The organism is Parapedobacter indicus, assembly GCF_900113765.1.
GTDB lineage: Bacteria > Bacteroidota > Bacteroidia > Sphingobacteriales > Sphingobacteriaceae > Parapedobacter > Parapedobacter indicus.
In genome coordinates, this window is record NZ_FOQO01000008.1 from 1 (window position 1) to 115,343 (window position 115,343).

Consider the following 115,343-nt stretch of genomic DNA (forward strand, 5'->3'; position numbering starts at 1 on the left):
TGTGTCAGGGCCTGTTGGCCGTAGGTGGCAACCGACGTACACAGTAACGCCGATGCCATGATCAGTAATTTCCGTTTCATATATCTTTTTTCCCCGTATTCACTAATACCGTATTGCAAAGTATCCCTTCCGGTGCTCCCATTTCCCGTTCACCTTCACCTCCACGATGTAGAAGTAGGTGCCTGCGGGCAGCTGTAGTCCCGCCGTGCTGATGCCGCGGAACACCACCCGGTCGTTGTCGTAGCCGCTGGCCTCCCACAGAACCGTCCCGTTACGGCTGATCACCGTCACACGGTTCTCCGGATAATCCTTTATACCTTCCACCACCAGGAACTCATTGATCCCGTCGCCGTTCGGCGATACCGCCGGATGTACCCGTACCGCAAAGTTCGAGGAACGATCCGTCACAACAATGGCCACCGTAACCGGTTCGGCCGCTTCGTAATTGCCGTCGCCTGCCTGCAAGGCCGTGATGTGAACCGTGCCCAGCCGGAGAATGTTCAGCGTATTGCCGCTCACCGTAGCAACCTGTTCGTCGTCCACTTCCAGCGTTACCGGAAGACCGCTGCCTGCTGACACATCCAACTGGATGCTGCCCGCGCTCCGGTCAACCTCCGCAGGGGCCGTGAAGGTGATCGCCTGCCCGGCCTTCACCACCGTCAATGTGGCACCGTGGTAGGTGAATGCGTAATCCGCCGACTCGCCGCCGCTTACTGTGATGGCATAGCTGCCCGGTACGCTCGTTTCCGTGGCATCCGTTGCTGCCGAAGGTATCCGGTCAAGCGAAGAAGCATCCTCTCCGGACACGAAACCGTCGTAGGACACTTCAAATGCCGGGTTGGCTTCGCCGTAGGCCCGCTTGGCATCTTGTATGCTGACCGAAAGCGGTGCCCTGACGATGTGCAGGGTTCTGCTCACCGCTGCTGCCGCAGCATATTCCAGACTGCCATCCTGGCTCGCTGCGATCACCACCTCTCCTGCGCTGTGGATATGGAGTTTGTTATCGTTTCCGATGGATGCGATAGCTGTAGCGTTGCCTTCCAGATCCGTCACCGTATAGCTCACCGGCAGGCCGCTTGTGGCCGTTGCGCCCAGTGTGACCGGTCCCTCGCCGTAAGTCACCCCTTCCGGTTCAACAAAGGTGATCGTCTGTGGCTTGTTATCCACCAGCAGTAAGCCTACCGATACCGAGCGCTCCCCCTTGCCGCCGGAAACAATGCCGTTCGCCTGAAGTGTATGTTGACCCAGTTCCAAGTTTGTGGGCACCGGCAGCGTGCCCGCAAAATTGCCCGAGCCATCTACCGTCAGGTGGCCCACCAGCTCGGGTATCGAAAACAGGTATACCGTCACCACAGTACCCGGCTCAAAGCCGTTGCCACTGATGTAAACCGCGGCACCCGCGCCTCGTACCAACCGGATGACCGCATCGATCGCCGAGATCGGGATCCGCTCGCCATTCGTGCCCAACGAGGACAGTTCCATGGCATAGCCATCCCCACGGAGCCTCAAATATTCTTCATCTACCACCTCTAGCGTAATGGCCTCGATGCCACCGTCCGTAATCACCACTGTCTCTCCAGGTTCAGGTTTGGGAAGTTCACCGTCTGCGTTGGGTATCGGCTTTGTCGGGATGATGTCCGTAAGCGCCGCACTGAACACACCGGTGCCAACAGCGTTTTCAGCAGCAACACGGAGCCGGTAGGATCGATTGTTGTCTAAGCCGATTACTACGGCCTGCGTGTCGGCAGAGGTGGCGTGCTTCGCCGCAATCCACGTTTGTCCACCGTCATGGGAATATTGGATCACGTAATTCTTAATCGGCTGTCCGCCATCCGAAGGAGATTGCCAACTTAGTTTCACCTGCCGATCTCCAGCAGTAGCCGAAAGCCCGGTCGGTATACCCGGAACCGCCCCGGGCTCTACCGGAATATCTGAAACCGTGAATTTCACCACTGTCTCGTTGCCTTCCGTATCCCTTACAATCAGTGTATATTCACCTTCTTCGGTTATGGTTGTACCTGATGTATATGGCTTTCCGTTCAAGGTCGCCGTACCCACTTCGAAGATCGGCGTCACCGCTTTGTTGTATACCGCACCATTCGTAACTCCCGTCACTACAGGGTTCGCTTTGTAAAAAGTTACGCTACTCCCATCCGTTGTAGCCACCACATCCACAGCCTCATTGCCTGCGGCATCGCCAAGACCGCTTACTGCAAATTCGATGACCCCTTCGATGTCGGCCGTCGTAAGCACGTATTCCGCCTTCCACGACAGACCGCCGTCATCCTCCGCACTCACGGTTGCAGTCTGACCTGCGATCGTTACTAACGGTGTCCGGATCGACTCACTCGCAGTAAATGTTAGTGCCACTTTATTCCCTACCTTTGCTACGGAAGCGGTCGCATTATTCGATACGATAGCCACAACCGTTAATTCTGGCCGGATGCCATCGATGCGGATACCCACCGTTGAAACCGGGCAGTAAGAAAACGTTGCATCAAGGACAATACCATCAATATCTTTGTCGCCCTCCGCCACCTTATAGCCAAAGATTACCTCATGGCCATTGTCGGACGTTCCGACAACGGATGCATTTTTGGACTGATTGCCGACCGTTAATTGCAGGGAAGGATCATCGCCGACATTCACAGGCTGGTGAAAATCAACTGTAAAAAGAAGCTTATCACCTATTTTATACATGCTATCCGCAGGAACGGTCAACCGTGGCGTGAGCACCTCGGTATACTCCAAAGCACCAATATCCACCGTGCCCCACGCAAGTCTCGGATTGCCTGCCACATCATTGTGACCGGTCAGCGAGTCCAGCCCGCCTCGATACCGCATATTATCGCCCGCATTTATTGCCGGGCTGCACCCCACAAGTTGGTAGTTGCCGGCAACGGTCGGAACATCTGCGGTTGCAGGTTGATAATCTGCAAAGATATCCGAAGGTAAGCCTACATATTCTTTGCCATTAACCACATTATGGCCTTCCAATCCACCAATCAGGTTGTTTCCGGATAGCGGAGATATAGTACCCTCATAATCGGCTGGTCCATTGCCCCAAACTAGGCTGTTCTGCAACGTCGCACTTCCTCCATCGGCTACCTTTATACCCGCATCTCCGGCTATGTTACCGCTGATCGTTGCGTTGAGTACATTTACAGCCGAGTTGCGCCCCACATAGATGCCTCCGCCACCTCTTGCAATATTGCCCGTGATAACGGTATTAATCAGTGTAATCGACGCACCGTCAGTAGCGGTCAAGCCACCGCCTCCGCCGTCGGAAAAATTGCCGCTGATCTTCACATTGATCAATACCGGGTGCGAATCGCCGTCGCTACTCAGGGCACCGCCGTAACTTGTGGCATTATTGTTTTGTAGAACCACATTGATCAGCGTTGGTGAAGCATTGACATTTGCAATTCCACCGCCTTTATAGGCCTGTATATTTCCACTGATCATCAAATTCCGTAAAATCGGTGAAGCAAAGTAATTACGGATTCCCCCACCAAAAGCTGACGTCGCAATACCTTTGGTAATCGTAAAGCCATCTAAAATCGCCGTTGCAGCCAATGTGTCTTTTTTGCTATAACTATTATCGACGACCGTTCTTTCCTCATTCCCCGACAAAATCGTCTCATTTCCGACCCAGTTGCGTTCGCCCAGCTCCGTTTCATTCCCCGAAAAACCACCGTAAATTGCGACTCCATTTTTCATGCGGAAACTGGTGTCCGGCGCAACGTAAGTGCCTGCCGCTACCCAAACTTCGCCACCGCCTTTCGCAGCAAGTACGTCGATCATTGCCTGCAGGTCGCTGCTTGCCGTACTCCAGCCGTTTCCGATTCCGGTAGGTGTCCCACCGTTGCTTTGTGCTTTTACAAAACGGACACTGCTACCGGCAACCACCGGTCCTACGCGGAGGCTTTCTACGGCCGTTCCGTCGTCTTCGCCGTCACTGGGCAGTACCTCCACACTAATCCATTTATCGACATCCCCAGCCTGTAGCACATAGGTCGCCGCTGTAGCTCCCTCAATGGTTGTTTTACCCCCGTCTCCCACGGCGGTATCATAGCGGTACCACGTAAAGGTCGAAGCCTCTGTATCTTCATCGGCATCCAAGTAGGTATAATTGGCGGACAACCTGCCGCCCACTTCCAGCAACCCCTCGGCCGTCACACCGGAAACTACCGGCGGTGTATTGGGTATGATAGGCGGTGTACCCGATGTCATCACGCTGGGAATACTGCGGGAGACAGCGACAAACAATTCATTTGCGTGGGTGAGCCCTGCCCATATCCCCATTTCTGCAGCTGCCTGAGCGGTCCAGTTGATTCCATCCGGACTGGTCATCACATAATTATCACCATGCCTGGATACCGCCACGAACTGACCTTCGCCATAGGTGACATCCATCCAAATGCCTCCGTGTGTGTTTTCCACACTCCAGTTGGCACCATCGGTGCTGATCATCGCCTTGCCGTCATCAGACACCGCAACAAACCGATCGGCACCATAGGTTACCGCTACCCATTGGCCGGTTGTCTCCGGGGTTTGTACCGTCCAATTCTCTCCATCCGGACTGGTCATTACATAATTGGAACCATAAATAGACACCGCTACAAACTGCCCGGCACCATATGTGACAGACAACCAGTAGCCCTTATGCGCCAACACCGAGGTCCAATCCGTTCCGTTTTCGCTGACCATCACGTGATTGCCCTCGCCTCCCTCAAAAGCAACAGCCACAAACTTGCCATTGCCGTAGGTCACCGATCGCCAAGTCCTATCTTCCGACGCCGGGTGGGCATCCCAATTGACGCCATCCGTGCTGGTCATGACACGATTTGTTCCGTCCTGCGCAACTGCAACGAACTTCCCATCTCCGAAGGTGATATCTTGCCAAGCATTGCTTTCCGGAACAGTCCGCGCCGTCCAATTCACCCCATCCGGACTGGTCATGACCCGGTTTGTGCCCCCATAGGCCACTGCTACAAACAAACCATTTCCATAAGCCACCGAATTCCATTGACCTTCCGGTGCTGGTGTCCGTAATGCCCATTCGCTGCCCGGAACTGGGCCGGCTTCCCCAATTGGCCCTTGAGCTTCACTTTCCACCCCTGTTCCGTCAACAGAACCATCATTCGGTGTTACCTCGAAGCTGATGAACTTACCTTCGTCCTCAGCTTGTAACGTATAGGTTTTTTCAGTGGCACCATCAATGGCAGCCTTATTGGAAACCGATGCATCATCCGCTCGGTACCACTTAAACGTTGATTTATCTTCGTCGGCATCCGGATCGTCGAAGGTGTAGTTCCCTATTAGCGTTGCGCCTACTTTTAATGTACCCGTAAACGATACATCCACTGCGCTAGGCACACCATTAGGTATACTAACCTCGCTTTCATAAGCTCCGATGTCAATGATGCCTCGGAGACTGTATTCATAGAGCCGCTGATTACCTGCCACATCCTTATCCTCATCTAGATTACCGCCGGCCGATACATAGGCATCGTTGCTGCCTGCATTTGCAGCCGGACTGGTCGCTTTGAGACTCAGGTTACCGCCCGTCGTCGGCATATCGGTCAGATCTATGTCTTCCTCAAATTGCGGATCACCGCTAATGTTGTTACCACCATTGACACCGATCGTTCTTATCCAATCGCCATTGTCGTCTAAGCTATTGGCAATAAGGCTGTATGAAATAGACGGGATGTAAGGGAGATAGCCAGTGTAGTTGAAAATAGATGCGGAAACCGTTTCAGCATCCCCGCCAGCCGTGTTATTCCAAATGATCGAATTGACCAATTCAAAACCAGCAGTACTGTATATACCGCCGCCCGCACCTGCCGCATTGCCACTGATGGTAACATTGGTGAAGGTCGAATTACTTGCATTATATATTCCGCCACCTTGGTTTGTCGCTGAATTACCTCTGATGACGACATTTTTAACCGCTAAAGCACCTGCATAGATGTAGAGCCCCCCGCCCTGACTTGTTGCCGAATTACCGCTAATCACCACATTCGTCAACTTGGCATCGGCGCCTTGACTATACATTCCACCACCGTTAGCGGCCACGTTGTCTATGATCGATACATTGGTAAAGGTTGCAAGGCTACCGGAATTATGTATCCCCCCACCTGTCGTAACAGCGGAATTGCCACAAATAACCACGTCGGTAAAAACCGGCTTAGACTCGATTCCGCTAATGATAATTCCGCCAGCTTGGCCTACGGTAGCCGTATTGTCACGGATGGTTACATTCGTAAAGGTTGCATCAGCACTGTTCATCACCCCTGCCGCATAAGCTGCGGAATTGTTACTAATGACCACGTCGGTCAAGGTAGGATTTCCACCTTGGATAGAAAATCCGCCACCCCACTCTCCCGCGATATTGTTGCGGATGGTCACATCGGTCAGCTTTGGACTCGAACCGTCTTCACTTAACATTCCCCCCCCACTATTCGCCGCCTCATTGTATTCAATCGTAACGTGATTCAACACGGGAACGGCACTACTTCCATAATTATACATGCCACCGCCATCATCATCGGTCGCCAAATTATGGCTGATTGTGACATCAGTGATCATGGGAGATGCGCCATCGTTATGCATTCCTCCGCCTCCTCTTAACGCTTTATTGCCGATAATGGCCAGGTTGGTAAGCGTTGGTTTACCGCCCAGGTTGGAGATGCCACCGCCCCTAATGCCGTTTGGCCCGGTATCGGCATTGCCCGCCGTGATGGTAAAACCATCGAGGATAGCGGTATTAAGCGTCGCCAAACCCGTCACGACGTGATAGCTGTTGTTTCCTATTATCTGCGTAGCAGGATCGGTGATGATTTCTTCCGCATCATCGTTGCCAATATCGCCGCTTAGAATCGTCTTGTAGGTGTCCCAATTGCGTTCATCCATCGTAGGTGTCCCGCTGTTGGGAAATCCGCCATAGATTTCCACGCCACTTTGCAATGGAAAGGTAGCCGCGCGGTCCGACGGATTGCTTGTCGGTGTGTATTTGCCTTCGGCCACCCAGATTTGCAGCGTACCGTCGGTCGCTGCGTTCCAGTTACCCTTGGCCCATTGTAAAGCGTCCGACAGTTCATTGATGGCGTTGGGCCAGCTGTCGCCGGATCTGTTACCGCCTTCAACGTTTTTATTGACATATAAAATTCCAGCTGCATCCGGGCTAATTTCTGCTGCTGCCGGTTCATCGCGCAGGTAAGGATAGGCTGCGCCCCCATCTACGGCCCAATCGTTGATGAAATCAAATCCATCAAACGATGCAGCATTCTTAAACTGACTATCTGAAAGTCCGGTCATCCCACTGGATGAGCCGTTGCCTACGGCGTTAGCCCGTCCTGAGGTTGTCATGTTCCAGTAACCATGCGTAACAGTCCCCTGAGCGTCACCCACCAAACCACCAACCTGGCTAGTACCCGACACGCTGCCTGTGGCGTAACTGGTTGTAATAGTCGTGGCCATATAATGGTAACCGACAAGCCCACCGACGACATTACCGCCCGATACATTACCCATGGCGTAGCTAGTAGTTATGGAACCGCTATTAGTACCGGCCAAACCACCAACATTATTACCGCCCGTAACACTGCCCGTGGCGTAGCTGGAGATGAGAGGACCACCATTAAAACCTATCAGACCTCCAATATGGGTCACTATGCCTGAAACACTGGCCGTTGCATAACTCCGGACAGTAGTGCTATTTGCGGTCATGCCAATTAAACCGCCGACAGCGGAATTACCTGAAACGCTACCCGTGACGTAACACACTTCGATGGTACTGCCCGGTTGGACACTGCCCGCTAAGCCACCGACATTGTCACCCCCAACGATATTGACTCCCTCTAGGGCCACATTGCTAATCTTAGCCGGCTTGCCGATTATGCCAACCATACCGAACAGGCCGACATATGAAACCATATCAACCGTGGGGCGGTTTATGCTCAAACCCGTTATCTTCTTGCTATTTCCGTTAAACGAACCAACAAACTGAGCATCTATACCCGGCTTGCCAACTGGCTCAAACCCGGCACCACTGTTCCATCCTGCTGTTACTGAAGCATTGATGTCGGCGACGAGGATAAAATGCTTGTCCAAATGCTCCCTCATGGCCTGAAGCTGTTCTACAGTTGCAATCTGATAGGGGTTGTCTTCCGTGCCGCTTCCGCCCGCAAAGGACACACCGGGGACACTCCCTGCCAGGCGGGTGACAATCAACAATGTAAGTAATGTGTTAAGCAGCAGCTGTCCGACTAATTTCGGACCCGTTGAACGAGTAAAAATATGCATAGGTATGCGGTCTATTAAGCAGTGAGAATGAGATTGTGTTCGATGGTTAAGGCATGGGTAAACATGCCTAAGTAAATTTTCATAGTAGTAGATATTTAGTCGCAAAGAAAAATATTCCGATTAAGAATATGCCCACCCAAAAGGGTAGTTTTTACTTTATATAGACACGCTTGTAGCGCCGTCAGCGCAACTGTCTCCTTCGTGTCTCCTTGAACGACGGATCCATCGGGTCCAATTACGAGAAACAGCCATCCAGACAGATCACCCCTATGGGTGTATAGATACAGATTGCTTATCGGCAGTTACCAAAAAAACGGCAGAATCGGCTTACTATGAAAACCGATTACTACCGTTTTCCTTTTCGGCCGAAGGAGCGAATCGGCCATCGTTCAGGTGCCCCATTGTCTATGCGGTTATTACTTATAACGCTAATATTCGATCGTGTATCGCATTGTACGTTTTGCTACTGCTCCTCATTAACATGCTAGATAATATACATCGATTCAGCTAATTTATATAGTAGATGTATTACAAAGAAATGTATTCCATATTGGAATATACCTACCCAAAAGGGTGGCTTTTCATTTTTCCAACACTGCAACCCAAGGCCGTAATATGCTGGCAAAAAAACAGCAGGATCAGTCTTTTAAACTGATCACTACCGTTCTAAATATCGGCCAAAAGGAGCAATTTTTTGGCCAGAGTTCAGGTTAGCCCACATTAATATCACTGCAAAACTACGAAAGCCCATATGGCTAAAACCTTAGGTGGTTAAGCCATCCGGATATGGCTACACCTCCCGAAGAAATCTTAGGTCCTGTTATTTGATGCGATACACAATCATTGGCCTAATATTTTTTTTCACTATTAGAATGATGAAACAAAGAAAGAAATTCCCGTTAGGAATATACCTACCCAAAAAGGGTGGTTTTCTATTTTTTTAAACAAATGCGGAATGTTTCGGCATTGGTCTTGAAATTAGTTAAGCAGTTTCCTATATTTGATTGAACAACCATAAATACCGTAACCATTTTCTTAATGAAGTATACCGTAACTACATCGAGTAAAGACAATTTTGGGGACGTCTTGGAGATAAGTCCATAATGATACCATAATTTCTCCATAATGATACCATAATTTCTCCATAATGACACCTTAATTTTCTGTTATTTCATGGACTCAATAGGGACGGTTTATGATGTTATCAATGATACATGGTGAAAACAAGACAAATACGATACGGAGCGGCCCATTGCGCGGTACTTGGAGTTGGGAAGAGTGGCTGAATGGTTTGGACTGATGGCACTAAAGTAACTATAAATCAATATACGACCAAATTAAAACCAACTTTCAAAATGGCTTCAAAAGACAAAACGGAAAAATACGGGGTAAAATTGACAACATTGTTTACCGGAGTTATAACGGCAAACAGATTATGCAAAGGGCTCCCAAGCGGGTAAATCAGACACTCGCCACTAAGGTAAGCGCACTCGAATTCGGCTTGGCAGCCATATGCGCTAAGGCAATACGCGAAGTCTTCCATAACGTATACGAAGAATACGACGGCTATATGGTAAGACGGCTTACTGCAACAATCGCTGCATGTATCCGGACATCGGACAACGATGCCGGAGCGCGTGATTTACACGATGGGGACCTGAGTTTATTGAAAGGATTCACATTCAATACAGCTGCACCATTTGAGCGATTGGTTGCCGTGTCACCGACACTTGAGGTGGTTCACAACGGTACCATCCATTTCCAAATGCCACTGTTCATTCCGAAGGAAGACGTTGTATACCCATCCAACCTTCTTCGGCCAAACGGCTGTTTTGGCATCTATATAGTGGCATTCAGCTTCCGTGACGGCCGTGTGCATATTATCGACTACGCCGGTTTCGACGTTGCGTACGATGAAAGCAATCCACGGGAAATCAACTGGACATGCAGCAAGCGACTTCCTAAAGGTTACATCGTTCTGGTTATATTTGGGTTGCGTTATTTTTCCTTGAACTGGCTGAAGCAACGGGTACAAACGACCGATAAGGACTTCTATCCGACGATCGTCCTTGATGCTTTTCATGTGACCGACGAAATGGCCACATTGGGAATCGAAGACAATCTTGAAGAGCCATCAGAGAAAAATTTGTCGGGTTTGGAAACAATAGAGGCCGACAGCCTTAAACGAGAGATCGCGAAACTGAAGAAAAAAGCGGCAAAAAAATAGCGCTTCCTACCTAAACCGATATACCGTCCGCGTACGGTATTCCGCTTTGGGTTCTAACACGGTCGACGGAAAATCGGGCTGGTTTGGCGAATCCGGAAAATGCTGCGTTTCAAGGCAGAATGCAGAACGATGTCCATAGGTTTTTCCGCCTTTTGCGTTCTGAACGTTATCCATGAAATTGCCGCTGTAAAACTGCAAACCCGGTTCTTCCGTTAACACATCCATGATAATACCTGTTTTGGGGCTTTCAACGGTTGCAACAAGCTGCAGACCCGGATCTTTTTTAAGCACGAAATTGTGATCATATCCTTTTCCGAGCAATAACTGTGCATCTGCGGTATCGATACGTTTCCCGATAGCGGTGGGCTGACGGAAATCGAAGGGCGTATTTTCAACCGATGCAATTTCGCCGGTCGGTATCAGGGTTTCATCAACAGGCGTATAACCATCCGCGCGGATAGTGAGCAGGTGGTCTAAAATGGTGCTGTCTCCCTCGCCACTGAGATTGAAATACGCATGATTGGTAAGGTTTACTACCGTGGCTTTATCGGTGTTGGCACGATAGGTGATATCCAACCCGTTGTCCGAAGTGAGCGTATAGGTTACGGTTGCATCCAGTTTACCGGGATAACCTGCATCGCCATCGGGCGATATATATTGCAGCTCCAGGCTACTATCGGTCGCGTGCTTCACCTCCCACACTTTCATAAAAAATCCATTTGTACCACCATGTAGCGTATTAGGCCCATCATTGAGCTCTAATTGATATTGCTGCCCTTCCAGCTCAAACTGCCCCTTGGCAATGCGGTTGCCATATCGCCCCACGATTGCCCCATAAAATCCTTCACCCGGTTTCCGATAGGAGGCCAAATCTTTATATCCGAGTACAACATCTACCAGCTCGCCATTTTTATCGGGCACCTGTAGGCTGATGATCCGCGCACCGTAATTGGTAATGGCAGCTGTTGCGGTACCGTTCGTAAGGGTGTATAATTGCACCGAATCTCCATCTATTTCCACAGCGAAATCTGCGGGCGATACCGTCAATTCAATTGGTGTGGTATCCTGAGCTGACTGCTCCTGTGGCGGATTACAGGCCGATATTCCAACTATTGCGGCAACGACGGCCAACGACTTGCTTGCTTTGTGTTTCATGCTTTAAACAGTCTAACGGTACCCATACTTTCATTGCATCTGCACAAGATACTGAAACCAAAGGTCTCCTATTCAACATCAGGTTTGTAAAATGGGATAATCCCTCGACAAAGATAAAAGTAAAATCGGTTTTTTTGCTGTTTGCACAGTCACGGTTTTACGAATTCGCCTCTTCACAACTTCACCGCTTCGCAACGCTGTAACGAATCTAATTTATAACCATTCTAAATATCTGTGTTTGACACATTTCTGACAGACCTCTGCAAGGAGATGTTGTACTTTTGTTACCGTAAATTTAGTGAGGACGGTACAACCTTGAAGAATCTCAAAGTCATAGCATTCACCCACAAACATGTGGATTTGAAAGATTTAGGCAATCTAGTTATCTGTAATGAAGAACTGGAAAGTCGACTAATCAACCTCAAACATAGCTTTGACATTCCTGAAATTTTTTATATCGGCACCTGTAATCGGGTGGAATTTGTCTTCTACGGTGCGCACGAGCTGAAACCGGCGTTCATCAAAGAATTTATGCATAAGCTGAATTTCTGTGTTCCTTCCGAGCGGTTGGAATGCTTTCTTGACCAGGTAACCACCTATGAAGGCATGGAAGCGCTCAATCATTTGCTACGGATGTCGTGTTCACTGGAAAGCTTGGTGGTGGGAGAAAAAGAGATCCTTGCCCAGGTACGTAAAGCTTACGAGCGCTGCCGTGCAAGCGGATTCACCGGAGATTTTTTGCGGATGGTGATGGACCGATTGGTCAAAACGGCCAAAGAAGTATACACTCATACACGCATTTCCCGCAACCCGGTTTCTGTCGTTTCCCTTGCCTACCGTAAATTGCGAGAAATTAAATTGCACGAAAATCCGCGTATCCTCATCATCGGTGCCGGAGAAACCAACCAAAACTTTGCTAAATACTTGCAAAAACACCGGTTTTCCAATTTTGTAGTATTCAACCGTACGCTGGAAAATGCCCAGAGTCTGAGCATGGAGTTAAATGGTCAAGCCTATCTGTTGAGCGAACTATCCCAATATAAAGGCGGTTTTGACATTCTAATCACTTGCACGGGCGCTCCCGAAGCAATTGTGGATACCGCGTTGTACCACTCCCTGCTAAATGGAGAGACGGACAAAAAGGTGATTGTAGACCTTGCCATCCCCAACGATGTGCATCCCGATGTACTTCAGCACCATCCCATACATTACATTGAGGTGAGCAGTTTGCAGGCAATTGCTTCCAAAAATGTACAACAGCGCTACGACGAGCTTACCCATGCCGAACAGATCATTGCGGATAATATCCAGGAGTTCCTTCCAATACTCAAGCAGCGACGCGTGGAACTGGCCATGCGTGAGGTACCTGAAAAGGTGAAAGAAATCCGTTCATTCGCTCTTAATGAGGTTTTCGCCACCGAGGTAAATGCACTGGATGCAAACTCACGGATGGTGCTTGAGAAAGTAATTGACTACTTGGAAAAAAAATACATCAAGGTGCCCATGGTCATGGCCAAGGATATTTTGGTCAAAACCAACAACGCCGATCTCAATTAAAACTGGGAATGTTCTGTTTTTTTAAAACATATCCATTCGGATTATGTAATGAATTAAGCACTTTTATATGAAACTATTAAAATTGCATATCAAAGTGAACTTAGCGGAGCGATCTCATTGACACCAAAAAGAATATTGGTCGATATCAATAAATTATCTAAGTTTGCTTATGCTAATTGAGGAACCCTTGACGGAAATCGCCAAAGAGCGTACAAAAGCGATAGACCGTGTACTCATCATCGGTACGCGGGGTAGCGAACTCGCTTTGTGGCAAGCTAACTTTGTTAAAAGCAAATTAGCGGATATCGGTATTCAAGCCGAGTTGAAAATCATCAAAACCCAGGGAGACATCGTACAGCACCTACGCTTGGACAAGTTGGAAGGCAAGGGCTTCTTTACGAAAGAACTGGAAGAGGAGTTGTTGACAGGCGGGATCGACATTGCCGTACATTCACACAAGGATCTGCCAACGGTACAGCCACCGGGGTTGACCATCGCTGCGGTAAGCTCCCGTGAAGATCCGTCTGAGTTACTCATTATCCATAAAGACTGCGTTGACCTTAAAAAAAGGCTTGCTCTCAAGCATAATGCTACAGTAGGTACATCTTCCAATCGCCGAAAGGCGCAATTGCGGGCTATGCGTCCCGATCTCGAATTTGATGATTTACGGGGCAATGTACTAACACGCATTGAAAAACTACGAGATGAAAATTACGATGCGATTATGCTGGCTAAGGCCGGCATCACTCGGGTGGGAGTAGATCTCAGTGATTTCCATGTAGAAGAGCTTCCTCCCGTAGAGATCATTCCCGCACCTGCCCAGGGCGTACTGGCCATACAGATTAAAGAAAGTGACAAAGAGTTATACGATATACTGCAGCTGATCAACGATGCCGAGGTGGCGGAGACCATCGCCGTGGAACGTGAAGTCCTGAATCGGTTTGATGCGGGATGCCATGCGCCATTGGGTTGCTATTGCCGTAAACAAGACGGCAAATTTGAGGTGTGGACCTCCAAGGCGGATAGCGACGAAGAGTTTCCGGACCGACTGTATCTAGCGGCAAACAGCACCGATGGATTGGCGGAACGGATCGCTAACAAGTTTGACAAAAACCGCAAGCTGCCCTCCCATGTCTTTATCACACGGGATGTAAGTGAGTCCAATTATTTCTACCGAGCAATGGCCGCCCGCGGCATTACCGTGGAAGGCCGGTCGCTGATCCGAATATTCCCCATCATCAATAAACTGGACCCCTATATTCTCAAATATGTAGATTGGATATTCTTTGGTAGCAAAAACAGCATTGAAAACTTTTTCCGGCTGGAGCCGAGACTGAGCAAGCGGACAAAATTTGCGGTGATTGGGCGGGGATCCGAGGAAATGCTGCGCCAGTTTGGCCATGCACCCGATTTTTCGGGTGAACGATTGGGTATTAATATGGAACAGATCGCTGCGGAATTCGCAAACATCGCATCCGGAACAACCGTTTTAATTCCGAGGGCCAAAGATTCATTGGAAACCATTCAGCAATCGTTGACCGCCGATACAAAAACCATTAACCTCCCGGTTTACCAGACTCATATAGACACCAATGTATCGAAGTCTAATGCAGATGTGCTGGTTTTCACCAGCCCTTCCAATGTGGAAGCGTATTTCGTAGATAACTTAGTTGATCCCGGACAGAAAATCATTTGCATAGGACGTTCCACCGCTAAAAAAATTGAAGAATTAGGCCTTTCTTATAACCTTCCTTATTCACCGGATGAAATCGGGCTGGCAGAAGCTGTATTTGGATTAGATTACTGAAGGATTTTTTATTATTAACACATGCTGATAAGACCGAGAAGAAACCGCAAGTCTGCGGTGATACGTGATTTAGTACAGGAGACACATCTCACCGCAGCCAACCTGATTTTTCCGCTGTTTATCCTGGAAGGTAACAACGTAAAGTCAGAAGTAAGTTCGATGCCGGGTATCTTCCGATATTCCATAGACAACCTGCTTCGCGAAGTGGAAGCCTGCATGAAACTGGGACTTCATGCTTTTGATCTCTTTCCCAACATTGACGAAACGTTAAAAGATCGATACGCCACCGAAGCCACGCGGGAAGGCAGCTTATACCTCCGCGCAATTGCCGAAGTGAAAAAAGAATTTCCCGAAGCGTGCGTAGTTACCGATGTAGCGATGGATCCATATAGCAGTGACGGCCATGACGGCATTGTAGAAAATGGCGAAATCCTCAACGATGAAACGCTTGAAATTTTAGGAAGGATGGCAGTGGCCCATGCACAGGCGGGGGCAGATATTATTGCTCCATCCGACATGATGGATGGCCGAATTGGCTACATACGGAGCGTGCTGGATGAACAAGGGTTTTCCAATGTGTCACTTATGTCGTACACGGCAAAATATGCAAGTGCGTTCTACAGCCCCTTCCGCGATGCGCTCAATTCGGCCCCAAAACTTGGCGACAAAAAGACATACCAAATGAATCCTGCCAATCAACGGGAAGCTTTGATCGAAGCCGAGCTGGATGCACAGGAAGGAGCGGATTTCCTGATGGTGAAACCGGCGTTACCCTACCTAGATGTCATCAAACTCCTCCACGATCAGTTTGATCTACCTATTGCCGCTTACAATGTAAGCGGCGAATATGCGATGGTCAAAGCATCGGCACGCAACGGTTGGCTGGATGAGCGCCGCGCGACCATGGAAGTACTGCTGGGCATACGACGGGCCGGTGCTACAGCTATCCTTACCTACCACGCGAAGGAAGTACTGGAAAATAGGTGGCTGTAGGGAGAGGTAGGAGACGTCAGCTATCTGATTTTAGGATATTAGATTTACATTTTAGATTTTAGCGTTACGAAGCATGTTAGATGCATTAAAGAAAGCTTTCGCCGGCAATGATGAACAGAATGCTGTTGCATCCGGAAAGAAAGGTGATATTTCAAGGGAGAGGTCTTCCGAACTCTACGAAAAAGCCCAACAATATTTTCCCGGAGGCGTAAATTCTCCAGTCAGGGCGTTTAAATCCGTACATGGTACTCCCCTATTCATCGAACGGGGCGACGGTTGCTTTTTATGGGACGCAGATGGGAATCAGTTCATTGACTTTTGTTGTTCCTGGGGTCCGCTTATCTTAGGACATAACCATCCCAAAATACGCGAAAAAGTAACTAAAACGCTAGAAAAAGGATTGAGTTTCGGGGCGCCCACGGCGCTGGAAAATGAACTTGCCGAGCTCATCCTCAAACACAATCGTTATATCGAAAAACTCCGCTTTGTCAGTTCCGGTACGGAGGCTGTGATGTCCGCCATCCGATTGGCACGCGGATATACGGGCCGTGATAAAATCATCAAATTTGATGGATGCTACCATGGCCATTCTGACTCGTTGTTGGTTAAAGCCGGGTCGGGCCTGGTCACTTTCGGCGAGACTTCGTCTGCCGGAGTACCCAAAGCATTTGCCGACGAGACCCTTGTTATTCCATTGGCCGATCGGGAAGCTGTGGAGGCTGCTTTTTCGGAGTTCAAGGGACAGATCGCAGCGGTCATTATCGAAGGGATTCCTGCCAACAACGGCTTGCTCATCCAAGAGCCTGAATACATCCATTTTCTTCGTAACATCACAAAAGAAAATGGCGCGCTTCTCATTTTTGATGAAGTGATCACCGGTTTCCGATTGGGTTTTGAGGGCGCAGCTGCTTATTACGATGTCCAGCCTGATATCCTTACTTATGGCAAGATCATCGGTGGCGGTATGCCCGTAGGGGCTTACGGTGCTTCAGCAGAACTGATGAGCCGCATATCTCCCGATGGGGGCGTCTATCAAGCGGGAACGCTGTCTGGCAATCCAGTGGCCATGGCTGCCGGAATCGCGCAACTCACCGAATTGCGCAGCAGTGGGTTTTACAAAAACCTCAACCAAAAAACTGCCGAGTTTGTAGAGGCCGTACAGCGTTACGCTACCGCAAAAAACTACAAGGTAACCTTATTCAACGTGGGATCCATTTTCTGGTTCGCATTTACCAATCAGTCGACCATCCGTGCCGCGAGCGATATCGATCATAGTACCATGGAATTGTACAAAACATTCCATCGTGAGTTGCTCAACCGCGGGGTTTACCTCGGTCCTTCGGGTTACGAAGTGGGGTTTGTGTCAGCAGCTCACAACAAAACCCAACTGGAAAAAGCCAAGCGTGCTATTTTTGAAAGCTTGGATGAGGTGTTTAGGCATTGAGTCAGGGCCTTCACGTTGCTTTCGACCGTAGTTTACGTTTCAAACGATAGAACCGGAATAGTAACTCGTCATATCCGAGTGTAAATAACAATACTACCACGGGCAAAAGCAGGGCCCTCAGTTGGAGGTATTGGTAGAGGTAACCGCCAGCAATTCCTCCAAAGAAGAAGCCGATAATGATCATTAGTTTCAGAAAGATACTTTTGCGCAACCGCGTCCGTTCGGTGTTACCTCGGTAGATGAGTCGTTGGGCCAGTTCAATTCCCAAATCCGTAAATAATCCAGTGAGGTGGGTAGTCCGTACTACCGATTGGGAAACGCGTGTGACCAATGCATTCTGCAGTCCCATTGCAAACAAGAGTGCACACGCTAAGGCGCCGATTGGAGACCTGTCAGTACCATAGTAAATCTCACCGAACGCCGTCACCGCGCAAAGTATCACGATTTCAAGCGCCAGCGGCATTACATAGGCTGTGTGGAACCGTCCACTCACCGATTCGGTCAATAGCCCCGATACAAATGCGCCCAACAGAAAAAACAAGATATAAACCATGAACACCAGCGCAGTACTGAAATCTTGCAGAAACAACGTTTCGGCGAAGTAAGCAAAATGCCCGGTAACGTTGGTGGTTAGTGTACCTAATGCAAACACGCCGCATATATTAACCATGCCGGCCACTCCGGATAATAATGACGCCAGTTTGAGATTGTGGGAATAGGTCCGGCCTTTCCCCTTATGCCTTAACATGATAGTTCTATTCCAGCAATGCTTAAAACCCGACGCTCTTCAGCCTCAGGCCTGCACGCTCTTCGAGGTCAAATAGGAGGTTCATGTTTTGAACGGACTGTCCACTGGCCCCTTTCAGCAAATTATCTACAATGCTGATAATAAACAACTTATCACCATGCTTTTCCAGGTGCAGCAGGCATTTATTCGTATTAACCACCTGCTTCAGATCGATATTGGCCTTGCTGACATGTGTAAATGGATGTTCAGCATAAAAGGACTCATAGAGCGCGTACGCTTCATCTTCATTCAGCGTACTGTCCAGATAAATAGCGGAAAGAATTCCCCTGGGAAAATTGCCCCGCTGCGGGATGATATTAATACGCGCCATGGCGCGTTGCAGCAACGTGCCTTCACCGCCGGGAAGAAATCCCGGTTGCAACTGATCCAACGATTCACTGATTTCCTGCAGGTGCTGATGTTCAAACGCCTTGTAAATAGAAAGATTATTGCTGCGCCAGCTGAAATGGGACGTGGCTGATGGCTTCTGCCCGGCTCCTGTGGAGCCTGTTGTTGCATTAATATGAATCTGGTCTGAAAGCAGTCCCTTAGCCGCTAACGGCAGAAGCGCCAGTTGAATGCCTGTAGCGAAACAACCGGGATTGGCAATATACCGTGCCGACCGGATCGCCTCCCGATTTAATTCGGGAAGGCCGTATACGAAGGCTCTTCCTTGGTAGGCTGTATTTGCCTGCAGTCTGTAATCCTGTGAAAGGTCGATGATTTTAATGTGGGGAGAAAATGTATTGGCATCTAAAAATTTCCGTGCGTCTCCATGACCGACACAGAGGAACAGTACGTCTATTTCGCTATGGTACGTCTCAGCGAACCTTAAATCGGTATCGCCCAATAAATCGGTGTGAACATCCGAAACCTGCTTTCCAGCATTGCTCGCGCTATGCGCAAACACAATATCTGCATGCGGGTGGTTAATCAGTATGCGCAACAGCTCCCCACCGGTGTAACCGGCCGAGCCAATAATGCCTACCTTAACATTGTCCATTTAATGTCCTTTCATTTTTATTCTCACGGTTCTTGTTCCTACCGTCCGTTTACCTTGTGCCAAATAGACACTTGATTGCCGAATATCTTGGAAAACCCTTTTACATCTTCTCCAGACCATGTATTGTTCATTTCTCCGTAGCTACCAAATTTATTCGACATCAGGTCGTGTGAAGATTCGATGCCGATTATGGTAAACCGATAGGGATTCAGTTCGACAAATACTTTTCCGCTCACGGTTTGCTGGGTGTTTTGCAGGAATGCCTCGATATCACGCATCACCGGATCATGCATTTGCCCTTCATGCATCCAGTTACCGTAAAATGCGGCCAATTGGTCTTTCCAGCTGAGCTGCCACTTGGTAAGTGTGTGTTTTTCCAGCGTATGGTGCGCTTTGATCAGAATGAGCGGTGCTGCAGCTTCGAAACCTACCCGGCCTTTGATACCGATGATGGTATCGCCCACGTGGATATCCCGGCCGATACCATACGGCTGGGCAATGGCTTGTAGCTCTTGGATTACTTTTACAGGTCCGATACGGTTACCATCCAATGCCACCGGTTCGCCCTTTTCGAACTCAATGGTAACGCGGCGGGGTTCAGTCGAAGTAACCGGAGTCGGCCATGCTTCTTCTGGCAGCGTATCATGAGAGGTCAATGTCTCTTTACCTCCCACGGACGTCCCCCATATGCCTTTGTTGATCGAGTATTTCGCTTTTTCGGCATTGAATTCCACCCCATGTTTATGCAGGTACTCGATCTCTTCTTCCCGGCTAAGCTTGAGGTCGCGGATAGGGGTGATGATCTCTACTTCAGGGATCAGTATATTGAAAATCATGTCAAACCGTACCTGATCATTGCCCGCCCCGGTACTGCCATGTGCCACATATTCTGCCCCGATCTTTTTCGCGTAATTGGCGATGGCTGTGGCCTGGCTTACCCGTTCTGCACTCACTGAAAGCGGATACGTTGCATTTTTAAGTACGTTGCCAAAAATGAGGTACTTGAGACTATGGTCGTAATAGTTCTGCGTTTCATCCACCACGGCATGAGACTTTACACCCAGCGCATACGCCCTCTTCTCAATCTGAACCAGTTCATCCGCCGAAAAACCTCCGGTGTTTACAATAACGGAATGTACTTCCAATCCCCTGTCTTTGGATAGATAAATGCAGCAAAAGGAGGTATCCAATCCTCCGCTGAACGCTAATACGACTTTGTCCATTGATTATTTATTGATATCTACAACTATACTGTTTTCGGATAGCGGGCAACAAATGCGGTAACCATCTTTTTCGTGGATTTCCAAAGCCTGGCTTCGATCCGTTTCAAGAGCGAAGATTTCTTCGTAATCTGTTTTAAACGCTCCTTGGCCTTGGCTTTCATTTCGATCCGTTCGCGCAATTCTTTTTCTTTCTCCACGGGATCCCAAAGCATTGCCGTGCACATACAGTTTTTACGCTGCTTCATCGTCAGGATGTCGTAATTGACACAACTTTGGCACCCTTTCCAAAACTCCTCGTCCTGCGTCAATTCCGAATAGGTGACCGGCTCATAGCCTAGATCCGAATTGATTTTCATCACGGCCAATCCGGTTGTCAGGCCGAAAATCTTAGCCTTCGGGTATTTTTCCCTGGAGAGGTCGAAGATACGTTTTTTAATTGCCTTGGCCAAGCCCACTTTACGAAAGTCCGGATTGACCACCAAACCCGAATTGGCAACGAAATCGCCATGGCTCCATGTTTCGATGTAACAAAATCCCGCCCACACTTTATCAGCTTTTCGCAACGCGATCACCGCCTTGCCTTCCCGCATCTTGTTTGCCACGTACTCCGGGCTCCGACGCGCAATGCCTGTGCCACGTGCCTTGGCCGATTCGGCCATTTCGTCACAAATTTGCTGGGCATAACCGACATACTGCTCGGTCGCCGGGATGATCATAAAGTCTGAAAGTTCCATTGGATATACGACCCTGAAAATTGAAAACAACCAACTTGACGTTGTGTTTTTTTAATACTAATTACTTCAAGAATATTGGTAAAGTATAGCTTCGGACTCTTTGCCATACGTGTTCGAAGAGAATGCCCCTTATTAAGCCCGGGGCAATATGGGTCGTCGGAACCGGAGTACCGGTCTTTCGGCGGTTGAAATTCCACACAAAAAGCAGGTTGCATAATGCTGAACGCATGATGCAGTAGATACAGCTATTATATTTTTTGTGTTCATCCTAAATGCTTATCACGGCTATTCCGCAATTAAGGTGCCAAATTTAATAAAAATATTTTTATAATTTGGCATTTTTTTACGTTTTTATTTCCGCGCTTTTGTCTTATTCACATCGAAAAAACAAAAAAACAGAAATACAGAAAACAAATTACGATCTTTGTAACATGATTGGAACCAGTTGGTTTTTTATTTTGATTTTTGCGATTCCTCTCATCGCCTTCCTTATCTGGTTAATGAAACAGGATAAGCGCAAAGGAGTCTGGGGCATTATCCTTGTTATCATCGCTGCTGCCGCAGCGATGTATGTTTCAACCAAATATGGCTCTGGTGTGGCAGCAGCCAATTTCGAGCTCCGCAAAAAAGAGGCGCAGGAACAACGCCAGGGGGAATAAGCTTCGGGCGCCGTAATTAGCCCGCAACTTATTTGTTTTTCTCCAGCCACTCGCTTTCGATATCCTCAAGCGATTTGCCTTTCGTCTCGGGCAACAACCGGTAAACGGTAACAAAGGCAAGCATACACCATAGTGCGAAGAACCAGAACGTAAAAGCAGTACCGATGCCTTCCAGCAGCAGGGGCGTCAATTGCCCGATCACCGTGTCGGCCACCCACATAACTAGGATACTGAGCGCCATCGCCTTTGCCCGAATGTGAGAAGGAAAAATCTCGGCCGCTACTACAAACTTCAGCGGACCGATCGAAAATGCGAAACTGGCCAAGAATACAATGACTGAAAAAAGGAGTAACAGCCCTTGTGTATTTTCTCCATAGAGGCAACTCCCGACTACCAGCAGGCTCAACGCTGCCGCCAACGTTCCTACCAGATAAAGCGGCCTTCTGCCCAGCTTATCCACTTTCCATACGGCGATCAGCGTAAACGCCAAATTGGCCACACCAAAAATAATCTGACTTTGCAATGAACTTGACAAGCTTACGCCGGTCGTGCTTAATATACTTGGACCATAGTAAATAATCGCATTGATTCCACAGAATTGGGAGAAGAACGGCAGGAGCAGTCCGAGTAAGAGTGGTTTGCGCAATTGCGACGAAAATAAATCCCGATAGGACGACCGGCGTTGTCCCTGGCGCTGCCTGCTTTCCAAATCCGCGGTTGCTTCTTCTTCACCCACAAACCGGGTGAGTAATGCCATTCCGGCAACCGTCTGTCCTTTTTGCAGGAGCCAGCGTGGACTTTCTGGAACACCCAGCAATCCCAACCCAAACACAAGCGCCGGCAGCGCACCTACAATGAACATTCCCCGCCATACTTCCTCGTGGAACCATACACCGAGCCATCCGGACACGTTGTCCACTGTACCGAGTGCAGTCTCTACGAGAAACGCATTACTCAGGTACGCCACCAAGATTCCGAATGTCACGGCCAGTTGGTAATACGTTACCAACCGGCCCCTGATTTTGGCAGGTGCAATTTCAGATATATATAACGGCACCATGCTGGAAGCAATGCCTACGCCTATCCCTCCTAAGATACGCGCCACAATAATGGATGAAAACGTCGGTAACAGCCCACATCCCAAGGCAGATACCATAAATAAGACAGCCGCCAGCAGCAGAATCCGACGGCGACCGAATCGATCACCAAGCTCGCCGGACATCGCCACGCCTATAATACAACCCACAAGCGCCGAGGAAACAAACCACCCCTGTTGGAAAGCAGCGAGTGAAAATTGTTTTGTGACCAACGGCAGTATCCCGGACACCACCGCCATGTCAAACCCAAAAAGAAAGCCTCCCAGCGCCGCGACGATACAGGCAAACCAAAGAATTTTCGGAAGTTTACGAGGTTGATCCATGATTGTCTTTAACAAACGCTTTAACCACCTTAGCAATGCCGCTACCGTTATTGACCAGTGTATACTGCGATACCGCTGCCGGGATCACGAAGGTTTCCGCGAAACGGAACACTGTTTCTCGATCGCCTACCTGCACCGAAACCGCTGTGCCCTCCACCAGCATCAACACATGACAAACCTGACGGGTTTCTACCGTTACTTCCTCTTTAAATTCGATGCGGTGCACATCATAAAAATGCGCCTCATGCGTAGGCAGGTGGACCGTTTTCCAGCCTTCGCCCTGCACTAAAATATAGGGTTTGGAAATATGCTCATGCGCTATCCGTTGTCCTTTCCGATCAAACCGCAGGTTGTTGAAGGCATGTTCGATACTGATTGGGCGCGGGTCGCCATTTAGATCTTTGCTTAACCAGTCATACATCTTGAACGTAAAAATATAGGGCGTCGCACTGATTTCAAGCACCAGGTTGTTTTTTCCTGAGCTGTGCACCGTACCGTTCGGGATCAGAAACAGGTCATGTTTTGCCGCGGCAAAAGTCTGCACATACTTACCGATGGTCACTTCGGTATTGTTTTCCACGCTGCTTTCCAGTTCGTGCCTGAAAGCTGCTGGATCAATGTCATCTTGGAAGCCTAGGTACACCTTAGCATCGGGTGTGCAATCCAGAATATAGTACGTCTCGTCCTGTGTAATCGTCTCGCCGAAGTTTTCCCTGATGTACGACAATGAAGGATGGCATTGGATCGATAAATTGCCCCCCTCAAACGTATCGAGCAAATCAAACCGTATGGGAAATTCGTTACCGAAATCCGGATGGTGTTTACCCAAAACATCCGACCCGGCAACTATCATCAAGCAATCAAACGAGACTTCCAGCAGGACGCCTCTGTTTTCGAAAACCAAGCCATTTTCAGGAGCAATGAGCTCGAACGACCAAGCGTAGTTGGGTTCTTCCTGATTCACCTGGTGAAAGTGTTCCTTTATCCACTGCCCTCCCCAGGAGCCCGGCGTAAACCAAGGGCGCGGTCTGAATACCGACTGGGAAAGCGATTTTAAACCGTTTACTATATCCGGTGTATAAGCCCATGTAATCCAGTCAATCCCCTGGCCATCTGCCAATACATCCGTACGGAGCAGCAAAGATTCTTTATGCTTGTTACAAACCACCCAATCTACAAAGTAAAATCGTTTGTACATTGCCGTTGGTTTTTCAGGAGAAAATTTACCCAAATTGGTGATCGTCCCAGCATGCATGCGGTGCTGCAATTCATTCTTGGGCAAATCGATATAAATCACCGATGCGTCCCATTCGCTTAGCGCGGCACCTGTACCGATCAGGATATTTACGGTGTAGTCTGAATCCGGCTGAAGGTCCGCCAGGGCGTCCCATCGATAAAAATCGGTCAGGTTGAGTGAGGTCTTTGTGCCCCAAACCGAATCCTCGCTTCCCAAAAAGGGTGCTACCAGCCGTTCGATCTCCGCTTCGAGTTTTAGAAAATCATGCATGAAATAGCAATGGGTCTGGACTCCCAGTTTTTCCAATTCAACGGTCAGATTCGCAGCAATGTGCTCCCAGAAATTACCGATATACCCATCAATGACGACCGTTTTCTGCTCCATCACCCATTGGGCCAGCGAATGATAACCCTTATAAATTCTGCCGTTGTCCAGTGCGTAGGCAGGATAAATTTCATATCCTTCCGTGTCCACCGTTCGCACTTCTGCCGGCATGATTTCCTGTTTCGTGTTTCGCAACGTTGAGGAGGCGCCCGTTGTCATCGTTTCCTCCTGCGCCTCACCGTTCCCTCTTAATTTCATTGACATAAATTTATAAATTACTATTATATATACATCGTTACCGACCGACAGTCGATTACATCATCAAGCGCCGGTCAGTACGTGGATGGGGTACCAGATCACGTTAGTGAATTGTTGATGCAAATTCTTCAAACAGGAGAATGGCATCGTAAAGTACACCTGCGGATCCTCGAAAGGTACCCGAACCTTTGGGCTGATTATCCACGGTATACCATTCGTAGAAGCCGTTGTGATCGACCGCACGCTGCAACATTGGCTGTATCTGTTCATACGCTTCCGTTACAAACCCGTAGCGCATGAGTTGCTGGATCATCCGGCCGCCAAACCAGTCCCAATCACCTCCATTTTGATAGCCATACGGATACATTCCGGGATTTTTGAAACTGCCCTTCGGGTAGGTGGGATATAGGGTTAGTCCGATGGTTGCTGCTCCCGATTCATCGACATTGGCGATCATACGGCTTAGCGCTCGCTTTACCTGTACCTTAGTGAGCAATCCGGCCTCTATGGCCACGGCCGTGCCACCGTGGTAATAGATCGCTTCTTCGTCAAAATCCCCTGGAAAGGGCGAGCCGTTCAAGTAGATGTGCGGAATAAACTTCTCCCGTTCGCTGTTCCACAGGTGGTTCATGCACTGTTGGGCCACCTGTTCGCGGACCACCCCCCACTTTGCCTTTACCTCGGGCAAGAGCACCATTAAGTTGTCCAACGCTACAAGGAACATGGCGTTGTCATAAATATCGATGGCATAGTGTGTGCTGTCATTCAGGTATACACCCCACGAATGTTCAGGTTGTACATCCCCCCAATCTGCCGTGGTGGCACCCCATAACAACCCGTAATCCCGATTATACCGATGGTCCATGAGAAAATCCATTGCGCGCTCCAGCCGCTCGGCAACGGTCTGATCGCCGATGGTGTCTTGCAGAAAGGCCAGGTCCCCGCTCGTTGTTACATATTTATATACGGCCTGCACCAATGAACTTTCCTGATCGGTTTCCACGGTGTTTTTGTGGCCGGCATAATTGGGCTCCAACGGGGTATAGATATACGTATATCCAACGTTGGAGCCATGGGCACGAATCTTCGGTATAAAACCATCCACAATGTTTCCATCTTCACCCTGCAAGCGGAAAAAGACACGAACGTTCTCTTTGATCGTTTCCGCCGGGTGCACTTCGGTAGCCAACGCAATGAAGGTGTTATAATCGCGGATCCAAACTTCGGCGTATCCATCACCTGCGTTAAATCCGGATCTAACGGTTTTCCGCGCCATGGATTTAACGGTTTGCAAGAGGGTATCCTTCTGGATCCGGGAGGCCAACGCACGATCGGTATGCGTCGGGGTTCCACAGGTAATCGTGACAACGGCTGCTGTCAACAAAAATCCGGCTAGCTTCATGCTATCTTAATTAAATAACGGTTATTTATTGACTTACTGGCGGATTAACCGCGGTTCCCCAATCGACATTGGGCTCGGGGCCCATTTCCAACTCCAGCTCTCCTCCTTTCAACAATTCCGATGCGGGGAACCAGCAATTTTCTAACGGCTTCCCATTCAGCCGGGCTTGCTGGATGTACCGGTTTTCCCTTGAGGTATTCGTTGCAATGATGGTAAATCGTTTGCCCCGTCCGTACCGTTCGCCGAGATTAATATCGACGCGCTCGAAAATCGGGCTACCGATTTCATAGATAGGCTCCTGCCGGGCGCCGCCGTCGGTCTGAAACAAGCCCAGTGCACTCATTACAAACCAAGCACTCATCTGGCCCTGGTCTTCGTCGCCCAGGTAGGCATTGGAAATCCCGTGACCATAGTAGCGATCCATAATGGACCGGCTCCATTTCTGTGTCTGCCAGGGCTGCCCCACCCAATTGAACAAATAGGAAAAATGCATGGATTGCTGGTTGCCCTGCACCACCGGAAAATCCCAGTACTGGTCTCCCGGCGCGTTATACCTCAGCGGCTCGCTCGCTTCAAACCCCCAGGTAAGACGTTCGATAAACCGGTCTTTTCCGATGATTTCTGCTAGTGAAGGCATATTTTGCGGCACAAAAAACGTCATTTGCCAAGCATTTGCTTCTACATATTGACGGTTGCCTCCCGACCTAAAGGGATCAAAGTCTTTTTCCCAATCCCCATTGCTGTATCGCACACGGGCATAACCTGTTTCCGGATCGATGGCATTCTGCCACCAGTTTCCACGTTCTTTAAACGCCTCATAATCCGCTTCCTTACCCAAGGCTTTCGCCAGCTGTGCCACGGTCCAGTCATCGTAGGAATATTCCAAGGTATTGGAAAATCGCCCCTTATCGGCCGGTACATACTTATGCTCCAAGTAGGCCGCGAGGTCACGGTTGCCTGCAAGCCCTTCGCCAACCTTTTCGGGCAGGGTAGTCTGCATCTTTTTGGCGGCGGAAAACACTTTTTCCACATCGAAATTTCGTATTCCCATTTGGTAGGCACTGACAAGCAGGGGAATTTCGTGTTCGGCAACCATCACCGGAACATACTCCATTCCTGCGGGGCCTTTGGCCAACCATCCGTTGGCATCGTACATGCCGAGCTGGGACTTTACCCAGCGTGATGACCATTCCGGCGTGACCAGGTTCCACAGTTGATTGAGGTTCCAAAACGTATTCCAAAAGGCATCACAGCCTAAGGCAACCGCGTCGGGATCATCAAATTGCTGGATTTTCTCGGCGGCGTCTACCCAACGCCCATCCACATCGCTGAACATATTCCGGCAGTAAGAGCGGTACATATTGGTATAAAACCGGACCTTCTCCCGTTGATCGTTGGTTTGGACGGCGATACGAGAGAGTATATCGTTCCAGGCTTGGCGGTTATGTTCCTGCACCGCATTAAAATCCCATCCGAACGGCCCTGCTACTTCTTCTTTTAAATTTTTCCGGGCACCTTCGATATCAACATAGGAGATGGCGGAGCGAACCTGTACGATAGGATTGCTTCGAGTATCAAATTCGGCAAAATATCCCATACGATCGGGGCGTTGAGCAGTTATTTCGCGATCGTTAACAACCTCCTCATTGATCCATCCGCCGAAATTGGTCATATCCTGGTCAAACTCGATGACGAAAAAGAGGGTATAATCCTGATCACTATCCCGCGACCAAATGTGTTTCGATTGTTGTTTGCTGTATCCTTCGATCCTGCGGCTGCTGACCCGGGTAATCCGGCTATCCAGTATATCGTATTTATACTCTGCCGGAATTTTCAGATCAATCATTATGCGGGAGTCCGTACTCCCGGGATACGTATAACGCTGGAAGCCACATCGCGTAGTGGATGTCAGTTCAGCTTGTATTCCATAATCAGCCAGTTCTACTTTATAATATCCCACGTCCGCCACCTCACTTGATTTATCAAACGATGACCGATAAATGGTACTGTCTTTTTTAAAGATGGACTGATCGCCTATTTTCGTCTTCAGTTTTCCGTTTGTGGGCATGATGCCCAATCCGGCCATGGTCCATTCGTGGATGTGGCTAAAGGTACCGATACTTTCGTAAGCCGGATCATAACCCGACTGCCATCCCGGGTTCTGATTATCCGGACTCAGCTTGACCATACTGAAAGGCATCCACGGGCCCGGCGCAATCATCCAGCGCGAATGTGCCGTTCCCATACGGGTGTCGATATAGTCAGCGAAATCGGCCCGCTTTTGGGGCGATCGGGTGATGTACCCTTCATCGATCGTTTTGCCATCCACTGAAATCCGATAACTGCTCCGTTTTGCGGATGGAACGGGCGGCATTGGCGCTTCAAAAACATAACGGCCCTGCTCCAGGGTTCGTTTAAGGATCGTTTTCCCATCCACGTCTACCTGAATGTTGGGCGCCCCCTCCAGATGTTCGATATCTACCAACAAGGGTTGGACATCGGGCTCTTGCAGTTGGTAATCCGCCGGCGCTACCTGGCGAAGATACGCCCGGCCGATTTCCCGGTCTACCATCGCATTTTGCGGACCTTCTAACCTAATATCATCAAAAATGAGCCACGATCCTTCCAAACTGGTCAGGTTGATTTCATTCCCTCCATTTCTGATCAAGGTTGCCGCCAATGGGATTTCAAGCGTATGCTTGAGGCGCTTTCCATCATCTCCTACCAACGGTTTGTCGCCTCCTCCTTTGGGCAACATAAATCTCCACGACTGCCCGTTGACCGTTACCTTCAAATAAGGCGGGTGGTCTTTGTGAGTGTCCAACACATCAATCACCAGCTTCCAATCGCCTTGCTGCGGAGCGGATTTCATGCTGAAAAGTATATTCAGCACATGCGTCCGTATACCGGCTGTTCTGCTCGTACCTCCCCATGCGTCATCGGGCCCGGGTAAGACATACGGAAAATCGTTCGCAGGGGTCGATTTTCCGACTAGGTAGAATCGATCTTCCCAGCCGAAGTCATGATCCAGAAATTTTTCATAGTTACCCCCTGAAAGTGCAAACTCTTCCGCGCTGGCATCCGGTTTCCCGATCTGCCAAACAACCGTTGTGTCGCTGATTTTGAAGCTGCAAGTCAACACAACCAACAAACAACCACTAATGACGCTTAAAATATTTGGTATCATTTTTCTCAGTTAATAATTTAAGGCTATCCGATTCCGGCACAGCAGGCAGATCTCGTCTATAATTGCTCGGAGGCATCAAAGCGTACGCGTACCCGAACTGTCAAGCTGACCGTTTTTGCATTATAATGTATATACATAAAGCGATATTAAATTAAATCTAACCAACACAAGTTATCAAAGATATTTTAAGAATGTTTATATGTATATACATATGCAAATGTAAGTTTTTTTTAAAAGAAACCAAATTATTTTATAAATTAGCTTCTGTTTCATTCTCAGATAAATTGGATTTAAAAATCAATCATAAAAGCCCGATACCGCTGCATGTACAAGCGGAGAACTTGCTACGAAAGCTCATCGAAAGCCCGGAGTACCAAGCGGGTAAGTTTTTGCCGAATGAGGTGGATTTAGCCAAGCGGCTTGCGATATCACGTGCGACGTTAAGGCAAGCAATCAATAAGCTTGTGTTTGAAGAGTTGCTGGTCAGGAAGAAAGGCGTTGGCACCAAAGTAGTCAATAAAAAGTTCAGCTCCAGGTCTAACAACTGGCTTAGCTTCTCCCAGGAGATGGCCGCCCGTGGCATCCCGGTCAAGAACTTTGAGTTCCACGTTTCATGGGAACTTCCCAACGGTGGCCTGGTGGATTTCTTCGACATTGATCCGGATCAGAAAATATTGAAACTGGAACGCGTACGCGGCCGTCCGGAGGAGCCGTTTGTGTATTTTGTTTCCTATTTCCATCCGCGCATCGGACTGACCGGTGAGGAGGATTTCAAACGACCGCTCTACGACATTCTGGAAACGGACTACCACACCGTCGCAGATTTATCCAAGGAAGAAATCAGCGCTTTGGCGGCTGATAAATTCCTTGCCGACAAACTGGAAACGGAAGTTGGTGCAGCCATCCTTTTTCGCAAAAGGCAGGTATTTGATCAGGCGGACCGCCCCCTGGAATATAATCTTGGCTACTATAAGGCAGATAGTTTTATTTATACCGTCGAAAGCAGGCGGCAAACCGCCAAACCGTTAACACAGGTTCATTTTTAACCTTGCACCGGATTTGATGGGAACACCCCGTCCGCTGCGAAATACCGCAGACGGGGTGGAAAATCGAACCCGTGAGCGCATGACATCAATCGGTCTCGCTGTATCCCGGATTTGGGTCAAGAGCAGGATTACGCTGTATCTCGTCGTCCGGTATGGGATATAGCAAATGCTTTTCGGCATAGGTAGCGCCAAAACTATTCCGGTGACCAACGACATCGACAAAGGTAATTTCGCCGTCATCGGTTACTGGAAATTGCCGCGTACGCTGGATATCAAACCAGACATGAAATTCGAAAATAAGCTCGCGCAATCGCTCCTTCCATACCTCGGCCACAAATTGCTGGGGGGTTAAGCCGGTCAATTGGGCTTTTATCTGTTCGGCAGACTGTTTCCAATAGGCACGTGCACGTACTTGGGACAGGTAGTCTACTGCCTCAGCGGTGACTCCTTCAGACAGGGCAATGGATTCCGCAGCGATGAGCAACACATTGGCATAGGTATAGATCGGCAAGTCCTTGTCGGACGTTGCGGTTTCGAATGCGGCCTCTTCGTCATACCAAAGGTACGGTGCTTTCTGAAAATTGACCACGGTGCCGTCTGCTTTCGTGAACGAAGAATGGAAATATTGCTTCTCCTGCCCCCGGAGATCCTCAGCGGGGTCGTAGGCTGCCAATAAGCTTGGCGTAGGCGCATAGGCATTGTTGGCAATGGCATACTCGAGTTCCGGAGAAATATTCGTCGGAAACGCCCATTGTGCGTAACCAGAATTGGCGATACCCACCGTGTATTCAAAATAATAGATGTGTTCATTCTGCAAATTATCTGCCAACCGGGCTTTATTATATGCGCTCGCTGCGGGAATGACCGCCCCTGCGCCGTTCCGGTCGTGCTGAGTTAGATTAAACACACCGTCGCTGATCAACGACCGGGCCTGCTGTGCGGCGTCGGCATAATGATCGGCTTGCAACGGATATCCGCTCATCGTAAGATATACTTCTGCCAATAACGAGGTAGCGGCACCCTGCGTAATCCGATTGCCGTTGCTGCCCATGGTGGTATTGGGCAAGTTCCCTTCCTGCGATGCATATTGAAGGTCCTCAACGATTAGGGTGTATACGTCGCCCACTGAAGCTCGCTCCACGTACAGGTTTTCCAAGCTTTCGTAGGGCTCGGTAATCAGTGGTACTCCTCCGAAAAAACGCACGAGGTAGTAATAATTCAATGCACGGAAGAACCGTGCTTCGGCCAGCAGCTTATTTGCTTCTGTCTCGGGCAAGCCCGGCGTTGTCGGGATGTACTTGACGGCATTGTTGGCCCGTGAAATACCCAGGTATAAATCTCGCCAGATCCCTCCGAGGTAGCTTGACATATTGACAGGGTTCAGGGTCAGTTGCTGTGCATGCTGTACATGCACTTCCTGCCCCTTATATTCATTATCTACGAGCCCCGACGTGTAGGCGCCAAACATGATCCGTGAACCGGAATATACCCCGCCGCTAAACAGCGAAGGCAAACCGGAGCGGTACAAGGCATTGACTGCGTTGTACGCATGATCGGAGTTCTTGAAAAACTGGCTGGGCGCAATCTCATCTTTCGGTATCTCGGTAAGAAAATCTGAGCAGGAGGTTGCCAATATTCCCGCCGTGGCTATGATGGTGATTAACTTTTTCATAATTCGACTGTTATCGTTTAAAATTGGAAACTGGTACCTAAGGTGAACGTCCGTGGGTTGGGGTACTGATGGAAGAAGATGTTCTGCCCCCATTGATCGCCTCCCCATGAAGTAGCCTCCGGGTCGTAGCCCTTAAAGTCATCCGATTTGATAAGGAAGGCATTCTGTACGCTTGCGTAGATGCGCAGGCCCTTGAGGTTAAGCTTGTTGAGCGAAACGCCGCCGAAGTTGTAACCGAGGGAGATCAGGTTACCCCGGATATACGATCCGTCTGCCACCCAATGATCGTCCACTTCACTGTTTTGCCCAGTGTACGGACCGTTCCTGATCTGTTGGATCATCGTGTTCTGGTGATCTTCCGTCCAGCTGTCGTAGAGGGTGACGGCCAACCCGTTGGAATAGCCGGTACGGTCTTCCATAGAGTGGGTGAATTGCTGGAGGATGTTGACCCCCCATACGAATTGCAAATCAATGGTAAGATCGAAGTTTCTATAACGAACGTTGTTAACGAAGCTGCCCATCCAATCGGGAAGTCCGTTGCCAATGATCTGGCGTTCGCTGCTCCGCTTGGCTACCCCCGGAATGGCGCCCACGGCTGCGGCTTCATCCGCTTCGTCTGTTCCCCAGATACCGAGACGACGATAGCCCCAAAAAGAGCTAAGCGGTTCGCCCACTCGCAGGATCGTTTGGCTGCCCGACACCCAACTGGGGCCAGGGAAGATATCCTCGCCGTTTTCGCCCAACGCTTCGATGCGGTTCTTGTTGAAGTTGAAATTGAGGGTTGATTGCCACCCGAACACATCATTGGCTACGGGAGTGCCACTTAACATCACTTCTACGCCACGATTGGACACCGAGCCAATATTATCCCGTACTCCGACGAAGCCGGTGGATGTTGGTACAGGTTTATCCAGCAAAAGATCCGTCGTGAGTTTGTAATAATAGTCGAAACTCATGTTTAGACGACGATTAAACAGCGCTAAGTCAAAGCCTGCATCGAACTGGTTGGTTTTCTCCCACTCCAGGTTAGGGTTGGGCAACCGATTGATATAGCTCTGCGACACGCGCACACCGTTAAGCAATGTCGTGTTTGTCGATATGGTACCTAACGACTGATAAGTCGGAATTTCTGTGTTCCCGGTGATCCCATAACTCGAACGGATTTTGAGTTCGTCTAATCCCGCCACATCACGCAGGAATGGCTCCTCAGAGAGCACCCATCCCAGTCCCGCGGAGGGAAACACACCATATTTATTGTTTTCACCAAACCGCGACGACCCGTCGATACGGCCGGTAACGGTGAGCAGGTACCGGTTTTTGTAGCTATAGCTGCCCCGCAGGAAATACGAATTCATCGCCCACTTGTCGTGCGACGAGTTGGGCGCGCCGGGCTGGCTGGCCGACTGAATGGCATTGAAACGGAAGAAGTCGTCCGCAAATCCCTGTGCAGTAATCCAGTTGTCCCTATAGACGCGCTGCTGCCAGCTTAATCCCAACACGGAGTTGATACGGTGATCACCGATTTCGGTATTGTAGTTCAGGTAGGTTTCTTCCTGCCAATAAAACGACTGTCGATTTTCCAACCGTGCGGAACCTAAGGGTTGCGAAATATTGATCAGGTCGGTCGGGCTGTATTCTTGAATATTCGTATCGTGCTTATCAAAACCGAACTGCGTGCGCAGATCCAGTCCCGGCAGGATGTGGAACGTCAGGTAGGCATTGCCGAAAAGCTGCTGGCGTTTGCGAATGCGATCCTGTGTTTCCAAGACGTGAACAGGGTTTGGAATTGCCTCCAAGCCGTAAGGGTCGGTAACCATGCTGCTGTTGGACCAGGTGCCATCCGGAAACTTAACCGGGAATATCGGCGGCATCTCCAGCATCGACCGCCGCGGCATCTGATAGCCGCCCCCTTCATCTACTTCATTATCGCGAGTATAGTTGGCCAATAAATTGACCCCCAGCGACAGCCAGTCTTTCGGCTTTGCATCATAAGCTATTTTACCATTTATCCGTTCCAGACCACTGCTAAGCATGATGCCTTGCATATTGGCATAATTGAGAAATGCGCCGAATGAAGCATTGTCGCCTTTGGTCTGCACGGAAAACTGATGGTTGTGCGACATGGCTGTGCGCGTGGCTTCCTCCTGCCAGTCCGTATCGTACAGCGGATTACCCTGTGCATCAAACAGTCTTGGATCGTTACGCGTAAACGCTGGTATGCTGGTGGTACGGTATTTCGAATGATTGGCAAATCCCCGTTCCAACACTTCCATAAACTCTGCAGCGTTAAGCACGTCGAGCTTGCGGGGCAATACACCCACGTTCAAAAATCCTTCATAGCCCACGATGGTTCCTCCGACACTAGCGCCACGCCGGGTGGTGATCAATACGACTCCATTTGCACCTCGCGCCCCGTAAATGGCTGTAGAAGAAGCATCCTTGAGGACCTCCATGCGTTCGATATCGTTGGGATTGAGGAACTGAATGTTTTCCATCACCACGCCATCCACCACAAACAGTGGATTTGACGAGGAGTTGATGGTGCCTAGTCCTCGGATCAGGATGCGGGGGCTGCTGGTCGGCGACCCCGAGTTCAAAAATACGTTTACACCGGCAACCCGACCTTTCAGCCCCTGCAAGGCGTTGTTTACAGGCGCCTGCAATAGCTCTTTTCCAGATACGAGACCAACGGAGCCCGTTAGGTCCGATTTGCGTTGCGTACCGTAGCCCACCACAACTACTTCATCCAATTGCTGATCCTCCGGGGAAAGCAATACCTCGATCGGTTCATTCGTGTCCACTTGAACCTCCTGGCGCTGATACCCCAAGTAATTGAAAATCAACACAGCACCCTCCGTAGGAACTTCGATGCTGAACCGACCAGCCTGATCGGTCGTGGCGCCGGTCTTCGTCCCCTTTAATGTAATACTTACGCCTTCTAGAACCGGATTGTTCTGTGATGCGTCTGCAGATCTCACGGTGCCTATAATGGTCAATCCGCTCTGCGCTTGACTGATCCACGGTAACGCGCAGGTCAGCACAAAAACAAAGTAAAATACGCGGCGCGTCTCCTTTGCTGTCAGAAAAAATAAATCTTGTACCATAATTCGTAATAATTGGTGATTAAAAAATATGTATACACATATGTAAATTCTATTTGGTTAATTCAATTTAAAGGAGTCGTTAACCGCAAAAGACCCCATCAGAGTGAAAACATCAAGCGAATGAACAGCTATATGTACATATGTACGTACAAATCTACATATTTTTTTTAAAAACCAAATCATTTTTTTATTTCGCTTGCGGCAGCGCTTTCTTTGGTAAATTGAATTTTTTCAAACAAGTCAGCGCTACTCACTGCAGGAGAAAGCAGAAAAGACCTCAAATGCAACTCTGCTGACACGCGAGGGAACAGACCATCGGATAGAGTTGGCTTTTCAATTCGTTTAATTTAATCAAAACAGTATATTGCAGCCTGATTAAAGAACCGAATTGTGGACGTCAAAGAGAGTAAGCTAATCGACATGCTTATCGAAGGGCGGAAATCTGCGTTTGAACAACTCTATCATAGCTATTCAAATCGGGTTTTCAACTTATCATTTTTCCTGCTAAAAGACACGGGGTGGAGTGAAGATGTGGTGCAGGATGTCTTCGTGAAACTTTGGGAGAACCGAAGTGGCTTACAGCGCGATCAAAATCTATGGACCTATCTATATGTCATGACCAAGAGACAAGCACTCAATAAACTACGGAGTGTCAAACGGTCCAATGCCTGTTTCGAACGATTGTGGACGCAAATTTCTGAAGTGGAAGACAACCTTCATGATACCGTTGTTGCCAAAGAATTGAAGGAGAACATCAAAAAGCTCCTTAGGCTGCTTCCTAGACAGCAACGAACCGTTTTTTCCCTTAGCCGTCTCGAAGGGTTCAGTCACCGGGAAATCGCCGAACGATTAAATATTTCACCTAACACCGTCAAAAACCACATCGTACAAGCTGCCAAATACCTCAAAAACGAACGTCTGTATCACGACCTCTTTCTGTTAGCCATCTTCTTTTCACTCTAGTTTAACAAAAAATATCGCCTAAACTAGTCCCTTTTTCCAAGCATCGGTGTTCTTTACCAGCATCTTCATTTGGAGATAACAAATGTATTAAAAGAGCAATGGGTCAAGACCAATTGAACGATTTACTGACGCAATATCTCAACGGAACCATCGACAAGGGTGAACTTCGCCGCTTACTCGGTTTGATAGCGGACAAAGACATACTTGAAATTGATCCAATCATTGACCAGCTGCTGCAAGCAAATTTCCAACCCGATCAACAGAGTGGCCATTTTGACTCGGATGCGGTACTGAGCCGGATTCGGCTCCGCACAAATGAGCAGAAAGAGCCCCAGGGGGCGGACAGTACGAAACGCACTGGAAGACGCATACGCATGTACTGGGCTGCTGCCAGTATAATGGGATTTTTAATCATTCTTTCGGTATTGTTTAATCAAAACAGCAAAAGCACCTCAACCGACAAGGCGCTAGCTTCCTCAGATATTTTTCTCTCCGCAGAAAACCAAGTGGTACTCTATCTCGTTGATGGTTCCTTCCATGACCTGACACGGGCTAATCCGGAAACCTTACGTGACATCGGCGTAGACGTCACCATCGATGAAAACGGTGAGAGACTATTTATTTTAACCCCCTCCAGAAAAAAAAGTGACGGGTACCGTATCATTAAGAACGGAAAGGGGAATGTCTGTCAGCTGCAGTTGACCGACGGAAGCCACGTCTGGTTAAATGCTGATGCTACCCTCTCCTATCCCGGCCAATTTACGGAATCAAAACGACAGGTTGGTATTGAAGGCGAAGCGTTCTTCGAGGTGTCGCATGATGAGCATAGGCCCTTTGAAGTTTCGACAGCAAATACGGTTATCCGTGTGTTAGGTACGCAGTTTAACATCGCAAACGACCGGTCGAGCGGCATTACCCGTACTACATTGGTAGAGGGTTCTGTAAAAGTCAGCAGAGAGCATCATGCGGTCGTGCTCCATCCGGGATGGCAGGCAACTACCGATGAGATTGCAAAGGGGATATCAACAGATACCGTAGACCTTCGGGATGTAACTGCATGGAAAGAAGGATATTTCAGGTTTAACGACCATACGATAGAAGAGGTTATGGCACAATTGGCGGCCTGGTATAACATCAAGCACGTCTACCTCGAAGAACAAACCCAAGATCGCTTCACGGGGTCTATTACCAGAGGCCAAAAGCTCTCTGAGGTACTCGTGCAACTCGCCGAAATATCGAATTATAGATTCAAAATTAAAGAAGGGAGCGTATATATTATGAAGTAGTATAATGGCACACCGGAATCAGCAGCTTAAGCAGGTTTTTAGCTGCTGACCGAGATCGATAGGAAGATGTTTCACAATTGACTACCTAATACATGAACAATGCACAAATCTGATTCTCGCCGCTGCGCTTACCGGCGCCAAACATTGCTAAGATATATGATCAAGATGAAAATCATGCTCATATGTATAATCACATCATTAGTGTCTGTGCGCGCTACCACTTATGCCCAAAAGGTTACCTTGAAGTTTGAACAAGCCACGCTCCGGGATGTGCTGGATGAAATCCAAAAACAAACCGGATATGACTTTTTGTACAACAGCACACTCATTGCCAAAGAACAAGCCATCAGCTTAACCGTCAACGATCGCGACTTCAAAGAGGTTCTCACCGAATTGCTTCATCCACGTAATTTGCGTTTTGAAATAAAGCGAAATACCGTATTCGTCCGTAAGCGGGGACCGGATGTGAATCCAGCACCCGACAGGCTTCCAGCGGCGAATCATCAGCAAACCGCCCATGGAATCATCAGGAACACACAGGGACAACCGCTAAGCGGTGTCACGGTTGGTCTCAAAGGAACCTCAGTAGCCACGGCTAGCGACGAGGGAGGCCGTTTTTCATTACCCGCCGAAGCGGGTCAAACCTTGGTGTTTTCCCTGCTGGGCTACGTTCCCCAAGAAATCGCCGTTCCCTCTTCGGGCGGAATGGAGGTTCAGCTATTCGAAGAAATGAGCGACCTGGATGAGGTAGTTGTCGTGGGCTACTCTACACGCAAAGTGCGCTACCTATCCAGCTCGGTAACGACCATCCCCAGTGAAAAACTCAAAGACGTAACCTCAAACGACCTTTCGACTATGCTGCAGGGCAAGGCCCCCGGGGTGGTAGTGTCCTCTCCTTCGGGAGCGCCTTCAAGTGCTCCCCGCGTACTCATCCGAGGTGCGGGCACCATTTCGGCCAGTACTTCTCCACTCGTGGTAGTCGATGGCAATATCGGCGGGAATTACAATCCAGCAGATATCGAATCGGTATCCATCCTCAAAGACGCTGCCGCAACAGGATTATATGGATCTCGCGCTGCAAACGGTGTCATCATCATTAATACGAAACGGGGTGAAGCGGGTAAAACTAAGGTCGAATTCAACAACTCGTTCGGTTTCGGCAATCCAACCACCGGCAATTTCCGGCTCATGAATTCGCAGGAGCTGTACGACTTTCAAACTACGTTCTACGACCGTGATCCTTCTGTACTCCAAAACAATACCGATTGGTGGGGACTTGCATTTGGTCAGGGGTATGTCAACAACCATAACCTATCCATCTCCGGCGGCTCGGAAAACGTCCAATATTATGCGTCAGGTGTGTTCTACCGGGAAGAAGGGACACTAGCAGGAACGGGACATACCGGATATAATTTCCGCACCAATCTCGACGCTAAGCTCACCGATCGCCTGAAAGCGTCCGTTCTGATTAACGGAAACGTAAACAAAAACCAATTAGAAAACAGCAGAACGATGTACGATGCATACACGAATCTGCCTTTTGATCCCGCGTTTGACGGTGAAGGGAATCCCATCGATGCCCGCTTTCACCCCAATTGGCTGGGCAGAGAGAAAGAAAATTTCCTTCATTCACTACTATACAACTACAGTAAAGACCGGAGTTGGGCAATAAGCGGCGACCTTAACCTGGATTACACGTTAACTGATAAAATTACGTTATCTAGCTACAACCGCACCCAATTTGCCAATGGTCAAACAGCCCAATTCTTTGACCGAAATACCAAGCAAGGCGGAGCCAATGGCGGCGAACTCCGCAACGGCACGAGCAGTTCGAACCGGTTGCTGACCTCCAACCGAGTTCGGTATGCCGATACCTTCGGTGAACACGATCTAGCAATACTAGCCGCCGCGGAGGCGGAAACAACCACTTCCGACTGGTCAGCAACATCCGGAAAAGGATTACCATCGGGCAGGGATGTTATGTCCGTGGCTACCGATGTTTTGTTAAGCCCCAGTGGAGCCCGGGAGCAAGTAGGATTCCGGAAATACCTGGCCCAAGCCGACTATAGTTACAACAATAGGTATTTCTTCGTAGCTTCGTTTGTCAATGAGTTTTCGTCAAAATTCGGAAAGAATAATCCTATGGCCAATTTTTACCAGCTCGGTGCATCGTGGATTCTGACGAATGAACCGTTTTGGCAGGAAAACCGAATACTGTCCTTCGCCAAGCTACGGGGAAGTTATGGTACCGTTGGTAATGCCGATGGTATTTCCAATTTTGCGGCGTTGGGGCTGTATTCCATTACGCAGGATGCCAGCTACTCGGGGTTGCCAGGAGCTGCCCCCTATCAAAAAGGCAATCCCAACCTGAGCTGGGAAAAAATCCGGTCTGCCAACCTGGGTGTCGACCTGACGTTATGGAACCGCGTAGGCATCAGTTTAGATATCTACGAGAAAAAAGCATCGGAATTACTCTATAGGCAACCGCTCGTGGCTACCACAGGGTACAGTTATGTGTGGGTAAACGCTGGCTCCGTACGTAACCGGGGGTTGGAGCTCAATGTCACTTCTCAGAACTTCAAAGCAGGTAATTTTACCTGGGAAACGAGTCTGAACATGGCATTCAACCGAAACCAAGTCCTGGAGCTTAGCGATGGATCAGCAATATTCAATCCCGGAGCCCGACAACCGATCGCCGTAGGGTATGACATGGATGCTTACAACCTTCCCATCTGGGCCGGCGTGGACCCTGCAAATGGAGACCCGTTGTGGGAAAAAGTGACAATAGATGAAAGTGGAAACCGATCAATCGCTACGACCAACGTCTACAGTGAAGCCGCCACTTCCGATTCACGCCAATTTACCGGAACTTCCGCCGCACCGAAATTTACGGGCGGCATCAGCAACACGCTTACGTACCAGAACTTCACGCTATCGGCATTTTTCAATTTTGTGTACGGCAATTACGTATATAACGACACACGTGTTTATTTTGACAACGACGGTCTTTACGAAGCGTTTAACTCGATGGTATTGCCCAAAGGCTGGACGCGCTGGGAGAAGGAGGGCGACAAGGCCACTCATCCAAAACCGATCGTGGGAGGAAACAAGGACTCCAATCAATCTTCTTCGCGGTATTTGGAAGAAGGAAGCTATATTCGTCTGCGGAATGTGCGCTTGGGGTACAACTTCCCGGAAAAATGGCTCCAGTCCGCTCGGATTTCGAGGCTACAGGTATTTATAAGCGGGGATAATCTCTGGACAGGCACTAAATTTTCGGGCCCCGATCCCGAGGTTTCACTCAGTCAGGTTGATCTAGCATCGGGTGTATCCAGTTTCAAGTACCCCGTTAGCAAAAAGGTCCTCTTTGGTTTAAATGTAACATTTTAACGAATGAAAATTATGATACGTCCATCAATATATGGTAAACTGAAGCTGATGACCGTGGCGGTCCTATTTTTCTCCTGCCAGAAATATTACGATCCCACGGAGTTCATCAATGAAGAAGATGCATTGGCTAACGAGTCGGATGTGGAAACCGCTACCATAGGTACCTATGCGGTACTGAAAAATGCAGCTTACGTGCGTAGCGGACATTTTATCATGGAATATCCGGGAGATGCGGTGGCTCAGGGACAATCCTCAGCAGACGACCTGACGCGCGCATACCGGTACACACATATCAACACGTCCGACCACTGCACGAATTTTTGGTCGCAAGCATACAAGGTCGTCGCTGCCGCAAACAATGTTATCGAATTTGTGCCGAACGAATCATCCGAGGGGTTAAGGCAACTCAAGGGAGAAAACCTGTTCCTGCGGGCTATGATGCATTTCAATCTGGTGCGGATTTTCGGACGGCCTTACCCACAGAATAGCGGAGAAAACCCAGGGGTCCCTATCCTAAAAGAAGGGTTAAGCGATGAAGAAGCGGAAACGCTGTCGAGGAGTTCCGTAAAAGAAGTCTATGATTTTGTCATCAGCGATTTGCTTCAGGCTGCAGAACTGATGAGCCAGTCTAAAAACAATTCCTTTGCCTCGAAGGAAGTTGCCTACGCCTTGCTGGCCCGGGTATATCTCTATAAAGAAGACCAGGAAAATGCCATCAAATATGCCGATCTAGTTATCAACTCCGATCGATATGCACTGTTGCAGGGAAGCGAATATGCCGGCTATTTCAGGGCGCAGCCCGACAATAACCGGGAAACGATATTTGCCATACGGCATATGAAGGTTGAAGACCGAGCGATGTCTTCCATCGGTTCGATGTATTTCAGTGGCGATGTTTCCGGCAATCCGCTTGGCCAGGGTGTCAGCGGATGGGCAGAAATCTACGCTTCTAAAAAATATTACAATTTCCTCAACCAACATCCTGAAGATCTCCGTAATTCCTTTATCACACCCTACGTAGTAAACGGCGAACTGCAGTACAACCAAAAGCTCACCCCCGTTACACCCATGTATTATGTAAATAAATATTCACTCCAAGAGGGGCTCATTAATCTTAGTTCGCCTGTGTACCTACGGTTGGCGGAAATGTATCTCATCAGGGCGGAGGCAAATGCCAAAGAAAACAATATCGACGCGGCATTAGCCGATGTCAACCTATTACGCAAACGGGCGGGCTTATCGGAAGATGCGCTGTACACTCCCGAAAAGCTAGCCACAGCAGGAAAGACCGCACTGGACGTGGTGCTGGAAGAGCGGTGGCTTGAGTTGGCGTTCGAAGGGCACCGCGCTTACGATCTTTTCAGGAACAACCGCTCCGTGGTACGTGATTACCCCGGCACCCATTCCCTAAATAACACGCCAACAACCGACTTACATCAGGAAGTGAAACCCACCGATAATCGGGTTGTATTTTACATACCCCAAGCGGAAATCAACAGAAACAGTGCACTAAAACAAAATCCATAAACTTTTAATTATATGAACTATTCTAGAAGGGAATTTCTGAAAACAGCAGGCATGACCACCCTTGCCGGTGTAGCCACAACGAATTACGTATTGGCATCGAACAACATTTGGTCGCTCAACACCGACACGCTCAAGGTGGGACTGATCGGTTGCGGAGGCCGTGGTACCGCTGCGGCGATGGAAGCGCTTAATGCGGATCAAAACGTTGTATTGTCTGCCATGGCAGATGCCTTTGCCGACCGGCTTGACGAATCGTACAATACGCTTAAGTCCAAGATGGGTGACAAGGTACAGGTTACTGAGCCCCATAAATTCGTGGGATTGGATGCCTACCAACGCCTCTTGGAAAGCGACGTTGATGTCGTTTTGTTAGCCGCCCCTCCCGCATTCCGGCCCGCACATTTAGAAGCTTCAGTGAATGCAGGTAAGCATATTTTCTGCGAAAAGCCTTTCGCGGTGGATGCACCCGGTCTGAGACGGGTCATCGCGGCATCGGAGAATGCGAAATCAAAGAACCTCGCATTGGTAGCGGGGTTCTGTTGGCGTTACCACCTTCCTAAACGGGAAACATTCGGTCGGGTATTGGACGGAAAGATCGGAAACATTCTCTCCGCGGAGGCTACCTACAATACCGGAGAATTATGGTACAAAGAACGGCAACCCAAGTGGACGGATTTTGAATACCAGCTGCGGAATTGGCTGTACTATAACTGGCTTTCGGGAGATCATATTACGGAACAAGCCATTCATAGCTTGGATATGATGCAATGGGCCATGGGCGACAAGTTGCCCATAAGCGTTACGGGAAGCGGTGGGCGCCAAAAAAGGACAGACAAAAAATTCGGCAACGTATTCGACCATTTCGCCATGGTTTATGAATATGAAGACGGCGTAAAAAGCTATTTCTTTTGCAGGCAGCAAGCAGATACTGCGCCTGCCTATGCTGTGGAGCTCGTAGGCAATAAGGGCCGGTGCATTGTTGATTGCCGGACGGGAAGGCATGAAATCACGGGGCGTAGGGACTGGAAGTATGATGATCAGACCAAGTTCACCGATGAAAATGCCTATAAAAACTCCGAATCCCGGAGTATGTACCAGCAAGAACATGATGAATTATTTGCCTCTATCCGCAAAAACAAACCCAAGTACGATGGCGACTGGATGGTGAAGGCGAATCTGGTTGCTTTAGCTGGCCGGATGGCGGGGTATACCGGACAAACCATTTCCATACAGGATGCGTTGGCATCCAATGAGGTACTGTTCCCCGAAAACGTCTCGTGGGACCTGAAATACGAAATACCTGTAGCGGTGCCTGGAATTAATTCATAGCAAAGACGATGGAAAGAAAAACTTTTATAAAGACAGCTACCTTATTGGCTACGGGCGCAACGTTCGCTCCCGTATTGAAAGGTTATGGTACGCACATTATCCAAACGCCTTCGCAGGCACTCAACTTAAAAATAGGACTGGGATTCGGAATGATCAAAGAGGATTTATCGTTATTGGATAAATTCAAGTTGGTAAAGGACCTGGGGTTTGACGGTATTGAGTTTAATAGCCCGTTAGATATTCCGGTAAAGGAATTGCATACCGCCAGGGATAAAACAGGTGTCGAGCTACCCAGTGTGGTCAATAAAGACCATTGGTCGAAACCATTGTCCGACCCTGACGCATCCGTCAGGCAATTCACGATCGATTCGGTTGCCAAGTCATTAAGCGAGGTCAAGGAACTCGGCGGCGACACCGTTTTGGTTGTCCCCGGCGTGGTAAATGAAAAAGTTCCTTATGAGGTTGCGTATAAGAATGCACTGGAATCCGTTCGGAAACTTATTCCACATGTCGAAAAAACCGGCATGAAAATCGGACTCGAAAATGTTTGGAATAATTTTATACTGAGTCCGATTGAGGCGCGAGAATTTGTGGATACCATTGACCATCCATTGATCGGTTGGTACTTCGACATCGGAAATATTTTGCGGTACGGATGGCCGGAACATTGGATCGAAACGTTGAATTCACGTATCGTGAAACTCCATGCGAAAGAGTTCAGCCGTGAAAAGATGAACAACGAAGGTTTATGGAAGGGGTTCGAGGTAGACCTGCTAGCGGGCGACAACAATTGGCCTGTTGTTATGGAAGCTTTACGGAAGGCAAATTACAAAGGAGGGTGGCTCACTGCGGAAGTAAAAGCAGGCGATAGGAATCACCTTAAAAAGATAGCCGAACAGCTCGATGAGATACGCAAGCTATGAGTAGGATTGTCCAACCGGAAATCGATGTTTATTAATGCAAAGAGGCCGTCAGTGATGACGGCCTCTCTCTTCCCATTATACGGTGAATAATTCCATCATACGGTAGGCAACTCCCAACCCTGACGGTATTTCCGCTTGACGAACTGGTTAACTGCGTCAAAATTGGTTACCTTCATGGCATCGTTGTCCCAAATCAATTTCAGACTTCTTCCTGGATATTTGTTATCGATGCGTAGATCGGAACCGCGGATAGCGAGGTTCGCCATCAACAGCGCTTCGGTTAATGGTCCTGCGATTGCAAAAGGCGAACTCACTTCCTTATTACCAGGTCCTGCGATACAGGCTTCCACCCACTGTGCGTAGTGTCCGCCTGCCCCTCCGGGTACACGGGTATATTTAACGGGCAGTTTGTGCTGCTCGGTCAATGACGTGGGCAGTAATCGCGGATTTTCTGCATAACATCCAGCCATCATTTTGCCCTTGGTACCCATAAAAAGGATTCCGTTACCGCCGTCGCCAAAGACCTCATTGGCCCCTAATTCTTCCGGGCGTTGCGGTTGGATACCACCATCCATCCAATGGATTGTTACATCACCTGAAGTTTTTTCAGATTTGGGGAATGTCAATACTGCGTAACTCGACGGCGGACAGCTTTCGGGAAAATATCCACGCTTAAATTCGTCAACGTATACGCTGCCAACGCTTGCCTGTACATCTTTCACATACTGAAGTCCTAATATGCTAAACGGTGCTTCCATAATGTGACAGCCCATATCACCCAATGCTCCGGTGCCATAATCCCACCATCCGCGCCAGTTGAAAGGCACCAATTTATCTACGTACTCTTTATACGGCGCTGTACCAAGCCAAAGATCCCAATCCAATTCTTTGGGAACTTCCGCTTTTTGCTGCGGCCATTGAATACCTTGAGGCCATACCGGGCGATCTGTCCAGGTATAGATGGTATGCACATCGCCAATTAGCCCGGCATCAAACCACTCGCGCATGATCCGTACGCCGTCCCCAGAAGCTCCTTGATTTCCCATCTGGGTGACCACGTTGTATTTTTTCGCGGCCTCCGTCAACGCACGTGCTTCAAAAATATCGTGTGTCAATGGCTTTTGTACATACACATGTTTACCTAATTGCATGGCAGCAAGGGCTTGGATCGCATGGTTATGATCAGGTGTTGATACCGAGACCGCATCGATATTTTTATGCTCCTTATCGAGCATTTCTCGAAAGTCTTTGTAATACTTTGCTTTCGGGAATCGCTTCACGGAATCCGCTGCGCGACGGTCGTCCACATCACAGAGAAAAGCGATCTCTGCTTTACCACTATCGTGAAAATTTTTCAAATCAGAATTGCCTTTACCACCGACGCCGATACCCGCGACAATTAGCTTGTCGCTGGGGGCGACAAAACCCGCACCACCCAGTACATGCCGTGGTACTACCATAAAACCTGCCGCTGCCGCAGCACCCGTTTTGATGAAATCTCTACGGGTTGCACCTGTTGATTTATTATTACTTTCCATTTAATATAAATTATTGATATACTGTTCGTTTTAGTGGAATCAATGAAATCACTACGCTAAGTTGTTTTAGCGTATACTTGAATATTAAAATACATTGGTTAGCACAATCTATCTCTCTGATTGTGCGGGGCTAATATACTAAAAATTGCCAGCAGTTGCGTAACAACTTGCTGGCAATTACTGATAAATTGTCAAAACCCCAAGATGTTGGTAGTGCTTAACTTGGGCTTGCTTTAACGAGCGTCAAAACCATTTCAGCAGTTCCGCCATAATAAGCGCATGCCCTTGTCTATTGGGATGGTTGACACTGGCCATATAAGGTTTGATATCCGCTTTGCTGGCAATGCGCTTAAATACGCCGTATACATCGACAAATCCGATGTTATATTGTACGGACAGATCGTGGATCTGTGTGGATAGCGCATCGAGCGGCGTATCATTTGCTCGAATATCCACCCGTTGATCCGGAGAAGGCGTAAGGAGAATAACATTGATTCCACGCGCCAGTGCAGATTCGATCATTTCGGCATAAGCATCTTTGACTCGACGGATGTCTTGAAATCGATCATTCAAAGCATAGTCAATGAATAAAACATCGGGCTGGTGGGACAGCACCTCGTTTTCAAAGCGCGCGGCTCCTTGGATCGAATTTTCGCCGCCGATGGCCGTGACGATGCTATTAATGGGTGCATAAGGATAGCGTTCTTTCAGCTTTTCAAGCAAGAGATGAGGATACGCCTCCAACGTATGTACTTCATGTCGATCGCCATACCCGGCCGGCACGGAATGTCCGTGAAAAACCAAATTGACGGTCCGATTTTTTGGCCATACCTTTTGAAGCTCAGCCTTGACAGCCGCGAGGTATTTTTCCGGTGAGGCACCTTCCTGAGAAAAACCCGGCAGGTTCATTGTCAACCAGAAAAGAGAAAAAATAATAAGTCGTTGTTTCATGATATTCTGTTATCGCAAGTTCTCATTACTGAAGCAGGTGCTCTTTATTACGAATAACCTGCAATTTTACCGGACCAAAAAGTCCCGATGGTTTCAAGGGAACTTCAGCCCAAGGAATCAGATTCTTGTTTGCTTTTGCCAAATTGGTTTGTGTAAACCGTTCTCCCAGCACAGCGTCTCCCGTCAGCCGATTCGACCAATTATTCGCTATTTCAACACGGAGCGTATTGGCGCCCGGTTTCAACATCGAAGTAATTTCAAATCGATAAGGCGGGCACCAGGAAATACCAAGATGCCGGTCATTCACCCAAACATCAGCCACTTCGGCAAAGGCGCCTAAATCCAGCCATGCTGTACCGCCTTCTTCTACGGGTGGTTGGTCAAATTCATGCGTATACGTCGCGATTCCCGAGTAATACCGGATGTTCGGATCGTTGGATTCGTGCCACGAAATGAGGTCGGGGAACTGAACGTTGATGTTCGTATCCACAAATGTGACGTCCCAAACACCTGTTAGGGGATGTTCGTCTAGCTGCTGCTTCCAGGTGATCTGTTGATTATCCCGGATTAACTGATAACTCCCCGGCTGTAAAAACATGATCCCTTGCTCGGTGTATGTAAGATCGGGCGGATAAGGCCCCTGGTAGTTGATCCGGTCGAAATGCGTAACATCCTTACCTTTTCCAAATACCACAAAAAAAGTCTCATGTGGGGCAAAGGTCAGCGGGATTTTTACCTGATTGTCCTGTTGTTCCCAGATGGGTATTGCACAGCTACTCCCCGTTACCGGGTACCATATTTCAGGCATTCTACCACTTTGCCGGAATAAGCATTCCCTCGATATGGTCTGATCTTGTGTATTCCGGACCAAGTAAAAGTCGGCGTCTTCGCTTTGATAATGAATGTAATCCAACGTCCCTTGTTCGATTCCCTCGTAGTGAAAATCCGGCGGCACATCTAGCGACTGGAGGATGTCCGTTTCGGCGACCACTCCACCCTTTTTCTTCAATGAATCGATTTTTTCCATCGCCTGCGTATTAATGCGATGGCCCTGCCCCAAGCTCAACGCTTTGTAGCGGCCTACTCCCGGTAAAACCCATTCCCCATCTTCAACCGTCAACTCGTTCAACAGCACCTCAGTATTGACAATTTCATAGTCGTATCCATCCCCCACTTTGAAACGGGTATTTTTTGGTGGAACCAGGTTCGGAATATCATCCCCGTAATAATACAACACGTCTGCAACGAATTGCGTGTTCTGCAACACATAGGATATCCGGGCCAGGTAATCGTTAAACGGTCTGATTTTGGGCCACCAAACCCGTTTGTCGTTGTAATGTGTCCCCGCCCAATAAACGATACCCGGATTACCGAACTCACTGGGATTATGCGTAAAGCCATGAATAACCAACCGGTTCATTCCTTCGCAAAAAGCCCGGTCTGCATATGCTTTCAGGTCGGCGGGACCTTCCTGCCAATCCCAATAGCTGGTAAACGCCTCTTCCTCTACGATTCCCCTTTTATAAATATGGGACGCTGCTGCAATTTCTTTTACCAGCCAAACCATGTCTACGCCATCTTCATCGTAATAAGGACGTTTGTACCAAAATTCGCCCCGGGGAATATCCAATGCACCCAGTGCTTTCAATGTTTCGACGGGAATGTGGTGCATGTGGCCCGGACCACCCGACTCTGAGACGAGCTTCAAACCGTGGTTATTGCAGATTTCCTTCGCTTTCCCATAATGATTATGAATCATCAACTCGGAGTAGGTTTTCGACAAATCAAAGCTGAACTTCTCCTTGAGTGAGTTGTCCAAAAAATCCGGGTTGAAGATAGCGGGCAGCAATTTATGAATGGAATAACCATGTAATGCCTGAAATTTATCCGGAAGGCTGTGGGTCCATGCAAAATCCTTAGCTTCATAGCTCGCTAAATAAAAGTATTTCAGCGCGGTTTTGGAAAAGTCGCCCAGAACCGGTTTGAGTTTGTCTACAAAATAATTTAGGTGCATTTCTGTCGCCAGCGAGTCAAAGTGGTCGATGATCGGGCCGGCCGAATGGGGAGAGGGACTGATCAGCTGCTCTCCTGAATTTGAACTGACAAACCGGTGGATTTCCCAATCGCCTTCCGGTGCCTCCCATGAAAGCAGGTCATTGACACCATCAAAATGGGCCGTAACGTCAATCACCTGGGAAGTGTCCTGCAACGGCTGACTACCCGCCGGGACTGCTACTACTGCGACGTCCTCCCAATAGGCGGGTCGACCATCGGCACCGTATGTGATAGCCCGTGGATTTCCCCGCTTGTCTACCTGAATGGACGGAAACGGCACCTTTACCGTTAAACTACCCGCTTGCCCATGCCTAACCAAGATTTTGGATTGGTAAAGTGTTTTGGCAGCGTGTTCAGGCTTCACCCAGCTTCCCCCGGCATTCCAACTGCTGGCTAGCCCCAATCCCACTTCCATATCCAGCTTACCCGCTTCTTCCACAGCGAAACAGATCGCTGCCACCGATGAATCACTCATAAAAGCCGGTCCAGCCGGAATGATCTTATTCGGGTCGCTCGCCGGGCGGATGCCTATTTCAAAGATGTCCACGCCGGAAATACCCGCTTCTTTCATAGCCCGGAGCTCCGCTTTGATCCGTACGCTGTCGGTGTATCCGTTTAACCACCACCAATACACTTTGGGCCACGCTGTCTGCGGGGGTTGTGCAAACCCTTCTTTTAGGGTCTGGGCTGGAGTAGTTGATCTTCCGGTAGGGTTATTGCAAGCATATGGGATAGCCACCCAATAGGTGATAAAGAGCATGCAGATTAATCTTTTCATCAGAAAATGTTTTTGTTTAAAGGTCTGATGGAACCGGCATATTCATCACCTTGCCTTAGGCGACGACACGGCAGGTTTCATTTTATAAGACGCAATGTAACCGGACCTAATAATCCTGACTTCAGTAAGGGAGTCTCTGCCCAGGTCGTTTCCCTGGACCCTCGTTCTTTTAAATTTGTATTCGTAAATTTCTTCACGCTGTTCAGGTCGCCGATAATCCGGTTCGACCAGGTATTCACCACGTCGATCTTTAGTGTATTTGTGCCTGCCGTCAATAAGTCGGTCACATCATACCGATACGGAGGTGTCCAGGTAATTCCCAACGGTTTCCCATTCAGCCATACATCGGCCACTTTCGACACCTTTCCTAAATCCAGGTAAATACGACCGGATGTATCCCTGGAAAACGTAGTCTCAAAAGATTTTTCATAACTAGCGGTTCCGGAATAATACTTGATTCCTTTATCTGCCGAAGCCGTCCAACTCATTAATTCCGGGATAGTCACCGCACCGGGACCGCCCCACGCCGGGTCAAAACTTACCTTCCATTCTCCTTTCAGTGTGATGGGGTTGGTTTCTCCTTCACGGATGATCTCCATACCACCGTCTGTATAAGTGATGCGTGTATCCGAAGAGATTTCTGCAAAGTCCTCAATTCGCGGCTTTCGGTCCGAATGCCGGAATTCCACGAAAAATGCACCGTGAGGTGGAAACGTCAGTGGAACCTCCATTTGATCTTCCAACTGCCGAAATGCCGGTATGGCGTGTATTGCCCCATCAACCGGATCCCAAAGCGATGGGGCCTTATGCTGCTGACGGAACAAACAGGAGCGGGTGACCCATTCGTTGCGTGTGTTTCTGATAAAGTAGAAATCAACACCCTCTTTCGCGTAGTGGATAAAATCCAAAACCGGCTGGTCTGTCGTCATGTAGTCCAGTCTCGTGGATCCTTTGTCCGGGTAGTCGAAATCCGGCACGATACCTTTTGCCGTCAACGCGGCCGATACGTTTGAGTGACTGGCATCGGTAATCACTGCCCCCTGCTTACGGAGTTCCGCAATTTTTTTGTGTACGGCTTCGTTTTCTTCCGAAACATGCCCCATCGCCAGTACGCGGAAACGTGCCCCGTTTGCCAATGTCAACCAGCCATCGCGGAATGTCAGGCTATCCAGCAGGATATCCGTATTGATGATTTCATAGTCATATCCTGATCCTGCTGCAAACCGGGTATTTTTAGGGGCTGCGAAGTTGGGCACGTCATCGCCATAATAGTATAGCACGTCTGCCTGAAAATCCGCGGATTGGAAAACATACGAAATCCGGGACAGGTAATCGTTAAAGGGCTTCACTTTGGACCACCACGTAGTGCGATCATTATAGTGAGTTCCCGCAGCATACACGACGCCCGGGTATCCCATCCCCGGCGGATTATGGGTGAATCCATGAATCACGGCACGGCTCATGCCCTCACAGAATGCTCGATCACCGATCGGCTTCATGTCTCCGGGTCCTTCCTGCCAATTCTGGAAACTGGTGAATGCCTCCAACTCAACGATGTCATGTCCATAAATGCGCGATGCCGAAGCAATTTCTTTCACCAACATCAACAGATCGACACGATCCGGGGCATAGCGCGAATGGTTGATCCAGAATTCACCCCTTGGAACATCAAGTGCACCCAATGCTTTGAGTGCCTCTACGGGTACATTGTGAAGTGGTGGCCCGGGTCCGCCGGACTCCGAGATCAATTTTAATCCATATTTATTAGCAAGCTCCCTCCCTTTCCTATAATGATTGTTAATCATTAGTTCCGAAATCGTCTTTTCCAGGTCATTCTGAAACCTTGCCTGCACATCCGGAGCAAACGCTGCTTCATCGAAAACCGCCGGCAACCATTTCCGAATATTGTATCCATTCAATCGCTGGAATTCGGCCGCCATCCGTTCTGTCCAAATCCGGGTACGCGCCTCAAAACTGGCCAGATAGAAATTCTTTAGTGCAGTTCCTTTCAGGTCTCCCAGTTCGCTTTGCAAGCGCTTGATGAAATACATGAAATGAGCTTCGGTCGCTTCCGCATCAAAATGATCGAGCATCGGCCCAACGGATTTGGGACTTGGCAAAAGCAATTGTTCGCCGGTATTCGAACAGACATACCGATGGATTTCCCATTCTCCTTTGGGTGCTTTCCACCGCACGAGATCTTGCGCCGTATCCAGGTAGGCGGAGACATCGATGATTTGGGCTGTATCCAGGAACCCGCCTTCTGGGACGACCGGAATAGCAAGTACCGCAACTTCGCTATGGTATACTGGCTTACCATCTGCGTTAAATTCGATCCGCTTTTCTTTTCCGTTTGCATCCTTGTTGCTTATGGTAGGAAATGGAACGGCGAATTCACGTTGACTACCCGACGAAGATATCGCCGTTTTCGACACATATAATGTCTTGGCCGCGTGTTTAGGTTTCACCCAGGTGCCCCCCGCATTCCAACTGCTGGATAAATTTAATCCGACTTCCAAATCCAGTTTTCCGGCTTCTCTTATGGCAAATGCAATGTCAGCAAGTGATGAATCACTCATAAATGCCGGCCCGGCAGGTACAATCCCATCCGGGCGGAAGCCGATTTCAAAGATGTCAACCCCGCCAAGGCCCGCATTCTTGATCGCGTGGAGTTCCTCCTTGATCCGATCCCAATCGACAAAACCATTGAGCCACCACCAGTATACTTTTGGGCGGGCGCTTCTATCCGGATTTTCGAACGCCTTCTCGATGTTTGTCACATCAGCCGTTCCGGATTTCTTACCGCCGAATCCGCCAAATAAAAGTGGCAGCAATAGGGCCATAAAAAGTGATCCGCTTATTTTCATTTCAACTCCTACCAAGACACCACCAATGTACCGGTGACGTCCGTTAACAGAAAATAGTTACCCAGTTCGTCATCCTTTCTTTCAAAACGAGCGTGTCCTTTCTTCCAGGGATAACCGGCGTTCACATAGGCATGAAAATGCTGTTCATCCACGTCGTCCGCAGCATAGACACGTACCGTTGCGCGATTCAATCCCGATACGCTGTATCGCTTTTTTATTCCCCGTTGGCCCGAATGCAATTCTTTATGCGAAACCATCCCTTCCCCTTGTTCGATAAATATCCTGCACTCCCTATTCCACGCTGTTGGCAAGGTATACGTCGAACAACTATCGGCTAAAACAGTTTCCAAGCCAAGTAACAAGGGAGCCCCCTGTTTGAACTTCATCCGTTGCCTGACCGTACTATTGGGATGATATCCCGAAAAAATAAATGCGTTGTTTGAGCGAGCGATGGTGAGCACCGGACTTTTTACTTCGGGCGACTGTTTATCGATTGCTAGGGTGGTACCGAACGCTTCCAATACATACCGGAGCAGGAGCGGACCCGTGAAATATTTTTCAGGATTGTCAGGCGTTAGCAGGCGCCCCCCGGTGAAGTTACTCGAATTGGTTCCCCGTACATAGGCCACCTGCCCACCCTTCCATGCAGGATCAGCCCGCACCCAAGCCGCGTCGCGGGTTTGTCCCTCTTGGGTAGCTTGTGCCAGCACCTTCGTATAAGGGTCCGCCGTATTGTTGACAACGGTCCGGAACCCGCCGCCACTGAAAAGTTCGCGGTGATTAAGTAGCCGTGGAAAATCGTTCTCCAATTGATCGGGTTGACGCTTGAGATCCACCGTAAATTCGCCCGACAAGGGGGTCTCATTTTTTAGATTGAGCAGCTCTCGGAATGAATCGCTGGAATGGTCAACCGGACCAAATACGATTAGTTTACCCCCTCCTTGAACGAATGAAATCAAGTCTTTTTCCAGGGATGACCCCGCATCCGGTGCAATGGTAACCAGCATGGATTCCTTGAAAAAATGAGGGGACCGTGCAACCACGGAACGGAATGAAGTAGTGGAGATGACGGTATTCAACGGAAATCCATTGTTGATCGCTTGCCGTATAAACCAATCGCCGTAGTAAACTTCCGGCAACCGATCGCGGTGGTCATATGCCCAATCGTGGTATTCATCAAACGGATATACCCACACCAAGGGACCTGGAGCCGTTGGCTGATCATACCTTGCTTTCAGGATGTGGGGTATCACCTCATCCGGCACCTGCGTAGGCATGTTGCCATACGTATCATCGATCGTCAAGAAACTCAGGTGGGTGGGCACAGCGACGTTGCCATTGCTGTCAATCCGGCTAACCGCCATAGGCAAATAAATATCGTGTGGCTCCCGCCCGTAGCGATCCAGCCACGGACTATTCAGCCACCAGGGGTCGTGCGTATAATACCGGAACAGAAACCGGTTGTCGGGCAACTCGGCCATGCGCGATAGGTAACCGACCAACTCAAGACCGAAATCGCCGTCGAGCGCTGCCCAGGGAGAGTTCGGCGGGGGTAGCATATTGAAACCACCGTCGTAGATCGCCCGCAGGTCGACTGCATCCCGTGCCAGATCGGCACCCACCGACAGATTCGTGCCACGCGTCTGGATCGGAAAATCCGGGCATTCCTGCCGAAACAGTTTCCAAAAACCCAGTACTTTATGGGAGAATTCCGCCAGCTGATCTTGCCGAAACCCCTTTCCATCAAATATCGCTCCGGTAGACGACCAGCCTTCGGCACCGAAGCCGAAACCATTGCTGAGCCAGATAAAATCAAAAGCCAGGTCTGTCAAAAAGTGTTGGCTTTGCCTGCCGAAGAATGTTCCAAACGGTGTCTGATCGGGTATGCCCGTTGGAAATCCAGCATATTTGTCTCGATCGCCGTTTAGCACGGCGTAACAGTTGACAAAGGTTTTATGCCCCATGGCATTGCCGCCTAAGATCTCGGGATGCTTTTGGTATTTGAATTCCGACTTAGCGAACTCTGGCCCGGGGTCAAATGTTGCCCCCACCTGGATTGGCTTACCCGTAACCTGTCTGCCTTCTTCTTTCAATGCCTGAATGATGAATCGTAAATCGCCGTAGGTAAACTTCGGCGGATCGTCCACATAGAGAAATGCCCGCTCGTGAATCGATAATTCCTCCGGCCCGGACCCCACCTCATGCTCGGTATTCGGATTTCCCATATAACGTGCCCACTCCAGAGGCTGCCCCATCCTACCTTCGTAGTCAAGAATTTCCGATCCATCGCCGGTCCAGAGCATGATGGAAACCGTATCGGCATGCCGCAATAAAGACTGCCATTGCACAAACATTTCTTTGGCGACGGCCCTTATGTAAGCCTTTTCGTTGATCTTAAAGGGTTTCAGTGACGCCTCCAGCGTAATGTTGTTGAACGGCTTCCCCGCTAATGTTTCCAGCTGATACTGACCATGGGCTTCCAGGGACAGGAGCAACCCGATCAATACCCATCCCGTAAGTAATTTAATAGTCTTCATTTTGGGTAAGATCATCATTTAATTCGATTTCAGCGAGCGGAATGGGGAATAATAACTCATATTCTTCCACTGAAAAATTCTGATTCTTACCCGCGTAATAGGCATTCACCACTTCCCGGGTGTGTCCGCTACGAAGCAGGTCAAACCACCGATGCCCTTCAAATGCAAATTCCACCCTTCGTTCATTTTCGATGGCTTGTGTACAGGTCTGCTTGTCCAAACCGTCCAAATCACCCAATCCCACGCGATCCCGCACTTTGTTGATCTCGGCAAGCGCGTCGTCCGTTCGGTCAAGACCGTTTAATGCTTCCGCATACATCAGTAACACATCCGCATACCGGAGTACCGTAAATGTTATGGCTCCGTCGGATGTCGCTACGGCATCCCAGTCGACGAATTTCATAGCATATCTGGCATACGTCTTGTTTCCATTGATAAGCGGCACGGAATCATTCACGGAAACATCTTTTCTTCCATCCCCTTCTTCATACGCGTTAAACAGATTCAATGAAGGCGTGATCCGGCCCGACCCCTGCAGGTTATTCGGAAAAATCGCCATGCTGGTAATCGCTGGTGTAAACAATGCGGAATAGTTATTACCCAATCCCCGCCCCCTCACGTATTGGATTTCCAAAATCGACTCCTCCAAATTGTTGTTCCCTTCTGAAAACAACGCACCATAATCCGCATGCAGTCCGTATTGTCCGGACGTTATTACCTCACTCAGTTCAGTTGCAGCTGCGTCAAAGTTACCCCGTGTCAGGTAGACCTTGCCCAGCAGGGTTTTCACGGTACCGATAGATGCACGTGTTTTATCGCTATTGAGCGTGGAGGGGAGCAGCGATTCCGCACTTGACAGATCATCGATGATTACCTGATATACCGCATCAACGGGTTTTCGAGTTAAATCGGCTTCGGCGATCTGTTCGGGACTTGAAAATTCCTCCGCCGTGATAGGCACTTCACCGAATAATTGGACCATGTAGAAGTAACTGAATGCACGCAGGAATTTGGCTTCGCCGATGATTTTATTTTTTGCCTGCTCATCGAACTCAGTGTTGCCAATACGGTTCAAGATGGTATTGCATCGCGAAATGGTCCGTAGGCAGGTATTCCATATTCCCCGCACCGTACCGTTTGTTGAAGTGAGCGCATTCTGCTCGAACTGCATTTCATCGGTAGACGGAGAAGTCCAGTGAATTTCTGCGTTATCGGTTCGTAATTCCGCCGCGTAGAGCATGGCACTGCCACTGTATAAACCACGGAAACTGCTATAAGCACCCAGCAATGCACGTTCAAAATCGTTTTGATTCTGATAAAAGCTGTTATTGCTGATCTGGTGCTCCGGATTTAATTCCAAAAAATTGTCACACGCGCTCAGGCTGGCGGCAATCAATATCGAAGCTAAAATATGTGTTCTTTTCATCACCTTGCTAGTTTTGTTTAGAAGTTTACCCGTAGTCCCAATGTGTACGTCCGTGGATTCGGATACGCGAAGAAATCGACACCGGTCATCCCAATATTGTCTCCGCCGGTACCACCTTCCGGATCGTAGCCAGGATAATCGGTGAATGTGAAAAGATTGGTCACATTTCCGAATACCGAGAGGCTCTGCAACCGGATCTGATTGGCGACTGCTGCGGGAAAATTATAGGCTAAATTTACATTTCGGACTCTGATAAAGGATCCATCGAATAGGTATTTTGTGGTGCCTGCGCTAAACCCGAAAGCATAATCGTTCCGGATGGCTCTTGCGATCTGTCCGGATCCGGGTTGCTCCGGGGAACGCCATCTGTCGGCCACGATGGCCAATTGATTCTGAACGCCTGCAGCGTTTAAGGAAACCTCGCCTCCTTGGAAGTACATGTCGTTTCCATGGGAAGCGTAGATATCGACGCTGAGCGAAAGGTTTTTATACGAGAAATTGTTTCCGAATCCCCAGGTAAACTTCGGCCAAGGGTTTCCCACAATCATCCGATCTGCCTGTGTGATGTTCCCATTTCCATCTGCATCCTGAAACCGGTAGTCGCCCGGTTGTACCTTCGGATGCTGGATCGGGTTTGCAGCTACTTCTTCTGCCGTTTGGAAAATACCGAGAATATTCAATAGGCGGAAGCTGGCAATCGGATAACCGACTTCGGCGACCTGATAACTGGACGTGCTTAAGCGTGCACTTTCGGTATTCAGTTTCAGCACTTTGTTCCGGTTGAAGCTGATGTTAAAATTTGAACTCCAGTTGAAATGCTCTCCCATGATGTTCCCTGTATTCAGTGCAAACTCCAATCCTTTATTTTCGAGCTCCCCTACATTCTGTACCGACGACGAAAAACCAGAAGCCGCGGGTAGGGTGACCGAAAGCAGCAGGTCTTTTTTATGGCTTCTGTATGCATCGGCAGTCAATACAATCCGATTGTTAAACAATGCGAGATCTACTCCCAGATTGGTTTGATACGATTTTTCCCAACCCAACCGATCATTGGCCAAACTGGATGGAGAAATACCCGAGATTACCTGCCCATTTGATACGATGGGTGAAATACCCAAGAGTCCCAAACTTGCATAATTCCCGATCAGGTTATTTCCGGATACCCCATAACTCCCCCGTATTTTCAAATCATTGATCGCCGTGACATCCTTCAGGAACGCTTCCTCTGAAATTCTGTAGGCCAAAGAAAGGGAGGGAAAGGTTCCCCATTTATTGGTTGTTCCGAACCGGGAGCTCCCATCTCTCCGCAGCGTACCCGTAATCAAGTATTTGTCGGCAAATGAATAGTTAAAGCGGGCAAACCAGGAAAGCATGGACCATTGGGTCATGTAGTCGGTTCCCGAAGAAACGATCCCGGCAGCTAAATACGGTACATCATCTGTTGGGAAATCGGTCGCACCGGCCTGCAAGATATCGTCTGTATTTTTCTGTGCCGAAAACCCGATAAGCGCATCAATGTCGTGTTTTTCGTTTATCCGCTTACGGAAGTTCAAGGTATTTTCATTCAGCCAATTGATGGCATTAATCCGTGTTACACCGGCGATGGCCGCCCCGGTACGGCTGGTTGCCAAGCCAATTTTGGACGACTTCCACAATCGGGTTTGATTACCGGTATAGTTAACCCCAATGGAAGACTTAAGCGTCAATCCGTCCAATATGCGGTATTCCAGGTAATTATTCGTGAATACATTGGCATTCTTCCGCTTATCGGAAAACTCGTCTGCGATCAATAAAACATGCTCGACGGGTATCCCCAGTACGTCCGAAAATTCGGAATAGTATTCGCCGTTTTCATCGTAGACTGGAATGGTGGGATCGCTCGCAACAGCCGCAGAAATCAAGCCCCGATACTGCAGGTGCCCTTCGGCCCTCGCCACATCGGCATACGAATAGTTTCCGGCTACCGAAACACCGAGCTTGAGCCGGGAAGTAAGATCGACATCAAGGTTTGTCCGAAAGTTGAATTTATCAAAATCCGACCCAATAATGATTCCGTTCTGATCCATATACCCGCCCGAAACAAAGTATCGGATCCCGTTTCTATTTCCGGTAGCAGACAATTGATAATTCTGCACGAGGGCCTGCCTGAAAATCAGGTCTTGCCAATCCGTACCATACCCATTGTCGGCAAACTGCTCCGGATTGCGAAACGCAGGTTTAACATATTGCCCGGTTCCCCTTACGTCGTTAGGATCCGAAGCATTCCCCCCTGCAAATACCCAGGCATTATCCCGGCCATCCGCTACAAATTCGGCATACTGCCGGGGAGTCATCAAATCAAGTTTTTTCTGTATTTCCTGCAAGCCACTTGAATGCTCAAAATTGATGGTTGACTGGCCGTATGTACCCCGTTTGGTATTGATGATCACCACACCGTTCGCACCCCGGGATCCGTAAATAGCGGTAGCGGATGCATCCTTTAATATTTGGATGGACTCGATATCCGCTGGGTTGATCGTGCTTAATGGGTTTACACGGGTGACAGAACTTGCATCGATCGCTCCATCGACTGAGTAGGATCCTGACGCATATCCGCTCAGGTTGGATCCACCGCCACCTGTGCCGATTGCGTACCCATCCACTACATATAGCGGCTGGTTACCGCCGGTAATGGAATTGACGCCACGGATTAATACATTTACGTTTCCCCCGGGTGCGCCGGAAGTCTGCGTAATCTGCACGCCCGCTACTTTGCCTTGCATCATCTGGTCAAAACTATTTGCCGCAGCTACGGGAACCAGGTCTTTTGCCGTCAAATTAGTTATGGAACCGGTTACATCCTTTTTTCGCTGCGTACCATACCCGACAACCACCACTTCCTCCAGTTGCTCTTCATCGGAAACCAACGCGATTGCTAACGATTTCGAATCGTTAACGGTAATGGTTTGTGTCACATATCCGGTGAAAGACACGACCAATGTGGCCGGAATGGAAGCCTGGATACTAAACCTCCCGGCATCGTCTGTTTGGCCAGCCTGATTCGTTCCCCTTACGCTGACAGTAGCGCCCGCAAGCGGCGAACCGTCGGACGAAGCAGCGACCTTGCCCTGAATGACGGTGGGCTGGGACGATTGGCCAATCGCCAAATGTACGGGTAGCAGCAAGCTGCCCCACAATGCGACTATCCAACATCCGGCTAACTTGAATTTGGAATAAGACATCATAATCTAAAAATTAGTTAATGGTTATAATTGCTGTTATTCATCTCCTTTATTCGGTCACTACGACTACTTCCACGCCGAGATATTCTCCTATTTTCCGAATGGTATCGGCGTGATGCCCCACTCCCAATGCAAAATGGTGGGTGGGTCCTTCTTTCATCCACCGATAAAGAAAGGTCCGGACATCGGGCTCGAAATAACCCCGTGTGTTCGTATTTCCTGTGGGTGGAATCGGACCAGCTACCGACTGACCTTGTGCGACAATAAATTTGAACGTACCGTTGTACGTGGAGTTAATGCTCAGCATGGTTATCGGACCCTCTTTAATTTTAAATTCGACACTTGCGCCCGAACCGTACTTCCCGTGGTATTTTTTCAGACTACGCAATACGGGCTTGCCTTCAGCAATCGCGATGTTATGCGGACCATCGTGTCCTACCAAGACAAAATCTTCTAGAAAATCAACGGGATGGAATTCCGCAAAACTTCCCCCTATTTCCAACCGATCCATAATCAGCATCGCGATGCATGTTTTCAAATCCGATTCGCCGCACATGGGAAATCCGCGCGACGTCAGGAGTGAATTGCCGACAATCAGGTTTGACATGACCAATCGGGTATCGCTATTTTCAGGACCTTCGTAGTAATAAGCGAGCCCATCCAACTGTTTCTCCGTCACAAAACGTTCCAGTGCCACGGTTATACGCGCTGCGGTTTCCAGATCACCATCCGTTAATTTTTCAGAAATCGGGTCGGATACCGGCTCGGGCGTATCAAAAAAACCGAGAATATCCTCTTTGATACGATCTGAGGCAGTTTGATCGACCTGCTGGTATTGGGTCACAATTTCGTGCGCTTCGCATTGGAGGATATGCGCGCCGAAAAACGCGGTTAGCATGGTCGAATCCGAATGCATATCCAACATCGATTCAATGGGATGTCCGATATGACCGATCCGTGCCGTTCGAAGATCATGCAATACCCGGGCGATCCGGCAGTACTCCGCGATTTTTTCTTCGGCAACTGCGTCGTCATACAGGGTTCCAATAATCATGTCTGGCACCCGCTTGCCCATGCGGGCAGCCACGCCTGCAAATTCGGGAAGGGCACAGATATCGTCATTGTATAATTGCATATACGTGGAGGCCCGGCTGTAATCCATCGCCTTGTCGGGCTGCAAGGCCACCAGCACAATGGGAATATCGATGCTCTTGATGACGATTCCGAAGGTATTGGAGGTTGCGTAGGTGAGCATGTCACAAAAAATAAGATCGAGGTCTCCGGCCTTTAAACGGGGGACAAGCTCATAGGCTGCCTGCACATTGTCTATCAATCCAAAGTCTACAATCGTCACATCCTGATGCTGCAATTTCTCAACGAACACACGTTGTTTTTCGAACATCGCTTCCCGCAGTCCATCAAATTGTGCCCAATATTTATAATAGGCTACCCCAAAAACACCGATTTTGGGTTTGGATCTGCTTTGGACATGCCCTACACTCCCGTTTGCTACACTGTTAGAAGAAGTCATATATAGTTTTTAAAAATATTACTTAACGCACTAAGTTAAATTGAACAAAAAAATTTACACCTCACGGCGGCCGTTAACCCATGCGGGCCGCAACGTTCCTATTTGCCGGATAAATAGTACTAAAATGAGAAACCCTAACGGGTACATGACACCGGAAGCGATCCATAGCGGGGTATATCCCATTGACGTGACCACCCATCCGATCAAGGGGTTCACAACCAATGCCGACAACGCTCCAGCGGTACCCGATAATCCCACCACGGTCGAAGTGGCTGCTGCTCCGAACGTATCCGCTATGGATGTGATGTAATTGGTGATCCAAAAGCCATGGGCAAACGTAACCAAGCTCATCAGGCACACGGCCAGCTCAACCGACGACACAAATGCAATGGCTGGCGCGACCATTGTCAACAAAGCAGCCATACCCATCACGGTCTTTCTACCCCGATCAACACTGAATCCTAACCTGTTAATCAATCCATCCGATAGCCATCCACCCAGAATATTCGATATACCGAGCGCCAAAAAAGGAATCCAAAATAAATTGCCAATGGCTTCATAAGACACGCCCCGTTCGGCACTTAAGTACTTGGGAATCCAAAACATCAAAAAGTATAACACCGGATCCAATAGAAACCGGATCACAATAAAGGCTCTTACTTCCTTGATTTTGATGAGGTGTGCCAATGGGAACACACGGTGCTCAACCGGGTTTTCCACATCTGCACGGGGAGCCGCTCTTCGGTGCCGATTCGGTAATAAAAGCCATAGGATGACCCAAACAATACCAATCAAACCTGGGATTACGAAACTCCACCGCCAACCATGCGCGCTGGAAATCCAAATGGTTAGTGGCGGTGCGATCACCGCGCCAATCGCCGATCCCCCAATCGCGATGCCATTGGCCAACGCCCTTTCCTTCTTGTCAAACCATTCGTTGACCGCCTTGGCTGCTCCCGGGAAGCAACCGCCTTCACCCACGCCCAATAGGAATCTGAATGCAGCCATTTGATGGAAACCGGTCATGATACCGTGCAGTACGTTCGCTACAGACCAGACGCCGACAGATGCTGCTAACCCTATTTTTCCACCATAGCGATCGATCAACCATCCACCTAACGTAAACATCAGGGCGTATCCCACCAGGAAACTGGTATTGACCCATCCGTATTCTACATCTGTCAACCCAAAAGCTTTTTCGATTTCGATGATCGCAATCGACAATACCTGCCTATCCAGGAAACTAAGCCCCGTCGCGATAAACAGCATCCATACTACAAACCACCGAAGTTTAACAGATCCCATAATTGGTTAACGCACTAAGTTTATAAAAGCAAACATAAAAACCTTTCGTCTTATTACCAAAATAAATTGTATTTTTATTTACATCTTTCTATTTCATACGGAATAACACAAAAAAACACGCTATTATTGTATCATTAACTTTGTGCGTTAATATAAGGAGCCGAAGAATGACAAAGGACACCTCAAATAAATTCACGACGATCAGCCAAGATATCATCGAACGGATACGGAATGGGGAATACCTGCCGGGCGATAAGATTCCGTCTGAAAACGAAATCATCCATCGCTATCGGGTTAGCAATACCACGGCACGGAAGGCGTTGTTGGAGATTGAGTTGAAAGGGTGGGCAAAACGCATCAAGGGCAAGGGGACGTTTGTGCTCAACCGAACCGAAGACAGGCATTTACTCCGCACATTGGGTTCGGTCATTGATACACGAACGGGTTTCCACGAAAAACTGAGGGCAGAAGGTTTTGAACCTCACAATTTCATCTTAGAGAAAACCATTTTAAATGAAGGTGTATCGTCCGAAATCGGGGGAAAACACCACATCATTGAGGGTCCGGTACTGAAAGTCCACCAGCTCCGCTATGCGAATGACGTTGTAATGAAAGATGAAACCAAATACATCTCACTGGAATTGTGCCCCAAAATCCAATTGCTCCCCACTGAAGTTTCGTATTTCAAAATCTATGAGGAAAAATACCACCTTACCATCGCCGATGTAATGCAGACATTGAGCGCGGAAATTATGGCTCCTGACGATGCTGAAAATCGGTTCGAAACCGCTGAGGCAATACCTGTCTTCGTACTGGATAGCGCCGTGATTACCCAAACAAACCATACGGTGGAACTGGAAAGATCGTTTTACCGCGGCGATAAATACCGGTTTGCGATCCACGCCAACCCTAAGTTTTGACATCGCCGGCTTATTTATTCGCTTGTTTCGTGGCAAACCGGTAAGTTTGCAGGAAAACAGTCTTATACAGATGAAGATCATTGCCATTGGCCGCAACTATATCGAACATGCAAAGGAGCTCCATAACCCAGTACCGGAAAAACCGGTCATCTTCCTCAAGCCGGATACGGCTGTATTGAAAGATAACCGGGACTTTTATTATCCGGATTTCTCCAAAAACATTCACCACGAAGTGGAAATCGTGCTACGGATCTGTAAGGAAGGAAAGCACATCGGCGCGAAATTTGCGTCCACTTATTACGATGCCATCGGGCTGGGAATCGACTTTACGGCGCGGGACATCCAACAGCAGCATAAAGAGAAATCGCTGCCCTGGGAACTAGCTAAAGCATTTGACGGTTCGGCACCCGTGAGTGAAGTGTTTCCGAAGGAAACGTTTGGCGATGTGTATGACCTGACATTCCGGTTGGATAAAAACGGTGAGACCGTACAACTGGGCAACACGCGGGACCTGTTGTTCTCCTTTGAAGACATCCTCGTGTTCGTGTCCCAGTACATCACGCTACGCAAAGGGGATCTCATTTTCACCGGTACCCCTGCAGGCGTCGGCCCGGTGGCTGTCGGTGATCTATTGGAGGGCTTTATCGGCGATCGTCAACTGTTTCGTTTTTATGTGAAATAATATCAACGGTTTCATGAGGTTTATTTTTGTCTTTACGATTATCTACACACTTGCTATTGCCGATGCGGACGCACAGCTTCCCCTTATCAAAAACCGCGAATACCCGAAAGGGTACTTCCGGAGCCCATTGGCTATCGCTCCTCAAGCGTCTGGCACCTTTGCTGAATTACGTTCCACACATTTTCATGCGGGCGACGATTACCGCACCCAACAGCGGGTGGGTCTTCCCGTATTCGCGGTGGCCGATGGCTATGTTTCGCGGGTGCGCGTACAGATTGGTGGAGGTGGAAACTCGGTTTATATCACCCATCCGAATGGTTATACGAGCGTATACCTGCACATGCAGGAATTCAGTGCTCCATTGGCAGCCATCGTCAAGGCAAAGCAATACGAGTTACACCGCTTTGATGTAGACATTCCACTGGATGAAAACACCGTTGTCGTAAAAAAAAGTGACCGTATCGGTCTATCGGGTAATTCAGGCAGTTCCCAGGGGCCGCACCTACACTTTGAAATCCGGGATACGAAAACCGAGTCACCGCTGAATCCGCAATTGTTCGGCCTGCAGTTTCCCGATAATATACCCCCTATCATCCGCGGCATCACGATCTATGACCTGGCGGACGACCCCTTCAGTGAACACACACCCCGCAGGCACCTCTCGCTTACCGATAAGCAGACGATTCCGGTAAATGGGCGGTTCGGTGTAGGAATCAATACCGTGGATCGACATAACGGCACCTCCTTCAACAATGGGGTATACTCCATCGAACTGTTATTGGATGGCCAACCCATCAGCACAGTATTATTTGAAGAACTGTCGTTTGAAACTTCTGGCTCTATCCATTCTTATATCGACTATCCCTATTACATCCTGAAGAAGACCCGGGTACAAAAAAGCTTTAAGGACCCCAATAATCCCGTGAATATTTTTCATTTTCTCAAAGGGGATGGAAGCCTCACGCTGACGGATGAACAAGAACATACCCTCAGCTACCGCGTACGCGATGCGCATGGTAACACCAGTACGCGGGCATTCAAGGTACGGAATACACCCTCTTATGTGCCGGTACGCCCACCTATTAGCGAAACGGAAATATTCCGCTACGACCGGGAAAACCGTTATACCGCCGGACACCTCGAAGTCGTTATGCCGAAAGGTGCCCTATATGACGACCTGCATTTCACCTATTCCGAGGGAGCACGCCCAAAAGATGGCTATTCGATGCTGCAGCACGTACATAACCGTTTTATACCACTCTTCCAAAGCTACGAACTAAAAATTATGCCCGACGCAGCATTGACCGATGCACTAAAACCGAAAGCAATTATCGTTGACATCGAAAGAAGGTCGCACGGAGGTAATTTCGAAGGGGGCTGGGTACGTACGAAAACACGGTCTTTCGGAAGCTTCTACGTGACTGTCGATACGCTTTCGCCCACGATCCAGCCGCAGAATATCAGCGAAGGTAAGGATATGGGCGCAATAAGCCGGGTTAATTTCAAGATTTTTGACGATCTGTCGGGCATTCAGTCGTTCAACGGATACATCGACGACCAATGGGTACTGATGGAATACGATTCAAAATCGCGGTCGCTTTGGCATGTGTTTGAGGGCAGCCTGGCGAAGGGGAAGCATCAATTCCGGCTGGAAGTTGTGGATTGGAAAGACAACCGGAAAACCTATGAAGCAAATTTTATAAAATAACATAACAGCAAACACCCGAATGACGAAGCTTAACGTAGGGGATAAAGCCCCGGCCATCACTGCGAAAAACCAATACGGAGAAACGGTCTCATTGGCAGATTATCAAGGAAAGAAAATTATCCTCTATTTTTATCCGAAAGACAACACACCCGGTTGCACCACCGAGGCGTGTAATTTCCGCGATAATTATCAATCGCTCCTGGCGGATGGTTTTGAAGTAATCGGTGTTAGTGTCAATACGGAGCGCTCGCACCGGAATTTTGCCAAAAAGTTTAATCTCCCTTTTAATTTACTTGTAGATACCGATCAGAAAATTGTCAATGACTATGGTGTCTGGGGCGAAAAAATGCTGTTTGGAAGAAAATACATGGGTACGCTGCGCACGACGTTCCTTATTGATGAGCAAGGCATCATTACGCATATCATCGACAAAGTGGACAACGAGCGGGCCTCCCAGCAAGTAAGGGAATTGCTGGCCGGTTAAGTTAGGATTCGCTATCCAGCTGAGCCAAAATTGCACTTTTTCTGGCAATATGTGCAAACGAGATTATTTTGTGTTCACGTTCCAACGTATCATAGAGGAGTATTACTTTCTCCCAGATTACGCGCCTATCCCGGGCATCATCGGTCACCGTACCCAGCACATCCAGAAAGTCGGCCAATAGCCCCAATTCTTCCGGCTTCAGATCTTCTCTTTTGAATTGCTGAATGAATACATTGGCTGGGGTTTCCAGTAAATCCGTTATGTTGGTACCAAAATACTCTCCAAGTACCTCCTGTATCGTCGAGAGGGCCTGTGTTTCCTGTCGCTCTTCAATGAGTCGTTTTACCTTTGCCAGTGTATGGCTCAGCTGCTGCATCTGTGCAGTTAATGAATCTCTTTTAAGCATTTTCTTATAGTTGACCTTCCGTCACATATCCCAGCATGTATTCCTGGAATTTTTCGTAATATACCTTAAACAATTCTTTCCTATCAGGAGCCGCCAGTTCCAAAAACAACACGCCCTGATCTTGAAAATCAAAGGCCCGTATAGTCATGTTATCTTTAAATGAAACCCCCTTGTTTCCCTGCAATTTATATACGGCTTCCTTGGCGCACCAACAGGCGTATAGCTTTTCGATGTGATCTTTTCCGACCACTTCCAGTTCTTCTGCCTTCATGAACTTATCTGCAATGCGTAGGATTTTCGGTTTCACCAACTCGAGGTCAATTCCGACCTCCCCGCGGTCGCTCATCATCACCGCTGCATAGTCGAAGGAGTGTGTCAGCGAAATACGCTGCGGGAAATTTGCCAGATACGGCTTGCCATTTTCGTCGGATGGGCAATTGATATAACCCGGCGTATCCAGCATTGTCCGCAGCAAGACACGGGTAGCCAACCAGTGCAATGTGCGCTTGCCTTTGTTCAGCCGGTTAAGTACAGCCTTCTCACGATCATCCAGTTGCAAGCGACCGATAAGATCTTCCGCAGATTCTTCGATGCGCCAAATTGCAAAGCGAACTTTATTATCGAACTCGCGTAAGTATACTAATGCCATGTAGTCAAACTTACATAAAAACTACCAATTATTACGCTATCTTTGGCGGAATGATTTTTGAAATCAACATCCACAATGATCTTATCTGATAAACGCATACTGGAAGAAATTGACCGGGGATCGATCATCATCGAGCCCTTTCGCCGCGAGTGCCTGGGCACCAACTCCTACGATGTCCATTTAGGAAAATACCTAGCCACCTATAAGGATCGGGTACTTGATGCCAAAAAACACAATGAAATTGTTCATTTCGAAATTCCGAAGACCGGTTTTGTGCTGGAGCCCAATACGCTTTATCTTGGCGTGACGCTCGAATATACAGAAACACATCACCACGTGCCTTTCCTGGAGGGCAAATCAAGTACGGGACGTCTTGGTATTGACATCCATGCCACAGCCGGCAAAGGTGACGTCGGATTTTGCAATACATGGACACTGGAAATTTCCGTAGCGCAACCTGTTCGGATTTATGCCGGTATGCCCATCGGCCAGTTGATCTATTTTGCCGTTGAAGGGGATATCGAAATCCTGTACAACACCAAGGGAAATGCCAAATACAATAATAAGACTACCCGTCCGGTGGAGAGCATGATGTGGAAGAATGAATTTTAGTTATTTACCTCCAAACTCCATTAAGTACGCCTTCAAAAATTCATCGATTTCCCCATCAAGCACCGCTTGCGTATTGGAGGTTTCGACATTGGTGCGCAAATCTTTCACCAGCTTATAAGGGTGCAATACATAGTTCCTGATCTGTGAACCCCATTCGATTTTTTTCTTGCTACCCTCTATCGCCGCGGTGGCTTCTTGCCTTTTGCGCATTTCGATTTCGTACAATTGTGATTTCAACAAGCGAATGGCATTTTCTTTATTCTGGAGCTGTGAACGGGATTCCTGATTTTTGATGATAATGCCTGTTGGCTTGTGGTGTAAGCGTACCGCTGTTTCGACTTTATTGACATTCTGCCCTCCTGCCCCGCCGGATCGGAATGTATCCCATTCGATGTCGGCATCCTTCACTTCTATTTCAATGTTATCATCAACCAAAGGATATACATATACCGATGCAAACGAAGTGTGGCGCTTGGCATTGGAATCAAACGGGGAGATCCGAACCAGCCGATGCACACCGTTTTCGCCCTTAAGATAGCCGTAAGCAAAGTCACCCGAAAACTGTAAGGTAACTGTCTTGATACCTGCCACGTCTCCCTCCTGGTAATCCTGTTCGGTTACTTTATAGCCATTGCTTTCGCCCCACATGATGTACATCCGCATCAGCATGCCCGCCCAATCGCAACTTTCGGTACCCCCGGCACCAGCGGTGATTTGCAACACCGCATCCAGTTGATCTTCCTCGGCACTTAGCATATTTTTAAACTCCAGTGTCTCCACTTTCGCTAACGCACTGTCATATTGCTCCTGAAGATCGGCTTCCGATGCATCCCCCGATTGGTAAAAATCAAACATGACCAGCGCGTCATCCACCGATGCGGCGACCTCGTCGAAATGGTCGGTCCATATTTTCTTGCTTTTGATAGATTGCAGCGTCTTTTCTGCCGCTTTGGAATCATCCCAAAAATTGGGCTGCAATGTGATATTTTGTTCGGTTTCTATCTCAGCTTTTCGTGCATCGATGTCAAAGATGCCTCCTCAGGGAAGCTGCTCGATCCCTCAAGTCTTGTATCTGTTCCTTGGTCATGGGGGCAAAGGTAAGTAATTTGGCGACAATTGTACATCACAACAATTTTATCTAAGTTTGGCCGCAATGACAGCGCGCAATAAGATCTATTTTGCTTCTGACTTTCACTTAGGAGCACACCCCCGTTCAACGACCCGCGAACGGGAGTTGCGCATCGTGAGCTGGCTGGATACCATCAAGGCGGACGCAGCCGAGCTGTATCTAATGGGCGATGTCTTCGACTTTTGGTTTGAATATGCCACGGTGGTACCCAAGGGTTATATCCGCTTTCTGGGCAAGCTGGCCGAATTAGCAGATCTAGGTATAAAAATCATACTTTTTAAAGGAAACCACGACATGTGGATGTTCGGTTACCTGAAAACTGAATTGGGCGTCGAAATCATGGACAACGACTTGGTCATTGAGCGGGGTGGAAGGACCTTTTACCTGCATCACGGGGATGGATTGGGCCCTGGTGATCGCACATACAAGGTCTTAAAAAAAATATTTCGGAGCCGTTTTTGCCAATGGCTATTTGCCCGGCTACATCCCAACTTGGGAATCGGTATCGCGCAGCGGTGGTCTGCCCATAGCCGGATCGCTTCCGGCGGACTGGAAGATTTTCAAGGTGAAGACAAGGAATGGCTGGTTGTCTACGCGAAGTCTATACTTGAAAAACAACATTACGACTACTTTATATTTGGGCATCGCCATCTCCCTTTGGAAGTAGACCTACCCAAAAACAGCAAGTACATCAATCTGGGTGAATGGATAAATTATAATACTTACGCCGTATTTGATGGGACGCAATTGACATTGCGTCAGTGGGAACGTTAGTTTCACCCGCATGGATATCCTCACGATCATATCCCGCATTGCGCCCTTACCTTTGGCTTCAGCGTATCGTCTGGCCGCTATAGCACGTCCCACCGCATTACGCAAAGGTCACTTACTTTTCCGGGCCGAGCGGTTGGAACGTGATATTTACCTCCTTTCTCAAGGACTTGCCCGTGTCTATTATCACCATCGTGCGAATGACGTGACCTTATGCTTCGGGATGGAAGGCGATGCGCTAATCTCACTGCGAAGTTACATTCAGGATACTCCAGGTTATGAAAATATCGAACTACTGGAGAACAGTGAATTATATGGCTTGAAAACAGCCGATTTGCGTCGATTATATTCCAGTGATATCCATATTGCAAACTGGGGAAGGAAACTGGCCGAACAAGAATTGATAAAGACAGAAGAAAGATTGATGTCTCGACAATTCAAAACAGCCGCCGAGCGTTATAACGAGCTCCTAAAAAATCAGCCGAATCTTTTACAGCGTGTTCAACTGGGACACATTGCATCATACCTGGGCATCAGTCAGGTCACGTTGAGTCGTATCCGTGCCGAAATCAGGTAAAACCATTTTTTATCATTTGTAAAAAATTGAAAGCCTTACAATACGGATATTTGCACGAGGAAAATAACCCACAAGTTTGTTATGAATTGGATCATCTTGATTATTGCCGGTTTGTTTGAAGTAGGATTTACGACAAGCCTCGGCAAAGCAAAAACCACCACCGGTATGGAATCTATGTGGTGGTACGCCAGCTTCGCCATTTGCCTTACGCTAAGTATGGGTTTATTAATACGCGCTACTCAAACGTTGCCACTCGGCACCGCCTACGCGGTATGGACCGGCATCGGCGCTGTCGGTACGGTATTAATTGGCATTATCTTTTTTAAAGAACCAGCTACCTTGTGGCGTGTCGTCTTTATCACCACCCTGATTGGCTCAATAATCGGCCTCAAGGCGGTGTCGCCGCATTGATATCGTACCCCAACTTTTTACATCCAAAAAAACCGGTAAAAAAGCGTATTTTTGTGCACAGGTAACAAGTTATGCTAGAAAAATTAAAAGCCATAAAAGACCGGTGGGAAGAGGTGGAACGCGAATTAAGCAGCCCTGAAGCCATCAATGATATGAAACGATTTGCCCAGCTCAACAAAGAATACAAAGATCTCGGCAAGATCGTAGACCAATACCATATTTACAAAAATATGGTCAGCAACATGGAAACCAACAAAGGGATCCTAGCCAACGAAAAGGACCAGGAATTGCGTGAAATGGCCAAAGAGGAGCTGGATATCCTCCTGGAACAAAAGGAAGCCAAAGAAGAGGAAATCCGGTTAATGCTCATTCCGAAAGACCCAGAAGATTCCAAAAACGCCATATTGGAGATTCGGGGCGGCACAGGTGGTGACGAGGCGGCCTTATTTGCTGGTGACCTCTATCGGATGTATACACGTTACTTTGAGCAAAAGGCATGGCGCGCTGAAGTAATGGATGTGACAGAGGGCACTGCAGGGGGCTACAAAGAAGTTATTTTGAAAGTGACCGGAGAAGACGTATATGGCCAGTTGAAATACGAATCGGGTGTACACCGCGTGCAACGTGTCCCCGACACCGAGACACAAGGCCGCGTGCATACATCGGCGGCATCCGTGGCCGTACTTCCGGAAGCTGAAGAGGTCGATGTAGAAATAAACCCTGCGGACATCGAAATGCAAACCTCCCGCTCGGGTGGGGCAGGCGGCCAGAATGTAAATAAGGTGGAGACCAAAGTGCAACTTACCCACAAACCCACCGGAATTGTAGTCGTTTGCCAGGTAGAGCGTTCGCAACTGGCCAATCGCGAACTCGCCATGGAAATGCTGCGGTCAAAGCTGTATGAACTGGAAGTGCAGAAAAAACATGGAGATATTGCCGCCAAACGGAAGACAATGGTCTCCACGGGCGACCGTTCTGCCAAGATACGCACCTATAATTATCCACAGGGACGGGTGACCGAACACCGCATCGGATTAACGATGTACAACCTTCCAGCCATTATGGATGGTGATATTCAGGGGATTATCGATGCACTCCAATTCGCGGAAAATGCCGAAAAAATGAAGGAAGGCGCAACATTATAAATATTTTAAAATTTTTATTTGCAAATAGCGAAAACACGCTATATTTGCAGTCCCGAAAGGGAAGCAGGTTCGGTAGTTCAGCTGGTTAGAATACATGCCTGTCACGCATGGGGTCGCGGGTTCGAGTCCCGTCCGGACCGCCTCAGAAACCTCCTCTAAGATGATTAGAGGGGGTTTTCTTTTCCAGGGAATGAAACTCCCACCAAAACTCCCACCGGGTTTTCGGGAAGTCTGGGAACAATGCTGAAAAATATGGCCACGGCGACAAGGAAATATAAGGAGCCTAAGATCGTCCGGGCCAAACGGGGCTGGTTCATCAAACTGCCCTTCTTGTGGCCGGAAAACCACCCCTCCCCCAACGGCAAGACCCACAAGGTTTTCGAAATCTCCGGAGGCGTAAACCGGATCCATGACTTGCGGGAACGAGAAGCGCTGCTGAAGGCCATGCTGAAAGAACTCAAAAGCATGCTCGAAAACGGTTTCGACCCCTTCTTCGAACACGAAGAGCAGGCGTTTGCGGGACAGATTGCCGAAAAGAAAGGCGAAATCCAGCAAATCGAGCAGGCGGAGCAACATCCGCATGGACATCCGGCGAAAGAAGGCTGGTTGGGTTGGCTTGTGTTTATGCCGGAATTTTTTGGCATGCCCCGAGCCAATGGCCGAACTTGGTGCCGGAATTAGGGCTTCCAGGATGTTATTGAATGTCAGTTTCAGAACCGATAGCGGATTCTGCCGGACTATCTTTATCGGATTATTGATAAGCCGTGTACGGCTAAATGCCGTAGTGTCTATCGGAAAGCGATCCTTTAGCTTAAGATGGAAAGCAATCGATAATTGATGTAATAAGTAGTCCGACCTATTTTCTGCGTCCTTAATATATCGCTTTCGACCAGTCTGGAAAGCCAGACCGATGCGGTTTGCCGATGTGCTATCCGGTTACGTTCCAGTATTTCAATCTTGACATAGGGCAGGGTGAAAAGAAGTTGCAGCAATTCATGTTTATAGGACGCGCCGAGTACCTCCTTCATGGATTTTTCCAACGCTTCCCGCAATCCGAGCATCTCCTTTATCTTAGAGACGGTCAGTTGGGCTGTTTCGGATATGGCCGTAAGCATGTACATAACCCAGTTTTCCCAGTTCCCCGCTTCAGTTATTTCCCTCAATAACTGGTAATATTCATTTTTGTAACGGACGATATAGGAACTCAGGTAAAGTACCGGATAGTCCAATAAACCTTGTTGCACAAGATACAAGGCATTCAATATCCTTCCTGTCCTGCCGTTGCCATCGGCAAAGGGGTGTATCGCTTCGAATTGGTAGTGCAATACCGCGAGCTTGATCAGCGGATCGGTTTCCCAGGCGGTATCACCATTGATGAAATGTTCAAGTGCGTCCAGTTTTCCACGGATTACGTCTTCACCCGTAGGTGGTGTGTATATGACTTCGCCATTGATGGCATTTTTCAGTGCGGTGCCGGGGATTTTCCGGATACCGGCATCATTGCGTTTGATGGTCCGGACAATTTCAATCATTGTTTTGGTCGTGATCAGGCCATGCCGTTCTTTCATCAGCCCAATACCGGCATAAAGCGCTTCCCTATAACTCAGGACTTCCTTTGCTGCGTGGTTTTCGACTTTGTCCCCCTCCAATGTTGCCTTATAGAGTTCATCCTGCGTCGTCACTATGTTCTCGATTGCGGAACTGTCCTTGCTTTCCTGTAAAATCAGTGTATTTATCAATAATTGCGGATCGGGAAGGCTCTGGCATAGTCCCTTCAATTCGCCTAGGTATCGCGAAGCCTTGGCAACCTGTTTCAAAATGACCGGTGTTTCCAAATCAACCCCCGATGGGGGTAAATCCGGTAGCTCGTTAAAAGGTATTGTCCTGTTAAAACTCATTGAGGGTGATTATTTGGGTTCAATTCGACATAACGGAATATTCATGTCGTGCCATTCAACATTAAATCTATTTCATGTCGAAAATATACATAAAATTCGACATAAACAATTTTTTATGCCGAATGCCCACGCATTAGAAAGGCACCACCGTAATCGGCCGATAACACGTCAATAAATCCAACTTTTGTATTATTGAAATATCCGGATCGCCCTTCCTGCGCGATGACATAATTTAAACAAGAAAACAAACATAACAGTGGAAACAATAGCAAATTAATTTTTTTCATATGGTTGATTGGCTGAACCCGTTCCTTCATATTAAAATTTTTCGCATCTAATATGTTTCACATCTATTTATCTAATGTGGCTGCGAAAGTATATTCAGAAATGGGAATAATTTATAAAATGCAACGAAATGAAGAATTATGTATACGACCCAATCAGAACTATATTTCGACATTTAATGTTGGAAGATGTAACTCATTCAATGTGGTTCAAAAAAATACATCCTTGTTATGTTTTAGACCAGCTACCAAGATTGGTTTTGTAACATTAAACAGGGTGGCTACGTCCTACCAGGTAACTGATAAATCATTGAATTGTTCAAAATCCCAAGAAGAATTCATGTATTAACAATTAAAACATAAACATTATGAATCCCAAGACAGTTAAATACACAATGCTTCTGGTATTATGGGGTTTACTTTCATGCAAGAAGCAAGAAAGCGATTCCGATTTGCCGTTCTCCCAAACCTGTGATTTTTCGGATTCCGATGTCGAGACAGTTACCAGGTTAACAGGCTCGCTAATTTATACGAATAATATTATGGATATTCCCCCGTCTGCACTTCCTCCCAACGCTGAACATGCGTTTCTCATTCGGTCGGCCGGTCGTTTGCAGATGGTTGTCTGCAACATGCCATCCGATTTCGAAATGGAGGTTGGGGAATCAAGAAATATAACATTCAGTGCCGTGTTGTAGTGTTTTCAGACGGAATAAGACCTGACGAAACCGATGCTGCTAATACTTGGATCGAACTGAGATATTTAAAATTTGAATAACCGAAATTTTCGGGACTGAAGATTTGAATTTACTTACAATATGAAAAGAGTAATTTTGATTGCAACTGCTGTCCTAGCATTTCAAAACTGGTGGACGATCCTTCCCGAATCTTCAATGGCACCGTCTTTGACTGCAAGTCTCAGTCCTTTGATATCGGTGGGGACTATGATAACGCGTTCCAGAGCGTCTATTGGTAGTCTATTCTAAATTTTAAGGAGAAGACCGGTTGGATTATTGGTCTTCTCACTTGTATGACTTGTTTTCGTACCCTTCACAGTGGCCTTTGTAATAAGAATAATACCGTTTGGCCCGGCCAGTTATTATTTTATAATGACCGTAGGTTCAGACCGGTCTGCGATTTCAATCCCGTTCAACCAAACCTTTCCAGCGGTAATAGAGCCATTTTTGCTTCTTACTATTTCCGCCTGAATCGTATCCGGTTCGTTGTTCCCGAAAGCGACCAAAGTGGTTGACACACCATCTCGATCTGTATGATTGATGTCCACAAACACCTTTATGCGGGCGAAATCGTCCCCTTTTTCATTTATGATCATAAAACTTTCGGGGGTAGTCCAAGTGACTTTCATATACGGGCTTATATTCGCCGTTCTCGAAATAGAGTACATCTATGTCGTCCTCGTCAAACGACCCCGGTGTATCAGGGTCCAAAAGGTCGTTGCCATCTGCGTCCCTTACAGCGAAAACAACATCGGTGGAAATATGTACAGATTCGGGTTGCTCGGATTTCTGACACATTTCTGACACGATACCAACAGCATGGCCACAGATATGATTATCGAAAGTTTCATAACACTATATTTTAAACAATTTTAAGACAATCAAATGGGATTAATGTTATAATACATGCTGTTTTTGTAGTTGTATGTACCGGGAAAATCATCACGGTATGTGTCCCTATAGTTCTCCACAGTTGGCGCAAACTCACCTATCCGGAACCATCCGTCATGTTGGCCACCCCACCCCAGTTCATGTGGAAATATGTCGGGTAGGTAACCACATCATTATAAATCCAGGTATCGAAATCTACCTGTATTACTTCGGTATAGCTGTATTTATAACGATCGAATCCATCGCATACCCACTCGTGGCCATTTTTGTAATAGTTAAAGATAAGGAAATTACCCTGCCTTCCTCCGGATATAAGGAACGGCCTGTTATTTTCTGATTTCGGTCATAAAATAATCCGTCGGGTCGGTCGATGTAAATGCCTCAAATTCCCTTTTTGACATGGTATAGCCCAACATATTGAATCCCAGAACCGTTTTGGTGCCGCCATTTGTCCCTGAACCATCGCAACCCCAATCCATCTCTACGGCATCACCGATGTCACGAAGTAACCGAGATGTTTCTGCGGACCCCGTAAGATTGGGCATGCTTGCCCAATTGTAACTTGATGGGTGCTGGTGGTAGGCGGCGATTTGTCCGATAGCGGTTGCGACGCAACCCGCCCATGCCCGTCCGTTGCTTGGAGCACCTGAACCTGTACAAATAAAATTTGGCGCTAAATTGTTATATCCAGTTCCCTGGTTCCATCTCGTCATTACCAATTGGGCATGGTATTCTATCTGCACCGTCACAGGATTGATAATATTAATTTCAAATAATATTATTATTAATAACTGAACTACTTATGATAACTCAAAAACTGAGTTAATCAAATACACTTATTTATTTTACATTTCAAATCTAAATATCAGTTTGTTGCCAAGTGGTGACATAAACAAACAAAGCTGAATCCTTTAACTCCTAACAATCTTTAATCATGGAAAGCATCAAAAGGTATAAAAAGTTACGGGAATGAGAAAACGGGCTGGAACCTTAATATGGATTATATTAATTTTGTCAGAAAACAGGATAAGCACATTTGAGATGGACTATGTATCAATAAATTGGAAAAAATCAGCTTTAGTTGTTATCGATATGCAGTATGATTTTGTCTCCCCGATGGGAGCAAGTCCCATTGAGGGCACTGAAGCTATTTTACCAGAATTAATATGTCTCGCAGACCGTTTCAGATATTATAAACTTCCAATAATACATGTAATCAGATTATATAAACCGGATGGTAGTAATGTGGATAACTGTAGACGTATATTGATCGAGTCAGGTAAACGGATTGCCACTGTCGATTCGGATGGTGCGAATATTATTTCGGAACTATTGCCCAGCGACCCGGTGCTACCGGATCATTATCGATTGCTTACGGGGGAAGTGCTGAATATCGGGAAACATGACTACGTTCTTTACAAACCCAGGTGGGGCGCTTTCTACCAAACGCCTCTCGAAGATTTTTTAAGGAAAAAAGGAATTGATTCCGTCATTGTCGCGGGATGTAATTTTCCAAATTGCCCGAGAACGTCAATTTATGAGGCCAGCGAACGTGATTTTAGAATTGGGGTTGTTGAAGGCACTATTTCGGGGCTGTACAATACGGGGCGAGAGGAATTAGCAAATATTGGCGTTAATCTCTTCACGTCAGAGGAAATGGATCCTTTGTTAAAGCTTTCGTATTAATTATCAAATTCATCGGCCGTAATGCCAAAATCCAAAATATCAGTTGGAGAAATAACTTGGGGCCCGGAATGTTTTCAACTTGGTTTTCGCATATTACGAAGTGCAAGAAATGGTTGATCTTTTTGTCAAAGTCGCAGATCAATGCAAAACCACGTTTGCTCCTATTTCTTTCTGTCTATCGTTTACCGAGTTCCACACCACTTTACCGTTCATTTTTAATTCCGTACAGTAGATCGTTCCGGGGTTCCTGACGATCTTTCCCGCAAACTTGATCGGATCGAGCTGTTCTTTCAATGTAATGACGAGCTCACCAACGTCAGCATTAGCTGGAAAATAAAAAAATAATCGATGTCTTGTATGACCTTCATCAGGAGGAAGCAGTAGGATATGTCGCCAAGAAGGATAATTCGATGAAAGAAAATCCGCATCGTGAAGTCCACTTGTTTCGGCAGTGGTTTTGCTTAGGTTTTCAATGGTTATTTCTGACTTATCTATGTAATTTGTAAGATGGGAATTCTTTCCATCCAATAGATCTCTGCCCTGCTCATCACCAACGAATACCTGAAATCCCAGGCTGACACCTTTATAAGGATTTATATCTTCCGCCTTTTCACAAGAAAGGACCAAACAAGCAACAACTATACCCAGCAACTTTTTCATAATTTCAATTTTGGTTCTTATAAACCTAATACGAAAAACAAGAACCATTTGCTACATTAATTGAAAATCCCAAAAAGCTAACCAATACTCCTACAGCATATTTCCCCGAAAAAACATGGTTTTCCTAAAAACAAATTCGAGGCCTGACCAAGTTCAAATGTACCATACCGATAATACGCTGCATCGTGTAAAACGGTATCACCCAAGTGTTCAATTCAGTAATCACCGGCCTACAGAAGGTAAAAGAGGCATTCCTTCCGGAGATGCCTCTTTTAATAACACCATTCGTCAGATGCCCGATTACTTATTCGGAGAGTATTTCGCCACCTGGTGCTGAATGGGCGGCAGCGACTTCAAGTACGCATAAATAGCCCTCAGATCGGCGGTATCCATTCCAGCATACATACTCCACGGCATCAGTGTGTTGTAGTCGGTAGGTCTCACCGCAGGCATACGGTCTGGGTTTGAATATTCCTTAAACTTAGCCACAAATTGCTGCTCCGTCCATGCCCCGATACCGGTGGTTTCATCCGGTGTAATATTTGCTGAGCGTACCACACCGCTCGGCATTCCGAACTCCCTTCCGCCGGAAAACGCTTTTTCCATAATCACCTGCCCTTTATCCACCGGTGAATGGCAATCCACGCACGATGCCACCGAAACCAAATACTGACCGTAAGCTACCGGGTTTTCCTTAGTCGGCTTTTGTGTAAATACGGGTTTGACAGGTAGTGTATTAATCAAAAAATTCATTGGGAATGCAGGCTCCGGTTCGGGCGTTTTGTTCTCGATCGGCGACAATGAACGGATATAGGCGATAATGTCTAATACATCTTCCTGATCCATTCGGGCGTAAGATGGATAAGGCATGACGGGAAATAATGCTCTACCAATTTTATCCACCCCGCTGGTAATAGCGCGGAAAATTTCGCCATCCGTCCAATCTCCCAGGTTAGCCGGAGTCAGGTTCCTGCTGTAAAATTTGCCCGGGAAACCCATTTCGGGCCCAAAATACTCTCCGCCTTTCCCTAATGTTCCGGCTTGCAGTGGTCCGGAAAACCGGCTCCAATCGCGTGTGGAATGGCAATCCATGCAAGCCGCGACATGATTAGCGAGGTATTCGCCGCGGCGGATACGTTCGGGGGTCAGCTCGACTTTCATTTCCGGCGCTGCACCTACATCAGGCAATGCGAATTTGAGGTAACCGACGGCAACGGCAACGGCCGTGATCAAAATCACGACGATGATAATTACTTTTTTCATGGTCTTGGCTCTATAATTTATCTGTTTATGTTTCGGTCGTTTAGTCACCACGGAGCGGCTAAGGCCTATGACAATAGTGCCACTAATATCGATTGATTTTCAGCTATTTTCCAAATATATTTTCACTTATTTCAATGAATGTGTCCAATGGCATTTCATCCGGTGAGTGATAAGAAGAGGTGCTCCTGTATATCGCCGAGGGACTGACCAACAACCAGATAGCTGAAAAGATATTCCTCAGCTGTTCGATGGTCGTTATGCACCGCAAAAATATGATTACGAAATAGGGCGTCGGCAACGCTGATCTGCTTCGCGGTGGAGCACGGACTAATTGATTAGTCGATTTCCTTAGCTTCAAGGGATCGGGTAGGTCAATAGGGACCACCTTCGGCGTTCGGGATACGAACCATTGTCGCATCCTCCCCCCTAGATTGTCATGTATTCCCATGCCTGGTTACTGATTTAACAACTATGTTTGTATCATGGAAAATATCCAGGCAAGCAACTTCGGCACGGTCGATGAATACGTAGCAACCATTACGGACAATCGAAAAAAAGCACTGATGGAACGTTTGCGGACTGTCATAAAACGGACTGTACCCGAAGCCCACGAGCTGATCAGTTACCAAATGCCTACATATAAGTATAATGGAATACTCATTTATTTCGCAGCCTGGAAAAACCATTGGGCGCTCTATCCCGCCAGTGCAATGATCAAAGAGACATTTAAGAAAGATCTATCTGACTATAAACAGACGAAAGGCGCTATACAGTTTCCCTGGGACGAACCGTTTCCTGAAGCGTTGATAATCAGGCTTATCAAAAAACGCGCGGAAGAAAATATAGAGAAGGCAATGGTTAAGGCCACATCCGCTAAAAAGTAAATTGATATGTTTTTCTTTGAACGGACGATACATCGGCCTATGCCAGCATACACAACTCAAATTGATGAATCGCCTGAATTGTCGGACGGCGGAGTGTTATTGAAGGTGTTAACCTATGCCGATAATCAGGCTTATCACAAGTTATATGGAGAAATCACTAAAATCGTCAACCATAATTACTTTTCAGCGCCTCCCATATCGCCCGATGAAACAGCAGAATGCTTCGCAAAGCGTATTGTTTCAATGTGCGAGATGCTGTGGACAATCCGCTTGGCCGATTATCCCACTGCGGTCATTGGGGACTGCGCATTGCACCACTGGGATCGTGAAACCCACGAAATCGAATTTGGCGGATCCCTTGCCCCTACATATTGGGGAAACGGAATAATGGCCGCAGCCTTCAGCCTCGTAGCAGCATTTGCCAAAACCACTTATGCAATAAAGACGCTGCGCTGCCGTACGCCGTCTACAAACCATAACGCACGCCGGTTTGCCGAAAAAATGGGTTTCAATCTATTTCAGCTGTCAGACAGCACTATTCTGCTCAGAAAAACTTTGTAACAAGCCTAGCAGACAGGGTACCGATTAATAATTTTTTTAGTAAAAACAAACCGAATAGTTGGATAACTCCGAATCGTTTGTTATTTTTACTAAAAAAATTAGATTATGAGTGTTTTATTTCAAAACCCCGGATTTCATTTGTATGAGTATCTATTGATTATTGAACCCGTGGCCGCCGTGCAAAAACAAATACGTGCATTTAAAGAGTATTTTAAAAGAAGTCACCGTTACCCCAACGCCATTGTTTCCAAGGGCCATATCACCCTGATGAGATTTGTACAATATGACACCTACGAAAAGCAGATCATCAGACAGCTTCAGCAGCTAGCGGCCGCGATAAAGCCATTTAACGTAGAACTACAAGGTTTCGGTAGTTTTGGTCACACGTTGTTCGTCGATGTCAAATCGGCCGGTGATATATTTGAACAAATGTCTTTACATCGCAATGAACTCCGCCCCCTGCTGAACACAAAGGGGTTTACACCGTATTTCGTTTCAAAGCCGCATGTAACGATTGCCCGTAATCTTACACCTTCCCAAACCGAGGCAATATGGCCCGTCTGGAACCGAACCAGATATCACGATAGTTTCCAGGCCAAAAGCATGATTCTGCTTAAGCGGAAAAAGGGCACCTCTCCGTATTCGGTGGTACACAAGTTCAACTTTCTTGGCATATTACCCCGATTCACTCAGGGAAATCTGTTTGCGTGACTTGTTTATCCAATTTTTAATGCAAGCTCTTTACCATACATCATTTTGCGAAGGTTATTGAGCGCGTAACGCATTCTACCCAATGCCGTGTTGATACTGACTTCGGTAACATCGGCAATTTCCTTAAAACTCATTTCGCCGTAGTGGCGCATAATCAGCACTTCTTTCTGGTCGTCTGGCAGAAGTTGAATCATTCTCCGCAGGTCCTTATGGGTCTGCTCACGAATCATACGTGTTTCCGCACTTTCATCGGTAAAGTGGAGTACGTCAAAGATGTCGAAGCCCTCGCTATTTACTACAACGGGTGTGCGTCGTTCTTTTCGGTAGTAGTCGATAACCAAGTTATGTGCAATGCGCATCACCCATGGTAAAAATTTACCTTCCTCGTTATAACGACCGTTTCTGAGGGTATTGATGACTTTGATAAAGGCATCCTGAAAGATGTCTTCCGCTAGGTACTCATCTTTCACCAGCAAATAAATGGATGTATATATCTTTGATTTATATCGGTCAATTAAAACAGCTAGACCTGACTCATCACCAGCAACATAAAGACGAATGAGCTCTTGGTCGGTTCTTTGTTCAAGCTTCATAATACGCTACGTTCACTTTTACTATTTTCAACAAATAAGTAATCCTTTTCTTGTAGTCGTATCTCCTATAGCAGCTCTCCTATGTTAGTTTTTCAAAACAACACAAAATTTTCAGAAAATCAAAGCTTTTGTTTGAATTTAACGCTTGCGAAAATACGGATATTCCAATTTTACCGCCACTCCTACCTCTTTGCTTGAGGAATCAACTCACTGTTCAAATCATTAAAAAAGGGCTCCGAACGGATGCAGGAGCCCTTTTCGATATTCGTTGTTCGGGAATTAAGCGTACAAGGGATATTCGGCCATCAACGCTTTCACTTTATTATGAATTTTGTCGAGTGCCGCATCGTCGTCGTGCTTAATCAGTGCTACGTCGATCATCTCGGCAATTTCCAGCATCTGCGCTTCTTTCAGGCCCCGTGTCGTAATAGCAGCTGTACCCAAGCGGATGCCGGAAGTAACAAACGGCGATCGATCGTCAAACGGCACCATATTCTTATTGATCGTGATTCCTGCTTTGCCAAGCGCAGCCTCAGCTGCCTTGCCACTGATTCCTTTGTTCCGAAGGTCAATCAGCATCAAATGATTCTCGGTACCGCCCGAGATAATATGATAATCTTTCCCTACAAATGCCTGCGCTAATACCGCTGCATTCTTTTTCACTTGTACGATGTACTCCATATAATCCTCGCTCAGCGCTTCGCCAAATGCAATAGCTTTAGCCGCAATAATATGTTCCAATGGACCACCTTGCGTGCCTGGAAATACAGCCAAATCCAGCAGCGAAGTGATGCTGCGGATTTCGCCCTTCGGAGTTTTGATACCCCAAGGGTTTTCAAAATCTTTACCCACCATAATGAGGCCGCCCCGCGGACCACGTAGCGTTTTATGAGTAGTGGTTGTAACCACATGGCAATGTGGCAGTGGATCGCTCAGTAACCCACGTGCAATGAGACCTGCCGGATGGGAAATATCAGCGACCACCAAAGCCCCGATTTCATCGGCCACTTTGCGAATAAACGCATAGTCCCAATCACGGGAATAAGCCGACGCTCCACAGATAATGACCTTTGGCTTTTCCTGTAACGCGATTTCCTCGAGTTGGTTGTAGTCTATCAAACCCGTTTCTTTATCTACACCGTAGAACAACGGTTGATAAAGTTTTCCCGAAAAGTTAACCGGAGAGCCGTGCGTAAGGTGCCCCCCGTGTGAGAGGTCAAAACCCAATATCTTATCACCGGGTTGCAACAGTGCCAAAAAAACGGCTGCGTTGGCCTGTGCACCGGAATGCGGCTGCACATTCACCCACTCCGCATTGAAAAGCTTTTTCGCACGCTCGATCGCAATAGTTTCGACCTCATCTACTACTTCGCAACCGCCATAGTACCGTTTTCCCGGTAGGCCCTCGGCATATTTGTTGGTCAGTACTGACCCCGCCGCCTCCATTACCTGCTTGCTTACGAAGTTTTCCGATGCAATGAGTTCGATACCTTCCTCCTGACGCTTGAGCTCCTCATTGATTAAATTAAATATGGTTTCGTCCCTTCTCATTATGATACAAAGAATTGAATGTTAAAAAGTTGCGCAAAGATATAAACTTGCCCGTAATATTCAACCCATCAATTCACTTTTGATAGTTTTAAGTGCCAGTTCATACGGATTTTCATCCAACGCCGCGATATGTCTCAGTAACATTGTACTTAGCTCTTTCGCACTGGCTGATGCTTGTAAACCCATCCCCGCATTTCGGATGAGGGCAACCGTGTTGTCTTTTAATTGCTTCGTAACCGACCACGCCGCATCACTCACATACAATTGCTGTGTAACATTATGCTGATACTCCGCGCGTATATCGTTAACGAGGCGTTGTTCAAAATCCGCAGCGCTTAAGTCCTGCTCGAGCAGGCGCACCAATAGGCTAGCCGGATTAATTCGTTCGACAAACAGGATAAGCCGTTCATAGGCCTGCAACCGCAGCGGTAGGATATCCTTATTGGAAGCATGTTTTTTTTCCAGTATCTTGAGTTTGAAGGCATACGTGTTATATTTTGTCCAATACATCCAGTTAGCTAAACTCGCTACGATGCATCCTGCTAACACATATTTGATGAGATCTATTGAAAACGCTGTGATATCCATTCGCTTCGGTTTGTTTATAAAACGTAAAATTCCCTGCTTATCTGCAAAAGTGGGTAAAATTATGTATTTTTGCGTGTTAGAATTAAAATCATAACAAGATGAGTACAGCAACGCTTTCACCTTCGGCACCGCTGACGTTGACATCCGGCGCCGTCAGCGAGCTCAAAAAACTGAAAGAACAACAGGAAATATCGGATGATTTCGGACTGCGGGTAGGCGTAGAAGGAGGTGGATGTGCCGGCATGAATTATATACTGGGTTTTGACCAGAAAAAGGAAGGCGATTCTGAATACGATATCGACGGAATTCGGGTATTCATGAACAAGGCACATGGGCTGTACCTTGCAGGTATGGAGATCGACTTCAAAAGCGGCCTCGACGCCCGTGGTTTTACCTTCAACAATCCCAATGCCAGCAGCACCTGCGGATGCGGGTCGTCGTTTTCTGCATAACGCGATCGCTCTCCATACAAAAGGTTAATTTTTACCCTATCCGGGCCATCTTGAGCAACAACGGTGGCTTCTTGTAGTTGTGGTAACTAACTGCCTACTGCGCCTACTATTTATTTACCACAATTTTACCAGTTGCTTACCTTTTCCTTGTTCTTCTTTACGCTTTCCTTACTTTTCACTTACCAATTCCTTACCTCCGCTTTACCAATTCCTTACCAAAACGGTAGGAAAAAGGTATAGAACAGGTATATAATTGGTAAGGTTGGAATACGGCTACTACTCGCCATGATTCGGACGATTGCAGACGAAACCTAGGAATCGGAAGCAAAGCGAGCCGATTCCAGTTGAGAAGCAAGCACTACTCCTTACTCCCAGTGATTCGGGCGACTTGCAGACGAAACCTAGGAATCGGAAGCAAAGCGAGCCGATTCCAGTTGAGGAGCAAGCCGCCCGAATCACATCTCCCTTTTTCCTTTCGTACTTATTCACTATCTTTGCAACCTCATTTTTGAACACAAACGATTGATGTACAAGGAATATAAGCAGCTCCATTTATCCGAAATTGGCAAAGAGGTATTGACCCGCTGGCAAACAGAAAAAATCTTTGAAAAAAGCATTTCCCAACGTCCGGCAGATCGACCTTATACCTTTTACGAAGGCCCCCCGTCAGCCAATGGTATGCCTGGCATCCATCATGTAATGGCTCGCACCATCAAGGATATTTTCTGCCGCTACAAAACACTCAAAGGTTACCAGGTAAAACGCAAGGGCGGCTGGGATACGCATGGTTTACCGATCGAACTTGCCGTCGAGAAAACGCTGGGCATCACGAAGGAAGACATTGGCAAAACCATTTCCGTTGCCGATTACAATGCTGCGTGCCGTCGGGAAGTGATGAAGTATACCGATGTATGGAACGATCTGACCGAAAAAATGGGATACTGGGTCGATTTAGAGAATCCTTACATCACCTACGAAAACGAATACATCGAGACCTTGTGGTGGATACTGAAAGAGTTTTACAACAAAGGCTTGCTCTATAAAGGGTACACCATACAGCCATACTCTCCGGCTGCAGGAACAGGTCTCAGCTCGCACGAGCTCAACCAACCCGGTACATACAAGCCCCTGAAAGATACCACCATCGTAGCAGAATTTCGCCTTAAACGTGATCAGGTACACCCTGCCATGGCGGCCCTGTTCGAAGACGAAAACGAAGATACTGCTTTTTTGGCATGGACAACCACGCCATGGACACTACCCGCTAATAGTGCCTTAGTCGTCGGAAAGGACATCCGTTATGCCAAAATCCGCACGTTTAACCAATATACATTCGAACCGGTAAGCGTGGTGTTGGCTAAAGAACTGGTCGACAAATATTTCAAACCAGAGGGCCAAACTATTCCCTTAAAAGACTACAAGCAGGGCGACAAGATTATCCCTTGGGAAGTCCGCGGAGAATTTTCGGGAGCTGAGTTGGTCAATCTCCGATATCATCAGCTTCTACCCTATGTCACCAATGAAGAACTGGAACAAAACGCCTTTCGTGTCATTGCAGGTGACTTTGTTACCACCGAGGACGGCACGGGTATTGTGCATTCGTCCGCAACTTTTGGTGCGGATGACTTTCGTGTAAGTAAGGAAAACGGCGTTCCCGGCGTATTCGTAAAAGATGAAAACGGCAAAGACGTCCCCATCGTCGACAAACGCGGACGATTCGTAAAGGAGATCGGTGAGTTTGGTGGCCGGTTTGTGAAAGAAGAATATTACAGCGACGATGAGCGGTCGGCCGATGGATTCAAACCCACTGATGTGCTCATTGCCATCAAATTGAAAGAAGAAAATAAAGCCTTTGAAGTAAAAAAATACGAGCACAGCTATCCCCATTGCTGGCGTACAGACAAACCTGTTCTTTATTATCCATTGGATAGCTGGTTTATTCGCACCACAGCGGTGAAAGACGAATTGGTGGCACTCAACAAAACCATTAACTGGAAACCGGAGGCTACCGGCACCGGCCGTTTTGGCAACTGGCTGGAAAACCTGGTTGACTGGAATCTCTCGCGCTCCCGCTATTGGGGCACACCACTACCTATTTGGCGCAGTGCCGATGAAAACGAGGAAATCTGCATCGGATCAATCGTCGAACTGAAAACAAAGATTGAAAACAGCCTCGCTTCCGATGTGCTCGATGTGGCTGAGAAAGCCAAGTTGCAGCAATATCTCAGTAAATTCGGTTCCGAGGAGCTTGACTTACACCGCCCCTACGTAGACGATATCGTCTTAGTATCGGAAGGAGGACAAAAACTCTACCGCGAGCCCGACCTCATTGACGTATGGTTCGACAGCGGAGCCATGCCTTTTGCCCAATGGGGATTGGACCAACAGAAGCTAGCCGCGGACAGTGACACGCCGTTTAAATCCGAATTCGAAGGTGCTTATCCAGCAGATTTCATTGCCGAAGGGGTAGATCAGACCCGAGGGTGGTTTTTTACACTTCATGCCATCTCCACCATGCTCAGGCATTCCGTTGCCTTTAAAAACGTGGTATCCAACGGTTTGGTACTCGATAAAAACGGCAACAAAATGTCAAAAAGGCTGGGCAACGCGGTTGATCCTTTCGCCACCATCGAGAAACACAGCGCTGATGCCACGCGCTGGTATATGATCAGCAACGCAGCTCCATGGGACAACCTTAAATTTAACGAAGATGGTTTGGATGAAGTCCGCCGCAAATTTTTCGGCACGTTGTACAATACCTATGCTTTTTTCGCGCTGTATGCCAATATCGATAAGTTTGCTTACCAAGAATCTGACCTTCCCATTGCCAATCGGCCGGAAATAGATCGCTGGATCATCTCCCTGCTTAACAGTTTGACCCAAGAGGTAGACGGTTATTACGCCGACTTCGAACCCACCAAAGCTGCCCGTGCCATCCAAACATTTGTGGATGAGCATCTGAGCAATTGGTATGTGCGGCTTTGCCGCAGACGGTTCTGGAAAGGAGACTATACACAAGATAAAATTTCGGCTTATCAAACGCTCTACACCTGTTTGGACACGATCGCCAAACTGATGTCACCCATCGCACCGTTTTTTAGCGATCGGCTGTATTTGGATTTGAACGGAGCAACCGGTAAGGAATCGGCCGAATCCGTACATTTGGCCGACTTCCCGGTCTATCACCGTGAGTTGGTCGATAAAGATCTGGAGGACCGCATGGCCCTGGCTCAGGATATTTCGTCGCTTACGTTATCGCTGCGCAAGAAAACGGGCATCAACGTTCGGCAGCCACTGAACAAGATTCTGCTGCCTGTACTTGACGACGATTTCCAGCGCAAAGTAGAAACGGTCAAAGAATTGATTCTCTCCGAAACCAACATTAAAGAAATCGAGTTTATTACCGATACTTCGGGTATCATCAAAAAGAAAATAAAGCCGAATTTCAAAACATTGGGACCGAAAGTAGGCAAGGACATGAAAGAAGTTGCCGGAGCCATCCAAGCGCTACGCCCGGACGAAATCGCCATGCTTGAACGGGAAGGACAAATTTCCGTACTCGGATCAAAATATACGGTATTGGCGGCCGACGTAGAAATTATTGCTGAAGACGTTGCCGGATGGCAAGTGACCAACCTGGGAAACCTGACGGTAGCGTTGGATATTCATATTACACCACAGCTTAAAAATGAAGGCATCTCGCGTGAGCTGGTAAACCGTATCCAGAATCTGCGCAAGGAGCAGGGGTTTGAGGTAACGGACCGGATCCGGGTAAGTTTAAGCAACATTCCAGTTATTGCTGCTGCCGCTCAGGGTAATTTATCTTATATTCGCACCGAGATATTGGCAGACTCTTTGATATTTGAGGATAACCTCATCACAGGTGACACGATAGAGATCGCTGAAAAGGAGATGAATGTTTTAATTGAAAAAGTGTAAAATTATGTCAAATAACAACGAGAAAACACGGTATAGTGATGCTGAGCTACAAGAGTTCAAGGAGATCATCCTAGAAAAACTACGTGTAGCGAAAGAAGAACTGTCATCCTTAACCAAGTCGCTGAATAGCAGCAATGGCAATGGAACTGACGATACGGCAGGCACTTTTAAGACTTTGGAAGATGGGTCTGCTACGTTGGAAAAAGAGCAGACGAACCAATTGGCCGCACGCCAAAAAAAGTTCATCGACAACCTGGAGGCTGCTTTGGTGCGTATTGAAAACAAGACTTACGGCATCTGCCGCGAAACGGGCAAACTCATCCAAAAGGAACGACTCCGTGCCGTACCGCACACTACGCTAAGCATGGAAGCCAAGTTGAAACAATATTAACTGCCCTTCAACGATCAGCTTTCGGAAATCAGCCATGGAGTTGCTGAAACGCCGATAACTGATTGCTGAAAGCCGATAGCTATAAACAATGAAAGGCTACACCAAACCCGTTATTCTGATTCTGTCGGTACTCCTCATAGACCAACTCGTCAAATTTTGGATCAAACTGAACATGACGCTTGGCCAGGAATACAAAATTCTGGGCGATTGGTTCATCATCCATTTCACTGAAAACAACGGCATGGCTTTCGGCCTTGAATTCGGTGGGGAAGCAGGTAAGTTAGCGCTTTCGTTATTCCGTATAGCAGCGGTTATCGGCATTGGTTATGGCCTACATTACATGATCAAGCGGAAGTACCATCGAGGGTTTATCCTCAATGTTGCCTTAATTTTTGCAGGTGCGATGGGAAATATCATCGACTCCACGTTCTACGGCCTGCTATTCAGTGAAAGTACCTGGTTTGAAAAAGCGCAGCTTTTCCCTTCCGGGGGCGGTTATTCCAGCCTGTTCCACGGAAAAGTTGTGGACATGCTTTACTTCCCGATCATTCAAGGACATTTCCCTTCGTGGTTTCCCCTATGGGGTGGAGAAGATTTTCTCTTTTTCAGACCGGTATTTAACATTGCTGATTCGGCCATCACCGTAGGAGTTGCACTCATCCTTTTGTACCAAAAGCGCTATTTCAAGGAAGAAGTTGTGGAGCCTGAAAGTTACAATAGCGAAATTATAGAAGACTGATCCTTACTAAACTCAAAAATTATGTTTCCTCGTATCAATTTTACGCAAACGGCAGCTTATAAATACCTGAGCAACCACTACATTGACATCGCACCGAAGCATCTCCGCGATCTGTTCCGCGAAGACCCGGATCGATTCGAGAAATTTTCGATCACGTTTGGTGACATCTTTTTCGACTATTCGAAAAATCGCATAGACGATACCACGAAGGCATTGCTTCTTCAACTAGCCCGCGAATGCCAACTGGAAGATGCCATGAAAGCCATGTTTGCTGGGGAAGCCATCAACGAGACGGAGAACCGTGCCGTGTTGCATACCGCGCTCCGTAATCAGGGCAGTGAGCTTATTTTGGTCGACGGAGCGGATGTCATGCCCGAGGTTCATGCAGTATTGGCCAAGATGCGCGATTTTTCAGCGAAAATTATCAACGGCGACTGGAAAGGCTACACAGGTAAAGCCATTACCGACGTGGTCAACATCGGTATAGGTGGCTCAGATTTGGGCCCCGTAATGGTTACAGAAGCACTGAAACCCTATAAAAACCACCTCAATATCCATTTTGTTTCCAATGTGGACGGTACACACATCGCAGAAACCTTGAAGGGGATCGACCCTGAAACCACATTGTTTTTAATCGCCTCCAAAACCTTTACCACACAAGAGACCATGGCGAATGCACACTCGGCGCGGCAGTGGCTGCTGGACAGTGGTGCGGACCATTCGGCAATTGCTAAACACTTTGTGGCGCTATCTACCAACGGTAAAGCCGTTGCCGACTTCGGTATCGATACGCAAAATATGTTTGAGTTTTGGGATTGGGTAGGTGGTCGTTATTCGTTATGGAGTGCGATAGGCCTGTCCATTGTATTGAGCATCGGTTACGATAATTTTTCACAATTGCTGCAAGGGGCCTATGCATCGGACGAACATTTCCGCCACACTCCCCTTGAAGACAACATTCCGGTCATCATGGCCCTAGTTGGCATTTGGTATAACAATTTTTTCGATGCCGAAACGCAGGCTATTCTTCCTTACGATCAATATTTGCATCGGTTTGCCGCTTATTTCCAACAAGGTGACATGGAAAGCAATGGCAAGTATGTGGATCGGAATGGCAATGCTGTCGACTACCAAACTGGCCCCATTATCTGGGGGGAACCCGGAACCAACGGCCAACACGCCTTTTACCAGCTAATCCACCAGGGCACCAAATTAATCCCCTGTGATTTTATAGCGCCGACTCAAACACATAATCCGCTCGGTGAACACCATACCCTGCTTTTATCAAACTTTTTCGCCCAGACAGAAGCCTTAATGAATGGCAAAGACGAGGCCGAGGTGGTAACTGAATTGAAAACATCCGGTAAAAGTGGCGATGAAATTGAACGGTTGAAAGCGTTTAAAGTGTTTGAAGGAAACCGCCCAAGTAATTCATTCCTTGTCAAGAAAATCACTCCCTATACGTTGGGTTCACTGATCGCCCTGTATGAACACAAAATATTCGTACAGGGTATCATTTGGAATATTTTCAGTTTTGACCAATGGGGCGTTGAACTTGGTAAACAATTAGCAGGAAAAATCCTGCCCGAATTGCGGAATGACGAATCGGTTGAATCGCACGACGCCTCAACCAATGGATTGATCAATCAATACAAGCAGTGGCGGGCTAAATAGGCTTGCGACTTATTGGTTTCGCGTTAGCGGCGTTGTATGGTATATCCCATTGTCCACTCCACGAAGTCGGCTTTTGCAGCGTGTGCTTTGATGGACACCCCTGCATAAGCATTCTTCCAAACTTTATACCGTGTACCCAGGCGCAAGAATATCGGCTTGATTTCGCCATTGAATTTGTTGCGATGTACATAAACGCCCACATTACCGTTGAGGTATAACCGCTTGGTCAAAACGTGGTCAATATAGAAGGCTGGTCCTCCGGAAAACATGGATCCAATCTTGTTGAGCGCATCGCCAGCGATTTCAGGCTGGTTGCCCGAATCAGAATAAAACAAGTCTCCGCCCACACCAAGACGCCATTGATAACCTACGGCATAACTCCAATACATGCCAACCGTGGACTTAAAATATCGCCTTCTGTTTTGCGGTTCGAATTGCTTGATGCCGAAGGCATAGTGCAGATGAATCTGGCCCCTTTCATCAAGTTCGGGCAATTCCCGCTTGGTGAAGTCCGGTGTCTGCCGGTAGGGGACGTATGTTATGGTTACACTCAGGGGCAACAAGTTAATGCCCTTATTGGGTTGCCTAATAGAACCATTGGAAAAGTGATGAAATGACAATCCGGCTCCCAATTGGAGATGATGACCTATCTTATAATTTGCCTGGACGCCCAAGTCAACAAAGACATTTCGGTGGGTACCCAACAAGATGTTCAAGGGATTATTCTCTTCATTATAAGGTTCAAAATTGCTCGCCAGTCCTAATGAGATCCGGTAATTGAAATCCCACCGCTTCAATCGCCCCGCCTTTATCGGCGCAGCAAAAAAACCATATAGGGCAGTAGGCGTACCAATCTCTGCTTTGCGAAACGTACTGGCATAAAGTCCGATGCCATAGATCGGGTAGTTATATAACTGATGGTAGTCATCTCCTTCCCGATCCGTCTGCCATCCTAGACGCAGGTTTATTCCGTTATAATAAATATTGCCGAATGATTCGCGAACCAATTTATTGTTGGCGATCATCCCGCCGTTTTCGATGTCCAATTGCACCAGCAATTGCCTTCGCTTAACGACATTTAAATAAGGGGTATCAACCTCCCCGCGTGGCCAGGTCTGGGCCTGCAGATTATGTAAAAAACCAAACAGGAAGACAGCAATGATTCCCCATCGGTAGAAATAAGGCATTGCTTTGATCATGAAGTAAACACGCCTATGGTCTCGGCAAAAGCCGAATTCAATAGGCGCTTGCTTTGTGTTAAGTTAAGCTAAGCAATCGCAAAAGTTACGCAATCGCCGCCAAAGCCGCATCGTAGTTGGGTTCATCGGTAATTTCCGCAACCTGCTGGGTATATACTACCTTGCTATTTTCATCGACAACGACTACAGCACGGCTTAATAATCCAGCTAACGGACCATCGGCGATCTTCAGTTGATAAGCGTCGGAGAAATTGCTGTCTTTATATTCGGAAAGTGTTTCCACATTGTTGAGCCCTTCGGCAGCACAAAAACGTCCTTGAGCGAACGGTAAGTCTTTCGAAATGCAGAGCACGACGGTATTGTCCAGTCCCGCGGCTTTCTGATTGAATGCTCTTACCGAAGCTGCACAGGTTCCCGTATCGATGCTTGGAAAGATATTGAGAATGACTTTTTTGCCCTGATAATCGGCTAATGTCTTATCCGACAAGTTGCCCGCAGTTAACTTAAAATTGGGAGCCTGACTTCCAATCGAGGGAAGTGTACCCGTAGTGTGCACATCGCTGCCTTTGAATGTGATTGTTGCCATAGTTTGCTAATTTTCGGGTAATAATAGCAAATTACGATCGCATGCAAAAAGATTAATACATTTGATTACAACCGGATGATATTACGAAGGCCGGATTCTTTTGCTGGACATCCAACGTAAAAGTCCTCCCAGAAGGACAATTAACACCGAGATTCCCAATACCGAAGCCTTACCATAAGGTGCCAGAATACCCAATATAAAGATCATTGCACCCACACCCAATAATGCGTAAGCCACCGTCCGGATTGCCAATATTCCCTGGCGCTCACCGTGGGATGCCACCTCCTGTTCTACCGATGCATCAGTCTTAGCTGTTACGCTTACTCGATACGGCTTTTTTCGATAGATTACCTCAAAAACAGCCAGCAGCACGATGGGAAGTACGACACCCAAAACCGTTTCCTGCATGCGTGTTAAGCTGACATCCAATACCGCCGGACCCAAGAACTTGAAAAACACATTGACCGCCAAACTCGCCAGCGTGGTGAACAGAATCGAAAAGGACGTCTGACGTTTGGAAAACAGCGCCCACACCGCCGGGCCGTATAACGGCACACCCGTAAGGGCACCGATGCTCAATACCACCTCCACAATGCCCCCCATCGCCGGAACCATCAGCGCAACCAGTACCGTGACAACCCCAAATGCCAGCGTCGAACCCCGCGCCACCCACATCAGCGTCCCGTTGGAAGCCTTCGGATAGAGCCGTTTATACACATCGTTGGTAAACACAGCCGACGATACGTTCAGCGAAGCGTTTACCGAGTCCGTCGTGGCAAAAATCATCCCCGTGATCATCAGCCCCATGATACCCGCAGGCAGCACCTCCTTGCACATCAGCAGGTAGGCCCCTTCGTTTTCCAGGCCCGCAAGGTCGGCATTCACCAGCCTGTACAGCATCGGCGGAAGCATCCAGATAACGGGGCTGACCAGGTAAAGCCACCCGAACAGGTAACCCACCTTCTTCGCCTCCCGTTTCGTGGGCACGCTCGTGTACCGCTGCACGTAAGCCCAATTGCCGCCGATGAAGACCATGTTATAAAAACCGAAGGCAACCATGAACCACAGGGTATATTCTCCGCCCGTCAGGTTGAAAAAACCCTCCGGTGACGCCTCCACGAACCGGCCGATGCCCCCCACTTTGTCGAACGCCAGCGGAACCACGATCAGCACAGCCGCCGTAAGCACCACAAACTGCAGCACGTTGGTCACAATGACCGCCCAGAGCCCGCCCGAGGTGGTATACAGTACCGCCATCAATCCGAACAGCATGATGGCATACTCCGACGGAAGGCCGGTCGATACATTCACCAGTTTGGCCACCGGATACAGGAAAGCACCGTTATAGGCAAAACTCATCAGCAAAAATACATACGTGTAAAATTTGTGCACGCCACCGCCGAAACGCTGCTGGATGAACGCCGCCGCCGTCAGCACGCCCGTTTGCCGCCACCTCGGCGCGATGAATCTACCGATGAGGAAACCCGCTATCGCCATCGTCCACTGGATGGCAACCGCCGCCCATCCCTGTTCATAGGCAATCGCTCCCCAGACCACAAACGTACCCGCCGAAAAGAAACCCATATACAGCGAAAGACCGCTCATCCACCACGGAAGCGCACCGCTCGCACCGAAGTACGACTTCATGTCAGCCTTCCGGTCGCTCATCGAAAGCCCCGCAACCAGGATGCCGACCGAAAAGACCGCGATTACCCAATAATCAAGTGTGGTCATCGAGCACCTCCGTAACACCTAATGGCAAACAGGGAGGCTGGTATGTTTTCCGAGGGATGTTCCACATAGACGGTCAGTTTATCCGTTATCACCGGTCTGTCAAAAACGATCGTATTCCGGGTTTGGTAGTTTCCTTCCCGTTGGTATACGACGGTACCCGCCGCGTCCTCGATCCGGTAACGACGCACGCAGAAAGGCATAACCCGTTCCGGATGCGTCATCAACACCGATTCCATCGGATGGTCCGTATCCGTATCGAATACAAGCTGGATACGATTGATCGATTGGGGACCGGGCCAGCTCAGTGTTACCTTGGGAGCTCCATCAGCGGGGTCCGCCACCCAGGCATTGGGTCCGCTCACCGGCCTGTCTATTCCATTCCGCACGTTGTCCACGTCAAACAGCTTGACCGGTTCCGAAAGCTGTATCGCAATGTTCTGTCCACCGGGCCGTCTTTGGGGGCACCAGAACTCAAACTCATCAATCCCCGAATCAACCGGAGGCAACTGTTTACCGTGATTGGACACCGCTTTATTCACCCCATTGAAAACCGATAACAATCCCGTAATCCGCTCCTCGGTATAGGGAAGTTTCACCTGCGAATTTTTGAGGAACGTCAAGAATACGTACTGATTGTCCTGGAGTTCAATGTCAAAGTCCAACTGCCCCCTCATATCACCGGCAACCAATGCAATATTTTTTGAAGCTAATGTGATATCAGGTGTAAAGCCGCCCTTACGGCTGCTCATACGTAGCTCGACCTTCAACTCGGTATCCTGTTCGGCTCGGAACGCCAGCATAAAAGCCGGAACCCTTCCTGCTGGTAGCGGAATCAATTGTGCCGCCGATATCTCCAGCGACTTCCAGCTCACGTCGGTATCGCGGAACCCGGAAAACGCAAGTTCGCTGGATACGGCGATACGCGCCTCATGCACCAGATCTGCAGTATCATCGGCCAACGCCAACTCGGGTATATGCTGACCTGACTTCATCAACTCCCGCTGCAATTGATCCATGTGCCCTCGATGATAAAGCTGTCCCGGCGTGATTCCCTTTTCCCTGCACAGTGTTGCGGCAATGGCTACCGCCTGCCCCACATACGCACTCGTAGCCATTACCCGTGTAGCGCCAAAAGCTACGTGACTCACGCTGATGATCCGGCCGGCAAAAAAAAGGTTACTGATATTCCGGCTATATAAGCATCGGTAGGGAATCTGAAATACACCTTTGCTATGCCACTGGTTGCAAGGCTGACGTTCACTGAACACACCATCCGCCGGATGCAGGTCAATAGACCAACCGCCGTAAGCAACGGCATCCGGGTGCGTCCGCTGCTCGATCAAATCCCGTTGTGACAGCATGTACTCGCCTTCAAACCGTCGGCTCTCCCGTTTGCCGGGGATCATGCCTACCCATTCCAAGGTCATCGTATCTGCCTCGGGAAACTTACCCGAATTCTTGATGTAGTCCCAAATACCGTATACCACCCGCCAAAGCTCCCACTTGATCTGTTCCGTATCGTGCACCGTATCCAGTCGCCCCCCATGCTCCACCCACCACAATTGGCAGCCGTGTTCGTTGGCCTTGAAGTTTCGAAAACGGGGTATCTCCTTCGATACATCAGCGGCAAACGAAGGCGGGATAAACTGTATAGGCTTCCCCGTATCCTTGCTATAGAAGTATAACGAATGGCCAAGAAGTTCACCGTAATCGGCATCCGGTGCCATCGGCTCATCAAACTCCTCTCTGCTTTCCGCTCCCATGCGGAAGGCGGCTCCCCCTAAGAAACCCACAATACCATCACCGGAAGCATCGCAAAACAGCGGTGCTTCGAGCCGGTATTCCGTTGAATTCTGGCTGCAGAACGCCTTCAATCCGCTAATGGTATCGGGGTTACTTTTTTCAACCTCATAAACCGCCGTATTAAGCAACAGGGTGATGTTCGGTTCGCTGGCTACCTTATCCAACAGGATCATGTCCAAGATGATGGGATTGCCTTCGGGATTGCGGTATAGGTTTTCCACCAGCAGTTCATCGATAACCCCTCCTTCCCTGGCCCACCGATTGTTGTTGCCCATGTGAGAAGTTGCCCCAAGCACCCACAGACGCACTTCGCTGGAGGCATTGCCTCCCAGTACCGGGCGATCCTGCACCAACACTACCTTCAATCCCTGTCGTGCTGCCGTAATGGCCGCACATACCCCCGAAAGGCCACCGCCGGTGATGATGAGGTCGGCCTGTCGCACTATTACTTGTCTATTTCTTCCCGCTGCTACATACCCTTCTTTGATCTTCATCGCTATTTCCTTCGTTATTAATTTACTAGCTAGTTAAAGACTATTTCACTTGATGCTCTAAAATGTTCTAATCCGTAACAAACAGTCAACGGGGTTCCTGGAGCTACTGAAAAAGGAAGTTGATGAACATCCAGCTCTCCGTCAAAATAGTGGCCATTAACCCCCTTTTCTTCCAGCGCTAACTTTGCCACTTCCCCCGTTGTGCCATGAATTACTTGAACAAATGCTTTTTCTTTTTTATTCGGGTCCAAATTTAAAGGCGCGTGCAGTCTTACCCCGACACGTCCTTCTTTTGGTATCTTGCGGGCAATTTCATCGCTATTTACCTCGGTGAATTCAATAGAAGTAACGTCTGCGGCTTGGTAAGCCAAGGCCATTATCCAGGCCGTATTAAATGTGACCCATCCTTCCGTATGACCCGGATCCCCTCCGTAAGGATGATAAGGGTAAGCTGGTTCTTTGACGGACCCATCCAATACGCCCCTTGCCGTTTGCAGCATACCCGCGCCTCCATCATATTCTCTGAACCAACCCAGGTCCGCGCCTTCAAAATCATGAACCGCGTCGTAGCTGAAATGCCTTCCATTGGGGTTTCGTCCAAACACATGGTCAATATGCGCGGTTGCCATCACCCTAAGTCTATCGGCTTTCGTGCGATCGGCATCATATTTTTCGATGGCCCAAGCTGCAGCCAACGCAGGAACCGGGAACCCGGCAATATTGCCAACTTCATTGAAACTACCATGGGGGTTAAATTTCGGATCATCCGGATAACGGATATCGGGAATTGTCCACTGGTCAGCTGCATACTTCCGATAATCCCAATAATTATCGGCACGCTCGATTGCTACATCGGCCCAGCTCGACAGCTTGGCAGCCAACCTTTTGGGAGCACGTTTCGGGTATTTTTTGAGAAAGTAAGATAACGCATCCAGCGTAATGTATTCATTCATACGCTGACCTTTAGTGGTAGCGGGGTCACGCCAGTCCAGGTTTGTAATCAACCAAGCCGTTTGCTTGTATGCAGCTTCAAAAAACCGATCGGCATCTTTCCTATTCTCTCTCTTGGCCACCTCGTACATCATTAAGTTAGGGATGATAGAAAATCCTGGAGGGAACTGTCCTTTTCCCGACCCCAGAATCGTATAGGTTTGGAACAAATCTGCCGAATGATCAATATCATGCCAGTGCCACCGCCCTTTCTCCGAATTTCCCCAGATCGGGAACAGGTAGGCGACGGCTTCGTCGTAGACACGTCGCGGGATATACTCACTTAAATGAGGCCAAGCATACACAAACCAAGCTAACTGGCTTTTCAGCAACGTATGGTTCACTTCCCCCTTCAAATAAATATCCACCGCCCAATAGATCATTTTAACGATTTCGGGAGTTTCCGCGGGCAGATCTTCCCGAAGACCGCGATATAGGGATTGTTCCGGCATTCTATCCCGAGAAAATGCTTGTGGATTAGCAAAATACATGGAAATCAAGACCGGCAACTCAAATGAAAATTGGTGGCTGTCGCGCCAAGCGACCCCTAGAAACGGACATCCCGGCCCAGCTTCGGTAGGTGTATACTCATCGGCGTTCCCATACCAGCAACGCGTATCGGCCATAAAAGCCATGGCCGGAAAATAAGATGCACGTTCCATGAGATAGGGTTCTATACGAAAGGGAAACGAGCGCCCTAAATCGTCCCCCCTTACTTCCACCCAATACGGCCCGGGTATATCTGGCCTGAAATTGGAGAAATCACCCACTCCCTTGGCAATCGTTCCACTAAATACAACAGCGTCAGTGCTGTCGACAACCTTAAACGACGTCCCATCCACCGCAAGCGGCGCCGTAAACCGCTTTGCTCCCAATGTGTTGTATCCCGTTTGGTTGACCATCACAGGTTGAGGCTCATACGCATAAACTTCTATTTCACCGATGTAGACGTCTGCCTTGTGCCCGTGAACTTTTGGTTCTTTATTGAACTCCAACCTGATCGCCTTTACTTTGACCGGATCAAAAGTAATCAGGTGCGAGTACGGCATTCCTCCTTTGAACACCTCAGTCAGTCTATCATCGATTCGCGCAAGTATTCTGATATCATGAATTCCATTTAGGTTTTTCAACAGTACACGATCAACGCGATATTCGCCGTCCAAGTCAATTTCAATATATTTGGTGCGAACGGCCTCCGGCAGATACCAACAAGAGACATCGTTTCCGTCCACAACATATTCAAATGGATTGCTATCGATAACGGGGAATCCGCTTACGGATTTATGTTGCGCAATATTAGATGACTGCGCATCCGCGTACCCCATTGATGTAGCAATCATAACAACTGCAAGCAAAGCTTTTCTATTCATTTCTATTCTCCGTTTACAAATTTTTACAACACACAGCGTTGATCTTACTGCATAAATTAATTGTGTTCGTTTAACTTAATAGTTTGTTCCAACGCTACATAACCCGTAGGCTTGAAAATTTTCAGCGAAAGTTCATCAACGAACCCATTAATGGAGAGGGAAATCTCTTTGCTTTCGCCGGGTTGCAATTCAGGCAGCGCAATCTGAATATGAGGAGCCTTCAAAATGTATCCGCGCACTGGATGGGCCGGAAAATCGCCTCGAGCCGTTACTTTCAGCCGCAACTGGTGCATACCTTGTTCACCGATTTGATACTGCACTTTTTCTACCGTTATAGGTGCCATTTCGCGTTGGTAAACCGCATAAGCAGGGCGCACCGATCGGTCTGGCCTCACCAATCCCCAGGGGCGGTAACCGTTGGGGTTGGTGTTATAGTAGCGGCTCTGGTAATCGTTGTACGTCCACCACGCTGCGCCGATTACGAAAGGGCGCTTCCGGATTTCACTGACCACGTCGGTAACATGCTGTGCCGGCCAAGCTTCACCTTTGTCGGTATCTGAACGCACCCCCCATTCACTAATCAGGATAGGTTTATCCGGATAGAGGGTGTGTATATGGTCTAAGGTTCGGCCGTGACCACCATAAATGTTTGCGCTTATAAAATCTACATACTGGCTGGCCTCATCTGCGGGTTTTTCAGGTTTGGCATTGAGGCGATTACTCGCAAATGTATACAACCGTGTAGGATCCAGTTCCCGCGCATACGCGATCATGTCTTTCGTCCAACGTTGGCCGGCTGGCTCATCGGATCGATATTCGTTGCCCATGCTATAGGCAATCACGCTGGGATGATTCCAATCGCGCTCGACCATCTCCTGAAACTGCTGCTTGAATGTTGCCCGGATGGTGTCATTATCCAGCTGCGTCGGCGTAAGCTGCCAATTGCCCACTTCCGTAACGATCAACATGCCGTATCGGTCAGCCAAATCATAAAAATATTCAGACGGTGTATAATGTGTTAAACGTTGGAATTCCATACCTGCTTCTTTCATAAGCTTGAAGTCCTTCTCGATGAGCCAGTCAGGCTCCATCGACCCTAAGCCGGGGTAGTCCAACACCCGATTGCCTCCTCCCAACCGCACCGGTTGGCCGTTGAGTAATAACTGGGCATTGCGGACCTCTATTTTCCGGATTCCAAAGTGCGTGGTAAGCGTATCATCCCCTACACTTGCCGTTAGCTCATAAAGCGTCGGTGAATCCACGTTCCAAAGTGTGGTCTGAGCTGCCGTCAGCTCGCTTTCAGACTCCAGTATCATTGTTTGACCTGCTGATATATCTACAGCCTTGTTCTTCCACGTCAGTGAAAGCACGTCCGCTCCCAATTGCACCTTATAGTTCGTCTGAGGTGATATCGCGCGTGGGCTGGCATTGCGTATCCGTACGTTAGTTTTCAGTACTGAAGTTCCTGTCGTCAAATCCGGTATAGCGGCTACCTTCATGTTTTCAATGTACACTTCGGGCTCAATGGTGAGGTAAACAGGCCTTACGAGTCCGCCATAGTTAATCCAAGCCGGATACGAGTCGTTTATATCATCGTTATCCTTTGTGCCCGGCACCGTATTCGGCTTCCAGGTATCGTTATTTACGGATACCGCCAACAGATTCTCTCCGTCTTTTAGGTGATCGGTAATATCGAAATGAAAAGGTGTATATCCGCCTTCATGTATACCGATCCATTGCCCATTTAACCAGACTTTCGTAAGGTAATAAGCGGCATCAAAGTGAAGGATTACACGTTTACCCGGCACAGGCCTCCATGCAAACGATTTGCGGTACCAAGCAGTTCCCGTATAAAAAAGATAACGTGGGTCGCTGGAAAAGCAATGCGGTACCGTCACTTTATCCTGCCGCCCTTCCCGGGTTATCCCTTCGAGGTACCACTGACCGATTTCGCCTCGGTCAGCCAGATCGAGCGCAAATGTCCATTCACCGTGAAGCGGGATGGCATTCGGTTGCCGGATCGTATATTGTGCAAAAACACCATTCGAAAAAAAACAGATAAAAAGCCAAATGGCGAATCCTTTCATTCCAGTCATTGTAAATGATTCCAATCAATTAGTTAATTTGATCACTTTTAACCCAAAAGGTTGCATACTCACCGTGAAATTCCCGTCTTCTGCAAACATATCTTCGCATTTATCTCCATTTTCATCCAACAACACAGCTTTGGAATATGCTGCATCGGGAACACGGAAATGGACCGCGCTACGCTGTATCCGCGTACTGTTATTCAATAGGATCAAATACGTGTCGCCATTCTCAATGGATTTTGCCGCCATGAAATCTACTTGTTGATTGGACACCTTGAGCCCTTCCGCGGGTAACCACAACGCTACCTCATTACCGAAAAGCGTACCCGGAGCAAAACCATACGATTGATGCGGGCCCACTTTAGGCGCCACGAATCCTCTTGGAAATTTGATAAGCCCGTTGGAACGGGAGCTGATCTCGGCCATCAAATAGTCGGTTATCCAACCCACCTGCCACCATGCATGATGCGGAAATGGGCCTGCCCCATCGTCCATGCGAGCCCAATAATAGGAAGCTACATGTGTAGTTGAATCGACAAACGCATCTCTCCCCCATGCCGCTGCACGTGCCATATCACGGAACAGCTGTTCACCAGTTAAATCCGCCATCCGCACAAAAAGACCAGCATGGCTGGCCAAGGCAATCGGACCACCTCCGTTTGCAGATCCGAGTGTTCCACCGTGTTCGAAGCTCAGCCCCACCTGGCTGATCTCCCAATCTTCCTTCCGTTTGCCCCGCACTTCCTTCACCTCCTGCGAGGGAATGGGGTGCGTATAGATGGAAGCCGTATAGATTTTTGCCGTCTCCACAGCCGCTTCAAGATACGAATCGTTGCGGGTTATCTCGAATAAATCAAGCAATGCTTGGGCACTCTGTGCGGTAGCGAAATCAGGCACAAAGCGAACGTCACCGCACACCCCTAGGAAATATCCCTTTTTTACTGCATTCGTAACAAACCAATCTGCACCTTTTACCGCTCCCTTCAAGTATTTTTCATCGCCAAGTAATCGATATGCTACAATCAGCCCATAAAATGTGGGGCGCAAATCCAGCTGATCCGTAAATACCGGCTGTTTGGTATGCCTGTCATAAGCTACCTCCCAACCGCCGTCCGCATGCTGCCATTGCAACAGCTTATCCGCGCCGATGCGCAGCCGATCTTTCAACGCTTGGTCGGTTGGATCGAATAGGAGGATGTTTCCGATATCCAACATCGTATAATACGTTAATGCAATGGGTTCAACGTAGTCGCCCCACTCTTCGGTAAAACGGCGGCTCTTCCACAGGTAATACTGTCCAACCGCAGCCCCCTTAAAAAAGCCATCTTCCGTTTGTTGTTGCGTGAGCTTGAAGTTCCTTGCCGGCTGCAACCGGGTTTCGTTTAACACCGAATCGCCTGTAATCCGGGCCAACATCCACATAGCGCCGTAATCGGCATTTTTCATGGCATCCCTATCGGAGCCAACGACACCCCCCAAATAAGACTGCGCCCCGATTTCCATCCCTTGGTATTCGTGTATGTTCCACAGGGATGTACGGTCATCTTTCAAGTAGTTCAACATCGAAAGAATACGGTTGGAAAGTGATTCCCGCGTGTTTTTCAGCTCAACGGCTTTACGGAAATCGTACACATCGTAAATGGCATGCTGGTATACCTGAAACCAATCGTTCTGTTGTATTGAAAACCGAAACCGAAAGATGCGCTCCTCACCTGCTTCCATAAAGGAATCCATCTCCCCCAATACCGGATGGTAGAGGGTAGGAGAAAGTTGCGCCTGCCGATTCATCAGCGATAGGCCGAGGCGCCATTCGCTGCGCGTGTCATGACTTCCGGCCCACGGATCCGTTGCGGTTGCTTCCGGATCTGCAATCACAGCCAGTGTTATGCCCTGCTTATTTTGGATGAGTGGAGAAAGCGTACTTGCGGTACGCTCGCGGACCACCACTGGGATATTCGGTATCCCTTGCCCATAGGCATATGCCCGAAGCAAGTCTGGCTGAATTTCATGCCCCTGGAAGTACCCCGGCAGCATTGCCCATTCCAGGTCATCGGGACTGGTTGCAAAAAGTGTAGGTGAAGCGAACGAAAAATAGCCCGATTGTTTGGCTTTAATCCGCATTTCCACCCATATATCGGAGGTATACAGGTGGTCCAGTGTCCATGTGATTTCGGCTGTGAATTGGTCGGCCTGATGAATAAATTCCACACCGTTCGGTCCCGATTTCGCATTCGTTGGATAAAACGAAGTAGCTTCTCCCGCCGTATTGAGAGCCACCGGCCGGAAATTATCCACCCACCTGGAAATAATGTATTTATAGGAGTCAAACACATGCCCCTGGGCACGCTCCATCAGCGACGTATCCGGCTGTGTATCGGGCGTGCTTTTCGAATAGAGGGCGAGGTAACTTCCTTGCGTATTCGGCACCGCTATTGCTTCGCTATTCCGATGAAGCGTAATTTCATCCAACACATAGCCATTCGGCGTCTCTTCCCATTTCAACCGCAAATCTCGGTTTTCCAACACGATGTCCGATTGTCCAAACGCGCAAGTCGAAACCACCTGCACAAAGATAATGAGTCCACTAATTTTCTTCATTTCCTAGTCATTAAAATCCAGTTTATACTCAGTACCCGGTGTAATTTCAAAGGTCAGGGGAACACTGAAATCAGACAAATACACTTCGTTGATTTCGTCTGTTTTTGTATTGCGGATGCGGTACCCACCTTTTTTCCAGTTTGCAAATTCTTTATGCACGACAGACTTCCTTTCGCCATCCGGAAAATGAAATGTATAGGAAAACGGCTCGTCGGAAGTGGGGTATACCGATGCCTCAAATCGGTTTTCACATTCACGTACCAATATCCCTTTTCCACCTATGAATACGGGTATTTTATCTAGCGGGAAATCGTAATTCTCCAGGGTTAGCGGTCCTTCGAACCATGCTTTTGTTTCATAATCCATCCATCGTCCTGCTGGAAGGTAAACATTCCGCTGCGTTGCCGTAGCATAATCATTTCCATAGAGCGGTGTTGCCAACAGCGATTCGCCCAGCATCCATGCGTATTGCCTATGCGCTTTACCAGCCAGTTGATAGGTGTTGGCATCGTCAGGGAATGCCACAGGCAATGGCGTCATGACGGAGGGGAAGCCCGTGTAATAACTTTCCAGCGCGGCGCTATATAGATAAGCAGCGTAAGCTACATGCCATTGCATTGCTTTTTTAACGGCTTTCTCATAAACCGGGTTCTGCAAATGCCAGGGGCCGTGTCCCATAGCCATCACCGGACTAACCGCATTGGTCATCGCGTTACGCACGAAATATATCTTCTGATCTTCGGTCAGCGGGTTTTCCAAATATTTACCTGCTACGATATCGAGGTAAACGGCTGCTGCGCCACTTGCTGCATAATTCAATCCGTTGATCAATGGCCGATCTTGGTCAAAGCCGTACTTCGTATCTTCCAACCTCAGGATGTCGCCAGCCACGGTGTACGCGCTGTTCCGAGCCATAATGAGGTAATCCCGCTTCATCAATGCTTCGTTAATGGGATTCAATTTGGCGTCGTTATCGAGTTTCTTCCCATCATACAACATCAGATCTTCCTTGAAACCGTCCACTCCCCATCGATTTGCCCCCTTTACATACCAATCAACCGCCGCCGGATTCCGGTCATTTAGCAGGAACACGTTACCTTGAGGAAAATTTACGCGATATGTCTCCGGTTTCCCGCTGCTATCGGTTACAAAATAACCGGCATCCATGCCTTCTTTCACAAATTCCCCATCATTGGTTTCCTCATAATAACCACCGTACTCCGTCGTGCCTTTAAAATTTATCCGCAATCCCAACAGCAGGCTGATATCCTTTTTTTTAAAGAAATCTTTGAAAGCGCCGGGATTAGGATATCGGGGATTGGGTAAGCCATCGTTTCTCCCAGCGTCGGCCACGTCATCCCAGATTCCGAAGCTCGTAGTCGCCCCTTCGGTTGGATTTCGCCGCTCGCCCTTCCAGAAGCCCGACCCTACAACGGCCCATTTGATGGGGTACCCCCGTCCAAGGTAGGTATCGATATCTTCTTCAACCGATGACTGATAGGTATTCCACCCCAAGGAACCAAATGCTTCGTAGCCCAGCTGGAAGAACCGGTATTTCGGTTTCAGACTAGGGTACCCCTCTATCTTCCTTACACGCATGTAGGTCCGATAAATTTGCTTCGGATTGCCCACGAAATAATATACGGTAGCCCGTGTATCTGCCGCCACTCCGAGCCGATTTTCTTCGCGGGACACCGCCACCCTTTTGGTCCGTTCACTGAATAGCACCTGTGCGAACTCATGCGCCGGAAAAACAGTAAATGTCGATATAAAACGATGTTCATTATCGCGGTTGCCGAAATCGTCATCCACAAAACCGGTGACATCGGTGTTATCACCAAATCCGCCGTGGTCGCCCAAACCGTAAGCCGGACTGAGTGCAGCTGTTCGGAAGTCGATTCGATACAGGTCGCCCACCGAAGACGGAGGGGATTCTGGCACCACGGAAATAGCAAAGTAATCGTCTTCCAATCGAATGGTTACCTGTGCTTCTTGACCCTGTCGATTCGTTAACTTCGCTGTAAGCGAATCACTATCGAGGTGCTGTATACGTACCGATCGTATTGCTTCTCCACTTGTGTCGCTAGCACGACAGAACTGCACATTTCCCAACGGATGAGCGGGGATTTTACTTTCTCCACGTTGCACTTCTAATTGGAAGGTATTTGTATCAATATGAACCGAATAGTTGGCACGGCTAAGTGCTATAACGTCTTTGTCCTGCTGTGCATTTGCTGCGTTTACCAGAAAACACACCATCATTGTTGATGCAATCAACCGGAGGTATCGCAGACTGGTATACACTATGTTATCCGTTCGTACTCCCATTCGCTATCAGTCTCTCACCATATCAAGAAGGTCGTCTAAATGTCTTTCGTATACTCCTCTGGGGTTGGTTTCATTTTTCTTCGCCACATAAGCCGCCATTCCTACCACTTCCCCCATCATTCCGCAGGTACGCATCACGCGAGTGCTGCCAAAGGCAACGTGCGTGGTGCTGATATTCCTTCCAGCCATAAACAAGTTTGGAATGTTTCGGCTATACAGGCAACGGTAGGGTATTGTATAAGGAGCGACCCGAATGTGCTTTGTACTCGCAAAAAACTCCTCCCCGGGAAAGTAAAGGCTGTTTTCTTTCTGAGGGAAATGCAAGTCTATCGTCCACGTCGCGGTCACCGTAGCATCGGGATACATTTTGCCATCCTGTATATCCATTTGAGTTAAAATGTGATCACCCATCAACCTCCTCGATTCCCGTTTCCCACCGATGTAAGCTACCCACGCCAATTCTCGCTTGCCATATTTTTCGGCTTTATTGTTCTTAAGGTAAGACCAGTTGCCGTACACTGCGCGGAGGTTATGATCCCTGATTTCTTCAGCCTGGGCAATCGTATTCAGATTGCCAAAACCGGTCTCCCACTGCCAATCCGACCGTTCCTCGTCAATATGGTATTCGTCTGAAAACGGCAGGGCCCATGGAGTTTGGGGGAAATCCGTCACCGAATCCACGGGTAGCGATGCCCAGAGATTCGAGGTACCTAACGTGAAGTCATCTGTTTTTTCTGCGGCCAATGATTCGCCCGTTTCAACCTTGCTTTCCCTTCCCATTCGGTAATTGGCTCCCGCCAGATATCCAACGGTACCATCACCTGTGCAATCGGAAAAGAATGAGCCTGTAAATCGTACTTCTTTATTTGTCCGGATATCTCGCCCAATGACGGCCGAAATGTTCTTGTCCTTCATTTCCACTTGATACACATGGGTATTAAGATATAGCGTTATATTTTTCTCATAATTAATGATATCCATTTTCCGTTGGTCGCCATATTGCAGTCCATCGGGATGGCCATTCCCCGGATCTCCATTATCCAACTCGCGCACCACTCGCCCTAGTTTGGGGTGGTGGTTCTTATCGATATCGCCTCTGAGGTGTACACGTACTTCCGAACTGTTGTTTCCTCCCAACACCGGGCGATCTTGTATAAGCGCCACTTTTAGTCCTAATCTCGCCGCAACAACCGCAGCACAGGTACCCGCGACCCCCCCTCCAACCACAACAAGATCGAAGTGGCCGGCCTCTTTCCTTGTGCCGTCAAGATCAAGTAAGGTTTTTCTCAAGTTAGACATTCCCACGGAATCCTGTGGCGGTTCGGCTTTCGATGTACTAAACAGCAATGCGTCGCAGCGGCCGTTGAACCCGGATAGGTCCTTCAACCGAATCTCTGCATCCACATTGGTAATATCCACTTCACCTCCGTAATACCACTTCCATCCGGCGACGCCACTTTCCCCGAAAACGCCTCCCAGCGGTTCGCCGTTTACGATGACCTCAAATCTACCCGGTCCTTTCGGAAACGGCGCCCAGTCTTTTGTACGCACCCATAGATGATATGTCCCCGTTTTCTCAAAGTGCGCGGTGGTGGTTGCATCTTCCACTGGTCGTCCCATGCCATGGGCCATCAGGTAAGACGACTGGATAACTGGGAACGATTGCTGGTCGATGACCCATCCCCCGGTATTGTCGAAGGATTCGGCTTCGACCAACAATTGGGTTTGGGCTAGGGTATGCAGCGACCATGCGGCAAACGAGAAAAGGATCAACAAATACTTAGCAGTAACTCTCCTAGGTAATTTCATACTTCTTTTTTATAAATCTTAGCGGGTATTCATCTTTATAAGCCGATGTGAACTCCTGCCTTCCAATACACGCGTACCGTGTTCTCATAAGCAGGCCAACGGTCGGGTAAGCCGATGAGATCCGTATAAGCTCTGCAACGGCTGCTATCGTATGTACGCGGTAGCAGCCGTTGCAGACCCGTTGCGATTTACGCAGGTAATCCCATCAATTCCAATCAGGGTTTTGCGTCAATTCCGGATTGGCATTGATTTCATCCTGCGGGATAGGAAAATACCTATTTTTCGGCTGGACATTCCGCTCCGGATACACATCGTTTACGGCGTTGGGAATAACTTCTAGAAATTTCCCAGTCCGAGTGAGGTCGTACCATCGGTCGCCCTCGGCAAAAAATTCCCATGCCCGCTCTTGGATTACGGCATCGATGAAATCCGTTTCGCTTAATCCGGCCGCTAAATCCTCAAGACCGGCTCTATCGCGTATGCTATTCACATATCCATAAGCCTTGGTGCTGGGCCCGTTCAAGTGAGCCTCCGCTTCAGCAGCGATTAAGTATATATCGGCCAGTCTGAAAATCGGGATATTGCGTGTCGAACTTGTGGTGGAAACCGGATCCTGGTATTTTTTTATCAACACACCTTCTTCCGTGATCGGAGTAATTTGTCGTTGCGGCACCCACTCCCCTGCCTTGTTCAGGTAGGTCGTATCGAGCAACATTCGCCTTTCGTCGCCTTCTTCAAAGGACATAAAAAAGTCCATATAAGCAAACATGGAACCATAGGTAGTACGTCCATATTCGACCCCGCCACTTCCCGACGGTCCAGTAAGACCTACCATCTGATGTCCGTTCCCCGGCGATATAGGATCCACCTCATAGGCCCACATCATTTCCCTACGGGCGTCCTCTTCGTTATCATGGCGAAAGAGATCCACCACATTATCCAATAATGCATAAGTTTGCGAATTCAATACGGATTCCGCCTTTTCTAATGCCACCGCCCAATCTTCGTTGTATAGTGCAGCCTTTGCGTACAACGCATTTACAGCCTCCCTTGAAGGCCTTCCGGGTTCTACTGCCGGAAAAGAAGGTAACCCCGAATCATATGCGATATCCAAATCGCTATAAATTTGCTGATATACCTCGTTTAATGGGCTCTTCGGCGTATAGGCTTCCTCTTCTTTTGTGCTTGGGGTTGTTCTCACCGGAATTTCGCCGAAATTCTTAGTAAGCATCCAATGGTAAAATGCCCGTAAGAAATGTGCTTCACCTATAATCTGCTTTTTGCGAGTCTCATCCATATCCGCTTCAGGTACCTTTGCGATGATCCAATTGGCTCGTTCGATACCTTCATAACACGCTGTCCATATCCGTTCCGGAGATTCCATAATTCTTCCTTGGCTGCGCTGCGTGGTATAGGTAGGTTCTACAGTGAAAAGCGTCAGCGTATTACGGCCCACCACGGCTCGTGGATAGGTTTGGTCGTCGCTGAAATCTGGAACCAACAGGGCTGCCGGACCGCTGTAAAGCGCACTCATCGCACCATATGCCGACACCAATGCCTTTTCGGCATCGGAAGCCGTTTTATAATAAGATTCCGAAAAAATGGATGAGTAAACCGTTTCATCCAGTTTGCAAGCCATCATTCCTGAAGTCATAAACAGGAAAATTACTGCTTTGTATAATATGTTACGCATTTTCATTACTTTCTATTTTTGTAACTTGAGGATTAGAAACTAACTTGTATACCTCCCAGTATTGACTTCGCCTGTGGATAGACGAGGTTGTCAATTCCAATCTGAGTGTTCGACCCGGCATAGGTATTCACTTCTGGATCGAACCCGGTATATTTCGTAAACGTGAAGAGGTTATTAGCACTCACGTACACCCGGATGCGATTAAGCTTTCCCAAGGAATTGAACGTGTAGCCCAGGTTAATATTCCTTACTCGGAGGTACGATCCATCTTCCATGGCATAGTTTGTTATCGGCAACCGGCCAGCCACAAATGGACTAACATACTGTTCACTGGGATTTTCCGGCGTCCACCGATTAACGACTCCTTTTAGCTGGTTTCGTTGTCCAAGCGGATTTTCAAACGACAACCTGCTGATGTTATAAATATCGTTGCCATAGCTGCCCGACAGGAAAATGCTTAAATCAACATTTTTATAATTCAGGTTAGTCGAAAAGCCGAAGATAAATTGAGGATTTGGGTTCCCTGTGATGATCTGATCATCCGCATCGATGGCGTCATCCCCATTGATGTCTCTAACCTTATGCCCGCCTAAACGCCCGTCATAGCCCGGAATGATCGTTTCGCCGGTTTGGTTGATGCCATCAAACACGTAGGTTTTGAAAAGCCCTAATGGCTCACCTACCTTCAATATGGTATAATTCGTAATAAAGCGCTCGTCAGTAGTGCCCCCATCCAAATCAATCACTTTATTTCTATTGGCTGTTACGTTTGCGGTAACGGTCCACTGTAAATCTGAATCCAGGATAACAGCATTCGTTGCCACTTCAAAGCCTTTGTTTTCGAGCGAAGCATAATTTCCGGTAATGGTGCTATATCCCGAAGAAAAGGGCAGTGATTTGACGTAGAGCAGGTCGTCGGTACGCTTATGATAATAATCAGCCACGATAGACCACCTATTATTGAACAAGCTGACATCAAGCCCCACGTTCGTCTGCGTCGATTTCTCCCACCGCAAATTCGGGTTAGCGATGCCTGTAGGTGCAATACCGGTATCCCAGCTATGGTTAAAATTATAGCCACCACTTGCGGCGACCATGGCCAGCGACTGGTAGGGCGAAAGACCTGCGGCGTTGCCTGTCGTACCGTAGCTTGCCCGCAGCTTCAGGTCGCTCAACTGACGTATTCCCTGGAAAAACGGCTCCTCGATTAGCCGGTACGCTGCGGAAACCGCAGGGAAGAATCCATATTTCTTATTGGCCCCAAATTTAGTCAGTCCATCGATACGTCCGGTAATGTCGAGGAAGAACTTATCCCGGTATCCGTAATTGATACGGGCCATGTAGGAATCCAATCGCTGCGAGGTCCGGTCGCTCGATACTTGACTATTCAGGGCTAACTGCAAGGCTTCATTCGTCGTAGCATCGTTTGGAAAACCAGTCGCCGACAAAAAATTACGTTTGTATGCTTCGGATTGGGTAGCAAATAGTCCGGTCAATTTCAGTGAATGATTTTCAGCGAGTCGAGTTGAATACGTAATCAAACTTTCGTGCAAGAGATTCAGAAAATCACGGTTGTCTTTCGATCCGGATCCCGAATTTTCGCCGATGTCCTGCTGGGCAATGATGGATAAAGGCGAATAACTATCATACAATCGGTCGTCTATATCGACATTAAAAGATGCCCGATACACCAACCCCGGCATGACTTCAAATTCTCCATACACATTTGCCAGTGTTCGCTTAATCGCCCGTTGTTGTAGAATTTCTGTGAAATTCAGTGGGTTGATCACCTCGCGGTACCTTCCACCGTGTTGCTCTGCAAATGGATAAACGCCTCCACCTTCACGGTACGGCTCCAAGGTCGGCGGTGCACCGATGGCGGCACCCAATACACTTCCGGTTACCACTGCCGCGTTGCCTAGGTTATCGGAGCCGGCGTTAATTCCTTGATTGATTGAATAGCTTCCTAAAATACTACTCCCCAATTTGATTCGATCGTTGATTCGGTGGTCAACATTCAATCGGTACGAATACCGTTCGAATCCCGAATTCACAATAATGCCATCTTGGTCGAAATAATTCAGTGATAGCGCCAATTGTGTTTTTTCATTCCCGCCATTCACCGTAAGCTGGTGGTTTTGGATCGATGCTTCCCGGAAAATAATGTCCTGCCAATTAATCCCTTCACCCAAGGAGGCGGGGTTTTCATAGACAGTTGTTTTATACACCTCGTTTTCCAATTGCGCAAATTCGGCGGCATTCAACACATCGAGGGTTTTTGACACGTTCTGTACACCGACGTAGCTCTCAAAGTCAACCCGTGTTGCCCCCGACTTCCCTCGTTTTGTGGTAATCAGCACTACGCCATTTGCTGCCCGTGCACCGTAGATAGCGGCAGCTGACGCGTCTTTGAGCACTTCCACGGATTCGATATCATTTGGGTTAATGGTTGACAACGGACTTACGTCATTTATTCCACCACTATTTGATATTTGAATCCCATCAACTACATATAGCGGTTCAGAACTTCCGTTAATCGAATTGGTACCGCGAATACGAACACTAATATTTCCGCCAGGCGCGCCTGAATTCTGGTTGATTTGTACACCAGCCACCCGAGCTTGCAATCCCTGCGCCACGTTTGTTACCGGCATTTGGGTCAATTCCGCAGCCTTTACCGATGCAATGGAACCCGTTGTTTCGATTTTCCGCTGTGTACCGTACCCCACCACGACCACCTCGTCCAAGCCCGTCGTCTCGGCTTCAAGGCTAACATTGATTAGGTTACGATCACCAATGACCTCTTCCAGCGTAGCATAGCCCAACAGTGAAAAAGAGATCCGTTTAGCGCCGGATAGCACCGTAAGCTGATACCGACCGTTTGCATCAGTTTGGGTCTGTTGATCGGTTTGGGGAACAACTATTGTCACGTTGGGCAGCGGGGTGCCATCCCCACCGTCGGTGACTGTTCCTGTGATTGTTTGCTGTGCACTCGCAATCGTTGCCCATGCGCAAAAACAGCCTAATAAAAAATAAAATTTATGCATAATGATTAAAATTGGTTAACACTCTTTTATTAACAATCTGGTCTGGTATGGTCTGGTACCAAATCCTACTGCAAGTATAAGAGATTTCAGGAACATCATCCAAATTTTATTTCAACAAAATCCAACTTATAATTGATAATCAACCACATAGGCCCAAAATAGGAAATAACTTCTTCTGGTTTGGTTTGGTAGTGGCATTTAGTTATTTTTGCCCCGCATAAATTAAAATGGGGATCGAATCTACTGAACATAACCCGCGCTCCGGCAGTCGCATGAAATACCTGCAACTGGTAGACTATATAAACCATTTGGTTGAATCTGACCAACTCCACATCGGCGATCGGATCCCGTCACTAAAGCAACTCGAAAAAAAGTTGGGTATGAGCAAGGAGACCTTACTGAAGGGACTCACCCATCTACTTGAAAAAGGCATCATCGAATCGGTGTATCGCAAAGGATACTACGTAAAGAAGAAGTCGGTAGACCATACCTACAGGGTGTTTCTCTTACTTGACAAAATGAATGTCATGCGCGACCGGTTCTACCATACGCTATTCGAGGAACTCAAGAATGTAGCTGACATGGATATATATTTCCATCACCACAATTTCAAGGTGTTTGAAAACCTGATCCGCGAAAACTTGGGTAACTATACGCACTTCGTCGTTGCTACTTTCCTTAAAGAAAATCCTTCCGAGGTGCTCAACCTCATACCCGCACAGAAACGCATCATTATCGATTACAATCAGCCTGACTTAGACGGCGAGTATTCTTGTATTTTCCAAGATTTCGAGCACGATATCTATGACGGCCTCACCCAATTAAAAGATCAACTTTCCAAGTATAAAAAGCTGATCCTTATCGCCCCCCATGAAGCTACCCATGCCCGCCACGTGATGGATGGATTTCTACGTTTTTGCGTGGAGCATGCGTATCGGTATGCCATCGAACACGAAGTAGAAGCCAGCAGCTTCCAAAAGGGAAATGGGTACATTACCTTTAGCCGTTATGACACCGATGATGTAGCGTTGATCAAATTAGCCCGCAGCAAAAACTACAAACTTGGGTCGGACGTTGGACTGATATCTTATAACGACACGGCTGTTAAAGAAATCCTCGAAGATGGTATTACGGTCATTTCGACCGATTTCGAAGCGATGGGTAAGGCGGTGAGCCAAGCGATTATGAATAAAGAAATCGTTACCTTCCGCAATCCAACACGCGTTGTCTTGCGAAATTCGCTGTGACTTAATATTTATAGCCGTCCGGTTCAACGTTTGGCGCCAAATTGCACGGGTTCGCACTAATCCGTGCCGAACTTCCCACTTACTTTCTACTATTTCCCGTCTTCCCGCACATGCTATCCGTAGCTCATCCGTAGCTCATCCGTGCCGAATACGGAAAATCCCTGGATATACGCCGTATAAAGC

Annotated in this window: 79 protein-coding genes and 1 tRNA gene; 36 read left to right on the forward strand and 44 right to left on the reverse strand. The window is 48.1% G+C overall.

What is annotated here, in order from left to right:
- Positions 1 to 102: 102 nt before the first annotated feature.
- Positions 103 to 8,310, reverse strand: coding sequence for an MBG domain-containing protein (locus BMZ56_RS16135; protein ID WP_090628479.1), 8,208 nt, complete (start codon positions 8,308 to 8,310; stop codon positions 103 to 105).
- 1,435 nt (positions 8,311 to 9,745) lie between these two features.
- Here BMZ56_RS16135 and BMZ56_RS16140 point away from each other — a divergent pair.
- A complete protein-coding gene (locus tag BMZ56_RS16140) occupies positions 9,746 to 10,537 on the forward strand; it encodes a hypothetical protein (RefSeq protein WP_090628481.1) in 792 nt (263 codons plus the stop codon).
- A gap of 6 nt (positions 10,538 to 10,543) precedes the next feature.
- Here the strand turns inward: BMZ56_RS16140 and BMZ56_RS16145 are convergent, their stop codons facing one another.
- Positions 10,544 to 11,692, reverse strand: coding sequence for an aldose epimerase family protein (locus BMZ56_RS16145; RefSeq protein WP_090628482.1), 1,149 nt, complete (start codon positions 11,690 to 11,692; stop codon positions 10,544 to 10,546).
- 315 nt (positions 11,693 to 12,007) lie between these two features.
- Between BMZ56_RS16145 and hemA the strand changes: the two genes are divergently transcribed.
- From hemA to hemL, 4 genes are all read left to right on the forward strand, one after another.
- Positions 12,008 to 13,249 carry a glutamyl-tRNA reductase gene (gene hemA / locus BMZ56_RS16150; protein ID WP_090628864.1) on the forward strand — a complete coding sequence of 414 codons (1,242 nt, stop codon included), beginning with the start codon at positions 12,008 to 12,010 and terminating at the stop codon, positions 13,247 to 13,249.
- A 169-nt stretch (positions 13,250 to 13,418) separates the two neighbouring features.
- Positions 13,419 to 15,056, forward strand: coding sequence for a hydroxymethylbilane synthase (hemC, locus tag BMZ56_RS16155; RefSeq protein ID WP_245893266.1), 1,638 nt, complete (start codon positions 13,419 to 13,421; stop codon positions 15,054 to 15,056).
- A 21-nt stretch (positions 15,057 to 15,077) separates the two neighbouring features.
- Complete coding sequence (gene hemB / locus BMZ56_RS16160; protein WP_090628484.1) at positions 15,078 to 16,049, forward strand: porphobilinogen synthase; 972 nt, start codon at positions 15,078 to 15,080, stop codon at positions 16,047 to 16,049.
- Between the two features lie 73 nt (positions 16,050 to 16,122).
- A complete protein-coding gene (gene hemL, locus BMZ56_RS16165; protein ID WP_090628485.1) occupies positions 16,123 to 17,493 on the forward strand; it encodes a glutamate-1-semialdehyde 2,1-aminomutase in 1,371 nt (456 codons plus the stop codon).
- Positions 17,494 to 17,503: 10 nt separating this feature from the next.
- Here hemL and BMZ56_RS16170 read toward each other — a convergent pair whose 3' ends face one another.
- From BMZ56_RS16170 to BMZ56_RS16185, 4 genes are read right to left on the reverse strand one after another with little or no spacing between them, the layout of a single operon-like run.
- Entirely contained in the window at positions 17,504 to 18,241 is a 738-nt protein-coding gene (locus BMZ56_RS16170; RefSeq protein WP_090628487.1) for a YoaK family protein, read from the reverse strand.
- Positions 18,242 to 18,263: 22 nt separating this feature from the next.
- Positions 18,264 to 19,283, reverse strand: a complete 1,020-nt coding sequence (argC, locus tag BMZ56_RS16175; RefSeq protein ID WP_090628488.1) for an N-acetyl-gamma-glutamyl-phosphate reductase — start codon at positions 19,281 to 19,283, stop codon at positions 18,264 to 18,266.
- 38 nt (positions 19,284 to 19,321) lie between these two features.
- Positions 19,322 to 20,506: an argininosuccinate synthase gene (argG, locus tag BMZ56_RS16180; protein WP_090628490.1), complete on the reverse strand. Its 1,185-nt coding sequence runs from the start codon at positions 20,504 to 20,506 to the stop codon at positions 19,322 to 19,324.
- A 23-nt stretch (positions 20,507 to 20,529) separates the two neighbouring features.
- Positions 20,530 to 21,240: an N-acetyltransferase gene (locus tag BMZ56_RS16185; protein ID WP_090628491.1), complete on the reverse strand. Its 711-nt coding sequence runs from the start codon at positions 21,238 to 21,240 to the stop codon at positions 20,530 to 20,532.
- Between the two features lie 332 nt (positions 21,241 to 21,572).
- Between BMZ56_RS16185 and BMZ56_RS16190 the strand changes: the two genes are divergently transcribed.
- Positions 21,573 to 21,899, forward strand: coding sequence for a hypothetical protein (locus tag BMZ56_RS16190; RefSeq protein ID WP_090628493.1), 327 nt, complete (start codon positions 21,573 to 21,575; stop codon positions 21,897 to 21,899).
- A 28-nt stretch (positions 21,900 to 21,927) separates the two neighbouring features.
- Here BMZ56_RS16190 and BMZ56_RS16195 read toward each other — a convergent pair whose 3' ends face one another.
- The 4 genes from BMZ56_RS16195 to BMZ56_RS16210 form a co-directional block, all read right to left on the reverse strand.
- Positions 21,928 to 23,319: a sugar porter family MFS transporter gene (locus BMZ56_RS16195; RefSeq protein ID WP_090628494.1), complete on the reverse strand. Its 1,392-nt coding sequence runs from the start codon at positions 23,317 to 23,319 to the stop codon at positions 21,928 to 21,930.
- A complete protein-coding gene (locus BMZ56_RS16200) occupies positions 23,303 to 25,138 on the reverse strand; it encodes a class I mannose-6-phosphate isomerase (RefSeq protein ID WP_245893267.1) in 1,836 nt (611 codons plus the stop codon). The genes BMZ56_RS16195 and BMZ56_RS16200 overlap by 17 nt, the downstream gene beginning before the upstream one ends.
- A 103-nt stretch (positions 25,139 to 25,241) precedes the next feature.
- Complete coding sequence (locus BMZ56_RS16205; protein WP_090628496.1) at positions 25,242 to 26,540, reverse strand: GH36-type glycosyl hydrolase domain-containing protein; 1,299 nt, start codon at positions 26,538 to 26,540, stop codon at positions 25,242 to 25,244.
- A gap of 25 nt (positions 26,541 to 26,565) precedes the next feature.
- The gene (locus BMZ56_RS16210; RefSeq protein WP_090628497.1) at positions 26,566 to 29,727 is read right to left on the reverse strand and encodes a GH92 family glycosyl hydrolase; all 3,162 of its coding nucleotides are present in this window, start codon (positions 29,725 to 29,727) and stop codon (positions 26,566 to 26,568) included.
- A gap of 284 nt (positions 29,728 to 30,011) precedes the next feature.
- Here BMZ56_RS16210 and BMZ56_RS16215 point away from each other — a divergent pair, with 284 nt between their 5' ends.
- Positions 30,012 to 30,773 (forward strand): GntR family transcriptional regulator, encoded by a 762-nt coding sequence (locus BMZ56_RS16215; RefSeq protein ID WP_090628868.1) that lies wholly within the window; start codon positions 30,012 to 30,014, stop codon positions 30,771 to 30,773.
- 85 nt (positions 30,774 to 30,858) lie between these two features.
- Here BMZ56_RS16215 and BMZ56_RS16220 read toward each other — a convergent pair whose 3' ends face one another.
- Together BMZ56_RS16220 and BMZ56_RS16225 are read right to left on the reverse strand one after the other, a co-directional pair.
- The gene (locus tag BMZ56_RS16220) at positions 30,859 to 32,445 is read right to left on the reverse strand and encodes a RagB/SusD family nutrient uptake outer membrane protein (protein WP_090628499.1); all 1,587 of its coding nucleotides are present in this window, start codon (positions 32,443 to 32,445) and stop codon (positions 30,859 to 30,861) included.
- A 17-nt stretch (positions 32,446 to 32,462) separates the two neighbouring features.
- Positions 32,463 to 35,549 carry a SusC/RagA family TonB-linked outer membrane protein gene (locus tag BMZ56_RS16225; RefSeq protein WP_090628500.1) on the reverse strand — a complete coding sequence of 1,029 codons (3,087 nt, stop codon included), beginning with the start codon at positions 35,547 to 35,549 and terminating at the stop codon, positions 32,463 to 32,465.
- A gap of 390 nt (positions 35,550 to 35,939) precedes the next feature.
- On the opposite strand from BMZ56_RS16225, the gene BMZ56_RS16230 reads away from it, so the two are divergent.
- The 6 genes from BMZ56_RS16230 to BMZ56_RS16255 all read left to right on the forward strand — a co-directional run bounded on the left by BMZ56_RS16230 (position 35,940) and on the right by BMZ56_RS16255 (position 44,967).
- Positions 35,940 to 36,512, forward strand: a complete 573-nt coding sequence (locus BMZ56_RS16230; protein ID WP_143072947.1) for an RNA polymerase sigma factor — start codon at positions 35,940 to 35,942, stop codon at positions 36,510 to 36,512.
- Between the two features lie 98 nt (positions 36,513 to 36,610).
- Entirely contained in the window at positions 36,611 to 37,798 is a 1,188-nt protein-coding gene (locus BMZ56_RS16235; RefSeq protein WP_090628504.1) for a FecR family protein, read from the forward strand.
- A 174-nt stretch (positions 37,799 to 37,972) separates the two neighbouring features.
- Entirely contained in the window at positions 37,973 to 41,188 is a 3,216-nt protein-coding gene (locus BMZ56_RS16240; protein WP_218146593.1) for a SusC/RagA family TonB-linked outer membrane protein, read from the forward strand.
- 3 nt (positions 41,189 to 41,191) lie between these two features.
- Entirely contained in the window at positions 41,192 to 42,715 is a 1,524-nt protein-coding gene (locus tag BMZ56_RS16245; protein WP_090628507.1) for a RagB/SusD family nutrient uptake outer membrane protein, read from the forward strand.
- A 12-nt stretch (positions 42,716 to 42,727) separates the two neighbouring features.
- Positions 42,728 to 44,044, forward strand: a complete 1,317-nt coding sequence (locus BMZ56_RS16250; protein WP_090628508.1) for a Gfo/Idh/MocA family protein — start codon at positions 42,728 to 42,730, stop codon at positions 44,042 to 44,044.
- A gap of 8 nt (positions 44,045 to 44,052) precedes the next feature.
- Positions 44,053 to 44,967, forward strand: coding sequence for a sugar phosphate isomerase/epimerase family protein (locus BMZ56_RS16255; protein WP_090628510.1), 915 nt, complete (start codon positions 44,053 to 44,055; stop codon positions 44,965 to 44,967).
- Between the two features lie 95 nt (positions 44,968 to 45,062).
- Here BMZ56_RS16255 and BMZ56_RS16260 read toward each other — a convergent pair whose 3' ends face one another.
- The 9 genes from BMZ56_RS16260 to BMZ56_RS16300 all read right to left on the reverse strand — a co-directional run bounded on the left by BMZ56_RS16260 (position 45,063) and on the right by BMZ56_RS16300 (position 63,176).
- On the reverse strand, positions 45,063 to 46,505 hold the full coding sequence (locus BMZ56_RS16260; RefSeq protein WP_090628512.1) for a Gfo/Idh/MocA family protein: 1,443 nt from the start codon (positions 46,503 to 46,505) through the stop codon (positions 45,063 to 45,065).
- 243 nt (positions 46,506 to 46,748) lie between these two features.
- Positions 46,749 to 47,456, reverse strand: a complete 708-nt coding sequence (locus BMZ56_RS16265; protein ID WP_090628514.1) for an SGNH/GDSL hydrolase family protein — start codon at positions 47,454 to 47,456, stop codon at positions 46,749 to 46,751.
- A gap of 25 nt (positions 47,457 to 47,481) precedes the next feature.
- A complete protein-coding gene (locus tag BMZ56_RS16270) occupies positions 47,482 to 50,289 on the reverse strand; it encodes a glycosyl hydrolase (protein ID WP_090628515.1) in 2,808 nt (935 codons plus the stop codon).
- Between the two features lie 77 nt (positions 50,290 to 50,366).
- The gene (locus tag BMZ56_RS16275; RefSeq protein WP_181127809.1) at positions 50,367 to 53,132 is read right to left on the reverse strand and encodes a glycosyl hydrolase; all 2,766 of its coding nucleotides are present in this window, start codon (positions 53,130 to 53,132) and stop codon (positions 50,367 to 50,369) included.
- 32 nt (positions 53,133 to 53,164) lie between these two features.
- Positions 53,165 to 55,693, reverse strand: a complete 2,529-nt coding sequence (locus tag BMZ56_RS16280; protein WP_090628870.1) for a hypothetical protein — start codon at positions 55,691 to 55,693, stop codon at positions 53,165 to 53,167.
- A complete protein-coding gene (locus tag BMZ56_RS16285) occupies positions 55,680 to 57,119 on the reverse strand; it encodes a RagB/SusD family nutrient uptake outer membrane protein (RefSeq protein WP_090628519.1) in 1,440 nt (479 codons plus the stop codon). The genes BMZ56_RS16280 and BMZ56_RS16285 overlap by 14 nt, the downstream gene beginning before the upstream one ends.
- A 17-nt stretch (positions 57,120 to 57,136) precedes the next feature.
- Complete coding sequence (locus tag BMZ56_RS16290) at positions 57,137 to 60,343, reverse strand: SusC/RagA family TonB-linked outer membrane protein (protein WP_090628520.1); 3,207 nt, start codon at positions 60,341 to 60,343, stop codon at positions 57,137 to 57,139.
- A 46-nt stretch (positions 60,344 to 60,389) separates the two neighbouring features.
- Positions 60,390 to 61,871, reverse strand: coding sequence for an L-fucose/L-arabinose isomerase family protein (locus BMZ56_RS16295; protein WP_090628522.1), 1,482 nt, complete (start codon positions 61,869 to 61,871; stop codon positions 60,390 to 60,392).
- Between the two features lie 54 nt (positions 61,872 to 61,925).
- Positions 61,926 to 63,176 (reverse strand): MFS transporter, encoded by a 1,251-nt coding sequence (locus BMZ56_RS16300; protein ID WP_090628523.1) that lies wholly within the window; start codon positions 63,174 to 63,176, stop codon positions 61,926 to 61,928.
- A gap of 167 nt (positions 63,177 to 63,343) precedes the next feature.
- On the opposite strand from BMZ56_RS16300, the gene BMZ56_RS16305 reads away from it, so the two are divergent.
- From BMZ56_RS16305 to bcp, 4 genes are all read left to right on the forward strand, one after another.
- A complete protein-coding gene (locus tag BMZ56_RS16305; RefSeq protein ID WP_090628525.1) occupies positions 63,344 to 64,096 on the forward strand; it encodes a GntR family transcriptional regulator in 753 nt (250 codons plus the stop codon).
- Positions 64,097 to 64,166: 70 nt separating this feature from the next.
- The gene (locus tag BMZ56_RS16310; protein WP_090628526.1) at positions 64,167 to 64,778 is read left to right on the forward strand and encodes a fumarylacetoacetate hydrolase family protein; all 612 of its coding nucleotides are present in this window, start codon (positions 64,167 to 64,169) and stop codon (positions 64,776 to 64,778) included.
- A 13-nt stretch (positions 64,779 to 64,791) separates the two neighbouring features.
- Positions 64,792 to 66,486 (forward strand): M23 family metallopeptidase, encoded by a 1,695-nt coding sequence (locus tag BMZ56_RS16315; RefSeq protein ID WP_090628527.1) that lies wholly within the window; start codon positions 64,792 to 64,794, stop codon positions 66,484 to 66,486.
- A gap of 19 nt (positions 66,487 to 66,505) precedes the next feature.
- Entirely contained in the window at positions 66,506 to 66,970 is a 465-nt protein-coding gene (bcp, locus tag BMZ56_RS16320) for a thioredoxin-dependent thiol peroxidase (protein WP_090628529.1), read from the forward strand.
- A 1-nt stretch (position 66,971) separates the two neighbouring features.
- Here the strand turns inward: bcp and BMZ56_RS16325 are convergent, their stop codons facing one another.
- Complete coding sequence (locus BMZ56_RS16325; RefSeq protein WP_143072949.1) at positions 66,972 to 67,376, reverse strand: hypothetical protein; 405 nt, start codon at positions 67,374 to 67,376, stop codon at positions 66,972 to 66,974.
- A 4-nt stretch (positions 67,377 to 67,380) separates the two neighbouring features.
- Positions 67,381 to 68,025 carry a 4'-phosphopantetheinyl transferase family protein gene (locus tag BMZ56_RS16330; protein WP_090628532.1) on the reverse strand — a complete coding sequence of 215 codons (645 nt, stop codon included), beginning with the start codon at positions 68,023 to 68,025 and terminating at the stop codon, positions 67,381 to 67,383.
- Between the two features lie 75 nt (positions 68,026 to 68,100).
- On the opposite strand from BMZ56_RS16330, the gene dcd reads away from it, so the two are divergent.
- Positions 68,101 to 68,637: a dCTP deaminase gene (dcd, locus tag BMZ56_RS16335; RefSeq protein WP_090628533.1), complete on the forward strand. Its 537-nt coding sequence runs from the start codon at positions 68,101 to 68,103 to the stop codon at positions 68,635 to 68,637.
- Here dcd and prfB read toward each other — a convergent pair.
- Positions 68,638 to 69,724, reverse strand: a protein-coding gene (gene prfB / locus BMZ56_RS16340) for a peptide chain release factor 2 (protein ID WP_143072950.1) whose coding sequence is annotated in 2 segments (ribosomal slippage) — positions 68,638 to 69,663 and positions 69,665 to 69,724 — 1,086 coding nt in all. Because the reading frame shifts where the segments join, the coding sequence is not laid out codon by codon here. It abuts the gene before it with no gap.
- Between the two features lie 66 nt (positions 69,725 to 69,790).
- Between prfB and BMZ56_RS16345 the strand changes: the two genes are divergently transcribed.
- The 6 genes from BMZ56_RS16345 (at position 69,791) to BMZ56_RS16370 (ending at position 73,351) form a co-directional block, all read left to right on the forward strand.
- A complete protein-coding gene (locus BMZ56_RS16345) occupies positions 69,791 to 70,540 on the forward strand; it encodes a UDP-2,3-diacylglucosamine diphosphatase (RefSeq protein ID WP_090628535.1) in 750 nt (249 codons plus the stop codon).
- Positions 70,541 to 70,550: 10 nt separating this feature from the next.
- On the forward strand, positions 70,551 to 71,114 hold the full coding sequence (locus BMZ56_RS16350) for a Crp/Fnr family transcriptional regulator (RefSeq protein WP_090628537.1): 564 nt from the start codon (positions 70,551 to 70,553) through the stop codon (positions 71,112 to 71,114).
- 81 nt (positions 71,115 to 71,195) lie between these two features.
- The gene (locus BMZ56_RS16355) at positions 71,196 to 71,525 is read left to right on the forward strand and encodes a DMT family transporter (RefSeq protein ID WP_090628538.1); all 330 of its coding nucleotides are present in this window, start codon (positions 71,196 to 71,198) and stop codon (positions 71,523 to 71,525) included.
- A gap of 71 nt (positions 71,526 to 71,596) precedes the next feature.
- Positions 71,597 to 72,670: a peptide chain release factor 1 gene (gene prfA, locus BMZ56_RS16360; protein ID WP_090628540.1), complete on the forward strand. Its 1,074-nt coding sequence runs from the start codon at positions 71,597 to 71,599 to the stop codon at positions 72,668 to 72,670.
- Positions 72,671 to 72,736: 66 nt separating this feature from the next.
- Positions 72,737 to 72,810: transfer RNA gene (locus tag BMZ56_RS16365), tRNA-Asp, on the forward strand.
- A 112-nt stretch (positions 72,811 to 72,922) separates the two neighbouring features.
- Positions 72,923 to 73,351, forward strand: a complete 429-nt coding sequence (locus tag BMZ56_RS16370) for a hypothetical protein (RefSeq protein ID WP_143072951.1) — start codon at positions 72,923 to 72,925, stop codon at positions 73,349 to 73,351.
- A gap of 125 nt (positions 73,352 to 73,476) precedes the next feature.
- Here BMZ56_RS16370 and BMZ56_RS16375 read toward each other — a convergent pair whose 3' ends face one another.
- From BMZ56_RS16375 to BMZ56_RS16395, 3 genes are all read right to left on the reverse strand, one after another.
- Positions 73,477 to 74,568, reverse strand: coding sequence for a Fic family protein (locus tag BMZ56_RS16375; RefSeq protein WP_090628543.1), 1,092 nt, complete (start codon positions 74,566 to 74,568; stop codon positions 73,477 to 73,479).
- A 1,383-nt stretch (positions 74,569 to 75,951) separates the two neighbouring features.
- Positions 75,952 to 76,185, reverse strand: coding sequence for a hypothetical protein (locus BMZ56_RS16390; protein WP_090628548.1), 234 nt, complete (start codon positions 76,183 to 76,185; stop codon positions 75,952 to 75,954).
- Entirely contained in the window at positions 76,172 to 76,387 is a 216-nt protein-coding gene (locus BMZ56_RS16395; protein WP_090628549.1) for a hypothetical protein, read from the reverse strand. The genes BMZ56_RS16390 and BMZ56_RS16395 overlap by 14 nt, the downstream gene beginning before the upstream one ends.
- A gap of 151 nt (positions 76,388 to 76,538) precedes the next feature.
- Here BMZ56_RS16395 and BMZ56_RS26250 point away from each other — a divergent pair, with 151 nt between their 5' ends.
- Positions 76,539 to 76,817, forward strand: coding sequence for a hypothetical protein (locus tag BMZ56_RS26250; RefSeq protein WP_245893268.1), 279 nt, complete (start codon positions 76,539 to 76,541; stop codon positions 76,815 to 76,817).
- On the opposite strand, the gene BMZ56_RS16405 is transcribed toward BMZ56_RS26250, so the two are convergent.
- On the reverse strand, positions 76,807 to 77,229 hold the full coding sequence (locus BMZ56_RS16405) for a C10 family peptidase (protein ID WP_090628551.1): 423 nt from the start codon (positions 77,227 to 77,229) through the stop codon (positions 76,807 to 76,809). The genes BMZ56_RS26250 and BMZ56_RS16405 overlap by 11 nt on opposite strands.
- A 220-nt stretch (positions 77,230 to 77,449) precedes the next feature.
- Here BMZ56_RS16405 and BMZ56_RS16410 point away from each other — a divergent pair, with 220 nt between their 5' ends.
- Positions 77,450 to 78,166: a cysteine hydrolase family protein gene (locus BMZ56_RS16410; RefSeq protein ID WP_218146594.1), complete on the forward strand. Its 717-nt coding sequence runs from the start codon at positions 77,450 to 77,452 to the stop codon at positions 78,164 to 78,166.
- A 138-nt stretch (positions 78,167 to 78,304) separates the two neighbouring features.
- Here BMZ56_RS16410 and BMZ56_RS16415 read toward each other — a convergent pair whose 3' ends face one another.
- Positions 78,305 to 78,826 (reverse strand): hypothetical protein, encoded by a 522-nt coding sequence (locus tag BMZ56_RS16415; RefSeq protein ID WP_090628554.1) that lies wholly within the window; start codon positions 78,824 to 78,826, stop codon positions 78,305 to 78,307.
- 300 nt (positions 78,827 to 79,126) lie between these two features.
- Positions 79,127 to 80,089, reverse strand: a complete 963-nt coding sequence (locus BMZ56_RS16420) for a c-type cytochrome (protein ID WP_090628555.1) — start codon at positions 80,087 to 80,089, stop codon at positions 79,127 to 79,129.
- A 179-nt stretch (positions 80,090 to 80,268) separates the two neighbouring features.
- On the opposite strand from BMZ56_RS16420, the gene BMZ56_RS16425 reads away from it, so the two are divergent.
- The 4 genes from BMZ56_RS16425 to BMZ56_RS16440 all read left to right on the forward strand — a co-directional run bounded on the left by BMZ56_RS16425 (position 80,269) and on the right by BMZ56_RS16440 (position 82,245).
- Positions 80,269 to 80,376: a LuxR C-terminal-related transcriptional regulator gene (locus BMZ56_RS16425; RefSeq protein WP_218146595.1), complete on the forward strand. Its 108-nt coding sequence runs from the start codon at positions 80,269 to 80,271 to the stop codon at positions 80,374 to 80,376.
- Positions 80,377 to 80,571: 195 nt separating this feature from the next.
- Complete coding sequence (locus BMZ56_RS16430) at positions 80,572 to 80,973, forward strand: iron chaperone (RefSeq protein WP_090628556.1); 402 nt, start codon at positions 80,572 to 80,574, stop codon at positions 80,971 to 80,973.
- A 39-nt stretch (positions 80,974 to 81,012) separates the two neighbouring features.
- Positions 81,013 to 81,534, forward strand: a complete 522-nt coding sequence (locus tag BMZ56_RS16435; RefSeq protein ID WP_177195178.1) for a GNAT family N-acetyltransferase — start codon at positions 81,013 to 81,015, stop codon at positions 81,532 to 81,534.
- 105 nt (positions 81,535 to 81,639) lie between these two features.
- The gene (locus BMZ56_RS16440; RefSeq protein ID WP_090628559.1) at positions 81,640 to 82,245 is read left to right on the forward strand and encodes a 2'-5' RNA ligase family protein; all 606 of its coding nucleotides are present in this window, start codon (positions 81,640 to 81,642) and stop codon (positions 82,243 to 82,245) included.
- A 5-nt stretch (positions 82,246 to 82,250) separates the two neighbouring features.
- Here BMZ56_RS16440 and BMZ56_RS16445 read toward each other — a convergent pair whose 3' ends face one another.
- From BMZ56_RS16445 to BMZ56_RS16455, 3 genes are all read right to left on the reverse strand, one after another.
- On the reverse strand, positions 82,251 to 82,838 hold the full coding sequence (locus tag BMZ56_RS16445) for an RNA polymerase sigma factor (protein WP_090628561.1): 588 nt from the start codon (positions 82,836 to 82,838) through the stop codon (positions 82,251 to 82,253).
- A gap of 279 nt (positions 82,839 to 83,117) precedes the next feature.
- Positions 83,118 to 84,389 carry a serine hydroxymethyltransferase gene (glyA, locus tag BMZ56_RS16450; protein ID WP_090628563.1) on the reverse strand — a complete coding sequence of 424 codons (1,272 nt, stop codon included), beginning with the start codon at positions 84,387 to 84,389 and terminating at the stop codon, positions 83,118 to 83,120.
- Positions 84,390 to 84,449: 60 nt separating this feature from the next.
- A complete protein-coding gene (locus tag BMZ56_RS16455) occupies positions 84,450 to 84,977 on the reverse strand; it encodes a DUF7935 family protein (RefSeq protein WP_090628564.1) in 528 nt (175 codons plus the stop codon).
- A gap of 98 nt (positions 84,978 to 85,075) precedes the next feature.
- Between BMZ56_RS16455 and BMZ56_RS16460 the strand changes: the two genes are divergently transcribed.
- From BMZ56_RS16460 to pgi, 5 genes are all read left to right on the forward strand, one after another.
- Entirely contained in the window at positions 85,076 to 85,429 is a 354-nt protein-coding gene (locus BMZ56_RS16460) for a HesB/IscA family protein (protein WP_090628566.1), read from the forward strand.
- 525 nt (positions 85,430 to 85,954) lie between these two features.
- Entirely contained in the window at positions 85,955 to 89,368 is a 3,414-nt protein-coding gene (ileS, locus tag BMZ56_RS16465; RefSeq protein ID WP_090628567.1) for an isoleucine--tRNA ligase, read from the forward strand.
- Positions 89,369 to 89,372: 4 nt separating this feature from the next.
- Positions 89,373 to 89,759 (forward strand): TraR/DksA family transcriptional regulator, encoded by a 387-nt coding sequence (locus tag BMZ56_RS16470; RefSeq protein ID WP_090628569.1) that lies wholly within the window; start codon positions 89,373 to 89,375, stop codon positions 89,757 to 89,759.
- Between the two features lie 88 nt (positions 89,760 to 89,847).
- Positions 89,848 to 90,498, forward strand: coding sequence for a lipoprotein signal peptidase (locus tag BMZ56_RS16475; protein WP_090628570.1), 651 nt, complete (start codon positions 89,848 to 89,850; stop codon positions 90,496 to 90,498).
- Between the two features lie 21 nt (positions 90,499 to 90,519).
- Positions 90,520 to 92,172 carry a glucose-6-phosphate isomerase gene (gene pgi / locus BMZ56_RS16480; protein WP_090628572.1) on the forward strand — a complete coding sequence of 551 codons (1,653 nt, stop codon included), beginning with the start codon at positions 90,520 to 90,522 and terminating at the stop codon, positions 92,170 to 92,172.
- A 23-nt stretch (positions 92,173 to 92,195) separates the two neighbouring features.
- Here pgi and BMZ56_RS16485 read toward each other — a convergent pair whose 3' ends face one another.
- The 11 genes from BMZ56_RS16485 to BMZ56_RS16535 form a co-directional block, all read right to left on the reverse strand.
- Positions 92,196 to 93,371 (reverse strand): acyloxyacyl hydrolase, encoded by a 1,176-nt coding sequence (locus BMZ56_RS16485; RefSeq protein WP_090628573.1) that lies wholly within the window; start codon positions 93,369 to 93,371, stop codon positions 92,196 to 92,198.
- Between the two features lie 85 nt (positions 93,372 to 93,456).
- On the reverse strand, positions 93,457 to 93,957 hold the full coding sequence (tpx, locus tag BMZ56_RS16490; protein ID WP_090628575.1) for a thiol peroxidase: 501 nt from the start codon (positions 93,955 to 93,957) through the stop codon (positions 93,457 to 93,459).
- Between the two features lie 81 nt (positions 93,958 to 94,038).
- Positions 94,039 to 95,691, reverse strand: a complete 1,653-nt coding sequence (locus BMZ56_RS16495; protein ID WP_090628576.1) for a sodium:solute symporter family protein — start codon at positions 95,689 to 95,691, stop codon at positions 94,039 to 94,041.
- A complete protein-coding gene (locus BMZ56_RS16500; protein WP_090628578.1) occupies positions 95,688 to 97,988 on the reverse strand; it encodes an FAD-dependent oxidoreductase in 2,301 nt (766 codons plus the stop codon). Before BMZ56_RS16500 ends, BMZ56_RS16495 begins: the two co-directional genes overlap by 4 nt.
- Before the next feature lie 29 nt (positions 97,989 to 98,017).
- Entirely contained in the window at positions 98,018 to 100,348 is a 2,331-nt protein-coding gene (locus BMZ56_RS16505; protein ID WP_143072952.1) for a hypothetical protein, read from the reverse strand.
- 56 nt (positions 100,349 to 100,404) lie between these two features.
- Positions 100,405 to 102,444, reverse strand: a complete 2,040-nt coding sequence (locus tag BMZ56_RS16510) for a glycoside hydrolase family 2 protein (RefSeq protein WP_218146596.1) — start codon at positions 102,442 to 102,444, stop codon at positions 100,405 to 100,407.
- Between the two features lie 15 nt (positions 102,445 to 102,459).
- Positions 102,460 to 105,036 carry a YyaL domain-containing protein gene (locus BMZ56_RS16515; RefSeq protein WP_090628582.1) on the reverse strand — a complete coding sequence of 859 codons (2,577 nt, stop codon included), beginning with the start codon at positions 105,034 to 105,036 and terminating at the stop codon, positions 102,460 to 102,462.
- Between the two features lie 3 nt (positions 105,037 to 105,039).
- Complete coding sequence (locus BMZ56_RS16520) at positions 105,040 to 107,364, reverse strand: glycoside hydrolase family 31 family protein (RefSeq protein ID WP_090628584.1); 2,325 nt, start codon at positions 107,362 to 107,364, stop codon at positions 105,040 to 105,042.
- A 6-nt stretch (positions 107,365 to 107,370) separates the two neighbouring features.
- Positions 107,371 to 109,173 carry an FAD-dependent oxidoreductase gene (locus BMZ56_RS16525; RefSeq protein ID WP_090628586.1) on the reverse strand — a complete coding sequence of 601 codons (1,803 nt, stop codon included), beginning with the start codon at positions 109,171 to 109,173 and terminating at the stop codon, positions 107,371 to 107,373.
- Between the two features lie 205 nt (positions 109,174 to 109,378).
- Positions 109,379 to 110,866 carry a RagB/SusD family nutrient uptake outer membrane protein gene (locus BMZ56_RS16530; protein WP_090628873.1) on the reverse strand — a complete coding sequence of 496 codons (1,488 nt, stop codon included), beginning with the start codon at positions 110,864 to 110,866 and terminating at the stop codon, positions 109,379 to 109,381.
- Between the two features lie 32 nt (positions 110,867 to 110,898).
- The gene (locus tag BMZ56_RS16535; RefSeq protein WP_090628587.1) at positions 110,899 to 113,913 is read right to left on the reverse strand and encodes a SusC/RagA family TonB-linked outer membrane protein; all 3,015 of its coding nucleotides are present in this window, start codon (positions 113,911 to 113,913) and stop codon (positions 110,899 to 110,901) included.
- A gap of 227 nt (positions 113,914 to 114,140) precedes the next feature.
- Here BMZ56_RS16535 and BMZ56_RS16540 point away from each other — a divergent pair, with 227 nt between their 5' ends.
- Positions 114,141 to 115,160: a GntR family transcriptional regulator gene (locus BMZ56_RS16540; protein WP_218146598.1), complete on the forward strand. Its 1,020-nt coding sequence runs from the start codon at positions 114,141 to 114,143 to the stop codon at positions 115,158 to 115,160.
- Positions 115,161 to 115,343: the final 183 nt, after the last annotated feature.

Coding starts and splice junctions, on each gene's coding strand:
- BMZ56_RS16135 (WP_090628479.1), bottom strand. CDS start 8,310: ATGCATATTTTTACTCGTTCAACGGGTCCGAAATTAGTCGGACAGCTG.
- BMZ56_RS16140 (WP_090628481.1), top strand. CDS start 9,746: ATGCAAAGGGCTCCCAAGCGGGTAAATCAGACACTCGCCACTAAGGTA.
- BMZ56_RS16145 (WP_090628482.1), bottom strand. CDS start 11,692: ATGAAACACAAAGCAAGCAAGTCGTTGGCCGTCGTTGCCGCAATAGTT.
- hemC (WP_245893266.1), top strand. CDS start 13,419: ATGCTAATTGAGGAACCCTTGACGGAAATCGCCAAAGAGCGTACAAAA.
- hemB (WP_090628484.1), top strand. CDS start 15,078: ATGCTGATAAGACCGAGAAGAAACCGCAAGTCTGCGGTGATACGTGAT.
- hemL (WP_090628485.1), top strand. CDS start 16,123: ATGTTAGATGCATTAAAGAAAGCTTTCGCCGGCAATGATGAACAGAAT.
- BMZ56_RS16170 (WP_090628487.1), bottom strand. CDS start 18,241: ATGTTAAGGCATAAGGGGAAAGGCCGGACCTATTCCCACAATCTCAAA.
- argC (WP_090628488.1), bottom strand. CDS start 19,283: ATGGACAATGTTAAGGTAGGCATTATTGGCTCGGCCGGTTACACCGGT.
- argG (WP_090628490.1), bottom strand. CDS start 20,506: ATGGACAAAGTCGTATTAGCGTTCAGCGGAGGATTGGATACCTCCTTT.
- BMZ56_RS16185 (WP_090628491.1), bottom strand. CDS start 21,240: ATGGAACTTTCAGACTTTATGATCATCCCGGCGACCGAGCAGTATGTC.
- BMZ56_RS16195 (WP_090628494.1), bottom strand. CDS start 23,319: ATGGATCAACCTCGTAAACTTCCGAAAATTCTTTGGTTTGCCTGTATC.
- BMZ56_RS16200 (WP_245893267.1), bottom strand. CDS start 25,138: ATGAAATTAAGAGGGAACGGTGAGGCGCAGGAGGAAACGATGACAACG.
- BMZ56_RS16205 (WP_090628496.1), bottom strand. CDS start 26,540: ATGAAGCTAGCCGGATTTTTGTTGACAGCAGCCGTTGTCACGATTACC.
- BMZ56_RS16210 (WP_090628497.1), bottom strand. CDS start 29,727: ATGATACCAAATATTTTAAGCGTCATTAGTGGTTGTTTGTTGGTTGTG.
- BMZ56_RS16220 (WP_090628499.1), bottom strand. CDS start 32,445: ATGAAAAAGTTAATCACCATCATAGCCACGGCGGGAATATTGGCAACC.
- BMZ56_RS16225 (WP_090628500.1), bottom strand. CDS start 35,549: ATGGTACAAGATTTATTTTTTCTGACAGCAAAGGAGACGCGCCGCGTA.
- BMZ56_RS16235 (WP_090628504.1), top strand. CDS start 36,611: ATGGGTCAAGACCAATTGAACGATTTACTGACGCAATATCTCAACGGA.
- BMZ56_RS16240 (WP_218146593.1), top strand. CDS start 37,973: ATGCTCATATGTATAATCACATCATTAGTGTCTGTGCGCGCTACCACT.
- BMZ56_RS16245 (WP_090628507.1), top strand. CDS start 41,192: ATGAAAATTATGATACGTCCATCAATATATGGTAAACTGAAGCTGATG.
- BMZ56_RS16250 (WP_090628508.1), top strand. CDS start 42,728: ATGAACTATTCTAGAAGGGAATTTCTGAAAACAGCAGGCATGACCACC.
- BMZ56_RS16255 (WP_090628510.1), top strand. CDS start 44,053: ATGGAAAGAAAAACTTTTATAAAGACAGCTACCTTATTGGCTACGGGC.
- BMZ56_RS16260 (WP_090628512.1), bottom strand. CDS start 46,505: ATGGAAAGTAATAATAAATCAACAGGTGCAACCCGTAGAGATTTCATC.
- BMZ56_RS16265 (WP_090628514.1), bottom strand. CDS start 47,456: ATGAAACAACGACTTATTATTTTTTCTCTTTTCTGGTTGACAATGAAC.
- BMZ56_RS16270 (WP_090628515.1), bottom strand. CDS start 50,289: ATGAAAAGATTAATCTGCATGCTCTTTATCACCTATTGGGTGGCTATC.
- BMZ56_RS16275 (WP_181127809.1), bottom strand. CDS start 53,132: ATGGCCCTATTGCTGCCACTTTTATTTGGCGGATTCGGCGGTAAGAAA.
- BMZ56_RS16280 (WP_090628870.1), bottom strand. CDS start 55,693: ATGAAGACTATTAAATTACTTACGGGATGGGTATTGATCGGGTTGCTC.
- BMZ56_RS16285 (WP_090628519.1), bottom strand. CDS start 57,119: ATGAAAAGAACACATATTTTAGCTTCGATATTGATTGCCGCCAGCCTG.
- BMZ56_RS16290 (WP_090628520.1), bottom strand. CDS start 60,343: ATGATGTCTTATTCCAAATTCAAGTTAGCCGGATGTTGGATAGTCGCA.
- BMZ56_RS16295 (WP_090628522.1), bottom strand. CDS start 61,871: ATGACTTCTTCTAACAGTGTAGCAAACGGGAGTGTAGGGCATGTCCAA.
- BMZ56_RS16300 (WP_090628523.1), bottom strand. CDS start 63,176: ATGGGATCTGTTAAACTTCGGTGGTTTGTAGTATGGATGCTGTTTATC.
- BMZ56_RS16305 (WP_090628525.1), top strand. CDS start 63,344: ATGACAAAGGACACCTCAAATAAATTCACGACGATCAGCCAAGATATC.
- BMZ56_RS16310 (WP_090628526.1), top strand. CDS start 64,167: ATGAAGATCATTGCCATTGGCCGCAACTATATCGAACATGCAAAGGAG.
- BMZ56_RS16315 (WP_090628527.1), top strand. CDS start 64,792: ATGAGGTTTATTTTTGTCTTTACGATTATCTACACACTTGCTATTGCC.
- bcp (WP_090628529.1), top strand. CDS start 66,506: ATGACGAAGCTTAACGTAGGGGATAAAGCCCCGGCCATCACTGCGAAA.
- BMZ56_RS16325 (WP_143072949.1), bottom strand. CDS start 67,376: ATGCTTAAAAGAGATTCATTAACTGCACAGATGCAGCAGCTGAGCCAT.
- BMZ56_RS16330 (WP_090628532.1), bottom strand. CDS start 68,025: ATGGCATTAGTATACTTACGCGAGTTCGATAATAAAGTTCGCTTTGCA.
- dcd (WP_090628533.1), top strand. CDS start 68,101: ATGATCTTATCTGATAAACGCATACTGGAAGAAATTGACCGGGGATCG.
- BMZ56_RS16345 (WP_090628535.1), top strand. CDS start 69,791: ATGACAGCGCGCAATAAGATCTATTTTGCTTCTGACTTTCACTTAGGA.
- BMZ56_RS16350 (WP_090628537.1), top strand. CDS start 70,551: ATGGATATCCTCACGATCATATCCCGCATTGCGCCCTTACCTTTGGCT.
- BMZ56_RS16355 (WP_090628538.1), top strand. CDS start 71,196: ATGAATTGGATCATCTTGATTATTGCCGGTTTGTTTGAAGTAGGATTT.
- prfA (WP_090628540.1), top strand. CDS start 71,597: ATGCTAGAAAAATTAAAAGCCATAAAAGACCGGTGGGAAGAGGTGGAA.
- BMZ56_RS16370 (WP_143072951.1), top strand. CDS start 72,923: ATGGCCACGGCGACAAGGAAATATAAGGAGCCTAAGATCGTCCGGGCC.
- BMZ56_RS16375 (WP_090628543.1), bottom strand. CDS start 74,568: ATGAGTTTTAACAGGACAATACCTTTTAACGAGCTACCGGATTTACCC.
- BMZ56_RS16390 (WP_090628548.1), bottom strand. CDS start 76,185: ATGATCATAAATGAAAAAGGGGACGATTTCGCCCGCATAAAGGTGTTT.
- BMZ56_RS16395 (WP_090628549.1), bottom strand. CDS start 76,387: ATGTGTCAGAAATCCGAGCAACCCGAATCTGTACATATTTCCACCGAT.
- BMZ56_RS26250 (WP_245893268.1), top strand. CDS start 76,539: ATGTGTCCCTATAGTTCTCCACAGTTGGCGCAAACTCACCTATCCGGA.
- BMZ56_RS16410 (WP_218146594.1), top strand. CDS start 77,450: ATGAGAAAACGGGCTGGAACCTTAATATGGATTATATTAATTTTGTCA.
- BMZ56_RS16415 (WP_090628554.1), bottom strand. CDS start 78,826: ATGAAAAAGTTGCTGGGTATAGTTGTTGCTTGTTTGGTCCTTTCTTGT.
- BMZ56_RS16420 (WP_090628555.1), bottom strand. CDS start 80,089: ATGAAAAAAGTAATTATCATCGTCGTGATTTTGATCACGGCCGTTGCC.
- BMZ56_RS16430 (WP_090628556.1), top strand. CDS start 80,572: ATGGAAAATATCCAGGCAAGCAACTTCGGCACGGTCGATGAATACGTA.
- BMZ56_RS16435 (WP_177195178.1), top strand. CDS start 81,013: ATGCCAGCATACACAACTCAAATTGATGAATCGCCTGAATTGTCGGAC.
- BMZ56_RS16440 (WP_090628559.1), top strand. CDS start 81,640: ATGAGTGTTTTATTTCAAAACCCCGGATTTCATTTGTATGAGTATCTA.
- BMZ56_RS16445 (WP_090628561.1), bottom strand. CDS start 82,838: ATGAAGCTTGAACAAAGAACCGACCAAGAGCTCATTCGTCTTTATGTT.
- glyA (WP_090628563.1), bottom strand. CDS start 84,389: ATGAGAAGGGACGAAACCATATTTAATTTAATCAATGAGGAGCTCAAG.
- BMZ56_RS16455 (WP_090628564.1), bottom strand. CDS start 84,977: ATGGATATCACAGCGTTTTCAATAGATCTCATCAAATATGTGTTAGCA.
- BMZ56_RS16460 (WP_090628566.1), top strand. CDS start 85,076: ATGAGTACAGCAACGCTTTCACCTTCGGCACCGCTGACGTTGACATCC.
- ileS (WP_090628567.1), top strand. CDS start 85,955: ATGTACAAGGAATATAAGCAGCTCCATTTATCCGAAATTGGCAAAGAG.
- BMZ56_RS16470 (WP_090628569.1), top strand. CDS start 89,373: ATGTCAAATAACAACGAGAAAACACGGTATAGTGATGCTGAGCTACAA.
- BMZ56_RS16475 (WP_090628570.1), top strand. CDS start 89,848: ATGAAAGGCTACACCAAACCCGTTATTCTGATTCTGTCGGTACTCCTC.
- pgi (WP_090628572.1), top strand. CDS start 90,520: ATGTTTCCTCGTATCAATTTTACGCAAACGGCAGCTTATAAATACCTG.
- BMZ56_RS16485 (WP_090628573.1), bottom strand. CDS start 93,371: ATGATCAAAGCAATGCCTTATTTCTACCGATGGGGAATCATTGCTGTC.
- tpx (WP_090628575.1), bottom strand. CDS start 93,957: ATGGCAACAATCACATTCAAAGGCAGCGATGTGCACACTACGGGTACA.
- BMZ56_RS16495 (WP_090628576.1), bottom strand. CDS start 95,691: ATGACCACACTTGATTATTGGGTAATCGCGGTCTTTTCGGTCGGCATC.
- BMZ56_RS16500 (WP_090628578.1), bottom strand. CDS start 97,988: ATGAAGATCAAAGAAGGGTATGTAGCAGCGGGAAGAAATAGACAAGTA.
- BMZ56_RS16505 (WP_143072952.1), bottom strand. CDS start 100,348: ATGAATAGAAAAGCTTTGCTTGCAGTTGTTATGATTGCTACATCAATG.
- BMZ56_RS16510 (WP_218146596.1), bottom strand. CDS start 102,444: ATGACTGGAATGAAAGGATTCGCCATTTGGCTTTTTATCTGTTTTTTT.
- BMZ56_RS16515 (WP_090628582.1), bottom strand. CDS start 105,036: ATGAAGAAAATTAGTGGACTCATTATCTTTGTGCAGGTGGTTTCGACT.
- BMZ56_RS16520 (WP_090628584.1), bottom strand. CDS start 107,364: ATGGGAGTACGAACGGATAACATAGTGTATACCAGTCTGCGATACCTC.
- BMZ56_RS16525 (WP_090628586.1), bottom strand. CDS start 109,173: ATGAAATTACCTAGGAGAGTTACTGCTAAGTATTTGTTGATCCTTTTC.
- BMZ56_RS16530 (WP_090628873.1), bottom strand. CDS start 110,866: ATGCGTAACATATTATACAAAGCAGTAATTTTCCTGTTTATGACTTCA.
- BMZ56_RS16535 (WP_090628587.1), bottom strand. CDS start 113,913: ATGCATAAATTTTATTTTTTATTAGGCTGTTTTTGCGCATGGGCAACG.
- BMZ56_RS16540 (WP_218146598.1), top strand. CDS start 114,141: ATGGGGATCGAATCTACTGAACATAACCCGCGCTCCGGCAGTCGCATG.